The sequence below is a fragment of the Streptomyces sp. NPDC054872 genome (genome assembly GCF_053610705.1).
Genome location: NZ_JBSGYY010000035.1, coordinates 1 through 98,245 on the forward strand (window position 1 = coordinate 1; position 98,245 = coordinate 98,245).

A 98,245-nucleotide genomic window follows, 5' to 3' on the forward strand; every position below is an offset into this window, starting at 1 on the left:
GGGCCGCGGTGCACGAGCACCGCGGCCCCGCCGACGGGGAGGTCACGCGCCCGAGGACTTCTCGGCGGCCTCGGCCTCGGTGGTGGCGCCGGCCGTGCTGAGCGTGCCGCCCGCCGTCTCCAGGTGGGCCCGGACGAACCACTGGAACTGCTCCAGGTCCCGCAGCTGCTCGATCAGCAGATCCTCGGTGGCGGGGTCGATGGCACCCACCTTCTTGATGGCGGCCCGTACGTCCTGGATGACGCCGGTGTAGACGAGGTCCAGGGCGCCGAGGTGGGCGATGGCATCGGCGCGGCCCACGCTGTAGTCCTCCCACGTGCGCTCCTTGACCAGGGCGCCGGGGGTGCCGTGCGCGACGCCGCCCAGGGCGGCCAGGCGCTCGGCCGCGTCGTCGGCCAGGTCGCGGACCCGGTCGACCTGCGGGTCGAGCATCTGATGCACGGCGATGAAGTGCGGGCCGACCACGTTCCAGTGCACGTGCTTCAACGTGAGGTGGAGATCGTTGAGCGCGTGCAGACGCTGCTGCAGCAGCTCGATGACCGTGCCGGCCTCCCGCACCGTGATGCCAGGGACGGTGTACTTGGGGGTGGCCTCGGAAGTCAACGGAATGCCTCCTGTCTCGTATGTCCTGTACGGGTTTGTGTCCTGTACTGGCTTATGTCCACCTGGTGCCCCAGGTGGACACCGCTACACCCGCCACTGCCCGGACGGCCGGAACGAGGGACTAGTCGTTGGCCATCAGGCCGGCGCGGAGCTTGCCCACGACGCGGGTGATCAGCCGGGAGACGTGCATCTGCGAGTAGCCCAGCTCGTCGGCGATTTGCTGCTGGGTCTGCTCCTCGACGAAGCGCAGATGGATGAGCGTGCGGTCCCGTTCGTCGAGGTCCGCGATCAGCGGGGCGAGGGAGTGGAAGTTCTCGACGAGCTCGAAGGACCGCTCGTCGACGCCGATGAAGTCGGCGAGCATCGTGTCTGACTCGTCGTCGGCGCCGTTGACCGCGGCGTTCAGGGAGATGGCGTTGTAGCCGTTGGAGGCCTTCTGCGCCTCGGCGACCTCGGAGGGCTCGAGCTGCATCAGCTCCGCCAGCTCGGCCGTGGAGGGCAGGCGGCCCAGGCGGGTGCGCAACTCCTCGGTGGCCTTGGACAGTTCGAGGCGGGCCTCCTGAAGGCGGCGCGGCACGTGCACGGCCCAGGAGGTGTCGCGGAAGAACCGCTTGATCTCACCGGTGATGTACGGGACGGCGAAGGAGGTGAACTCGACTTCACGGGTCAGCTCGAAACGGTCGATCGCCTTGATCAGGCCGATGGTGCCGACCTGGATGATGTCTTCCATCTCCTGCTGGCCCCGGTGCTTGAACCGGGAGGCCGCGTAGTGCACGAGGGAGAGGTTCATCTCGATCAGGACGTTGCGCACGTACTGGTACTCGTGCGTGCCCTCCTCGAGCTGCGTGAGGCGGTCGAAGAAACGCTTGCCGACCTCCCGCGCGTCCCTCGGCGCGATGGAGGAGGGGTCCGTGTACGCGCGTTCAACGAGGTCGTCCTCGGTCTTGGTGGCCGACTCCTGCGTCTGCTCCTGCGCCGCGGTGATCATGCGTTCCGCTCCTTGTTAAGTTCGAAACTTCCTTCGGCGTCGGGCCGTGTACCCCACCGATCGCCACCCACACACACTCATTTCCGAACGAAAGAAGTCTCGCCGTGGGGATGTTTGCCGGGCGGCTCGGCGGTCAACCGGAGTGACAGCACACGAAGTCGATGCCAAGGAGCGTGAGCGGCCATGACCGCCAACGAGAAGGCCAAGGCGAAGACCGAGCAGGTCACCGGTGCCGCGAAGGAAGCCGCCGGACGCGCCGTGGGCAACGAACGGCTCACCGGCGAAGGCCGGGCCCAGCAGATGAAGGGCGACGCACGTCAGGCCAAGGAGAAGACGAAGGACATCGGCAAGCACTGATCACGCATCGCGCTGTTGGGGCGGCCCCGTCTGACGGGGCCGCCCCTTCTGTTGTCCCCGGGGTCCTTTCTGTTGTCCCCGGGGACTTCGGCTCGTCCGATACCAACTGGCCAACAGTCGTAAGAATGTTCTGACAAATCCATTGACGCTGCCGCGCGCCCGCCGCTAGAACTCCCCCAGCCGCATTCGGGCGGCCGGGAGAAGAGGTGGTCCCACCATGCGTAGTCCCACCACGCGTAGTCCCATCACGCGTCGTCCCCTCACGGGTACAGCGCGCACGGCAGCAGCTCTCGTAGCGGTGATCGCGCTCGCGGCCGGGTGCAGCGGCTCCGGCGGCAAGGACGACGAGGACAAGTCGGGCGACGGCAACGGAGGCGGCAAAGGCGTCGACACGCCCCGCCTCAAGATCGCGATGGTCACGCACTCCGGCGAGGGCGACACCTTCTGGGACATCGTCCAGAGCGGCGCCAAGCAGGCGGCCCGCAAGGACAACGTCGAGTTCCTCTACTCCAACGACAAGGAGGCCAAGGGACAGGCCGAGCTGGTCCAGTCGGCGATCGACAAGAAGGTCGACGGCATCGTCGTGACCCTGGCCAAGCCCGAGGCGATGAAGGCGGTCCTCGGCAAGGCCGAGGCCGCCGGGATACCGGTCGTCACGATCAACTCCGGCGGCGAGTTCTCCGCCGAGTTCGGCGCCCTGAGCCACATCGGCCAGGACGAGTCCGTGGCGGGCGAGGCAGTCGGTGACGAGCTGACGAAGCGCGGCAAGAAGAAGGTGCTCTGCGTCATCCACGAACAGGGCAACGTCTCCCTGGAGCAGCGCTGCGCGGGCGTCAAGAAGACCCTCAAGGGATCGGTCGAGAATCTCAACGTCGAGGGCACCAACGCGCCGAACGCCCAGTCCTCCATCAGCGCGAAACTCCAGGCGGCCAAGGACATCGACGCGGTGGTCACCCTCGGCGCGCCCATCGCCGCCCTTTCGGTGAAGGCCAAGGAGGACTCCGGAAGCAAGGCCGAGGTCGCCACCTTCGACCTGAACGCCGAGGTCGTCAAGCGCCTCAAGGCCAAGGAGGTCGGCTTCGCCGTGGACCAGCAGCCCTACCTCCAGGGCTACCTCGCCATCGACGAGCTGTGGCTCTACAAGACCAACGCGAACGTGCTGGGCGGCGGCAAGCCCGTCCTCACCGGACCCGCGATCGTCACCGAGAAGGACGTACCGAAGCTGGAGAAGTACACCGCCCGCGGCACCCGATGAACACATGCGTGATCCGCGTGGTCGATACTTGGGCGGCTGGGGCCGGGGATCCGGACCGGCCTCACCGAGGAGCAGAGCTAGAAGGGCACGGCGTCGTGGCAAGGGTTCAGACAGGGGTACGTGCGGTGGGCGCCGTGCTGGTCGCGGTGCTCGGGGTATCCCTCGCGGGGTGCAGCAGCACCGGTGGCAAGCGGGCCGAGGACGCCCGCAAGGCGGCAACGGCACACGGCAAGGCCGCGGTGAGCACGCCGAGGTGGACGTTCGGCATGGTGACCCACTCGGGTGACGGCGACACGTTCTGGGACATCGTCCAGGAAGGCGCCGAAGAGGCGGCCCGCAAGGACAACATCAAGTTCCTCTACTCCCACAACGCCGAGGCCCAGCAGCAGGCCCAGCTCGTGGACTCGTACATCGACAAGAAGGTCGACGGCATCATCGTCAGCCTCGCCAAGCCCGACGCGATGAAGGGTGCCCTGGCCCGTGCGAAGAAGGCCGGCATCCCGGTGATCACCGTGAACTCGGGCTCCGCCGAGTCCAAGGCGTTCGGCGCGCTCACCCACATCGGCCAGGACGAGACGATCGCGGGCGAGGCCGTCGGCGAGGAGCTCAACAAGCGCGGCAAGAAGAAGGCGCTCTGCATCCTGCACGAGCAGGGCAACGTCGGTCACGAGCAGCGCTGCGAGGGCGCCGAGAAAACCTTCGACGGAAAGATGCAGAACCTGTACGTGACCGGCACGAACATGCCCGACGTGCAGTCCTCCATCGAGGCCAGGCTCCAGTCCGACAAGTCCGTCGACGCGGTCGTCACGCTCGGCGCGCCCTTCGCGGACACCGCGGTGAAGGCCGCCGACAGCGCGGGCAGCAAGGCCGAGGTGGACACCTTCGACCTGAACGAGAAGGTCGCGGCGGGCCTGAAGGACGGCACGCTCGGGTTCGCCGTCGACCAGCAGCCCTACCTCCAGGGCTACGAGGCCGTGGACCTGCTCTGGCTCTACAAGTACAACGACGACGTGCTCGGCGGCGGCAAGCCGGTGCTCACCGGGCCGCAGATCGTCACCAAGGAGCAGGCCGCCAAGCTGGAGGAATACGCGAAGCGAGGGACCCGATGACCGCCACAGCCCCGGCGCCCGCGCCATCCCCGGGCTCTCCGGACACGAAGACGGACGAGCGCCTCCTGAAGGCCTCGCCGCTGAAGAAGCTGATGGGCCGCCCCGAGCTCGGCTCCGTCGTCGGCGCCATCGCCGTCTTCATCTTCTTCTCGGTCGCCGCGGACAGCTTCCTGCAGGCCACCAGCCTCGCCACGGTGCTGTACGCGGCGTCGACCCTCGGCATCATGGCGGTGCCGGTGGCGCTCCTGATGATCGGCGGCGAGTTCGACCTGTCGGCGGGCGTCATGGTGACGACCTCCGCGCTCATCTCGTCGATGTTCAGCTACCAGATGACGGCGAACGTCTGGGTCGGCGTGCTCGTCTCGCTGATCGTCACCCTCGCGATCGGCGTCTTCAACGGTGTGATGCTGACGCGCACCGACCCGCCGAGCTTCATCATCACGCTCGGCACGTTCCTGATGCTGACCGGCATGAACCTCGGCTTCACCAAGCTGATCAGCGGCACGGTCTCCACGAAGTCGATCGCCGACATGGAGGGCTTCACCTCCGCCAAGGACGTCTTCGCCTCGACGATCACCATCGGCGGCGTCGACTTCAAGATCACGATCCTGTGGTGGCTCGGCCTGATCGCGGTCGCCACCTGGGTCCTGCTCCGCACCCGCGTCGGCAACTGGATCTTCGCGGTCGGCGGCGGCGAGGAGGCGGCCCGCGCGGTCGGCGTCCCGGTCGCCGCGACCAAGATCGGCCTCTATATGGGCGTCGCCTTCGGCGCCTGGGTCTCCGGCCAGCACCTGCTCTTCTCGTACGACGTCGTCCAGTCCGGCGAAGGCGTCGGCAACGAACTGATCTACATCATCGCGGCCGTCATCGGCGGCTGTCTGATCACCGGCGGCTACGGCTCCGCGGTCGGCGCGGCCGTGGGCGCCCTCATCTTCGGCATGGTCAGCAAGGGCATCGTGTTCGCCGAGTGGAACCCGGACTGGTTCAAGTTCTTCCTCGGAGTGATGCTGCTCCTGGCGACCCTGCTCAACCACTGGGTCCGCAAGCGCGCGGAGGCGACGAAGTGACCACCGACTCGATTGACGTCACCGACGCGGTACCGGGCCCTGATCCCGACCGTACGCCGCTCGTCGAGCTCGACGACGTCAGTAAGTACTACGGCAACATCCGCGCCCTCGAAGGCGTCTCCCTGGAGGTCCACGCCGGCGAGATCTCCTGCGTCCTCGGCGACAACGGCGCGGGCAAGTCGACCCTCATCAAGATCATCGCGGGCCTGCACCAGCACGACGCCGGGTCCTTCCGGATCGACGGCGAGGACGCGAAGCTCGGCACGCCGCGCGACGCGCTGAACCACGGCATCGCCACGGTCTACCAGGACCTCGCCGTGGTCCCGCTCATGCCGGTCTGGCGCAACTTCTTCCTCGGCTCCGAGCCGACGAAGGGCGCGGGCCCCTTCAAGCGCCTCGACGTCGACCTGATGCGCGAGACGACCCGCGCGGAGCTGCTCCGCATGGGCATCGACCTGCGCGACGTCGACCAGCCCATCGGCACCCTGTCGGGCGGTGAGCGCCAGTGCGTGGCGATCGCGCGCGCCGTCTACTTCGGCGCCAAGGTCCTGGTCCTCGACGAGCCGACGGCGGCGCTCGGCGTCAAGCAGTCGGGCGTCGTCCTGAAGTACGTCGCGGCGGCGCGGGACGCGGGCCTCGGAGTGGTCTTGATCACCCACAACCCGCACCACGCCTACCTGGTCGGCAACCGCTTCGTCCTCCTGAAGCGCGGCACGATGTTCGGCAGCTACGCGCGTGACGAGGTCACCCTGGACGAACTGACCCGCCAGATGGCGGGCGGCAGCGAACTGGACGACCTGCGTCACGAACTGGAGAAGCGCTGAGCAGCGCCCCGTAAGGGGCGCGGGGAACTGCGCGCTCAGCCCATGGAATGCCGCAGTCGCGTCTGCTCGGTCACCCGGCAAACGCGACTGCGGCTTCTTTGTGGCTTGTCGCGCAGTTCCCCGCGCCCCTTACGGGGCGCACCCCGGAGCTACCGGCGCCCCGGGGGTCCGTCGTGCGCGCCCCCGCGAGAGTGAGGCAGAATCGCCGCAATGAGCACCTACCGCGATCTCGCGCACCGCGGCTCCGCCCGAGCCACCGTCCTGCGGACCGTGGGCACGCGTGAGCGCCGATCACATCTGACGGCGCCCCGTGTGCCCACCGTCGGCATCGACATCGGCGGCACGAAGGTGATGGCGGGCGTCGTCGACGCCGACGGCAACATCCTGGAGACGCTCCGCACGGAGACCCCGGACAAGTCCAAGAGCCCCAAGGTCGTCGAGGACACCATCGTCGAGCTGGTCCTCGACCTCTCCGACCGGCACGACGTGCACGCGGTGGGCATCGGCGCGGCGGGCTGGGTGGACGCGGACCGCAACCGCGTCCTGTTCGCCCCGCACCTGTCCTGGCGCAACGAACCCCTGCGCGACCGCATCTCCGGCCGCCTCGCTGTGCCCGTGCTCGTCGACAACGACGCGAACACCGCCGCCTGGGCGGAATGGCGCTTCGGCGCGGCCCGCGGCGAGGACCACCTGGTCATGATCACGCTCGGCACCGGCATCGGCGGCGCGATCCTGGAGGACGGCCAGGTCAAGCGCGGCAAGTTCGGTGTGGCCGGGGAGTTCGGCCATATGCAGGTCGTCCCCGGCGGCCACCGCTGCCCGTGCGGCAACCGCGGCTGCTGGGAGCAGTACAGCTCCGGCAACGCGCTTGTCCGGGAGGCCCGCGAGCTCGCCGCCGCCGACTCACCGGTCGCGTACGGGATCATCGAGCGGGTAAAGGGCAACATCCCCGACATCACGGGCCCCCTGATCACGGAGCTGGCCCGCGACGGCGACGCGATGTGCGTCGAGCTCCTCCAGGACATCGGCCAGTGGCTGGGCGTCGGCATCGCGAACCTCGCGGCGGCACTCGACCCGTCCTGCTTCGTGATCGGCGGCGGCGTGTCGGCCGCCGACGACCTCTTGATCGGCCCGGCCCGCGACGCCTTCCGCCGCCAGCTGACCGGTCGCGGCTACCGGCCCGAGGCCCGTATCGCCCGCGCCCAGCTGGGTCCGGAGGCGGGCATGGTGGGCGCGGCCGACCTGGCCCGCCTGGTGGCTCGCCGCTTCCGCCGCGCCAACCGACGCCGGGTGGAGCGCCACGAACGGTACGAGCGGTACGTGGAAGCGCGCCGCACCAACGACCGCACCTCTCAGGGAACCCAGTAAACAGATGACCGTCCCCCGCCAGCCCTCGTCCCCGGACTCCGCGGACTCCCCGGACACCGCCGACGAGGGTGGCCGCCCCCGCGAGGGCCGCCGCCACATGCTCCGCCGCCGCTGGCTGACGGCCACGATCATCGTGCTCCTGATCGGCGTACCGGCCGGCTATCTGGTGATCTCCGCGAACCAGAGCCGCAACAGCGGCCGCGACAAGGAGGCCAAGTACTCCGCGACCGGCCTCACCGCGGGCTGGCCCTCCAAGGTGCAGCGCCGTCTCTACGACGTGCCCATCCCGTACTACTCGCGTGAAGTCGCCTACTACGAGACGAACAACTGGCGCACCAGCCGCCTGTACGCCCAGTTCCTGACGAGCAACGAGGGCCTGGACAAGTTCCTCAAGCAGATCGGCACGAGCACCGAGGCGCTGGAGAAGAACGACATCACCATCAGCAAGCGCGACCGCAAGGTGGTCGGCTGGCAGTTCACGGACCCGGGTCCCTGGCTGGGCCTGACCCATGTGCAGAAGGACCCGGTGCCGACCCTGGACGTGGTGGTGAACCGCGTCAACGCGGAGCACCCGATGGTCTATGTAGTGTCTACGACAACCCCGTAACTGGCGTGTTTCATCGGTGAGTTGACCGAAGGACGGCTCGTACGATGGCGCCCATGATCTCCAGAGAGACGTCCGAAGAGGCATCCGAAGAGGAGTACGACAGACGCCGGCGCGCGCAGTGGCTCGCGGGGGAGGCGCGCGCGGACGGGGTGGCACGCAGGGACATGCTGCGGCTGCTCGCGGCGGCGGGGGCCGCGGTGACGCTGCCGGTGTCGCTGGGCGCACCCCGGGCGCGGGCGGCAGGGAGCGCTGTCGCACCCGGCATCGTGAAGTCGCTCCCCGCGGACCGCTTCACCATCCGCGGCACGAACGCGGAGACGAAGTTCGAGGCGCTCGCGGGGACGGGCCACCACACCCCCGCATCGCACTTCTTCGTGCGCAACCACACGGCGACGCCACGCCTGGACGCGAAGACATGGAGCCTGCGGATCTGGGGCGACGGCCTCAGAGGCGGCGGCACGGACTTCACGCTCGCGGACCTCGAACGCCTCCCGTCGACGACACGCACCGCCTTCGTCGAATGCGCGGGCAACGGCAGAAGCTTCTTCACGACCCAACAGGGCCAACCGGCCTCAGGCACGGCCTGGACCCTGGGAGCCATCGGCAACGCGCGCTGGCGCGGGGTGCGTCTCTCCGAGGTCCTGCGCCGGGCAGGGGTCTCGCGCCACGCGGTGGACGTGCTGCCCAGGGGCCTGGACGCGGAGTACGTCACGGACGACGGCACGAACCTGGGCCGGGTCCGGCGCCCGCTGCCGCTCGCCAAGGCGATGGACGACGTGATCCTGGCGTACGAGATGAACGGCGCCCCGCTCCCCGCGGACCACGGCTACCCGGTGAGGGTCCTGGTCCCGGCGTGGGTGGGCATCGCGTCGATCAAATGGGTGGGCGACATCGAGGTCTCGCGCACACCCCTCTACTCCCCCTGGAACACGCAGTTCTACCGCCTGTTCGGCGACGCGTACCCCCCGGAGGGCAGCGCCCCCCTGACCCACCAAACCCTGAAGTCCGCCTTCGAACTCCCCTGGAACGCAAGCCTCCAGGCATCCACGACCCACCACCTCACCGGCCGCTCATGGTCGGCTTGGGGCGCGATCACCCGCGTGGACATCAGCACGGACGAGGGCCGCACCTGGCGCCCGGCCCACCTCAAGGACACCCCTCACCGCGCCACATGGACCCGCTGGACCACCCCCTGGCACCCGAGAACCCCCGGCCCGACCACCATCCTGGCCCGAGCGACGGACACCACGGGCCACACCCAGCCGAAAACGACGGAACACAACACGCAGGGCTACCTGTTCGACGGGGTGGTGCGGCACGCGGTGAGGGTGGTATGAGAACGGAACGCTGATCAGACAACCGAGGGAGCATCGCGGGTGCGCGTCCTGATATCGCCGTCCTACGGCAGTCCTGAGACGCGTCGGCACTGGGCCGACACTCTCGCGGAGCAGGTGGACTTCACCGACGCCCGCTACGCCGATGCGCTCACCGCTCCCCAGCGGGAGACGCTCTTGGAACTTCATCCGCAAGGCGCTGCCCGGTTCTGGGGCGCTACGCCCAGCCACGACAAGAAGATGCAGGGCGTCGATACCGGGGATGTGGTGCTCTTCACGGGAGAGAGCCGTGTGCGGGCAGTCGGCGAAGTAGGGGCAGTCTTCCGGAACCGTGATCTGGCCGACCGTTTGTGGCCCCCGTCCCGGGACGGCAAGAGCTGGCACACCGTCTACTCGCTGCTGGATCTCACCGACGCCGCCATTCCGCGTACGTCGACCTCAACCTGGCGATCGGCTACAAGCCGGCTCACAACTTCCCCGGCCAAATGGTGCTCAAGGACGAAAAGGCACGCTCGGTACTCGAAGAGTTCATGATCACTCCGGGGACGGAGTGGAGCCGGGGGGCGTTGGACGTCACGCCGCGCGTCGACGAACAAGTCCGGCGGACCATCCGCATCGCCGCGCTGGAGGAGCAGCGCACCCGACGGACCTCGTTCAGTCGAAGCAAGCGCCTTGTAGTCGTGAATCGCCACGAGTCGAGCCTCGTGAGCGAGTTCAGGCAGCACCTCCTGGCCGAGGGGCGCACAGCGGTTCGCTTCTACTGCCCTGGCGGCATCAGCGATCTCTACGTGACCGATGACAGCGGGTCCGAACTGATAGAAGCCAAGAGCAACGCGGGTCACGCATACGTCCGTGAGGCATTGGGTCAGTTGCTGGACTACGCACCGCACAGTCCGCAGGGGGCAGACCGCCTCAGCGCACTGTTCCCGGACCGCCCGGCCACGGGGGACGTCGCTTTGCTCCATCGCTACGGAGTCGATTGCGTCCACCGCGTGGCTCGGGGAGTCTTCGAGAAGTCGTCGGCACCGAAGGAGTGCCGGGATCGAATGCGTGAGATGTGGTCGGAGTGAAGCCGGTGAGTACGGCGCCGAGGCGACTAAGCGGTGTCCTTCGTGCGTCCGGCTTGGCGCAGCACCAGAGGCGTCACCACGGTGGTGTGGAAGCGGTCGACCGCGGAGTCCACACTGCGGATGAAGCCGGACTCCGCGTTCCCTCGCGTGTTTCCCACACTCTTGGAGAGTGACAGCCGGAAGCCGGTGATCCGCTGGGATCCCGTCGGGAGTAGATCGCCGGGTTCGGGACGCAGTCGCTCCAGCGTGCCACGCGGTCCCGTGCCCTCACCCTCAAGGAGGGTCTGGACATGCAGGTCCGCAGGCGCCTCACTGAGCTGCTTCATCAGACGCTTTACCCATGTGAGCGGGTATCCCTGGTCCGGTGCCGGGATCTCGAGGGACGTCCTCAGCTTGCCCAGTCGCAGATCGGCGCTGATGGCCAGAACACCGGGCGCCCCGTCGACACGCACCTCGGCATGCAATCGCCCGTCCTCGCACAGGCGGTCCGCCAACTCCGCGCGGCGTGACTGAAAGTCGGTTCCGCGCTTGACGCGCTGCATGGGTACGACCTTCGCGCCGAGTTCGCCGCCAAGCCGCAGACAGACCTGTCTGATCAGGCGCTCCCAGCTCTCCACGACGAGTACGGTGCGCGGATCGCCGGGGCAGAGCGTCTCGTCGTCGATGCCCTTGCGCACGGGAACCCACGCCGGCCCCATGTTCTGGAAGCCATGGCACCCGGAGTTCTCATGCTGGAGATAGTGGAGCAGCTCCTGCAACAGCCACGCGTGGGCCTGATGCCGTACTCCTTCGTGGCGAATCAACATCTGGGCCTGATGCGCCACTTCGGCCCAGGAGAGGTGCCAGAGCGCGACCTTGTGTTTGCGGCGTCCGTCGATCTTGACGTCGACGAGTGGGCTTCCCTCCAGGGCTACGTCGTTGGAGATGGTGATGACGGCTTCATACCCACGTCGGGCGGCGATGTCCATGTAGTCCTGGATCTGTTCGGCCCTGAGAGAGTTGCCGTTGGTCTTGGTCTCCACCAGAGCCGTCCACAGCCTCCCCGCACGCTCGACGCGAACGACGCCGTCCGGGCGCTTCGGATGCTCCCCGTGCGGGAGAGTGACCTCCGTGAAAGTCTCCATACGGCCAGCCGGGGCCCCGAAGGCGGCGGTGAGACGACGCCCGAACTCGGGAACCTGAGTCATCACGGACAGCAGGATCGACGTGGCCCTCGTCTCGCGCTCCTTGTCGCTCTTCAGTGACGCGGCGGGGAACAGCCGCGCGGCCCGCCATGATTCGTTCTCCGCCAAGGAGGGCTTCGGGGCCTTGGGAAGCGTGACCTTCTTCTTGGCCGTACGGAGACGGCGCACGGGGACAGACGCGGGTGATTCCGGTGTGGGATCAGGTGCGGCCATCGGTTCTTCAGCGGTCGGAGCAGCTTCGGCCGTCGTCTGCGGGGCAGCGGATTCCACCGCCTCGCCCACCGTCTCGGCTGGGGCTTCCTGCTCGTCGTCCTCGTCGATCTCGATGCCGTAGTCGGTGGCCAATCCCGCGAGGCCCGTGTCGTAGCCCTGCCCTACGGCCCGGAACTTCCACTCGTCGTTGCGCCGGTAGATCTCACCGAAGACGAACGCGCTCTCCACGCTCGCGTCCGTGATGGCGAAGCGGAGTACGGCGTCACCGGATCCGTCCGTCAGGGTGAGGCGCAGGTTCTCCAACTCGCCGAACTGAGCCCGCTGATGACGGCTCGCGGCGATGACGATGCTGTCGACATCGGCCGGGAGAGCACTGAGGTCCAGCTGGATTCGGTCCTCGTTGCCGTTCTCCGTCGGGGTCAGCCCCAGAAGCTGGACGCTGCCGTCCGCCGCGGCCGGGTTGTTGTAGAAGAAAAAGTCGTCGTTGCTGCGAACCTTCCCTTTTTCGCTCAGCAGCAGTACGGATACATCGGCATCGCCGTGACCGGTCGGACTGCTCCAGCTCAGGCTGATGATGACAGAGTCTGCGTTGTCGCTGAGAGCGGACAGAGACGCATTCGCGCCTTTGACGATTTCACGCAAGGCGATCCCCCCACGGGATGGTAAGGCTGTAAGGCCGCAGCCGAACTGCCTGTGTTGGCACGAGATGAAGCTCTCCCCAAGAGCTTGCGGCGAAGCCTACCCGCCTTGGATGTGCCACCCAGCCTGAATGGGAAGAATGGAGAACCAGCAACTTGCCCGCGTCAGGTGTCGTCCGACGCGGGCTGCAAGGTGCTGATCACCCCAGGGTGTATCAGCGCTCCGTCGGGGCCAGTGAGGGGTGGCCGTGAAGCGCTCGTAGAACCTGAAGAGGTCGTCGTTGTTGTCCTGTTGCCGTATGGGGCATGTGTAGCCCTGCCTGTTTTATATTCCTCTTCCGGGATTTGATGCACTCGGCCAGGTGGCTGCATCACCGCGAAGTCCGAGAGGGGAATTCGGCAAGTGGCAGAGGATTCCCGTCAGGGATCCGCATCGAGTCGCAAGGAATAGAGTCATTCAAAGTTCCCGGAGCATTTAGCGTGGGAAGTTCTCAGCGCTCGTCTTGCGTTACGACGGTGAAATACCCGCCGCGTTCTACTCTGCCCGCACTCCCTCGTACACCGCCGCAGCCACCCCCAAGTCCTCCCAGGCCATCCCCGCCGACTTGAAGAGCCGGGGTCGGTCCTCGGGGAGTTGCACCTCGCCCCGGATCAACTCGTCCAAGGTCCGCAGCTTCTTCATGTCGAAGGCGCCCGTGGCCGTCGCGAGGACGATGTCGCCGCACTCCCGCAGTGCGACCTCGTGGGACTCCGCCACCACCACCGCGCGGGCCGGCAGGTCCTCGTCGACCTCGCGTGCGTCCGGTTCGTGGGATCCCACCGCGGCCACCGTCGCGTGGGCCTTGAGCAGTGTGCTGTCGAAGAGTGGCTCGCGGGACGTCGTGCAGCAGCAGATCACGTCGGCGTTCGCGACGTCCGCCGGGGTCGCGGGTGCCGCCGAGAGCCCCGCCTCGCGGCATCGGTCGACGAAGGCCGTCACGCGCTCGGGGTTGCGCGCCACCACGTCCACATGGGTCAGTGTCGGGCGTACCGCGCGGACCGCCTCCACATGGCCCCAGGCCTGGGGGCCGGTGCCGAAGACCAGGAGGCGGTCGGCCTCCGGGACCGCCAGGTGGTTGATCGCCGCGCCGGACACCGCGGGGGTCCGCAGGGAGGTCAGCGCGATGCCGTCCAGGAGGGCCAGGGGCGTGTGGGTCGTGCCGTCCAGGAGGAGGTACAGGCCCTGGACTCGGGGGAGACCGCGGGACGTGTTCTCCGGGGTGACCGTGGCGATCTTCACCCCGGTGTACGCCCTCGTGGAGGACGGCATCAGCAGCAGTTGGCCGCCCGGTACGTCCACCACCCCCCGCGGCGGCTCCGCCTCCGGGTCCAGGCCCGCCTTGAGCACGGCTTCCACCGCCTCGATCGCCGCGGACATCGGGACGGACCGGGCCATCGCCTCGGCATCGATGTAGGGCGGGGCCTCACTCATGGCTGGTTCCTTTCGGGTGCGGGCAGTTCAGGAGTATCTGCTCGCATTTGTCGCGCGCAATCCCGTCACGCGAACAACCGTCCCGGCGAGTGCTTGCGCACCCTCTCACTGTCAGTCCAATGCGGACATGTGTGTCCAAGTTCTGGGCCATGGGGCGGGAGGGCGTATGGAGGGTTGGTGACTCGCCGGGGCCCTCCGATGGCACCCGGCACGGCGTGTGGCGAGCAACGAAGGAACGTGGCGGTCCAAGGGGCGTAGTCGGCTTGCTCCGCCCCTCGTCTGCGCCTCAGCGTCAACGACCCGCCGGCATCGGCAGCGTGGCATCAAGGGGACGTAACGACTCTGCCGCGTGGTGTTAAGGAGGCAGAAAGACAGTTCGGAAACGGCCAGTCCGGACCGCAGTCTGAGCGGACCAGTCTTGAAAGGGATCAACCCGATGGCCGTCCTGACCACCTCTCATCCTGCTGACCCAAGTACCGAGGCCCCTCCCGATCCCGGCGCCCGTCACCGGCTGACCGCCGTCACCGGCCTCGCCGCGCTCTCCCTGGACGCGATGGCCTCTGTGGCGTACGGACCCGAGGCCATCGTCCTGGTCCTGGCTGCCGCGGGCGCCCAGGGTCTTGGCTACACCCTCCCCGTCACGCTCGCGATCGCCGGCCTGCTGGCTGTCCTGGTGGCCTCGTACCGTCAGGTGATCGCGGCGTTCCCCGACGGGGGAGGCTCTTACGCTGTCGCCAAGGCACACCTCGGCCGCCGTACGAGCCTGGTCGCCGCCGGTTCGCTGGTCCTGGACTACGTGTTGAACGTGGCCGTGGCGGTCACGGCCGGTGTCGCCGCCCTGACCTCGGCCTTCCCCGGGCTGTACGGCGACCGGCTGTGGATCTGCCTCGCCGTCCTGGTTCTGATCACCGCGGTGAATCTGAGAGGGATCGTCGACTCGGCTCGCGTGTTCATCGTTCCCACGGCGATCTTCATCGGCGCGATCCTCGTCCTGATCGTCGTCGGCTTGTTCCGTGCGGCCCCCGTGTCGACCGCGGCCTCCGCCGGCCACGCCTCCGTGCTCGCGGACAATGCCACCACAGTCGGTGCTCTCCTTCTGCTCAAGGCGTTCGCCTCCGGCTGCTCGGCGCTCACAGGGGTGGAGGCCATCGCGAACGCGGTGCCGTCGTTCCGCGTCCCGGCCGCCCGGCGGGCGATGCGCGCGGAGGTCGCCCTGGGGGGTCTCCTCGGCGTGATGCTGATCGGACTGTCGGTGCTGATCTCCCGCTTCGGTCTCCAGCCGGTCGAGGGCGTCACCGTCCTCGCTCAGCTCGCCGACGCCTCCCTCGGCCACAACTGGGGCTTCTACGTGCTGCAGTTCGCGACCGTGGTGCTGTTGGCGCTCTCGGCGAACACGTCGTTCGGCGGTCTGCCGGTTCTGTTGAAGCTGCTGGCCCGCGACAACTATCTGCCGCACGTCTTCGGGCTGAAGGCGGACCGCCAGGTGCACCGGCACGGTGTGGTGTGGCTGGCCGTGGTCTCGGCGGCTCTTCTGGTGTTCTCCGGTGGTGACACCAACACGCTCGTGCCGCTCTTCGCGATCGGTGTCTTCGTCGGTTTCACGATCGCCCAGACCGGCATGGTGCTGCACTGGCGCCGGGAGCGTGGACCCCACTGGGTGGGCAAGGCTCTGCTCAACGGCCTGGGCGCGCTGCTGACCGGCGTATCCGCCATCGTCGTCACGGCCACGAAGTTCCATGACGGGGCCTGGCTGATCGTGATCGCCCTGCCGCTGCTCGTCGCCCTCTTCGAGCATGTCCACCGGACCTACGGACGCATCGGCGAGCGTCTCGGCATCGGCCGCATCCCCGTACCGCCGCGCCATCAACGCTCACTCGTCCTGGTTCCGGTCTCCTCCCTGACCCGCCTGACCAGCGAGGCACTCACCGCCGCCGTCTCCCTGGGCGACGAGGTGCGGGCGGTGACGGTGTGTCACCCGGACGCGGAGGACCAGGCGGTGACCGAGGCCCTTGAGCGCGACTGGGCGCTGTGGGACCCGGGCGTGGAACTCATCCGCCTGCCGTCCGAGCGCCGTACGCTGGGCCGCCCCATCACCGCGTACGTCCGCGCACTGGCCGAGACCGAGCCCGGCACCCGCGTCACTGTGCTCATCGCCGAGACGGAGCCGGAGCGGCTGTGGCAGCGCCTGCTGCAGAACCAGCGCGGCGCGGTCGTCGCCCACGCCGTACGGCGCGACACCGAGGCGGTCATCTGCCGTCTCAGGTTCCGGATCGCCCGGTAGCCGAACTGCTCGCGCGTCAGCCGACGTGGACGCGGGGACGGCGGTCGGGGACGGGTTCGTGTTTGCGGATGATCTCGCGTGTGACGGGGACGGTGTCGCCGCGCCCCAGGAGGAAGTAGCGGAACTTGTGCGGCAAGGGGCTGCCTTCGGCCCAGGCGAAGTAGCAGTGCGGTTGGACGCCCGTGGTGTCACGCAGGGCGAGGAGGATCACAGCGATGGGGTCCGGGGCGGCCGGGGCCTCGGTCGCGAGCGACAGCGGGCGGGCTACGGGCGAAAAAAGAACTCGATCGCGAAAGAGGCCATGAGCGCCCACACGCCGATGCCGAGCAGCCACAGAACGTCAAGAGCTGCGCCGAGCGCGATCAGGAGCACGGCTGCGGCAGCAAGCACGTACATGGTCCGGCGCACGTCACGGTCAGGACCCCAGGAAGCTGCCACATGAGGAGACTGCCGCCGACAGCTGCGCTTGGCGTGACGCGACTTGATTCATGGCGACTTCTTAACACCGACGCCCCGTGCCGCTTGCCCCTTCCTGCCAGAACACCTTCTACGTCTTGTTCGCCAACTTCTCGGGGCAGCAGGGTCCCTGGGAATTCTGTGGGGGAAGCGCGATCTACGGCCCCAACGGCCGTCTCCTCGCGGAGGCGGGCAGCCAGGGGTCCACGCTTGCCATTGCAGATCTCGACGATGCGGATCTGGATGCCGTACGTAAGCAGCTGACGATGTTGCAAGACGTCGCCGAGGCGTCTGGAAAGGATCTCAGCGGGTCGAGCAAACGTGACCAGGGTCCTCGTTCGACGGCATGCGTGATGTGACGCGGGCATGGAGCCGATCCACACCGTGGGTGACATGGAGCCGGACGACGAGATGCTGCGCAGGGGCATTCCCCAGTGATCCCGTAACCGCGATGCAGCACGTCCTGGTCCTCCTGAACGTGCCTCTTGACTCCACCGAGATGCCCATGTCGCTGCGGTGCCCTCCATAATGGGACGCGCTTGCCGCCGACCAGCGCCCGCCCACCGGCGCCCGGCAACCGCGGCGGGATTGCGCGATCTGCTGAAGTGAGCCAGGAGGTGTTGAGCCCTTAGGGCCTTCCACCTGGTCAAACATCTACCGCCAGGACCCCGGTCATAGGGGCTGTCGTGACAGATGAGAGGGTCAGGCGAGTGAGTGAGACACCGAAGAGCACCCTGCAGTACCGCTTTGACGGGCCAGAAGACGCCCCTGTCCTGATCCTGGGTCCGTCACTGGGCACCACCTGGCACATGTGGGACCGGCAGGTGCCCGAGCTGGTCAAGCAGTGGCGTGTGTTCCGCTTCGACATGCCCGGGCACGGGGGCGCCCCCGCGCACCCCTGCGGCTCCGTCGGCGACCTCGTGCAGCGGCTTCTCGTCACGCTCGACGAGGTCGGCGTGCAGCGCTTCGGCTACGCGGGCTGTGCCTTCGGCGGCGCGATAGGGGCCGAGCTCGCCCTGCGGCACCCGCAGCGCGTCGCCTCCCTGGCGCTGATCTCCGCCTCGCCCCGCTTCGGCAGCGCCGACGAGTTCCGCCAGCGTGGGGTGATCGTGCGGAGCAACGGCCTCGACCCCATCGCGCGCACGTCCCCGGAGCGCTGGTTCACGCCCGGCTTCGCCGCCGCGCAGCCCGCCATCACCGACTGGGCCGTACAGATGGTGCGGACGACCGACCCGGGCTGCTACATCGCCGCCTGCGAGGCCCTCGCCGCCTTCGACGTGCGGGCCGAGCTGGGCCGGATAGGGGTGCCCACCCTCGTTCTGGTCGGGTCCGAGGACCAGGTCACCGGCCAGGGCGAGGCCCGTACCCTCGTCGCCGGCATCCCGGACTCCCGCCTCGCCGTGGTGCCGGGAGCCTCGCACCTGGCCCCCGTCGAGCAGCCCGCCGCCGTCACCGACCTTCTCGTACGCCACTTCTCCACCGCCTGGCAGCTCGCGCCCGACGCCACCGGGACGCACGCGGCGATCAGCGCGACGCCGGTCAAGCCGGTGCTCGCCCCGCCGCCGCCCGTCTTCCCCGTGGCCGAGATCGGACCCATGGAGCAGCCCGAGGCCGTGGCCGACGGACGCCCCGACCTCTACGAGGCGGGGATCAAGGTCCGCCGCGAGGTGCTCGGTGACGCGCACGTGGACCGCGCGCTCGCCGCGGCCGACGACTTCTCCACGGACTTCCAGGAACTCATCACGCGCTACGCGTGGGGCGAGGTCTGGAACCGCCCCGGCCTGGACCGCCGCTCCCGCAGCTGCGTCACCCTGACCGCGCTCGTCGCGGGCGGCCACCTCGACGAGCTGGCCTTCCACACCCGCGCCGCCCTGCGCAACGGCCTCACCGCGCAGGAGATCAAGGAAGTGCTGCTCCAGGCTGCCGTCTACTGCGGTGTCCCCGCGGCGAACTCCGCCTTCAAGGTCGCCCAGGCCGTGATCCGCGAGGAAACCACGCCCCAGGAGTGAGGCGTAGCAGGAGCCCCAGGAGTGAGGCGTAGCAGGATGGGGGCATGACGACTTCCGCGAAGCGCATCAAGCTCACGAAGAAGACGCACGCCTGTGTCCGCCTCGAGCGGGACGGTCAGAGGCTCGTCATCGACCCCGGTGGCTTCACCGAAGAGGACGCGGCACTCGGCGCCGACGCGATCCTCGTCACGCACGAGCACCCCGATCACTTCAACGAGGACCGGCTGCGCGCCGCCCTGGAGGCCAACCCGGCCGCCGAGATCTGGACCCTGCGCTCCGTCGCCGAGAAGATCTCGGCCGCCTTCCCGGGGCGGGTGCACACGGTCGGGCACGGCGACACCTTCGAGGCCGCCGGATTCGACGTGCAGGTGCACGGCGAGCTGCACGCCGTGATCCACCCGGACATCCCGCGGATCACCAACGTCGGCTATCTGGTGGACGGTTCGGTCTTCCACCCGGGCGACGCCCTCACCGTCCCCGAGCAGCCGGTGGAGACGCTGATGCTGCCGGTGATGGCGCCCTGGAGCAAGATCTCCGAGGTCATCGACTACGTGCGCGAGGTGAAGCCGCAGCGCGCCTACGACGTCCACGACGCCCTGCTCACGGACCTGGCCCGGCCGATCTACGACTCGCAGATCGGGTCCCTCGGCGGGGCGGAGCACCTGCGGCTCACGCCGGGGGAGTCCGCCGAGCTGTGACCGGCGGGCCGGGGGCTGTCAGTGGGGTTCGGTAGGTTGGGAAGCATGCGCATTGCCACCTGGAACGTGAACTCGATCACCGCTCGGCTGCCCAGGCTCCTCGCCTGGCTGGAGAGCAGCGGTACGGATGTGCTGTGCATCCAGGAGACCAAGACCACCGCCGAGCAGTTCCCCGCCGCCGAGCTCCGCGAGCTCGGTTACGAGTCGGCGGTGAACGCGACAGGGCGGTGGAACGGCGTCGCGCTGGTCTCCCGCGTGGGCCTCGACGACGTGACGACCGGCCTGCCCGGCGGCCCCGACTACGACGGGGTCCAGGAGCCGCGCGCGATCTCCGCCACCTGCGGCCCGGCGCGTCTCTGGTCGGTGTATGTGCCCAACGGCCGAGAGGTGGACCACGCGCACTTCGCGTACAAGCTGCAGTGGTTCGAGGCGCTGAAGACCGCGGTCGCCGCCGACGCGGCGGGTGCACGGCCCTTCGCGGTCCTCGGCGACTTCAATGTGGCGCCGACGGACGCGGACGTGTGGGACCCCGCCCTGTTCGAGGGCGCCACGCATGTGACCCCCGCCGAGCGCGCGGCACTCGCGGCCCTGCGGGAAGCGGGCCTCTCGGACGTCGTGCCGCGGCCCCTGAAGTACGACCACCCGTTCACGTACTGGGACTACCGCCAGCTCGGCTTCCCCAAGAACAGGGGCATGCGCATCGACCTGGTGTACGGGAACGAGGCGTTCGGCAAGGCCGTCTCCGACTCGTACGTGGACCGTGAGGAGCGCAAGGGCAAGGGCGCGTCGGACCACGCGCCGGTCGTCGTGGATCTGGACGTGTGAGCGTCGTGGACCTGGACGTGTGAGCCAGGGCGCCGGCCGGAGAGGGAGACCTCGGGCCGGCGCCGCCGCCCGCTGCCTACGGCTGGAGCACCCGCAGATCCACCGACTCCGCAATCGCGGCGAGCCCCGCGTCCCCCGGATGCAGATGGTCTCCGCTGTCGTACGCGGCCAGCATCCGCGCCGGGTTCGCCGGATCCCGCAGCACCGCGTCGAAGTCCAGGACGGCATCGAAGTCGTCGCCGCCGCGCAGGTGGTCGTTGACCTTCACCCGCTCCGCGTCCGCCGCCGCCGTGCACAGGGACTCGCCCTGGCAGGGCGCGATGGTCGCGGCCACCACCCGCAGGCCCCGCGCGCGGGCGCGCTCGGAGATCTCCCGCATACCGGCGATCACCTGGTCCGCCGACGCGCCCCACCGCACATCATTGACACCTTCGAAGACGACGACCGTACGGGCCGACGTCTGGGCGAACACATCGCGGTCCAGGCGGTGCAGCGCGCTGACGCCGCCCGTGTCGGTGGAGACACCGTCGCCGGGATAGCGGTCCGCGACCACGCGGTTCGCCGAGATCCCCTGGTTCAGGACACCAAAGCGCGGGACCTCGTCCTGCTGGAGCAGCCGGGTGGCAAGGACATTGGGCCAGCGGTGGTTCGCGTCCTGCGTCGACCTCACGCCGTCCGTGATGGAGTCGCCGAGCAGCACCACCGACCCGGGGCCACCGCCCACGTCGACGCCCGTGAGCAGCGGCCAGGTCGTGATCGTCGACGTGTAGGCCGCCGGGGAGCCGTCCGCCGCGTGGTCGCCGGGGCCGCTCACGTACGAGCGCTGAATGGCCTGGCTGTGCACGGGCGCGGTCGTCACCGTCTCCGGGAGGTGGAAACTCACCAGGAGATTCGTGTCCTCGGGCACGTCGAAGTCGAGGGGATCGCTGAACGCCTGCGCCCCCGCGGGGACTTCGGTTCCCGCCCTGCCGCGGAAGGACAGTGCCCGGGGCTCGCCCCGCGCGCCCGCCCCGGACTCCTGCACCGCCACCGTCGCGCTCCCGATCCGCACCGGAGCGGAGGCGAAGGTGTTGTCGAGCCGGATCCGCACCCGCGGCCCGCCCGTGCTGGTGTGGACGACCAGGCGCACGGTCCGGTCGGTCCACGGGCCCACCGCCGTGTAACCGGCCGTCGACGTCGACCAGCTGCCGGTCCACCCCTTGGCGGGCTGCCGGACGGAGAGCGCGAAGACGTGCAGATCCGGGGCGCCGGGGTCCTTCGGCAGGGTCACCGAGGCGATCTCGCGCCCGCGCGCCACCGGCACGGTCACCACGTACAGCCTTGTCTTCTCGGTGAGTTGGCCGCCCGGGGTGTTCAGATGCGGCAGCGCGACCGCCTTCGTGGCGAGCGGACCCGAGCGCCAGTCCGGCGCCGTCAGGCGGTACGTCCCCTTCGCGCCGTCCCGGTAGCGCACCGTCCCCGTGCCGCTCGCCGCGCCGCCCGTGCCCGCCACGAGGAAGGCCAGGGCGTCCCCACGCCCGCGCACCCGCACGGACTGCCCGTCGGCGCGGACGTTGTCCGCCTCGCCCGCGGCGGTGCGCGGCAGGGTCAGCCGTGCCCCGTCCACGCCGAGCGTGCGGCCCGGTGTCCAGCCCGCGGCGTCGAGATCCCGCGCCGAGAGCGATCCGCCCGAGCCGTCGAAGTCCGCATCGCCGGGCCGCGCGTCATCGCTGATCGCCCGGTTGTCGAAGAGCCGCTCCAGAGGGAGCGGCCCGGGTCTGTGCGGGGCGGCCGTCGCCGTCGCCACGGGTACGGCGCCGCTGATCACCGCGAGTACGGCGGCCGCACCCCAGATACGTGAGATACGCGAGGTACGCGAGCTGCGTGGGCGCACACCAGACCCCTCCCCTTGGCTGAAGCTGACGTGACGACAGGTGCGCCATGAAGCTAAGGAGGTGGGAGAGAAGCGTCAATGAGGTGCGCGTGAACATGACCCGAACTTGCCGGGATACCGGGGTGATCGCGACGAGGGCGATACGGCCGTTCGAGTGGGCGGCCACTGCCCGCCGCACCCCGGCCTCCCGGCCGCGGGTCATGCGCGGGTGGGGCTACACCATGGGGGTCGGGTTCAGCGCCGTCAGGCCCACGGTGGTGGTGAAGACGGTCTCGCCGTCCTGGCGGCCGGTGACGCGCACCGTGCAGGCGTCGGGCGACGTGGCGTCGGTGTCGATGATCTCGGCGTCCACCCAGCACGGGGTGTCGAACTCCGCGTACCGGTGGAAGGTGCTGTCCAGCGTGACGGGGAGGACCGGGCGGTCCTGCGACCCGATGGCGTGCGCCGCCTGGCGCGCCGCCTCCAGGAGGACCATGCCGGGTACGTGGTCCACGTAGTGGTCGAAGAGCACCGGGTGGGTCGCGTTGACCCGCAGCTGCCAGCGCCCGGTCTGCTCGGTGGGGGAGAGGACCACGTCGAACGGAGAGGTACGGGCGACCAGTTGGGGCAGCACGGACGCGCCCGGGATCACGGGTCCGGTCGAGCTCTCCAGGCGTGCGGCGCGCAGCCGGCGGTAGGCCTCCGGGGAGGTGGTGGTGAAGCTGGCCCCGCCGGTGGCGATGATGCGTTCGGCGTGCCGGATGGTGGCCTCGTACCGCAGACCGGCCAGCCGGTTGCCGCGGCGGCGGATCTCGGTGCAGGTCACGGAGAGCTCGAGGTCGGCCGGCGCGGAGTCCATGACCAGGCCTTCGGGAAGCGCGGTGTAATTCAGGTCCCACAGAAGGAACTTGTGGGTGAGCGCCACGTCGAAGACCGTGTGGGAGAGGAGCGCGCCGACCTGGCGTATGGTCTCGGCGATCAGCAGGGGGTCGTACCTGCCGTGCACGGAACCGTAGAAGCTGTGGCCGCGGGGCCACTGGGCGGTCACCGTGAACTGCTCGTCGCTCAGCTGTCGTATGCCGGTGAGGAATACCTCGGCCACTGCGGCCCGATGCACGAACTCTCGCGGAACGGTCCTGGTCAGCGTGGCTTCGATGCTCCCCACCTTGCGTCTCGCGGCCGAGTGGTCCGTGTCCGTGGTGCGGACCGACTCCGTTGACTCCAGCGTCTGCAGCATGGTTCCCCCATAGAGATGTGACAGACCGAGGCGTGCTTGGCTGGGAAAAAGATACGTACTTCGTGGTTTGGTTTACAACAAGATTCACGAGCAACTTTTCCGCGTCCTGCGGGTCGTTGACTGATCCAGCATCTGCCGATCCCATGTTTCCGCAGGTGAAGGGCCAGTTGGTGGATCAGCACTCCCGAACCGATGTTGCGTACATCCATTGGGATCTTGCTCTCGCACCGCTACACGCGTGCTGTTTCCGGTATGTTCCTGACGCAGAACATCCGGTCCACGCGGTTTTGTTTCGTTCTCTTCAACACCAAGCGACGGACGCGTCACGCCATGCCAGGCCACTCAACGGGGGAACCTCGTGCAGCACTTGGAGCAGATACGGCTCGCCGCCGTGAACATCGACGGCGTGCTCCTCAACGACACCTTCAGTCCCGTGATCCACCGCTTCATCACCAGGCGCGGCGGCAGCTACGACGCCGCGACCGAGCGCGAGATCTTCTCCCAGACCCAGCTGACCGCCTGCAAGGCCCTCGGGGCGGCGGCGGGGATGACGGAAACAGCGGAGGAGATCCGGGACCTCTACTTCGCGGAGCGTGAGGAGCACCTCGCCGCGGACCCGATCCGCGTCCTCGACGGAGCGGCCGAACTCCTGCGCCGACTGCGCTCCTTGGGCCTGCGCACCATCTGCTACGGCGGCCTGGAGAAGACCCACTTCGACCGGCACCTCGGCGAACTGGCGCCGCTCTTCGACGAGCCCCATTACGTGTGCACCAATGACTTCAGGCCCGGTGTCCAGGAGATCGTCCGCGATGTCTTCGGCCTCGAACCCGGCCAGGCGGTCTTCATCGACGACGTGGCGCGGGTCGCCGAGGTGGCCAAGGAGCTGGGTGTGCCGTTCATCGGTCACCCGAGCGGCTTCGAGCACGGCCACCAGGGCGAGTTGATGCGCAGGACCGGCGTGCGGCATGTGGTCGGGTCACTCGGGGAGATCGACGAGGGTCTGCTGCGAACGGTCGACGCCGAAGCCGCCGCCGGCACCGCGTGGGCCTGAACCGCCCTACAGAGATGACCGGTTGACGTGACAGAGGAGAAGTACGTGACAGGGGAGAAAGTCGTGACGGGGGAGAAGCCGATGACCAAGCACGGGGCACTGCTCGACGGACGGGTGGCGCTGATAACGGGGGCGAGCAGCGGAATCGGGGAAGCGGCGGCCCGCGTCTTCGCCCGCGAGGGCGCCAAGGTCGTTCTCGCGGCACGCAGGGAGGACCGGCTCAAGCAGCTCGTGGCGCAACTGGGCGACGCGGGGCACGAAGCCGAGTACGTGGTGACCGACGTGACGCGGCCCGCGGACACGGCGGCGGCGGTGGCCCACGCGGTGGACCGCTTCGGAAAGCTGGACGCCGCCTTCAACAACGCAGGCTGGGGCACCGGGCGCACACCGCTGCACCTCATGGACGACGGTCTCTACGACCAGATCATGGACGTCAACGTACGCGGGGTGTGGAACTGTCTGCGGGACGAGATCGCCTCGATGCTCGTCTCCGGGGGCGGCGCGATCGTGAACACCAGCAGCGTGGGCGGCCTCATCGCCACCCCGGTCGCCGCGCCCTACGTGGCCGCGAAGCACGCGGTGCTGGGGCTCACCAAGGCCGCGGCCGCGGAGTACGCGGCACAGGGGATCAGGGTGAACGCGCTGGCCCCGGGCACGACGCGGACCGAGGTCGTGGGGGAGTGGTTCGCCATGAACCCCGGCATCGAGGAGGCGCTGCACCAGGCGACCCCGCAGCCGCGCACCGCGGAGCCCGAGGAAGTGGCCGAGGCGGCCGCGTGGCTCCTGAGTGACCGCGCCTCCTTCGTCACGGGCATGACCATGCCGGTGGACGGCGGGCTCACCATCGTGTGACGCGTTGTGATCAACGTGGCGTCCGGGGCCTTGGTGGCGCGGGAGGCTCTCTTGCGTGAACGATCTCAAAAGCATATGCGACTGACGTATTGATTACATACAGACCTGGCGGTTTAGAATGACGTCGTCAGCGTGCATCGGCACGTGGAGGTATACAGGGCCCGCACGGATGGGCGCAGATGGGTGGAGTGGCCATGGCGAAGCAGGACCGCGGGATCAGGACCCGCCGCGTGATCCTCGAGGCGGCCGCCGGCGTCTTCGAGGAGTGCGGGTACGAAGCCGCCAAAATCACGGACATCCTCACCCGTGCGGAAGTGACCAAGGGCGCGCTGTACTTCCACTTCGAGTCCAAGGAGGCGCTCGCCCTCGCGGTGCTGGCCGCGCAGGTGAGTGAGGGGCTGCCGGTCATCCCCCGCAAGTCCAAGCTCCAGGAGGTGGTCGACATCGGCATGGTGTTCGCCCACCGCCTGACGTACGACCCGGTGGTGCGCGGCAGCGTCCGACTCGCCCTGGACGACACGGGCCCGCGGCTCGACCGCAGCGGTCCGTACCGCAACTGGTCCGAGCTGAACGTGGACACGCTGCGGCAGGCCAAGAACAACGGCGAGTTGCTGCCGCACGTCGATCCGCTCGAGTCCGGCCTGATCATCGTCGGCGCGTATGCCGGGATCAACATGATGGCGCGGTCGACGGGCGAGCAGGCGGAGCTGCGCCACCGGGCCGCGGCCCTGTACCGGCACATCATGCCCAGCATCGCGCTGCCGGGCGTGCTCGCCACCCTGGACATGTCTCCGGGGCGTGGCGAGCTGGTCGAGGCGGAGATGGCACGGACGGACGTACGGGAGGACGTGGGCGCGGCGGTCTGAGGCGGGCCGTACGCGGCGAACTTCGCGCGGGTCGGACCGGGCGCCCCTGTGGCGTACCGGTCCGGCCCGCGTTTTTCGTGTGCCCCCTGCGAGTCTTCGTGTGCCGCCCGCGGTGCCGACCGCATCGCTGCCCTTGACGCGGCACGGCGCGTGGGCCGTGTGCGTGCGCGCGGCGCCCCTGACAAACCGGCTCAGCTGTTTGCCAGGGGCGGCCGACTCAGGTGGCCCGGTGCGTCTTCGGGCCGTCGATCCGCGTGCCGCCGGGGCGAGTCCAGAGCCCGTCGCCCGGCCGGGTCACGCGCGGCGCGTGCACGGCCGCCTCGGAGCCTGCCGGGCTGAGCCGGTCGAGAACCTCCGGGGCGGCGATGCACGGGAGCTGCAGGCTCCAGAAGCCGCTGAGGGCGTGCCGGGACAGCCACTGGAAGTCGTCCCGGCTCAGCACCTCGAAACCGACCGTCGCCGCCACCAGCGCGGCCACGATGCTCTGCCGTGAGGCGCCGGGCGCCAGCGAGCCCTCCCTGGCCGCCTCGGCGAGCAGTCGCTGGACGCAGGCCTGCCACTCCTGGCACAGGTCGGTCCGCCCCGCGCCGTGGCCCGCGCAGTTGAGCCGGAAACCGGCTCGGACGACGGTGTCGGAGCGGAGGAGCTCGGCGAGCGCGTGCGAGGTGTCGATCAGGCGCTGGAGGGACGAGGTGCCGGCGCGGCAGGACTGCCGCGCCGCGTCCTGGAGAGCGCGGGATGCCTGGCTCACCACCTCGGTGGCCAGCGCCTCCTTGCTCTCGAAGTGGAAGTACAACGCCCCCGAGCTGACGCCTACTTGATGGCTGATGTTCGTGAGGCTGGTGCGGGTGAAGCCGTGCTTGTGGAACGCGAGGGCGGCCGCGGCGATCAGCTGTGATCGTGTACGAACGGCCCGTTCCTGCTTGGTCATGAGATTCCTGACGGTTCTGGGGCGGGGGCGGGCGGCCCGGGTGGCTGCGGGGCCCGCGGGGGCGGCTGGTTCATGAACTGTATTTAAACCGCCAAGTCTGTTTTGTTTCTACAGTTGGCGCCAATTTTTCTGGCAGGGTTGTGAGGTCAACGGGTGCTGAGGGAGTGGATTTAGAGCTCTTGGCGCGGTTATGTCCGGGTTCGGCGCGAGGGTGACGTCGGCCTGAAAGAAACTTTTTCCTTTGACAAACCGGCGCCGAGGTTTGTAAATTCAACCCGTCTTGACGCGAGGTAGTAGCTGAGCTGCATCGATCGAGGGGGAAGACGATGAATCAGAGTGCGGCAAACCTTCTGGAGCCTCATATATCGACCTCACGCGACATGGGAGTGTCCGTGCTGGTCAGGCCGACAGGCGCCCCGGGGAGGGAAGTTCGCGGCACGAACGACGTGTGGCGCGTGCTGGTGGCGGAGAGTGACGTCGACGACGCCAACAGCCTGGTGAGGGGGTTGCGCAGGCACAGTCACGAGGTCGAGCACGTCACGACGGGGCGGGAGGCGCTTCGTTCGTACGAGGCGGCCGACTTGATGCTCCTCGACCTCGAACTGCCCGACCTGGACGGGCTCGAGGTCTGCCGGGACATCCGGCGGGTCAGCAACATCCCGATCATCGCCGTCACCGGCCGCGGCAGCGAGCTGGACCGGGTGCTCGGCCTCCAGGCAGGCGCCGACGACTACCTGGTGAAGCCTTACGGTTTCCGGGAGTTGATGGCCCGCATGGAGGCGGTCATGCGCCGGACCTCGCGACAGCCGACGTCCACCGCGGAGGCCATCTCCCGCGGCCCGCTGAGCATCGACGCGGGCGCCCGGGAGGTCAGCCTCGAAGGCAGGCGCATCGACGTGACGCGCAAGGAGTTCGACCTCCTCTTCCTGCTCGCCTCCCATCCCGACACCGTCATCCCGCGCAAGCAGCTCATGCAGCGCGTCTGGGGTGACTCGTGGTCCCGCAGGACCGTCGACACCCATGTCAGCAGCCTGCGGAACAAGTTGGGCTGCAGTGGCTGGATCATCACCGTCCGAGGTGTCGGATTCCGGTTCGGCCAAGCGTGAGCGTTCATCAGTGCCCGCGTGAAGCCCCGCTCTTCCCGACTCGACCGAGAGACCTCCGGAGACACCCGTGACGTATCGGACAGCCGCCCGCCCGGCCACGAGCACCCTGTGCGAGGGAGACGGATGCAAGTACCGCGCGGCGACCGGCGAGGGCAGCCGCCTCGCCGTGCGGGGGCAGCGCCTCTGCCCGCTGTGCCGGGAAGGATTCGTCGTACAGTTGCGCCGGCTGCCCGGACTTCACGAGGATTGCGGCAGCGTATTGGGTGGCGGCTCGGCGCAATTGCCGGGTGAACGGGCGACCGGTGGCGGATCGCTGCCCGGAATGCCCTTCAACGGCGCCGCCGCCGATGTGCGGACATCTATTCTCACCACCCTGAGTTCATGGTGCGGACTTGTCGCCGATGGGCGCGGAATTTCCGCTCCCCGGCGTTCCGTCCAACCCCTTTCCCTCTTCCTCGTGCGCCATGTCGACTGGCTCGCCGTTCATCCCGCCATCGGTGAGGCGACCAGGGAAGTGGCCCTGCTCGCCCGCAGGGCCCGCCGGATCGCCCACGGGGAGCGGCGGCGCACGGTCCGCGTCGGGCCGTGCGCGACGCCGGGCTGCGGAGGAGAGCTCACCGCGGCCGTCAACGCCGCCACCGGGGCCACGGCCACCGAGATCCGGTGCGACCGGAACGCCGAGCACGTGTGGGAGCGGCACCAGTGGACGGAGCTCAGCAGGGCGATCGCCCGGGTTCCCAAGGCCGCGGCAGCCGAACAACCCGTCACCGCACGCTGGTTGACGGCGGCGGACGTCTGCAGACTCTGGGGCACCCCGAAAGGCACCGTCTACCGCCTCGCCAGCGAGCAGCGGTGGCGGCGCGAGCAACGCGTCGGGCGCACCTACTACTTCGAGCAGGACGTGCACGAGAGCTTCAGCCGCCGCGCGGCGCGCACCCTCTGACCCGCCTCTCCGACCCACCCCTCTCACCCCCACCGCCCCCCACAAGGCCCGATCGGCAGCCGCCGGCCGGGCCTTGTCGCATGTCAGGGCCGTGCTGCCGTCCAGCCATCGCTGAGCTGCCGTTCTGACCGGCATTTGACATTCCCCTGGCAATTCTCCCGCACGTTCCTGTCGGATTCCCGCACCTATTCATGACTCAACTTCACCAACGTATGACATGGGAAATCTTGAAAAGGACAGCACCGGCGAAGAAGCTTATTAATAGCTTCCGCTGCTCTGTGTCGAGCTGTCGGGCAGGAATTCGACGATTACCAAGGAGATGCGTATGGACGCTGCAGTGATTGTCGTGGGGGCGGGGCCGGCCGGGCTTGTGCTCGCCGGTGAGCTCAGGCTCGCGGGCGTCGATGTCATCGCCCTGGAGCGCCTGCCGGAGCGGACCGGTGAGTCCCGCGGACTCGGCTTCACCGCCCGCACCATGGAGGTGTTCGACCAGCGCGGTCTGCTCACCCGCTTCGGCGACGTGGAGACCAGCAACGTGGGCCACTTCGGCGGCCTTCCCGTGGACTTCGCGGTGCTCGAAGGCGCGCACCAGGCGGCGAAGTCCGTGCCGCAGTCGCAGACCGAGGCGGCGCTCGAGGCCTGGGTGAACGAACTGGGCACGGACCTGCGCCGCGGCCACGAGGTGACGTCCATCGAGGACGACGGCGACGGCGTCGAGGTGGGCGTGCGCGGCCCCGACGGCGAATACACCCTGCGCGCCTCCTACTTGGTCGGCTGTGACGGCGGCCGCAGCATGGTGCGCAAGGCCGGCGGGTTCGACTTCCCCGGCACCGCGTCGACGATGGAGATGTTCCTCGCCGACGTGGAGGGGCTCGACCTCGCACCCCGCATGATCGGCGAGACGTTCGCGAGCGGCATGGTCATGGTCGGCCCACTGCCCGGCGGCGTCACGCGCCTCATCCTCTGCGAGCGCGGCACGCCGCCGCAGAAGCGCACCAGCGCACCCTCGTACGAGGAAGTGGTCGTCGGCTGGAAGCGCGTGACGGGCGAGGACATCTCGCACGGCAAGCCGATCTGGGTGAGTTCCTTCGGTGACGCCACCCGGCAGGCCGGCGAGTACCGGCGCGGCCGGATCCTGCTCGCCGGGGACTCCGCGCACATCCATCTGCCCGCCGGCGGCCAGGGCATGAACACCAGCATCCAGGACGCCATGAACCTCGGCTGGAAGCTCGCGGCCGTGGTGCGGGGCAAGGCGCCCGAAGGGCTGCTCGACACCTACCACGACGAGCGGCACCCCGTCGGGCAGCGGCTCCTGATGAACACCCGCGCCCAGGGCCTGCTGTTCCTCAGCGGGTCCGAGGTGCAGCCGCTGCGCGACGTCCTGTCCGAACTCATCCAGTACGAGGACGTGAGCCGCCACCTCGCGGGCATGGTCAGCGGCCTGGAGATCCATTACGACGTCGGCGGCGGGCGGCACCCGCTGCTCGGCCGCCGGATGCCCGACCTGGAACTGGTGGGCGCCGACCTCAAGACCCGGGCCACCCAGCTGCTGCACTCCGGGCGCGGCGTCCTGCTCGACCTGGCGGACAACGCCGTGCTGCGGCGCAGGGCCGCAGGCTGGGCCGACCGCGTGGACGTGGTGACCGCCGCCCCGCACGGCCTGGCCGAGGACAGCCAACTGGCCGGTACCACGGCTGTCCTGGTCCGCCCCGACGGCTACGTCGCCTGGGCCGCACCCGGCAGCCATGACGACCTGCCCATGTCCCTGGAGCGCTGGTTCGGACCGTCCCGCTAGAGCGGCCGCCGGTCACGGCAGACCAGATCCACCACACACGTACAGCGACCGGACGGATCCGGTAGTTGAGGAGAGAGAAGACATGCACAGCACGTTGATCGTGGCCCGGATGGACCCCGGTTCCGGTGTCGATGTGGCCCGGCTGTTCGGCGAGTTCGACGACACCGAGATGCCGCACCGGATGGGTACCCGCCGCCGCCAGCTGTTCTCGTACCGCGGCCTGTACTTCCACCTGCAGGACTTCGACCAGGACAACGGCGGAGAACTGATCGAGGAGGCCAAGACCGACCCGCGGTTCGTCGGCATCAGCCAGGACCTCAAGCCGTTCATCGAGGCGTACGACCCGGCGACCTGGCGCTCGCCCGCCGACGCCATGGCCAAGCGCTTCTACAACTGGGAGGCCTCCCAGTGACGGGTCGCCGGGTCGTCATCACGGGAATCGGTGTCGTCGCCCCGGGCGGCATCGGGACCAAGAACTTCTGGGGTCTGCTCAGCGAGGGCCGTACGGCGACGCGCGGCATCACCTTCTTCGACCCGGAGCCCTTCCGCTCCCGGGTCGCCGCCGAGATCGACTTCGACGCCGAGGCACTGGGCCTCAGCCCGCAGGAGATCCGGCGCATGGACCGGGCCGCGCAGCTCGCCGTCGTGGCGACGCGCGAAGCGGTCGCCGACAGCGGCGTGGAGCTCGGGGCCTACGACCCGCACCGCGTCGGCGTGACCGTCGGCAGCGCGGTCGGCGCGACGACGGGCCTCGACGAGGAGTACCGCGTCGTCAGCGACGGCGGCCGGCTCGGCCTCGTCGACCACGCGTACGCCGTGCCGCACCTCTACAACTACCTGGTGCCCAGCTCGTTCGCCGCCGAGGTCGCCTGGGCCGTCGGCGCCGAGGGCCCCTCCACCGTGGTGTCCACGGGGTGCACCTCCGGCATCGACTCGGTGGGCCACGCGGTGGAACTCATCCGCGAGGGCAGCACCGACGTCATGATCGCCGGGTCGTCCGACGCGCCGATCTCACCGATCACGCTGGCCTGCTTCGACGCGATCAAGGCCACCACCCCGCGCAGCGACGCGCCGGGGGAGGCCTCGCGGCCCTTCGACAACACCCGCAACGGCTTCGTGCTCGGCGAGGGTTCCGCCGTCTTCGTGCTCGAAGAACTGGAGAGCGCGCGGCGCAGGCACGCCCACATCTACGCCGAGATCGCGGGCTACGGGGCGCGCAGCAACGCGTACCACATGACGGGTCTGCGGCCCGACGGCGCGGAGATGGCCGAGGCGATCCGGGTCGCGCTCGACGAAGCCCGGATGAACGGCGACCAGATCGACTACATCAACGCGCACGGTTCCGGCACCAAGCAGAACGACCGGCACGAGACCGCGGCCTTCAAGAAGGCCCTCGGCGACCACGCGTACCGCACGCCGGTGAGCTCCATCAAGTCGATGGTGGGGCACTCGCTGGGCGCGATCGGCTCCATCGAGATCGCCGCGTCCGCGCTGGCCATGGAGTACGACGTGGTGCCCCCGACCGCCAACCTGCACACCCCCGATCCGCAGTGCGACCTCGACTACGTGCCGATCACGGCGCGCGACCAGCGCACGGACACGGTCCTGACCGTCGGCAGCGGGTTCGGCGGATTCCAGAGCGCCATGGTGCTCGCCAACCCCGAGAGGAAGGGCGCATGACAGCCTCAGCCGTGGTCACGGGTCTGGGCATCGCCGCCCCCAACGGCCTGGGCACAGACGACTACTGGGCGGCCACCCGCAGCGGTAAGAGCGGCATCGGGCGGGTCACGCACTTCGACCCGACGCCCTACCCGGCCACGCTCGCGGGCGAGGTCCCCGGCTTCGTCGCCGAGGACCAGCTGCCCAGCAGGCTCCTGCCGCAGACCGACCGGATGACGCGCATCGCGCTCGTCGCCACCGACTGGGCGCTCGCCGACGCGGGCGTCGAGCCGGAGAAGATGTCCGAGTACGACATGGGCGTCATCACGGCGAGCTCGTCGGGCGGCTTCGAGTTCGGCCAGGGCGAGCTGCAGAAGCTGTGGGGCAAGGGCAGCCAGTACGTCTCCGCGTACCAGTCCTTCGCATGGTTCTACGCCGTCAACAGCGGCCAGATCTCCATCCGCAACGGCATGAAGGGGCCGAGCGGGGTCGTCGTCAGCGACCAGGCGGGCGGCCTCGACGCGCTCGCCCAGGCGCGCCGCCAGATACGCAAGGGCACCAGCCTGATCGTCTCCGGCTCCGTCGACGCCTCCATCTGCCCCTGGGGTTGGGTGGCACAGCTGGCCGGTGGCCGGCTCAGTACCCAGGACCAGCCGAACCGCGCCTACCTGCCGTTCGACGCCGATGCCGCCGGGCACGTGCCCGGCGAGGGCGGCGCGATCCTCGTCGTGGAGGACGAAGAGGCCGCCCGCAGGCGTGGAGCGAAGATCTACGGCTCCATCGCCGGGTACGGCGCGACCTTCGACCCGAAGCCCGGCAGCGGACGCGAGCCCGGCCTGCGCAAGGCCATCGAGATCGCACTCGCGGACGCCGACGTGGCTCCCGAGGACGTCGACGTCGTCTTCGCGGACGCCGCCGCCGTGCCCGAACTCGACCGTGTCGAGGCGGAGGCCATCAACGCCGTCTTCGGCCGCGGCGGAGTCGTCGTCACCGCGCCGAAGACCATGACGGGACGGCTGTACTCGGGCGCGGCCCCGCTGGACGTGGCCGCCGCGCTGCTCGCCATCGACGAGGGCCTCATCCCGCCCACCGTGAACGTCGCGCCCGACGCCGCCTACGGCCTCGACCTGGTCGTGAACCAGCCGCGCCCCGCCGAGGTGCGCACCGCGCTGGTCCTGGCCCGCGGAGAGGGCGGCTTCAACTCCGCCCTGGTCGTCCGCGCCGCCGACTAGGCGGCCCACCGACAGCGCCCCCGCCGGCCCCCACATCCCCCGCGAGGCCGGCGGGGGCGCGCGGCATCCCGAACAACCGCCGCAGCAACACCACACCTGACCGCACCACGAAGGGAACACCGTGTCCGCACGCCGCTTCACCCTCGAAGACCTCAAGCGCATCCTGCTCGAAGGCGCAGGCGCCGCGGAAGGCGTCGACCTCGACGGCGACATCATCGACGTCCCGTTCGAGGACCTGGGCTACGAGTCCCTGGCGATGCTCGAGACGAGCAGCCGAATAGAGCGCGAGTACGGCGTGACCCTCGACGAGGACGTCGTCACCGACGCCGCCACCCCCCGCACGCTCATCGAAGCGGTCGCCGAGCAGCTCGCCCCCACGGCCACCGCCGCCTGACCGGCCGCATCAAGGGAGAACGAACCATGGCACAGGACAACCAGCGCGTCGCCCTCGTCACCGGAGCCACCAGCGGGATCGGCCTCGCCGCCGCCCGGCTCCTCGCCACGCAGGGACACCAGGTGTTCATCGGCGCACGTGACGCCGAGAACGTCGCCGCGACCGTCAAACAGCTGCAGGACGAGGGACTCGACGCCGACGGCGCCGTCCTCGACGTACGCGACGAGGCAGCCGTCAAGGCCTTCGTCCAGGCCGCCGTCGACCGCTTCGGCACCGTCGACGTCCTGGTGAACAACGCCGGCCGCAGCGGCGGCGGCGTCACCGCCGACATCAGCGACGAGCTGTGGCACGACGTCATCGACACCAACCTCAACAGCGTCTTCCGCATGACCCGCGAGGTGCTCAACACCGGCGGCATGCGGCACAAGGACCGCGGCCGGATCATCAACATCGCCTCGACCGCCGGCAAGCAGGGCGTGGTGCTCGGCGCGCCCTACTCGGCGTCCAAGCACGGCGTCGTCGGCTTCACCAAGGCGCTCGGCAACGAGCTCGCCCCGACCGGCATCACCGTCAACGCGGTCTGCCCCGGGTACGTCGAGACGCCGATGGCACAGCGTGTCCGCGAGGGGTACGCCGCCGCCTACGACACCTCCGAGGACGCCATCCTCGCGAAGTTCCAGTCCAAGATCCCGCTCGGCCGCTACTCCACGCCGGAGGAGGTCGCGGGTCTCGTCGGATACCTCGCCTCGGACACCGCCGGATCCATCACCGCGCAGGCCCTCAACGTCTGCGGCGGCCTCGGCAACTTCTGAGCCGCGAGCGACACCGACCCGATCAACAGTCAAGGAGCGTGAACATGTCGCAGCACGGCCTGCGTGAGGTGGAGCACGAGATCAGTGTGGAGGCACCGGCCGACGCCGTGTACCGGCTGATCGCCGAGGTACGGAACTGGCCGCGCATCTTCCCCCCGACGATCTACGTCGACCAGGTGGAGAGCAGCGGGAACGAGGAGCTCATAAGAATCTGGGCGACCGCCAACGGCGAGGCCAAGAACTGGTCGTCGCGCCGCACCCTCGATCCCGAGGCCCTGCGGATCACCTTCCGGCAGACGGTCTCCACGCCCCCCGTCGCCTCCATGGGCGGCACCTGGATCATCGAGGCGCTCTCGGCGACCTCGTCCCGGGTGCGGCTCCTGCACGACTACCGCGCGGTCGACGACGACCCCGCGGGGCTGAAGTGGATCGACGAGGCGGTCGACCGCAACTCGCGCTCCGAGCTGGCCGCCCTGAAGGAGAACGTCGAACGGGCGCACGCCGCCGAGGAGTTGACGTTCTCCTTCGAGGACACCGTGCAGATCGAGGGCTCGGCCAAGGACGTGTACGGCTTCATCGACGAGGCCGACCTGTGGGCGGAGCGCCTGCCGCACGTGGCCAAGGTCCGCCTCGACGAGGACACCCCGGGCCTGCAGACCCTGGAGATGGACACCAAGGCCAAGGACGGCTCCACCCACACCACGAAGTCGTACCGGGTGACCTTCGCGCACCACAAGATCGCCTACAAGCAGGTCACCCTGCCCGCCCTGATGACGCTGCACACCGGCTACTGGACGTTCGAGGAGAACGGCACCGGAGTCGCCGCGTCGTCCCAGCACACCGTGGTCCTCAACCCGGACAACATCGCCCGGATCCTCGGCCCGGACGCGACGGTCGCCGACGCCAGGGAGTACGTGCACTCGGCGCTCAGCACCAACAGCCGCGCCACCCTCGGCCATGCCAAGGACTACGCGGAGTCGAGGCGCTGACCATGCCGTCGCACCACCACGAGCACCACCAGCACCTGGACAGCCAGGTCATCGTCGTGGGTGCCGGTCCCGTGGGCCTGATGCTCGCCGGGGAGCTGCGGCTGGGCGGCGCCGACGTCATCGTCCTGGAGAGCAGGGAGGCCCCGACAACGGAGTCGCGGGCCTCCACCCTGCATGCGAGGACCATGGAGATCCTCGACAGCCGCGGCCTCCTGGAGAAGTTCGGCACCCCGCCGAACGAGCCCCGCGGCCACTTCGGCGGCGTCCCGCTCGACCTGACGCTGCCGAGTCCCTACCCCGGGCAGTGGAAGGTTCCGCAGACCCGCACCGAGGAGGTCCTCCAGGAGTGGGCCCTGTCCCTCGGCGCGGATCTGCGGCGCGGGCACGAGGTGCGCGCGCTGTCCGTCGAGGACGACTACGTCGAGGTCGAGGCGGCGGGGCCCGAGGGCACCGTGCGGCTGCGCGCCCTGTGCGTCGTCGGCTGCGACGGCGAGAACAGCGCCGTGCGACGCCTGACCGGGGCCGACTTCCCCGGCACGGACGCCGGACGCGAGCTGATCCGGGCGGACGTCGACGGAATCGACGTACCGAACCGGCGCTTCGAGCGTCTGGAGAAGGGGCTCGCCATCGCGGCGCGCAGGGACGACGGCGTCACGCGCGTCATGGTGCACGAGTTCGGCCGCCCGGCCGGCCGGCGCACCGGCGAGCCGGGATTCGACGAACTGTGCGCCGTGTGGCGGCGGGTCACCGGGGAGGACATCAGCGGCGGAACCCCGCTGTGGATCAACTCCTTCGGGGACGCGAGCCGCCAGCTCACCCGGTACCGCGACGGGCGGGTGCTCTTCGCCGGTGACGCGGCGCACCAGCAGATGCCGATCGGCGGCCAGGCCCTCAACCTCGGCCTCCAGGACGCCGTCAACCTCGGCTGGAAGCTGGCCGTCCAGGTCGCGCGAAAGGCGTCGGACGGCCTTCTCGACAGCTATCACGACGAGCGGCACGCGGTCGGGCGGCGGGTCCTGACCAACATCAGGGCCCAGGCCATGCTGCTGCTCGGCGGGCCCGAGGTGGAGCCCGTGCGGGCGGTGGTCGGCGAGCTCGTCGCGAGCCGCCAGGCACGGGAGCACCTGGCGGGCATGGTCTCGGGCCTTGACGTGCGCTACGACGTCGGCGCGGGCCCGTCCCCGCTTCTGGGGGCCCGCCTCCCGCACACCGAACTCGTCACCCCCGAAGGCCCGGTGACGACGACGGCCCTGCTGCGCACCGGGCGCGGACTGCTCATCGATCTACGGGACGACCCGGAACAGCACACCGCTGTACGGGAGTTGAGCGAGCCCTGGCACGACAGCGTCACCGTCACGGCGGCCCGCACGTCCGGCACGGAGCCGGCCGACGCCGGCCTGGTCCTCGTACGCCCCGACGGCCATGTCGCCTGGACGGGCACGGGAACGGACGGTCTGCGCGCCGCTCTGGAGCGCTGGTTCGGGACGACGCAAGCAGCGACATCAGCCGACCACAGGAGAAACAGCATGAGCAGGCTTGAAGGAAAGACAGCCCTGGTCACGGGATCGAGCCGCGGCATGGGCCGCGCGACGGCCCTGCGCCTCGCACGCGACGGCGCCCTGGTCGCCGTGCACTACACCAGCAACAAGGAGGCCGCCGAGGAGACCGTCGCCACCATCGAGAAGGAGGGCGGCCGGGCCTTCGCGATCCGCGCCGAACTCGGCGTCCCGGGCGACGTGCACGAACTGTTCCTGGGCCTGGAGGAGGGCCTCAAGGAGCGCACGGGATCCACGACGCTCGACGTCCTGGTCAACAACGCCGGTGTCATGGGCGGTGTCGCCGCCGAGGAGACCACTCCGGAGGCGTTCGACCGCCTCTTCGCGGTCAACGCGCGGGCGCCGTTCTTCATCATCCAGCGGGCGCTGAAGAACCTGCCGAGCGGCGGCCGCATCATCAACATCTCCTCCGGTCTGACCCGGTGCGCCAACCCCTCCGAGATCGCCTACGCGATGACCAAGGGCGCGGTGGAGCAGCTCGCCCTGCACTTCGCCAAGCACCTGGGCCCGCGCAACATCACGATCAACAGCGTGGCGCCCGGCATCACCCGCAACGGCACCCCCGTGTTCGACATACCCGAGGCCGTCGAGCAGATGGCGGGCCTCTCCGCCTTCAACCGGGTCGGCGAGCCCGAGGACATCGCCGACGTCGTCGCCTTCCTCGCCTCCGACGAGGCCCGCTGGATCACCGGCTCCTTCGTGGACGCCACCGGCGGCACCCTCCTTGGCTGACGTGACCGCCGAGGCCACGGCCGGGCCCCGGGCTCCCGGGGCCTGGGGCCCGCGTCTGTGGGGGCTGTTGATCGTCCTCGCGGGCAACATGCTCATCGACGCCCTCGAGGTGTCGGTGATGGTGGTGGCCGTGCCGTCGATCGGCGCGGACCTGCGGCTGACACCCGCCGCCGCGCAGTGGACGATGACCGGCTTCGCCGTCGGTTTCGGCGGTCTGATGCTGTTCGCGGGACGGGTCGTGGACCTGCTCGGGCGGCGGCGCGTCTACCTGTGGGCACTGTTCGGTTTTGCCGCCGCCTCGCTCGTCGCGGGGTTCGCGGGTGATCCGGCGACGCTGCTCGCCACCCGCTTCGTCAAGGGGTTCTGTGCGGCGCTGACCGCGCCGACCGGGCTCGCCATCATCGGCGCCACCTTCAGGGCGGGTCCGGACCGCGACAGGGCCGTGGCGGTCTACACCCTCTTCGGCGGGTGCGGCTTCACGGCCGGGCTCGTCCTCTCGGGCCTGCTCACCGAGGTGGACTGGCGCTGGACCATGGTGTTCCCCGCTCCGGTCGTGCTCGTGCTGCTCGTCCTCGGCAGGAAACTCATCCCCGGCGACGACGGCACCGGACACGAACAGGCCGTGCGCACAAGGCAGTTGGACGTGGCAGGGGCCCTGACCCTGACCGGTGGGCTGCTCGCCCTCGTCCTCACCGCCGTCACCGTCGCGGAGCGGGGGTGGGCCGACGTAAGAACCCTGGGCGCCGCGCTGTCGGCCCTCGCGCTCCTTACGGCGTTCTGCCTCGCCGAACGCCGCGCGCGCCGGCCACTGGTACGGGCGGCGCTGCTGCGCCACGGGCCGCTGCTCCGCTCGGCCGTGGGCGCCGCCGCTCTCAACGGCTCCTTCCTCGGCCTGCTGTTCGTCGTCACCTACCAGTGGCAGGCGGCGCAGGGGTGGGGGCCGCTGCGCACGGGCCTCGCGCTGCTGCCCGCCAGCGCGCCGCTCGCCCTGACGGCCCTGTCGTCGGGGCGCATGGTCCAGCGCTTCGGGGCGCCTCGGCTGATTGTCCTCGGCGCCGCCGCGCCACTCATCGGATACGTCCTGTACCTGCGGGACCCCGCGCACGCGACGTACACCACCGGAGTCCTGCCCACGCTGCTCCTGGTGGGGGCCGGCTTCGTGTGCGCCTTCGCGGCGCTCAACACCCAGGCGGTCGCGGGCATCGCACCCGCCGAGCGCGGCCCGGCCGTCGCGACCTACCAGACCGCCGTGCAGAGCGGCGCTGTCCTGGTGATCGCGCCGACCGCCGCCCTCCTGACGGCCCATGGCAGCCGCACGGCGATGGTCCTGGTGACCGGGGCCGGCGCGGTGGGGCTGCTCGCCGCACTGAGACCTCTACGCCGATCGTGAAGGAGCATTGCCTTGCAACAGCTGGAAGAACTGCTCGACCTGAAGGAGAAGGCTCTCGCGGGGCCGAGCGAGAGAGCCACCGAGGCCCAGCACGCCAAAGGGAAACTCACCGCCCGCGAGCGGATCGAACTCCTCCTTGACAAAGGGTCGTTCAACGAGATCGAGACCCTGCGCAGACACCGGGCCTCCGGCTTCGGCCTGGAGGGCAAGAAGCCCCACACCGACGGTGTCGTCACCGGCTGGGGCAACGTCCAGGGCCGCACGGTCTTCGTCTACGCCCATGACTTCCGCATCTTCGGCGGCGCGCTCGGAGAGGCGCACGCCGAGAAGATCCACAAGGTGATGGACCTGGCGGCGTCGGCCGGCGCCCCGCTGGTCTCGCTCAACGACGGCGCGGGCGCCCGCATCCAGGAGGGCGTCACCGCGCTCGCCGGGTACGGCGGCATCTTCCGGCGCAACACACGCGCCTCGGGCGTCATCCCGCAGATCTCCGTGATGCTCGGCCCGTGCGCCGGAGGAGCGGCCTACTCGCCCGCCCTGACCGACTTCGTGTTCATGGTGCGCGAGACCTCGCAGATGTTCATCACCGGTCCGGACGTGGTCCGCGCGGTGACCGGTGAGGAGATCAGCCAGAACGGCCTCGGCGGCGCCGACGTGCACGCCGGGACCTCGGGCGTCGCGCACGTCGCGTACGACGACGAGGAGAGCTGCCTGGAGGACGTCCGCTATCTGCTGTCCCTGCTGCCCGCCAACAACCGTGAACTGTCGCCCGCGCAGCTCAGCGACGACCCGGCCGACCGTGCGACGGACGCCCTGCTCGACATCGTGCCGGCCGAGCCGGGACGCTCGTACGACGTGCGGGAGGTCATCGAGGAGATCGTCGACGACGGCGAGTACTTCGAGGTGCACGCCGCCTGGGCACCCAACCTGGTCTGCGCGCTGACCCGCCTGGACGGCCAGGTCGTCGGGGTCGTCGCCAACAATCCCAAGGCCATGGCCGGAGTCCTGGACATCGAGGCCTCGGAGAAGGGCGCGCGCTTCGTCCAGTTCTGCGACGCGTTCAACATCCCGCTGGTGACCCTGGTGGACGTGCCGGGCTTCCTGCCCGGCGTCGACCAGGAGCACAACGGCATCATCCGGCGCGGCGCCAAACTGCTCTACGCCTACTGCAACGCGACGGTGCCGCGTATCTCCCTGGTGCTGCGCAAGGCCTACGGCGGCGCGTACATCGTGATGGACTCCCGCTCCATCGGCGCGGACCTGGCCCTCGCCTGGCCCAGCAACGAGATCGCGGTGATGGGCGCCGAGGGCGCCGCGAACGTCATCTTCCGCCGGGAGATCGCCGCCGCCGACGACCCCGAGGCGCTGCGGCAGTCGAAGATCGAGGAGTACCGGGAGCAGCTGATGCACCCGTACTACGCCGCCGAGCGCGGGCTCGTCGACGACGTGATCGACCCGCGCGACACCCGCAGGGTGCTCACGAGCTCCCTGGCGATGCTCCGGGCCAAGCACGCGGACCTGCCGTCGCGGAAGCACGGAAACCCGCCGCAGTAGCGGCAGTCGACCACGCCCGCACCGCAGCCCCCCCCCGGCACCACCTCACCCACGTACGAGAGGGACACACCCATGCCCGAAACCATCCTGGTCACCTGCGCCACCGGCAACGTCGGCCCGCACGCCGTCGCCGAGCTGCAGAAGGCCGGCGCCACCGTCCGCGCCCTGGTGCTCAAGGACGACCCGAACGTCGGCCGCCTCCCGGAGGGCACCGAGATCCACTACGGGGACCTCGCCGACCCCGACAGCCTGGACGCCGCGCTCGACGGCGTCGACGGCGTCTTCTGGATGTGGCCGTTCTTCGCCCTCGACGTCACCACCGCGCCCGCCGTGCTGCGCAAGATCGAGGCACACGCGAGCCGTATCGCGGTCGTCTCCTCGGTCGGCGTGCACATCGGCCTAGAACCGGTCGACAACAACTGCCACGCCTACCTGGAGTCCATCGTCGAGAAGTCGGGCCTGGACTGGACGTTCCTGCGCACCACCGGCTTCCACGCCAACGCCCTCGGCTTCGCCGGTCAGATCCGCGAGGGCGGCGTCGTCCACTTCCCCTACGGCGCCGCCACCCGCACCTCCGTCCACGAGGGCGACCTCGCCGCCGTCGGCGCCGCCGCGCTGACCCAGGACGGCCACGCGGGACGCAAGTACCTGGTATCCGGGCCCGAGGAGCTCTCCCAGGAGGGTCAGGTCCGCGTCATCGGCGAGGTCATCGGCCGCGAGCTCGGCTGGCAGGACATCGAACACGACGCGGCCCGCCGGGCCATGGTCGACGCCGGCTGGCCGCCCTCCTACGCGGACGGCGCACTCGACTACTTCGCGATGCTGACGAAGGAGCCCGAGGTCGGTTCCACGGTCGTGGCGGACGTCACCGGACGGCCCGCGCGCACCTTCCGCCAGTGGGTCCAGGAGCGGCCGGACGCGTTCCGTTGACCCCTCCCGCGGGAACCCGTTTTCCGCGCGGAATGCGACGCATGACAGAACCTCATTGTCCGGTCCGGTCCGCGTCAATTCCAGGTGAAGTGTGTTGACGGGGTTGCCGCGCACCCAAGAGTCTTTAATCAGCTGCCCATGCTTATCGGCTGCCCTCGCATTTTCCTCGCCGACCGGAATTCAAACCGCCGGCGGCGCGGTCACAGCGGCTTCGCAATGAAGTCCCGCACTCTGGAGAAGAGTTAATGCGCGTCCTATTCATCAGCACTCCTTCCGCGAGCCATTTCACCCCGCTCGCGCCCCTCGCCTGGGCGCTGCGCGGCGCCGGACACGACGTGGTGGTGGCGGGGCAGCCGGACATCGACGAGGCCGTACGGGCCTCCGGGTTCGTCGGCCTGCAGACCGGAGCGGCGTTCGACGGCGAGGCCGTGCTGCTGCGGGGGCTCGAACCGTGGCAACGCCCGCTGCAGGTCCGCCCGCGTGAGCGGCTGCGCATCGAGGGCTACGCCCAGGCATGGTCGGGCCATGCGGCGCGGGTGGTCCGGGGTCACCTGGACTTCGCGCGGGCCTACCGTCCGGATCTGATCGTCGGTGACCCGCTCGAGTACAGCACCCTCGTCATCGGCCGGGCACTCGACGTGCCCGTCGTCCACCACAGGTGGGGCGTCGACAGCCTGGCGGGAGCGGCGCGCGGCCTCGCCAGGGAGAACCTGCGGGAGCTGTGCGAGGAACTCGGCGTCGGCGCCCTGCCCGACCCGGCCGTCATCCTGGACCCCTGCCCGCCCTCGCTCCAGCAGCCGGGCGCCGAGCCGGGGCTGCCGGTCAGGCACGTGCCGTACAGCGCCAACTGGCGGCTGCCCCAGGGATTTCCCTGGGAGGGGCGGCAGGACGGCAGGCGGCGCGTCGGCCTGTCCCTGGGCGGGACCCTGCGGCTCAACGGAGCCGGGTTCGTCGTCCGGCTGCTGCGGGCCATCGGCGAGATACCGGACATCGAGGTGCTCGCCACGCTGCCCGCGGAGTTCCGCGGCCTGGTCGGCGAGGTCCCCGCCGACATCCGCTGCGTGGGCTCCGTGCCGCTGGGGCTGCTTCTCGACCAGTGCGAGGCAGTGGTGCACCACGGCGGCTCCGGCACCTCCATGACGGCCACCCTCGCCGGACTTCCGCAGCTGGTGCTGCCGCAGATCGCCGACAACTTCGGGCACGGCGACCGCCTCGCGCGGCTGGGCGCCGCCGTCTCGCTGGACACGGCCGAGACGCAGGACGCGCCCAAGCGGCTGCGGGACGCCCTGACCGACCTCCTGGACGACCCCCGGTACACCGAAGCGGCCGGGCGGCTGCGCGCCGAGATGCTGCTGATGCCCACGCCGGCCGGGGTCGTCGACGACCTGGCGAACCTCTGAGGATCTGGAGCACACGTGCGCATCACCGAGCTGGAGATACCCGGCGCCTTCGTCATCGCACCGCGTCATCTGCGGGACGAGCGCGGGTCGTTCCACGAAGCGCTGCGGACCGAGGAACTGGAGAAGGCCGCGGGCCGCCCCTTCACCCCGCGGCAGATCAACTACTCCGTCTCCAAGCGCAACACGCTGCGAGGCATCCACAGCGTCACCAACCCGCCGGGCCAGGCGAAGTTCGTCACCAGCGTCCGGGGCGTCCTGCGGGACATCCTGGTCGACCTGCGCCTCGGGTCGCCCACGTACGGGCGCCATGTGAGCAACGAACTGGACGCCGACGCGGGCACCTCGGTCTTCGTCCCCGAAGGCGTCGGACACGGCTTCCTCACCCTCACCGATGACGCCTGCATCTGTTACGTCCTCTCCACGGCCCATGTGCCGGGCACCCAGGTCGACATCGATCCGCTCGACCCCGAACTCGCCCTGCCCTGGGGCTTCACGGAGCCGCCGCTCATCTCCGACAAGGACGCCAAGGCGCCGACGGCGGCACAGGCGGCAGCCGCCGGCCTGCTCATGCCCTACGAACCCCACAAGTCCTACGTATAGGCGCGACCACGGAATTCAAGCGGAATTCCGTCGGAATTAAGCCACAAGCGAGGCCGCCACAAGCGGGCACCGCAACGAGGAGGAAATCTCCATGAAGGCCCTGGTGTTGTCAGGCGGGTCGGGCACCCGCCTGCGCCCGTTCAGTTACTCGATGCCCAAACAGCTCATTCCGATAGCCAACAAGCCGGTTCTCCAGCACGTCCTCGAGAACATCCGGGACCTCGGCGTCACCGAGATCGGCATCATCGTCGGTGGCGGCGCCGAGCAGATCGAGGCAGCCGTCGGCGACGGCTCCGCACTCGGCGTGCGCGTCACGTACATCCCGCAGGAGAACCCCACCGGACTCGCCGCCTGCGTCTCGCTCGCCCGGCCCTTCCTCGGGGACGACGACTTCGTGATGTACCTCGGCGACAACATGCTCCCCGAGGGCGTGGGCGACATCGCGGCACAGTTCGCGGCGGACCGCCCCGCGGCCCAGGTGGTCGTCTACAAGGTGGCCGACCCCACCGCGTTCGGCGTCGCCGAGCTCGACTCCGAAGGCCGGGTGACCCGCTTGGTGGAGAAGCCCGCGCAGCCCCGCAGCGACCTCGCCCTGATCGGCGTGTACTTCTTCACGCCGGCCATTCACGAGGCCGTCGCCTCCATCGAGCCCAGCGCACGCGGCGAACTGGAGATCACCGACGCCATCCAGTGGCTCCTCACCCACGGCGCCGACGTGCGCGCCAGTCAGTACGAGGGCTACTGGAAGGACACCGGCCGCGTCGACGACGTACTGGCGTGCAACCGCAAGCTCCTCGACGAGGTGAAGCCCGACGTCGTGGGCGAGGTCGACGCCACGAGCGTCATCACCGGCCAGGTCATCGTGGAGGCCGGTGCCCGCATCGTCCGCTCCACCGTCGAAGGCCCGACGATCATCGGCGCGGGAACGCTGGTGGAGGACAGCCGCGTCGGCCCCTACACCTCCATCGGCAAGGACTGCGTCCTGCGCGGCACCCACATGGACGAATCCATCGCTCTCGACGGCGCGACGGTCACCGAGGTCCGTGGTCTGCACGGTTCGGTGATCGGACGGTCCGCGACCGTCGGACAGGCGGCCCAGCACCGGCTCGTCGTCGGTGACCACACAAGCGTAGAGGTGGCAGCAGCATGAAGATCCTGGTCACAGGCGGCGCCGGCTTCATCGGCTCGCACTATGTACGCACCCTTCTGCAGGACGAGTACGCGGGCTGGGAGGGCGCTCACGTCACCGTCGTCGACAAGCTCACCTACGCGGGCAACCGCGAGAGCCTGCCGGCGAACGACCCCCGGCTGACGTTCGTCCAGGGCGACATCCTCGACGGGGACCTGCTGCGCCAGCTGCTGCCCGGCCATGACGCCGTGGTGCACTTCGCGGCCGAGTCGCACGTCGACCGCTCCCTGGAGTCGGCCGCGGAATTCGTCCGCACGAACGTGCTCGGCACCCAGTCGCTGCTCGAAGCGGTCCTGGCCAGCGGCGTCGAGCGCGTCGTGCACGTCTCCACCGACGAGGTCTACGGCTCCATCGACGAAGGCTCCTGGACCGAGACCTGGCCCCTGGCGCCCAACTCCCCGTACGCCGCGTCCAAGGCCGCGTCCGACCTGGTCGCCCGCTCGTACTGGCGCACCCACGGGATCGACCTGTCGATCACGCGCTGCTCCAACAACTACGGGCCCTACCAGCACCCCGAGAAGCTCATCCCGCTCTTCGTGACCAACCTGCTGGCCGGCCTCACCGTGCCGCTCTACGGAGAGGGCGCCAACGTACGTGAATGGCTGCACGTCGACGACCACTGCCGCGCGATCGACCTCGTCCTGAACAAGGGCCAGGCCGGCGAGGTCTACAACGTCGGCGGCGGCAACGAACGCACCAACCGCGCCATCACCGAGCGGCTGCTCGAACTCACCGGCAGGGACTGGACGAGCGTGCGCCGCGTCGCCGACCGCAAGGCACACGACCTGCGCTACTCGCTCGACGAAACCAAGATCGCCGACCAGCTCGGATACGCGCCGCGCGTCTCCTTCGAGCAGGGCCTCGCCGACACCGTCGACTGGTACCGCGAGAACACCAGCTGGTGGCAGCACTCCAAGGCGATCGCGGCGGACCGGGCATGACGGAGCAACACCTCAGGAAGGGCACGACATGAGCCTGCACAAAGAACTCGTCATGGACGAAGTCCGCAAGTACCACCGGGACGTCCAGGACGACAGGGGCTTCGTCCCCGGCACCACCGAGATCTGGCCGTCCGGCGCCGTCCTGGACGAGGAGGACCGCCTCGCCCTGGTCGAGGCCGCCCTGGACATGCGGATCGCGGCGGGACGAAGCTCCCGCAAGTTCGAGTCGCAGTTCGCGCGCAAGCTCAAGCGGCGCAAGGCCCACCTGACGAACTCCGGCTCATCGGCCAACCTGCTCGCCACCACGGCCCTCACCTCACACCTCCTGGAGGACCGGCGGCTGCGCCCCGGCGACGAGGTGATCACGGTCGCCGCCGGCTTCCCCACGACCGTCAACCCGATCCTGCAGAACGGCCTGATCCCGGTCTTCGTCGACGTCGAGCTCGGCACGTACAACACGACGGCCGACCGGGTCGCCCAGGCCATCGGCCCCAAGACCCGCGCCATCATCATCGCGCACGCCCTCGGCAACCCCTTCGAGGTCGCCGAGATCGCCCAACTCGCCGAAGACCACGACCTGTTCCTCATCGAGGACAACTGCGACGCGGTCGGCTCGACCTACGACGGCCAGCTCACCGGCACCTTCAGCGACATGACGACCGTCAGCTTCTACCCCGCGCACCACCTGACGATGGGCGAGGGCGGCTGCGTCCTCACCTCGAACCTGGCGCTCGCCCGGATCGTGGAGTCGCTGCGCGACTGGGGCCGTGACTGCTGGTGCGAGCCGGGCGAGAGCAACAAGTGCCTCAAGCGGTTCAAGTACCAGATGGGCACGCTGCCCGCCGGCTACGACCACAAGTACATTTTCTCGCACGTCGGCTACAACCTGAAGGCCACCGACCTGCAGGCCGCGCTCGGCCTGACCCAGCTGGCCAAGCTGGACGACTTCTGCGCCGCGCGCCGCAAGAACTTCAAGCACCTGTACGACGGCCTCGACGGCCTCCCGCATCTGCTGCTGCCGCGGGCCACCCCGCGCAGCGACCCGAGCTGGTTCGGCTTCGCCCTCACCGTATCGCCCGAAGCGCCCTTCACCCGGGCCGAGTTGGTGGACTTCCTGGAGGGCCGCAAGATCGGCACCCGCCGTCTCTTCGCCGGCAACCTCACCCGCCACCCGGCCTACATAGGCCAGCCGCACCGTGTCGTCGGCGAGCTGACCAACAGCGACATCATCACCGAGCAGACCTTCTGGATCGGGGTCTACCCCGGCCTGACCGAGGAGATGCTCGACTACGTCGTCTCCTCGATCAAGGAATTCGTGGGAGCCCGTGGATGACCATGGAAATCGTCGGAAACGGTTTTCTCGCCAGGAACCTCCGGCCCATCGCCGACCGGCATCCCGACACGGCCGTCCTGGCGGCCGGTGTCTCCTGGGCCGGCGGCACCTCGGACGACGACTTCGCCCGGGAGTCCGCACTCCTTGACGAGGTGGCGGAGCGCTGCCGGACCACCGGGCGCCGGCTCCTCTTCTTCTCCACGGCATCCACGGGGATGTACGGAGAAGGGGGCGGCACGGGACGCGAGGACAGCCCGATCACTCCCTGCACCCCCTACGGCGCGCACAAGTTCGCACTGGAGCAGCGGCTCAAGGCCTCAGGCGCGGACTACCTCATCCTGCGCCTCGGTCACCTGGTGGGGCCCGGACAGCCGCCGCACCAGCTGATGCCCTCGCTGCTCCGGCAGGTCCTGGAGGGCGCGGTCCGCGTCCACCGGGGCGCCACCCGCGACCTCATCGACGTCGCGGACGTGGTCACCGTCATCGACTGCCTTCTGGAGCGCGGCGTACGCGGCGAGACGGTCAACGTGGCGTCGGGGGAGGCGGTGCCGGTGGACCACATCGTCGACCACCTGCAGGCGCGGCTCGGCCTCGCCGTCGAGCGCGAGTACCGCGACGCCGGGGCGCACCACGTCATCTGCACGCGGAAGCTGCGGCGCCTCGTGCCCGAGACGGCCCGGCTCGGCTTCACCCCGACGTACTACCGGCAGGTCCTCGACGCCTTTCTCGACTCCGCGGGCGTCGTCGGCGCCACCGTCCCCACCGCGTCCTGACACGCGCTTCTGCCCCTGATTCCGCAAGGAGTGAACCCCATGTACGCCCCACCCGGCAGGCCGACCCCCCGGCCGACCACGCTGACGTCGCGCGACGACCCGGCCGTCGCCCACCGCATGGCGCGGTCGGCCGCGACGGCGGAGGGCGCGCGGCTGCGCACCGACGACTTCGCCGACTGGCTGGACGAGCGGCGCCGCGCGCACCACTTCAAGGTCGAACGCATACCCTTCAGCGGCCTGGACGGCTGGTCGTTCGAGGCCGCCACCGGGAACCTGGTGCACCGCAGCGGCCGCTTCTTCACCGTCGAGGGCCTGCACGTCACCCGGGACACCGGCCCGCACCGCGAGTGGTACCAGCCCACCATCAAGCAGCCCGAGGTGGGCATCCTCGGCCTGCTGGTCAAGGAGTTCGACGGGGTCCTGCACTTCCTGATGCAGGCCAAGATGGAGCCCGGCAACCGCAACCTGCTCCAGCTGTCGCCGACCGTCCAGGCCACCCGCAGCAACTACACCAAGGTCCACAAGGGCGCCGACGTGAAGTACATCGAGTACTTCACGCAGGCCGGCCGCGGCCGGGTCATCGCCGACTCGCTGCAGTCCGAGCACGGCGCGTGGTTCTTCCACAAGAGCAACCGCAACATGATCGTCGAGGCCGTCGACGACGTCCCGCTCGACCCGGACTTCTGCTGGCTGACCCTCGGCCAGATCGGTGAGCTCCTGCACCGCGACAACGTCATCAACATGGACACCAGGACCGTGCTCGCCTGTGCACCGCTGCCCCAGGAGGACCAGGGCGCACTGCACTCGGACACGGACGTCCTGTCCTGGTTCACCGCCGAGCGCGCCCGGCACGACGTCCACGCGGAACGCGTTCCGCTGGACGAGGCGAGCGGCTGGAAGCGCGGGGACATGTCCATCGACCACGAGGAGGGCCGCTACTTCAGCGTGGTCGCCCTGCGCGTGGAGGCCGGCAGCCGAGAGGTGACCGGCTGGACCCAACCGGTGTTCGAACCGCACGGCATCGGTGTCACGGCCTTCGTGACGCGCACGATCGGCGGAGTGCCGCACGTCCTGATGGAGGCACGCGTCGAGGGCGGCCTCCTGGACACGGTGGAGCTCGCGCCCACCGTCATGCACACCCCCGACAACTACGCCTACCTGGAAGACGAATACCGCCCGCCCTTCCTCGACCTGGTCCTGGCGGCGACCCCCTCGCAGATCCGCTACGAGGCGCTGCACTCGGAGGAGGGCGGCCGCTTCCTCAACGCCGAGAGCCGCTACCTCATCGTCGAGGCGGACGAGGAAACGGTGCCCGTGGAGGCGCCCCCGGGGTACTGCTGGATCGCTCGTGACCAGCTCAACTCCCTTCTCCAGCACGGTCATTACCTCAACGTCCAGGCCCGCACACTTCTCCTGTGCCTCAACGCACTCGCGGGGCGGTCGTGAGGGGCAACAAGGGCGGCATTCGGGTCGGCCTGCTGGGCTGCGCGGACATCGCCCGGCGGCGCGTGCTGCCCGCCATGGCGTCCACGGACGGCATCCGGATCACCGCGATCGCCAGCCGGGACGCGGGCAGGGCCGAGGAACTCGCCGGGACCTACGACGCCGAGCCTGTGCACGGCTACCAGCGGCTGCTCGACCGCGACGACATCGACGCCGTCTACCTCCCACTGCCCGCCGCCCTGCACGCGGAGTGGACGGAGGCGGCGCTGCGCGCGGGAAAGCACGTACTCGCCGAGAAGCCGCTGACGACCGACCTGGAGAGCTCCCGCCGACTGGTCACGCTCGCGCGGGAGTCGGGCCTCTTCATGATGGAGAACGTGATGTTCGTCCATCATCCGCTGCACGACGCGGTGCTCAAGCTCGTCGCCGACGGCGCCATCGGCGAACTGCGCGCCTTCCAGGCCGCGTTCGCCATCCCGCGCCTGCCGGACGACGACATCAGGCATCGCGCGGACCTGGGCGGCGGCGCCCTCTGGGACACCGGCGTCTACCCGGTCCGGGCCGCCCTGCACTTCCTGGGCGAAGGCCTCGAAGTCCGCGGCGCGCTGCTCGGCCGGGGCCAGGGCCGCGAGGTGGACACCTCGGGGCAGGCGCTCCTGAGCACGCAGGGCGGCATCGGCGCCCGGCTCGTCTTCGGGCTCGACCACGCCTACCGGTCCTCGTACGAACTGTGGGGGAGCGAGGGCCGCATCACTGTGGAGCGCGCCTTCACACCGCCGGCGGACTTCGTGCCGGAGATTCGCGTCGAGCGCCGCTCCGGTACGGAAGTGATCCAGCTGCCGCCCGCTGACCAGGTCGCCCGCACGGTCGCAGCCTTCGTGGACGGCGTGCGCGCGCGGTCCACGCCGGACCCCGTGTGCCTGCGGCAGGCGGAGCTCCTTGACGGGGTGCGCCGGGCCGCGGGCGACGTGGCCTAACGGCCTGGCCGGGCGCCCGCTCCGTCCCCACAGCCCTCAACTCCGCACACTCCAGTGATCATTGCTACCGCCTCCGGAAGGGCGACTACCTTGAAGCAGAACGAGATCCGCCGCCTTGACCGGGTGATCATCCGCTTCGCGGGTGACTCGGGGGACGGTATGCAGCTCACCGGTGACCGGTTCACTTCGGAGACGGCGTCCTTCGGGAACGACCTGTCGACACTGCCGAACTTTCCCGCCGAGATCCGTGCTCCTGCCGGGACGCTGCCGGGTGTCTCCTCCTTTCAGCTGCATTTCGCCGACCACGACATCCTCACGCCGGGCGACGCGCCGAACGTCCTGGTCGCGATGAACCCGGCAGCGCTGAAGGCCAACCTTCCGGATGTTCCTCGCGGGGCCGAGATCATCGTCAACACCGATGAGTTCACGCCCCGGGCGATGCTGAAGGTCGGCTTCGCCCAGTCGCCGCTGGACGACGGGTCGTTGGACGCCTTCCAGGTGCACCCGGTGCCGTTGACGACGCTGACGGTAGAGGCGTTGAAGTCACACGGCCTGTCCCGCAAGGACGCGGGGCGCAGCAAGAACATGTTCGCGCTGGGTCTGCTGTCGTGGATGTATCACCGGCCGACCGAGGGCACGGAGAAGTTCCTGCGGACCAAGTTCGCCAAGAAGCCGGCTATCGCCGAGGCGAACATCGCCGCATTTAGGGCGGGTTGGAACTTCGGTGAGACGACGGAGGACTTCGCGGTCTCCTACGAGATCGCCCCGGCGACCAGTGCTTTTCCGACCGGCACTTACCGCAACATCTCGGGGAACCTGGCCCTCTCGTACGGGTTGATCGCGGCGGGCCGGCAGGCTGATCTGCCGCTCTACCTGGGCTCGTATCCGATCACTCCGGCCTCCGACATCCTGCACGAGCTGTCCAAACACAAGAACTTCGGTGTGCGCACCTTCCAGGCCGAGGACGAGATCGCGGGCATCGGGGCGGCGCTGGGTGCGGCGTTCGGCGGCTCGCTCGCGGTGACGACGACCTCGGGGCCCGGTGTGGCGTTGAAGTCGGAGACGATCGGCCTCGCGGTGTCGTTGGAGCTGCCGCTGCTGATCGTGGACATTCAGCGCGGTGGGCCTTCGACCGGTCTGCCGACCAAGACCGAGCAGGCGGATCTGCTGCAGGCCATGTTCGGGCGCAACGGTGAGGCGCCGGTGCCGATCGTGGCGCCCAAGACGCCGGCGGACTGCTTCGACGCGGCGATCGAGGCGGCGCGGATCGCGGTCACCTACCGCACCCCGGTGTTCTTGCTGAGCGACGGCTACCTGGCCAACGGGTCCGAACCCTGGCGGGTACCCGAGGAAAACCAGCTGCCGGATCTCCGCGTTGCCTTCGCCTCCGGGACGAACCATGTCCTGGAGGACGGGACCGAGGTCTTCTGGCCCTACAAGCGCGACCCGGAGACACTCGCGCGCCCCTGGGCGATTCCGGGCACCCCCGGCCTCGAACACCGCATCGGCGGCATCGAGAAGCAGGACGGCACCGGCAACATCTCCTACGACCCCGCCAACCACGACTTCATGGTCCGCACCCGCCAGGCCAAGATCGACGGGATCAAGGTCCCGGACGTCACTGTTGATGACCCCGGCGGCGAGGCGCGACTGCTGGTCCTCGGCTGGGGTTCGACCTACGGGCCCATCACCGCCGCCGTCCGGCGCCTGCGGGCGGCCGGCGAGAGCGTGGCGCAGGCCCATCTGCGCCACCTCAATCCCTTCCCCCGGAATCTGGGCGAGGTCCTGAAGCGTTACGACAAGGTGGTGATTCCCGAGATGAACCTCGGTCAGCTCGCCACGCTGATCCGTGCCAAGTACCTCGTGGATGCCCAGTCCTTCACGCAGGTCAACGGGATGCCGTTCAAGGCCGAGCAGCTCGCCACCGCCCTCAAGGAGGCCGCCCGCCATGCCCACTGAGGCCCTCACCCTCATCCCCAAATCCGACCTGCCGCTCACCGCCAAGGACTTCAAGTCCGACCAGGAGGTGCGCTGGTGCCCCGGCTGCGGTGACTACGCCGTCCTGGCCGCCGTACAGGGCTTCATGCCCGAACTCGGCCTGGCCAAGGAGAACATCGTCTTCGTCTCCGGCATCGGCTGCAGCTCACGCTTCCCGTACTACATGAACACCTACGGGATGCACTCCATCCACGGCCGCGCCCCCGCCATCGCCACCGGACTCGCCTCCTCCCGCCGCGACCTGTCCGTGTGGGTGGTCACCGGCGACGGCGACGCCCTGTCCATCGGCGGCAACCACCTCATCCACGCCCTGCGCCGCAACGTCAACCTCAAGATCCTGCTGTTCAACAACCGGATCTACGGCCTCACCAAAGGCCAGTACTCCCCGACCTCCGAAGTCGGCAAGATCACCAAGTCCACGCCGATGGGCTCCCTCGACGCGCCCTTCAACCCCGTCTCCCTCGCCATCGGCGCGGAGGCGAGCTTCGTGGCCCGCACCGTGGACTCCGACCGCAAACACCTCACCTCGGTGCTGCGCGAAGCCGCCGAACACCCCGGCACCGCCCTGGTGGAGATCTACCAGAACTGCAACATCTTCAACGACGGCGCCTTCGAAGTCCTCAAGGACAAACAGCAGGCCGAGGAAGCCGTGATCCGCCTGGAACACGGCCAACCCATCCGCTTCGGGGCTCCCCTGGAAGGCGGCCTCGGCTCCAAGGGCGTCGTACGCGACCCGGTGACCGGCGACCTCAAAGTCGTCCCGGTCACGCCTGAGACGGAGTCTCAGATTCTGGTCCACGACGCGCACTCGACCTCGCCGACGCTGGCCTTCGCCCTCTCCCGCCTCGCCGACCCCGACACCCTGCACCACACCCCCATCGGCGTCTTCCGCAACACCCGACGCCCCGTCTACGACACCCTCATGTCCGACCAGCTCGACACCGCCATCGAACAGAACGGCAAAGGCGACCTGGCCGCACTGCTCGCCGGCAACGACACCTGGACCGTCGGCTGATATCAGCCCTTTTCCGAGTACAGCTTGACCTGAACCGAGGTTCAGGTTGGAAGGTGAATACATGAAGCCGAGTGAAACAACCCCCCGCCGTGTCGAGTTCTTCTACGACCTTGTCTGTGTCCATTCCTATCTCGGGTTCGCCCGGTTCTCCGCGGCCATCGAGCGGTATCGCGAAAAGGGCGGAGAGGTCGAGGTGGTCTTCCGCCCGTTCCATCTGTCGACGGACGAACCGGCCACCGGGCGGCCGTTGTTCGAAGTGCACCGGGACGCCTTCGGCGAGGAAAGGGCCAAGGCCATTTCCAAGGACCGGTCCTTCGGCGCGGAGGACGGTCTCGACGTGCACTTCGATCGGGCCATCTTCACCAATACGGGCGCCGGGCACCGGCTGGTGCTCGCGGCGGCTGAGCAGGGCAAGGGCGAGCGCATGGTGGAGCGGTTGTTCCGCGCCTATTTCACCGACGGGGTGAACATCGCCGAACCCGAGACGCTGCGACGCCTCGCGGACGAGGTCGGGGTGCTGCCGGCCGATGTGGGCGACGAGGTGCTGAACGCACAGCTTTCCCGCGTGCGCGAGGAGAAGGTGAGCTCCGTGCCGCTGTTCGTCTTCGATGACGGTGCGCGGATTTCGGGTGCGCAGGCCGTCGAGGAGTTCTCGGAAGCACTGGAGAGGATTCCGCACAGCAGCTGAGCCGACTGTTCGGCTGTTCATACGCAACACACGCAGCGGGTTGCGCCGGGAAGACCGGCGCAACCCGCTGCTTTGCGTGCCCGTGCGCAAGAAGGCAGAGCCGCGGACACCAGAGCACCCAGCGCACACCCATCGATCGCGAACCTTGAGGAGACGACATGCCGTCGACCGAGCTGATCTGCGTGGAAAAGGGCTCCCCGACCCCCGAGGAGCTCGCCGCCCTCACCGCCGTCCTGCTGAGCCGTCAGGCCCCGGACGCCACCCCGGACGACATCTCCTGCCACCACCGCGCGACCGCCCGCTGGAGCCGGCCCGACCGGACCCCGCGTTCCCCGGGCCCGCGCAGCTGGCGTGCCTGAGCCATGCGACCCCACCGCGTTTGCGCGCCCGCGCCCCTCCGTACCCGCCGAGGAAGGAACACACCTGTGATCACCGATGAGGCCGAGCTCACCACCCGCCGTCGCCCCGACCCGCGCTCCCTGCACGCGACGCCCCTGCCGGTGCCCCTCCTCGCCGGTGAGGACGAGAGCGACGTCGGTGAGCCGCACATCCTGCGCGGACTCGACTGAGGATCCCGCCGTCCCGTGCTGCCTGTCCCACCGCCCGGACCAGCTCTGCCCGGCCCAGCCGTGCCCGGACCAGCCGTGCCCGGACCAGCCGTGCCCGTACCAGCCCTGCCCGCACAACCATCGGAGCCCTGATCCCCATGCCTGTCTCGCCCGCCAGTACGTCCCTGGGAGTCCGTCGCATCGTCCTCGAAGGGGCGGGCGTCACCCTGTCGGCGCTCCTCGCCGAAGCCCCGTGCCACCCGCCGCGCGCCACGATCGTGGCACTGCACGGCGGAGGAATGAGCGCCGGCTACTTCGACGGGCAGGCGCACCCCGACCTGTCGCTGCTGACGCTCGCCGCGAGTCTCGGCTACAACGTGCTGTCCGTGGACCGTCCCGGTTACGGCACGTCCGCGGCCCAACTGCCGGACGGGCAGACCCTGGTGGAGCAGTCGGCCACTTTGTACGCGGCCCTGAAGCACTACGCCTCGCAGTACGAGACCGGCGCGGGATACTTCGTCCTCGCACACTCCTACGGCGGCAAACTGGCGCTCACGGCCGCCGCCGACGAGCAGGGCGCCGCCCTGATCGGCCTCGACATATCGGGGTGCGGCCACCAGTACGCCGTCGGCCCCGACGACCTGCCGGGCGCCCGCGGCCACGGGCGCTGGTCGCTGACCTGGGGCGCGCTGCGGTACTACCCGCCGAACACATTCCTCAGCAGCGCCTCGCTCGTCGCGCCGATGCCCGCCCGTGAGGGCAGGGAGGCCGCACTCTGGCCGGACACGTTCCCGGACGTCGCCGCCCGCGTGCGGGTGCCGGTCCGGCTGACCTTCGCCGCGCACGAGGCGTGGTGGCGGCACGACGAGACCGCTGTCGCCGACCTCACCGCCCGTCTCGCCTCGAAGCGCGTCGTCATCGACCGCGTTCCCGAGGCCGGACACAACATCAGCCTCGGCTGGGCGGCCCGTTCGTACCACCTCAAGGCCCTGGCGTTCCTGGAGGAATGCCTCGCCGGACGGGTGTGAGCGCTTCCCATGCAGACGTTCCGCTCGCTCGCCGTACGCAACTTCCGTCTCTTCACGGCGGGTCAGGTCGTCTCCGTGGCGGGCACCTGGATGATGGTCGTGGCCCAGGACTGGCTGGTGCTGTCCCTCACGGACGACTCCGCCACCGCTCTGGGCATCGTCACGGCCCTGCAGTTCACACCGCTGCTCCTGCTCACGCTCTACGGCGGCCGGCTCGCGGACCGCCACGACAAACGGCTCCTGCTCACCGTCGCGAACGTGACGTCGGGGCTGCTCGCGCTGCTGCTCGGTCTGCTCGTGCTCGGCGGCCGGGCGGAACTGTGGCAGGTCTACCTCTTCGCGCTGGGTCTCGGCACCGTCAACGCCCTGGAGATACCCACCCGCATGGCCTTCGTGAGCGAGATGGTCGGCTCCGAACTGCTGCCCAACGCGTCGGCGCTCAGCGCGGCGTACTTCAATGTCGCCCGCGTCGTGGGACCTGCCCTCGCGGGCCTGTTGATCAGCGGCTTCGGCATCGGCCAGGTGATGGCCCTGAACGCGCTGAGCTACGCGGCGACCGTGGTGGCGCTGCGCCTGATGCGGCCCGGTGAGCTGCACCGGGCCCCGCGCACCGCCTCGCGCGCCCGGGTCGTCGACGGGCTTCGTCATGTGCGGGGCCGCCCGGACCTCATGCTGCCGCTGGCGCTCGTCGCGGTGATCGGTGTCTTCGGGTTCAACTTCCAGCTCACGCTCCCGCTTCTCGCCAAGACCGAATTCCATTCCGACGTCAGCGCGTTCGGTCTGCTCACCGCGGCCCTGGCCGCCGGGTCCCTCGCGGCGGCCTTCGTCACCACCGCGCGCCGGGGCCGCCCCACGAGCCGCACGGTCCTGGTGGCCGCGCTCGGCTTCGGCGTCCTGGAGACGGCCACCGGCCTGGCGCCGTCGTACGCGGCGGTCGTGGTCCTGCTCGTGCTCACCGGCTTCGCGACCGTCTGGTTCGCGCAGGCGGCGAACCACCGCATCCAGCTCGGCACCGACACGGAGTTCCGCGGCCGGGTGATGGCGCTCTACACCCTGGTCTTCCAGGGCTCCACGCCGCTCGGCGCCCTGTTCGTCGGCCGGCTCAGCGAGGAGGCGGGCGCGCGCTCGGGGCTCTATGTCGGCGGGCTCGTCTCCTGCGCGGCGGCCGTCGCGGCGCTGGCGGTCGACCGCTCCCGAGAGCGCCCCCGCGTCAGATGCCCATGCGGACGCCGATGCCGTCGAGCACACAGTCCAGACCCGACTCGAACTTCGCCCGTCGGTCTCCGAAGTGGCTGGCGGCGCTAGCGCTGCGCTGGTAGGTGGGGTAGCGGCCGGTGCTCATCAGCCAGGTGAACTCCGGGGCCATGGCCATCTTGACGTCATCGCTGTGGGTCCAGCCCTGCCCCTTCATGAGCAGTTCCATCGACGCCTCGGTGTAGGCACTTCCGTACGCGTAGGCGTTGACCGTCTCGAACACGGCCATGCTCAGCTCGGGGCTCAGGCCTGCCGCGTCGAGGGCCAGCAGCGCCTGCTCGTTGACGGCGAGGCGGTTCGGCGTCGGCGCGAACATGGCCTTGGAGAGCCGGGCCAGCCAGGGGTGCGTGAGCACCAGCTCACGGGTGTTGACGGCGAGGACGCGCATGGTCTCGCGCCAGTCACTGGGGTCGTCGGGGACCTTCAGGTCGCCGTAGACGGTGTCGACCATCAGCTCGAGGACGTCGTCCTTGCCGGACACGTACCGGTACGCGGCCATGGGCGCGACCTCGAGCTCGGTGGCGAGCCGTCGCATGGTGACGGCGTCGATCCCCTCCGCGTCGGCGATCGTGACGGCGACCGACGCGATCCGACCGGGGGAGAGCACCTGGGCGCGCGGGGCGGCGATCGGCCGCTCGAGGCGCTCCCACAGGGAAACCTTGTCGCCGACCTCGCACTGCGACGCGGCGGGGGACTTCTTCTCACTGGCCACGGGTGTGGCCTCCTTCCCGTTCACCTGGATACAGCGTATCAGCAGTAGACAACGTACACGTTGATGTGTACGTTGTATTTGTCGCCGGATACGGCGTACACAAACATCATCGAGGAGCTTCGCATGGCCGAGAAGAACGAGGGCCCCCTGAACGTCGCGGTCATCATGGGATCGACCCGTGACGGGCGCTTCGGGCCCGTCGTCGCCGACTGGGTGCTCGGTCACCTCGGCCAGCGCGACGACATGACCGCCGACCTCGTCGACCTGGTGAAGACGCCGGTCCCCGCGGTTCTGCCGGACTTCACCAAGGCCCCCGAGCCGGCCAACTCCGCCCTGCTCGAGAAGATCTCGCCGCGCCTCGAGGCTGCCGACGCGTTCATCATCGTCACGCCCGAGTACAACCACAGCTTCCCCGGCGGCCTGAAGAACGCCATCGACTGGCACAACCCGCAGTGGCACGGCAAGCCGGTCGCCTTCGTCTCGTACGGCGGCCTGTCCGGCGGCCTGCGAGCGGTGGAGGGGCTGCGCCCCGTCCTGGCGGAGCTGAACGCGGTGACCATCCGCAACACCGTCAGCTTCCACAACTACCCGGCGAACTTCGACGCCGACGGCAAGCCCACGGACCCCGCCTGCGACGGCGCGGCCAAGTCGCTGCTCGACCAGCTGGCGTGGTGGGGCCTTGCCCTGCGCGACGCCAGGTCCATCCGCCCCTACGCGGCCTGAATCCACCACCACTGATTGGGGAGTTGCGATGACGACCATCGAAGCCGGGGAACCGGACACCACGGCAACCGAGACGAAGACCCCGGCACGGCAGCGGTCGATCTACTTCGGCGTCTTCGGGCTGATGCTCGGCATGTTCCTCGCCATGCTGGACGGCCTGATCGTCGGCACCGCGCTCCCCACCATCGTGGGTGACCTGGGTGGGCTCGACCGACTGTCCTGGGTGGTGACCGCCTACCTGCTCACCACGGCCGCGTCCACGCCCATCTGGGGAAAGCTCGGCGACATGTACGGCCGCAAGGGCTCGTTCATGACCGCCGTCGTGATCTTCCTGATCGGCTCGATGCTGTCGGGCGTGGCCCAGGACATGAACCAGCTCATCGCGTTCCGGGCCGTGCAAGGGCTCGGCGCGGGCGGCCTGATGGTCGGCGCGATGTCGATCATCGGCGTCCTTGTGCCGCCGCGGGAGAGCGGCAAACTGCAGTCCATGCTCGGCGTGATGATGCCGGTGGCGTACGTCTCCGGGCCGCTGATCGGCGGGTTCTTCACCGACCACCTGAGCTGGCGCTGGGTCTTCTACATCAACGCGCCCCTGGGAGCCATCGCCCTCGTCGTCGTCGGCCTGGGCATCCGCCTGAAGCGTGAGCGCTCCAAGGCGAAGATCGACTACCCGGGTGCGGCGCTGCTCGTCACGAGCGTCCTGGCCCTGACCCTGCTCTCGACGTGGGGCGGCAGCAGCTACGCGTGGCTCTCGCCGGAGATCCTCGGTCTCGCGGCGGTCGCGGTCCTGGCGTTCGCCTGGTTCGTACGGGTGGAGAAGCGGGCCGAGGAGCCCCTGATGCCGCCGCGGCTCTTCCGCAACCGGAACTTCACCATCGTGCAGGTGCTCAGCCTTCTCGTGGGTGCGGTCATGTTCGGCGCGACCAACTACCTTCCGCAGTACATGCAGTTCGTGAAGGGCCTGTCGCCGACCGCCAGCGGCATGCTGCTGCTGCCCCTGATGTTCGGCATGCTGGCCGTGCAGATCACCGTCGGCCGGCTGATCAGCAAGACGGGCAAGTACCGCATCTATCCGATCCTCGGCGGCGTCTTCACCGTGGCGGGCACGCTGGTCCTCCTGATGCTCCAGGTGGACACCGCGGTGGCCCTCGTCTCCGGCCTGACGCTGGTGCTCGGCATCGGCCTCGGCTTCATGATGCAGAGCACGATCCTCATCACGATGAACAGCGCCGAGCCCCGTGACATGGGCGCGGCCAGCGGTTCCGTCACGCTGATCCGTACGCTCGGCGGCTCGCTGGGTGTCGCGGCGCTCGGCGCGGTGTACGTCAACAACCTGTCGGGCGAGCTGACCGCCCGGCTCGGTTCGGCGGAGGCCGAGAAGCTGACCAAGGACGGCGCCAGCATGACGCCCGAGCTCCTGAAGGGCATGCCCGAGAAGATCCGGGACGCCTACGAGGCCGCGGTCACCAGCGGTCTGCAGGGCACCATCATCGGCGCGGCTGTCCTCGCAGTGCTGATGTTCGGCATCGCCTGGCTGATCCGCGAGGTCCCGCTGCGGACGGTGGCCGCGCAGGACCTTGAGGACGCCGACGGCACCGACAGCACCGACAGCGCCCTCAACGCAGAAAAGGCGGTCTCCGTAGAGACCGCGGAAGCGGAAGCGCACGCCGATCACACGGCGAAGAGCACCCCGGTCAAGACCCGAACCCCCTGACCACGGTCCGGGGACCGGCACGGGCTTACTTCCCCCGGAGCCCGAGTTCGGTCCCCGGCCGTGCCGCAGCCCCTCGCCGTACCTTCCGGTACGGCGAGGGGCTCGCGGCGTTTCAGGCCCGGTACGACGCGGCCAGCTGCTCCAGCGTGGCGACGATGTCGTTGGGGCTCGGTGTGGCGAGCGCGTCCTGGTGCAGGCCCCGGACGCCGTCCTTGAACGACGGGTCGTCCAGGATGCCGACGAGCTGCTTGCGCACGGTGTCCACGTCGAACGGATCGTTGTCGACGACGAGACCGGCGCCCCGCTCGGCCACGAACCTGCCGATGTCGGTGACATGCGGCCCGTCCTCCGCGCAGACGAGCTGCGGGACCTGGTGGGCGACGGCCGCGGCGAAGGTCCGCCCGCCGCCGTGGTGCACGATCGCCGAGCAGGTCGGCAGGAGCAGGTCGAGCGGCACGTACTCGATGACGCGCACGTTGTCCGGCAGCGTGCCCACCTCGGCGATCTGCGCGTCGTTGAGGGTCGCCACCACCTCGACGTCCAGGTCGGACATCGCCTCCACGAGACCGGCCAGCGGAAACCTGCCGGCGCCGGCGAAGACCTTGCGCATGCTCACCCCGGCGGACAGCGCGACACGCGGCCGCTCCGGAGCCTCCCGGAGCCAGTCGGGGAGCGCGGCGGAGCCGGTGTAGGACACCGGGCGTACGGGGACGTAGCGCAGGCCGACGGGCAGGCGCATCGCCGAGGGCATCGGGTCGATGCTCCACTGGCCGACCAGCAGCTCCTCGGAGAACTCAAGGCCGAGCCGGTCGAGCAGCGGACGCATCCGCGTGGCCATCAGGTCGTCCGCGGAGCCGGGCCGCACACCCGAAAGCCGCAGCTGCTCCCGGGTCCAGCCCATGTCGTCGACCGACCACAGGAAGCGTGCGTGCGGTACACCGACGGCCTCGGCGGCGATGCCGCCGGGGAAGAACATCGGGTCCCAGATGATGAGGTCGGGGCCCCAGGAACGGGCGTACGCGATCAGGTCGTCCACCGCCGAGGCCGCGCCGTCCGCCGGCGGCCCGGCGTTGCACAGACTCATGAACGCGCTCAGCATGGGGCGCGGCGGCAGCGGCTTGCGCGTGTGCCACACGGGCGACTTGTCGCGCAGGGACTCGTCGAGGGATCCGAGCAGTGCGATGCCCGACTCGATCTCCTCGTTGATCGCGGCAAGGAAGCCTGCCTCGCCGATTTGCACGGACGTGAGCCCGGCCTTGACGACCGTGTCGACGAGTTCCGGGGGACTGGCGACCCGGACCTGGTGCCCCGCGCCGGTCAGCGCGTCGGCCAGCGGGACGATCGGATAGACGTGTGCCGTCGCCGGCACCATCGCGAACAGGATCTTCATGGGAGGTCTCCGTGGTGGGAAGGGTGGTCAGAGCCGTTCCAGCTCGCGGACCACGTCAGAGGGCAGGGGCAGTTCAGCGATCTCCCGCGCGAGCTCGCCCGCACTGCGGCGGTACGAGGCATCGCCCAGGATCTTCTCGGCCGCCGCGGCGGTCTCCTGCGGGCTGTCCTGCCCCGGCAGCAGAGTGAGGGCACAGCCCCGCGCGGTCAGCCGCTGTGACGCGGGGACGGCCAACGGGCCGTTGGGAAGGGAGAGTTGCGGGACCCCGGCGTTCATCGCGGTCATCATGGTGACCCCGCCCCCGTGATGGATCATCAGGTCCGAGGTGGGTGCGACGACGTCGAGCGGGAGCCAGCCCGCGCGGATTCCGGCGGACTCCGCGCGCAGCTCGGCGGCGATGTCCTCCGGTGCCGCGATGACCAGCTCCACGTCCAGGGCGCCGATGGTCTTCGCCATGTCGCGCAGGAACGTGAAGCTGTTGTCGTGGCCGTCGCGCGAGGCGCGACTGCCCGACGTGAGGCAGATGCGGGGCCGGTCGCCCTTCGTGTACATCCAGGGCTCCACGACCTGCTGCTGGTTGCCGGGGATCCAGCGCATCAGCTGAGCGGGGGCAGCGCCCGGGGGCTGCAGGGAGGGCGGGCAGATGTCGATCAGGAGGTCGGGCTCCGGAAGCCGGTCGAGGCCCAACTCGCTGAGTTCGGGCCGGAGTTCCTCGTCGGCTCCTGGGTGGATCGTGTCGGCCTCGGAGATGTCCCAGGCGTGGCGTACGACGGGGACGCCGAGCCGGGCGGCAAGGAGCCCGGCCGCGTACGACATGGTGCCGCCGACCACGACGTCGGGCCGCCAGCCGCGGGCCAGCTCCAGGAGTGGCCCGATGTTCGCGGCGGCCATCCGACCGAACGCGCCCCCGGCGAAGGGTCCGCCTTCGGCGGGTCCTGCGGGAAGGGGGAGTTCGCGCCCGGAACGGTCCTGGCTGATGAACGCCCACAGGGGACGGTCGGTCAGCCGTACGGCCGGAAGTCCGACGCCCACCACGGCGGGCATCGCCTGTGCGTGTGCCGCCATGAAGACCTCGTGACCGCTGTTCCGTGCGGCGGTCGCGAGTGGTGCCAGGGCGTAGACGGTCGCCGAACTGCCGGAAGCGACGAAGAGAATGCGCATGAGATGTCCCACCGTTGGGCCGGTAGACCGGCGGTGAACGTGATCCTTACTGGGTCTGGCGCTCGCCCCGCGCGAGCTGCTCCAGGTCGGCGACGACACGCGAAGGCGACGGCATGGCCGTCATCTCCCGGCGCAGCTCTTCGGCGGCCTTGGTGTGGCCGGGCTCCGTGAGCAGCGCGGTGAAGGCGTCACGGAGCGACGCGGGGTCGTTCTGGGAATCGGCGTCGTCGAGCGTGATGCCCGCGCCCGCGTCGGCGATCCGGTCGCCGTGCGCGAACTGGTCGGCGAACTGCGGCACCACGAGCTGGGGCAGGCCGAAGGCGGTGGACGTCATGGTGGTGCCCGCGCCGCCGTGGTGGACGACCGCGTCGCAGGTGTGCAGGAACAGGTTCAGCGGAGCCGGATCCACCAGGCGTACGGTGCCGGGCAGCGTGCCGAGCGCCTCGCGGTGCCGCTCGTCCACCGTCGCGATCACCTCGACGCCCGGCTGACTGCCGAAGGTGTGGAGCATGCGGCGGAGCATCGGTACCCCGTTCATGTCCAGCGTGCGACCGCCGAGCGAGACGGCCACCCGGCGCGGCGCGCCCTCGGCCCGGCGGCCGCCGACCCACCGGGGCAGCCTGCCGTTCCCGTTGTAGGGCACGTACCGGATCGGGGTTCCCGCCGTGGTGCCGGGCAGTTGGAGCGAGGGCGGGCAGGGGTCGAGCACCACCGCCGGGTCGGGGTACGCCCCGAGCCCGAGCCGCTCGGACATCGCCCGCAGGGACTGCTTGGCCTGGGCGTGCGCCGTGTCCGAGAGCGGATCGACGCCCCACCGGTGGCGCACGACCGGGGCGCCGGTCAGCGCGCCGACGATCAGTGCGCTGAACTCCAGCGGATCGCACACCACCAGATCGGGGCCGAAGGCGCGGGCCGTCTCCACGTAGGCCTCGCAGAGATAGCGGGTGTGCACGGACCAGCCCATGCCCGCCTTGCCCAGCTTGCTCTCGTGCTCGGCGCGCGGCTGCGCCTCGACCGGCCGCGTCCCCTCCTTGACCGTGTCGGCCAGCAGATCCTCGACGTGATAGGCCGATCCGACGCTCACGCCGTTGAGGCCGGCCGCGCCGACCGCGGGCATCACATCGGGCTGTCCCGCCACCAGCACCTCGTGGCCCGCGGCCCGCAGCGCCCAGGCCAGCGGGACCATCGGGGTGAAGTGGGTGGGGACGGGCGTGGACATCATCAGAACGCGCATCGGGTCTCCTTGAGCGGGATGGAGCGGTCAGTCCGCGGCACGCTGTCCCCAGGCGGTGATCAGCAGGGCCGTCAGGTCCCGGCCGGCGGGGGTGCCGAGCAGGTCCAGGAAGTCGGTGAGCTCCGCGGCCGTCACCAGGCCGCTGTCGACGAGGCTCTGGCCCTCCTGCCGCAGACGCAGCCCGATCAGTTCGTCGTCGGCCGGGGACTGCCCGGGGCCCGCGCCGGTGAGACTGCTGCCGACCGCGGTGAAACCGGTGCGGGACAGGGCGGCGGGCAGCCCGCGCGCCCAGCTCATGTCCGCGCCGACGGACTTCATGTGGTCGACGTAGCCGCGCAGGAGGGTGCGGCCGACCGCGGTCGGAGCCTCGTCGGCGGGCAGGTAGTAGAAGTCGGCCACGACCAGCCAGCCGCCGGGGGCCAGCCACTCGCGGGCGCGTGCGAGAGCGGCGTCGGGGTCCCGCAGGTGCTCCAGCGTGGCCCGCGTGAAGATGAGGTCGAACGAGCCGGGTTCGAGGTCGAGTTCCTCGATGTCGGCCTGCCTGACGGTGAGGTTGGTGGCCTTTCCGGTGTCGAGGAACGTGGTGTCGGCGTCGACGGCGAGCACGCTGCCCAGGTGAGCGCGGCCCGCGAGCCAGTAGCTCATCGACCCTGCCCCGGCGCCCAGTTCGAGGCAGCGCCAGGCCGGGTCGAAGGGGAGGCTGTCGAGCACCTCGACGGACATGGGGTCGTACTTGAGCTCGAACAGCCGTATCTGGCTGAGCGGGGAAGCCGACCCGGTGGTCAGTGAGCCGGTGCTGCGCGAGGGCGCCCCGGACCCGGCGGTGGCCGCGTCGATCTGCTCGGCCAGGGTGCACAGGACGAGGTGCGGGGGAGCGGTCTCCAGTCGCGCGACGGCGTCCTGCCCCGCCGAGTTCTCCGGGTGGTCCATGTAGGCGCGAAAGGAGTCCTCGTCCACCCACTGGGGGTAGTTGACGTAGGTCGACCCGTCGTCGCTGATGTACGGCGTCGCGGAGACGAAGCCGGGGTGCAGGTGCTTCCAGCCGCCCGCGTCGCGCAGCAGGGCCGCCAGGGCGAGCGCGTTGTCGCGCCCGCCGACGTGCCGCAGGGCGTAGCACATGATGCCCGCACGCCGGTCGGCCGCGGGTCCTTCGAGCCCGCTCTGGGGGACGCCGCCGAAGGAGGTGTGCGAGAGGACTCCGGGCCGCTCGGACAGGGTGAGCAGCGGACTGTCGGCAGGGCTGTTCTCGGCCGCGGCGACGAAGTGCTTCTGCTCGGCCCACTCGACGCGGCTGACCACCGTCGTACGGTCGAGGCTCAGGTGGAGCCGTGCGGAGAGGAATCCCTCGCGTTCGCTGACCCACCCCCGTATCTCGGCGGCGAGCAGGTCGACGAGTCGCTCGGCCGTGCCGGGCGCGTCGGTGCGCAGCTCCTCGAAGACCGCGTAACCAACTGCGGTGTGTTGTACGGGCGTTGACGTCATCAGGTTCTCCAGGGCTCGTGTCACTTGCGGTGCCGCACGGTCAGCTGTTCGAGGACAGGGACGATGTCGCCGGGGCTGGGGACGGACGCGGCCTCGTCGCGCAGCTCCACGGCGCCCTGCAGGAAGGACGGCTCCTCGAGGAGCCGGACGATCCCGTCACGCAGCCGCCGCGGGGTGAACTCCTCGCTGTCGACGACCAGTCCGGCGCCGCGCTCCGCGACATGACCGGCGATCGCCTTCTCGCCCCAGAACTCCATCGGCACCACCAGCTGCGGCACGGCGTGCGCCACGGCGGCCGCGAACGTCCCGCCGCCGCCGTGGTGCACCACGGCGGAGCAGGTCGGAAGCAGCAGATCGAGGGGGACGTACTCCGTCATGCGTACGTTGTCGGGGACCGGCCCCGCGGTCGCGTACCGCCCGGCGTCCAGGGTCGCCACCAGCTCGATGTCCAGGTCGGCGACCGCGTCGAACAGCTCGGGCAGGGCGACCCCGCTCTCCCGGAACACCTGTCGGCCGCGGCCGCCCACGCCCAGGGTCAGACACACCCGGGGCACGCCCACCGGCTCCCGGAGCCAGTCGGGAAGCGCGGCCGTCCCGTTGTACGGAATCCGGCGCACCGGCACGTTCCGCAGGCCGAGCGGCAGACGCAGGGCCGGTGGCATCGGGTCGATCGTCCACTGGCCGAGCAGCAGCTCCTCCTCGAAGGCGTACCCGAACTTCTCCAGCATGGGGGCCATCAGGCCCGTCACGGGGTCGTCGTCGGCGGGGCGCCCCGCGAGCCGCCGGAGCGACGTCGCGCGCAGCCAGCCGATGTTGTCCCGGCCCCACAGGAGGCGGGCGTGCGCGGCGCCGCACTGCTTGGCGGCCACCGGCGCGGCGATGCTGAACGGGTCCCAGATCACGAGGTCGGGACGCCAGCTCTCGCAGAAGGCGACCAGGTCGTCCAGGGCGCTGCGGGACGCGTGGAGCGGGCCCAGGGTCTCGGCCCACTTGCGCGCCCACAGTTCGCCGTCCCCGGAGTCCTCACCCTCGTCCAGGGAGAGCCGGGCGTTGAGGACGTCGAGCAGATCGGGGTTGGTGGCGAACTCGACCACGCCGGTGAGCTGCTTCGTGGCGCCGAGCGGCACCGCCGTGAGCCCGGCGGCCCCGACGGTCTCCGCCATGCCCGGATGCACGCCCACCCGCACCTGGTGGCCCGCCCCCTGCAGCGCCCACGCCAGCGGCACCATCGGCTGCACGTGCGCCACTCCGGGGAAGGGCACGAACAGGACGCGCAGCGCGGGGCTCCGCGGGGCGGCCTCCGCCGTGGGCGGCGCGGCGGGCGTGACGTCACCCAGTTGGTCGCGCAGCGAGTCCTCGAGGGACCGGCGCGGCCGCCAGCCCAGTACGTCCCGGGCCCGGGAGATGTCGACCTGCTGCCATGCGGCACCGCCGACCCCGCCGCCCCCCTCGGCAGGCCGCTCGCGCACCGCGTCCGGTACGCCGCCGAGCGCGACGAGCCGCTCCACCAGGTCCCGCACCGGTACCGCCGCACCCCGGCCGACGTTGAAGACCCGGCCCACCGCGGCCCCGCCCGGCGCGTCGGCCACCGCCAGCACGGCGTCGGCGACATCGCGTACGTCCACGTAGTCACGTCGGGCCACCAGCGGTGACACCTCCAGCGGGGGCGGCGGCTCCTCGTCCGTCGCGTGGCGCGCCACCTGCGCGGAGACGAGACCGAGCAGGCTCGTGGGCGGGGTGCCGGGACCGCAGACGTTGACGATCCTGAGCACGGCGGCCCGGAGCCCGTCCTCGCGCACGGCCTCGAGCACGGCCTGGGTGCCGAGCAGTTTGGTGCGCCCGTAGTGGGTGATGGGCGCGGTCTCGTGGTCCTCGCCGATGCTCGTGCCGTCGGGCGCGGGGCCGTACTCGTGCACCGTGCCCAGCTGGATCAGCAGCGGGTCGTGCGCGCTGCGGGCGGCCGCGGCGGCGAGCCGGGCCGCGAAGTCGGCGTTGAGCCGCCGCATGCCGTCCTCGTCGGACTGCCAGGCGATGCCGGCCGCGTTCACCACGACGTCCGGACGGGTGTCGGTGAGCAGCCGGTCCAGCTCCGCGGGTTCGGCGGCCGCCAGGTCCAGGGCGACGGACCTGCCGTCCCCGGACGCGGTCCGTGACACGCACACGGTCTCGGTGCCCGTCGCCTCGAACGCCGCCGCGATCCGGCGGCCGAGGAATCCGGTGCCCCCGAGTACGAGTGCTCTGCGCTTCGTGCTCATGAAGCTTCTCCTTGGGAAGGGCCGCCGGGAACCCACGCGGCCGGACATGACACAGGTCAGGGGCGCGCGGTCTCCCACGCGCCCCTGACCTGAGGTGGGGTGTCGTCAGCCGGTGTACGGGTTGCGTTCGCGCGCCTCGCGCAGCGCGTCGGCCCACCACACGAGCTGGTCGAGCAGCTTCTTGGCGGCGGCCTCGCTGCCCTCGGGGCTGACCGGCTCGCCCTCCTTCTGGAAGTCCGCCCACGCGTTGTGGAAGCTGAGCATCTCCCGCACGGTCGTGGCGTGGACCTCGGAGAAGATCTGGCGCAGGTGCTCGGAGGCGCGCAGGCCGCCGCCCATGCCGCCGTAGGAGACCAGGCCCACCGGCTTGGCCGACCACTCGGCGAGGTACCAGTCGATGGTGTTCTTCAGCGCCGCGGGCACGGTGTGGTTGTACTCGGGCGTCACGACGGCGAACGCCTCGGCCCGGTCGAGCCGCTCCCGCAGACCGTTCCATATGGCGGCGACGTCAGCCGGCGGCTTCTCTCCGAAGGCGGGCATCTCCAGCGGCAGCGGGTAGTCCGCGATGTCGATGATCTCGACCTCGACATCACCGTGCAACTCCGCCTGCCCCGCGAACCATTCGGCCACCGTGGTCCCGAATCGTCCGCCGCGGACACTGCCGATGATGACGGCCAGTTTGATCGGGTTCTCAGGCATGCATAAACCTCTCAGGACGTGAGTGCCGCAGACAGTGCGCTGGCAGCTATCACCAACGGTCTTCGGGCCGCGTTCGGCAGTCAACGCACTTCACCTGGAATTGACATAGATCTGTCCTGGTCAGAGCGCCGACCGCGGTGGGCTACTCACCGACGCGCTCCGGCAGTTCGCCACCGCGTGGCCGGATTCACATGATTCCGTGATCAACTTACGCAAGTTACATTCGTTGGACCCGGGAGCAGAGGCACCCTCACGGAGAGGCCGATCATGAACATCTCCTTCTTCGGCAGGTGGCGCAGGCAGCAGTCCGCCGACCGGAGCCCAGGACTCGCCTCGGCGTTCGGCGAGGACCCGGCCGGGGTCGCCGAACTCCTCGCCGAATGCGAGCTGCTGCGCTCCCAGGCAGCCGTCGCCGGGCTCGAACTCGACGATTCCCCCGCCTCGTTGAGCGCGCTCGACCAGCTCCTGCCGCGCTGGCGCGACGATCCCGAACTGCTGCCGTGGCTCGGCAACGACGCGGGTCTCTACCTCGGTTCGGTCATCGTCCGCGCGGTGTCCGGCGCCGCCTGGCACGTCTGGCCCGGCGGCAGCCCCGTCGTGGTGCTGCCGTCGGGGCGGGAGATCCAGGTGGTCGAGGCGGGGCTCGACTGGGCGGTGACGGGCGCTCCCGAGCTGTCCCAGGTGTACGCGGAGGCGTCGGAGGCGTAGCCGCGGGATGACGTAACTGGAAATACGGTTAATGCCCATAAGTGCGTGTCGTCCAGTAAGTCCCGTTTTCACGTGGATAGTTTGCGCGGACCGACACCGCTGAGAGTGGGCAGGGCAGGGCATGGCCGTCGATCCGCTGATCGAGCTGCGTGATGTGAACAAGTACTACGGGGAGCTGCATGTCCTCAGGGACATCAACCTCACCGTCGGCAAGGGGGAGGTGGTCGTGGTCATCGGCCCGTCAGGGTCGGGGAAATCAACGCTCTGCAGGACGATCAACCGGCTGGAGACCATCCGGTCGGGAGCCATCGCACTGGACGGACAGCCACTTCCGGAAGAGGGCAAGGCGCTGGCCTCGCTCCGTGCCGACGTAGGCATGGTCTTCCAGTCCTTCAACCTCTTCGCACACAAGACAGTGCTGCAGAACGTCGCCCTCGCGCCGGTCAAGGTGCGGGGCAGCAAGAAGGACGAGGCCATGCGGCGCTCCCGTGAGCTCCTGGAACGGGTGGGCCTCGCGACACAGGCCGACAAGTACCCGGCACAGCTCTCGGGCGGCCAGCAGCAGCGCGTGGCCATCGCACGCGCGCTCGCCATGGAGCCCAAGGTGATGCTCTTCGACGAGCCGACGTCGGCCCTCGACCCCGAGATGATCAATGAGGTGCTCGAGGTCATGCAGGGCCTCGCCCGCGATGGCATGACCATGGTCGTCGTCACCCACGAGATGGGCTTCGCCCGTTCGGCCGCCAACCGTGTCGTCTTCATGGACGCCGGCCGCATCGTCGAGGACCGGGCCCCCGAGGACTTCTTCAGCAACCCGGAGAGCGACCGCGCCAAGGACTTCCTCTCCAAGATCCTGAAGCACTGACGGGAGGCCGGCCATGATGCGTACGACACGTCTGCTCGCGGCGCTCGTCCTCGCCGCCTTCGCCGCGACCGCCTGCGGCAAGGAGGGCAGCCCCCCGGTGAAGGGGCCGCAGCCCGACGAACTGCCCAAGTACCAGGTGGCGAAGGGGTTCACGCTGCCGGGCTCCGGCACCTGGAAGAAGGCGAAGCGGCGCGGTCACCTCGTCGTCGGCGCCAAGGAGGACCAGCCGTTCCTCGGCGAGAAGAACCCCGCCACCGGGCAGTACTCCGGCTTCGACATCGAGATCGCCAAGATGGTCTCGGCATCGCTGGGCTTCGACCCGAAGTCGATCCGGTTCAGGACGATCGCGTCGGCGAACCGCGAGACCGCCCTGCAGAACGGGCAGATCGACTACTACGTCGGCACCTACACCATCAACGACCTCCGCAAGAAGCTCGTCGGCTTCGGCGGCCCCTACTACATGGCGGGCCAGGGCCTCCTCGTGCGCACCGACGAGGACGACATCAAGGGGCCGCAGGACCTGAACGGCAAGAAGGTCTGCTCGGCGGCCGGCTCGACCCCCTACCAGCGCATCCAGAAGGACTACCCGAAGGCGACGCTCGTCGCGTACGACACCTACTCGGTCTGCGTCGACAACCTGCTGACCTATCAGGTCGACGCCGTCACCACCGACGACGCGATTCTGATCGGGTACGCGGCCAAGGTGCCCGACGAGCTCAAGGTGGTCGGCAAGCCGTTCTCCGAGGAGCCCTACGGCATCGGCGTCCCCAGGAGCGACAACGTCCTGCGGTTCGCCGTCGACAACGCGCTGGCCGCCCGGGAGAAGAACGGCGACTGGAAGAAGGCCTACGACGCCACCCTCGGCCTCTCCGGAGTCCCGGCGCCGAAGCCGCCCGCCATCGACCGCTACCCGGCGAGCTGAGGAGGCGTCGTGGACGTACTGACAGACAACTTCTCCACCTTCGGCAAGGGGTTCATCGGCACCGTCGAACTCACCGTGTACTCGTCGATCCTGGCCCTCGTGCTCGGGTTCATCATGGCGTCCTTCCGGGTGGCACCGGTCGGCTCCTTCCGGGCGTTCGGCACCGCCTGGGTGACGGTCCTGCGCAACACCCCGCTCACCCTGCTCTTCTTCGCGGTGCTGCTCGGGCTCCCGCGCTTCGGACTCGTGCTGCCCTTCAAGGTGTTCGCGGTCCTCGCGCTGGGCTGCTACACCTCCGCCTTCATCTGTGAGGCACTGCGCTCGGGCATCAACACCGTCCCCAAGGGCCAGGGCGAGGCAGCCCGCAGCCTGGGGATGACCTTCGGGCAGACACTGTCCATGGTCGTGCTCCCGCAGGCCTTCCGGTCCGTCATCCCGCCGGTCGGCTCCACCCTCATCGCCCTCGCCAAGAACTCCGCCATCGCGGGCGCGTTCAGCGTCACCGAGCTGCTCGGCACGTACAAGACGCTCAGTGAGCTCGGCTACAACATCATCTGGACGTTCGTCTGGATCGCCGTCGGCTACCTGATCATCACCCTCGCCATCAGCGCCGTGTTCAACGTCCTCGAGAAGCGCTGGGGAGTCGCCCGATGAAAGCCCTCTCCCACGAATCCACCGCCCTCTACGACGTGCCGGGGCCCAAGACAGAGCGCAGACACCGGCTCTACGGTCTGCTCTCCACCCTGGTCCTGCTCGCCCTGGTCGGCTGGCTCCTCTACCTGCTCTTCGACACCGACCAGTTCACCGCGACCAAGTGGACGCCCTTCGAGTACAAGGGCATCCAGGAACTCCTCCTCAAGGGCCTGGGGAACACCCTCAAGGCCTTCGCCATCTCGGCGGTGCTCGCGCTCGCGCTCGGCGGACTGCTCGCCATGGGGCGGCTCTCCGATCACCGTCCCGTGCGCTGGCTGGCCACGCTTCTCGTGGAGTTCTTCCGCGCGATGCCGGTCCTGGTGATGATCTTCTTCGTCTTCGTGGCGCTGAAGGTCCAGCCGCTGCCGGCCCTGGTCACCGGACTCACGCTCTACAACGGCTCGGTGCTCGCCGAGGTCTTCCGTTCGGGCGTGAACTCCGTGGAGCGCGGGCAGCGGGAGGCGGCGTACGCGCTCGGGATGCGCAAGACGCAGGTCATGACGCACGTCCTGGTGCCCCAGGCCGTGCGCGCCATGCTGCCCGCCATCATCAGCCAGTTGGTGGTGGCGCTCAAGGACACGTCGCTCGGCTATCTGATCACCTACGAGGAGTTCCTCCACGCCGGGAAGCTGATCGCGTCGAACCTCGACTACGATCTACCTTTCATCCCCGTGGTTCTGGTGATCTCGCCGATCTACATCGGGATGTGCATGCTGCTCTCGTGGTTCGCCCAGTGGGTGTCCAGACGACAGCGGCGCAATCCCAAGACCGAGGCCGCGGAAGTGGCCCCGGCCGAACCAGGGACGCTGCTGCCGGGTCCGCAGTAGCTAAAGGGGCCAGGGCCCACCCGGCAGCAGCCGGTGATCACTGTTCGCGCAGCGGGACCGACACGTACGACGGGTCGGACGCGGGCGAGGAGAAGGTCAGCTGCGCGCCGGACGGGTTGTGCTCGATGTAGAGCGGGTCGACCGTGTCGACCACCAGGGCGAGCCTGTGGCCTGCCGGGACGTCGTAGGCCGTGGAGAACAACTCCAGGTCCACGCCGAACGGCCGGCCGGGGGTCTTGCCGTGGAAGGTGTACGGCGCGTTGCTGACCAGCTTGCCGAGGCCGAGCGGGCCCACGTCGTAGAGGTACGCGACGAGGGTGCCGCTCTCCTTGGTGCTGGTGAGCGTGGTGTGCAGCTTCGCCGTCCCGCGCACCCGCTGGGCCGTGCCGTACTTCTCCGACTGCCAGACGCCGGCGTAGCGCCGCGGGAGCAGCGGCATCGAGGCCACCGGCGGAGTCTTGAGGAACTGGTCGAGGGCGTTGGAGAGCAGCACCGTGCCGCCGTTGGCGCCCGAGTCGACGTTCGCGCGCAGCGTGGTGGAGCCCGCCAGGTCGATCTTCTTCTTCGTCGCGCCGACGGACTTCCAGTCGGGGTAGCCCTCGTAGTCGCCGGTCGAGCGGGACTTGAGCTGGACCGGCTGCTCGGTGTCGACGCCGTTCTTCTCGCCCTTGAGATAGCGGTCGAACCAGCGCTGGGTGGAGGTCCAGGTGTCGTTGGGCAGCCCGAGCAGACCGGTCAGTTCGGCGGTCGCGTGGTCGCCGGGACGGAATTCGAGTCGCTTGGGGCCCGTCAACTGCTCGTAGAAATCGGCGTATTGATTGGGCGGGAAGATCGTGTCGCCCCAGGCGTTGCCCAGCATGACGGCCGCGCCGTTCTCGTTGATCCGGTCGATGTACGTCGCGGGGGAGCGCTTGGCGCCCCACGCGATCATCTCGTCCTCCTGGTCCAGGTTGGACCCGAGGAAGTCCTTGAGGGTCTGCTGGAGTTCGGGGCTCGGGCGGCCCGTGAGGACGCCCGCGCCGCCGAGCAGCCCGGCGGCCTGGCGGTGCTGGGTGCGGCCGCTGTAGATCGAGTCGATGAGGTCGCCCCAGCCGCTGAGCGCGGCCACGGCCTTGATCCGCTTGTCGTGGCCCGCGGCGAGCAGGCTGATGCCCGCGCCGTACGAGACGCCGCCCATGCCGATCTTGCCGGGGTCGGCCGGGGTGTTCCCCAGGGTCCAGTCGATGACCTTCGAGGCGTCCGCGATGTCCTCGGGGCCGCCGGTCTCGATCTCGCCGCCGGACTGCCAGAAGCCGCGCGAGTTGTAACTGACCACCACGTAGCCGGAGTTCGCGAGCTTCTGGGCCTGCGCGACGTACTCGACCTGGGGCATGGCCCAGCTGGTGGGCAGCACGATCGCCGGGAACTTCTCGCCCGCCTTCGCGCCCTTGGGGGTGAAGACGTTGGCCTTGAGGATCGTGCCGCCGTCGCCGGGGATGTCGACGAACCGTACGTCTGCGGCGCTTGCCGCCTGTGGAGCGGCCGCCGGGGCGGCTTGGGCGGCCGGGGCGAGGCCGAAGGCGGCGCCGGCGACGAGAGTCGCCGACACGGCGCCCACGGTGGTCGTACGCAGAGCCTTGCGCGGTTGTCCCACGGGTCACTCCTTACTCGTGCAAGCAAAGTGACCCGACGGTAACCGCGCGTCCTTACCCGGGGTAACCCGTCGGTAAGTTACGCACCGGTAACGATTGTTGAGCTGTGTACCTTCGCGGCGGTCCTCAGTTCAGCGCGCTCTTCGTCTGCCAGTCGGCCCAGGAGATGTTCCACTCGCCGTAGCCGTTGCCCGGGTCGGGCACGCCCTTCGAGCCGCTGCCGGAGACCTCGAAGGGGTCGCCGACCTGGACCTGGCCGTAGAGCCAGGAGGCGTCGCCGTCGCTCATGCCGATACAGCCCGAGCTGTGATTGGTGTTGCCGAAGAACCGGGCGTTCCAGGGGGCCGCGTGCGCGTACATGCCCGACCAGGTCAGGCGCATCGAGTTGTCGACCATCTTGTCGTAGGCGTCACCGAGGCCGACCGTCTCGGAGCGCATGTTGATCGTGCCCTCCTTGGCCATCAGGACGGACGTGCCGCCCCAGGACGCCTTGTCGCCGCCCGGGGTGCCCGCCGACATCGGGACGGTCTTCACGCTCTTCCCGTCCCGCACGAGCGTGGCCTGCTTGCTGTCCAGGTCGACCTTGACCTGCTGGCTCTTGCCGACGGTGAAACCGGTCGCGTAGTCGCGGACGAACCAGCCGCCGTCGGTGCCGGAGTCGACCCCGCCGAGGCGGGCGTCGAGCTTCACCTTGGTGCCGGACTCCCAGTAGTCCTTGGGGCGCCAGTCGATGCGGTCCTTGCCGTCGTAGTTCTTGATCCAGCCCCAGGACCCGGTCGTGTCGTTCGAGGTCGTCACCTTCAGGTGCTTCTCGACCTCGGCCTTGTTCTTCACCGGGTGGTCGAAGACGACCGACAGGGGCTGCGCGACGCCGACCGTGGTGTCCTTGCCGGGGGTCAGCGACAGCTTGTTGACCTGCTCCGGGGCGGCCGTCCTGAAGGAGGCGCGCGCGCTGCCTCCCTGGTCCGTCGTCGCCTTCACCTTGTACGAGGTGCCGGGCACCGTCTTGCGGTCCGAGGTCCAGGTGGCACCGTTCGCGGCGACCTCGCCGGTGAGCTTCGCGCCCTTCGCGTCGGTCACCGTGACCTGCTTCAGCTTGCCGTCGGCCAGCTTGACCTTGACCGGGGAGCCGGCCTGCGCCTGCTTGCCCCGCAAGTTGACCGATATGTCCGGCTTGTCGGCCGATGTGTCGGCGGATGCGGGCGTGCTGCCCGAACAGGCGGTCAGGGCGGCGGCCAGCGCCGCCAGGCCCGCGGCCGTGACCGCGGCCCCGGTGTGGCGGGCGCGTAGGGGGCGTCGGCGACTCGGCGAGCTCAGGGGCCTCAAGGGAACGTACCTCCGTGCGAATGTGGAACTGCACGGTGAGAGGGTCAAAGGTCCCGGTGGGTTGCCTCTTGCCCCGAATTTCCCGACTAGGTCACAGAGGCGGCGTATGAGCCGGGCGCGTCCGTCGGCGCTCGGTGAGGTCGCGGCTACTTGGCGCGATGGGTCGCGCGGGCTGGAGCGACCGCCGGAGCCGGCGCCTGGGCGGAGCGGGTGACGTCACCGACGAGCTCGACGACGTCGGCACCGTACGCCTGGGAGTTGACGACCTTCAGGAGCAGGACGAAGGTGTTGCCGCCGTGCTTGCGGGCCAGGCGCTCGTGGTGCCGGGCGAGATAGCGGGTCGCCGCCTGGTTGGTGATCGCGCGCTGCCCGCAGAAGAGGAAGACGGGTCTCGCCTCCTGACCCTGCCCCGCGGTGAGCCGCGCGAGGAGCACGTACTCCGCGATGCCGCCCTCCATGCGGTACCGCTCGCTGCCGATCTGGAAGGCGCCGCGGTCCGGGCCGGGCTCCGGGTCGGTGTTGACGCGGACGCCGGGCAGCAGGGAGTGCATGTGCGCTGCCATGCGGCGGTTGACGGCCGGCGAGCCCACGCAGAACTCCGTGCGCTCGCCGAAGCTCTGCTGGGCGGCGTCGTGCGCGACGAGCTGGGCGTGCGCCCCGCAGTCCTTGATCAGTGCGGCCAGTTCGAGCAGCGCGAACACGTCGTGGCGTACGACGGTGAGTTCGGGGCCGCCCGCCTCGCGGTTGACCACGAGCAGCGACTCGGAGTTGTCGGGCAGCCCGAAGAAAGCCTGCTTGCGGCGGAGCTTGCGCCGCCAGAGGTAGGTACGGGCGAGCCAGCCCAGCACGGCACCTAGGCCGGCCGCGATCAGGCCGAGGACGATGTTGCGCACGTCTTCAGTCATGGGGGCGCATGCTAGCGGTCTCTAGGACCGGTGTTCGAGGGGGTCCTGACGCGGCGGGTACGGCGAAGTTACGCTGCGCGGACGGCTGTTGACTGGAGGTACGGATGCGTCGTGCTGTCGTACGGAATCTGACGCTATTGGCGGTCGGAGGGGTGTTGGTGTCGGTCGGAGCGGCCGCGCCCCCTTCGTCCCCGCCCTCGGCCAGAACGGCCTCGTCACCCCACGCCTCGTCCCCGGAGAAGGTCCCGGTGGCCGTCGGCTCCGGCGGCGCCGTCTCCAGCGTCGACGCGGACGCGTCCGCCGCCGGGATCGAGGTCCTGAGGAAGGGCGGCAACGCGGTGGACGCGGCGGTCGCCACGGCGGCGGCCCTCGGCGTGACCGAGCCCTACTCCGCGGGTGTCGGGGGCGGCGGCTACTTCGTCCACTACGACGCGAAGTCCCGCAAGGTGAGCACGATCGACGGCCGTGAGACGGCCCCGCGGACGGCCGACTCCGGCCTCTTCCTGGAGGACGGCAAACCGATCCCCTTCGCGGACGCCGTCACCAGCGGTCTGGGCGTGGGCACGCCCGGCACCCCGGCGACCTGGCAGTCCGCCCTGGACAAGTGGGGCAGCAAACGGCTCGGCACGCTCCTGAAGCCCGCCGAGCGGCTCGCGCGCGACGGATTCACGGTGGACGGGACCTTCCGCTCGCAGACCGAGGCGAACCAGGCGCGGTTCGCCGACTTCCCCGACTCGGCGAAGCTGTTCCTGCCCGGTGGGGCGCTGCCCGTGGTCGGCTCGACGTTCAAGAACCCCGATCTCGCGCGGACGTACGAGGAGCTGGGGCGCGAGGGCGTCGGGGCGATGTACCGGGGCGGCATCGGCAAGGACGTCGTACGGACCGTGAACAAGCCGCCGGTGGACCCGGCGTCGGAGCGGGTGGCCAGGCCCGGCGACCTGTCCACGAAGGATCTCAAGGCCTACGCGGTGAAGCGGCAGGCACCGACGAAGACCTCCTACCGGGGGCTCGACGTCTACTCGATGGCTCCCTCGTCCTCCGGCGGCACGACCGTCGGTGAGGCGCTCAACATCCTTGAGCGGACCGACCTCTCGAAGGCATCGAAGAAGAAGTACCTGCACCGGTACATCGAGGCCAGCCGGATCGCCTTCGCCGACCGCGGGCGCTGGGTGGGCGACCCCGCCTTCGAGGACGTACCGACGAAGGAGCTGCTCTCGCAGAAGTTCGCCGACTCGCGGGAGTGCCTGATCCGCGACGACGCGGTCCTGAAGAGCCCGCTCGCGCCGGGGAACCCGCGGGACCCCGCGGCCTGCAAGGCGGGCGACAAGGCGGCAACGACCACGTACGAGGGTGAGAACACCACGCACCTCACGGCCGCCGACAAGTGGGGCAACGTCGTCGCCTACACCCTGACCATCGAGTCGACCGGCGGCAGCGGCATCACCGTGCCGGGGCGCGGATTCCTGCTCAACAACGAACTGACCGACTTCTCCTTCGCGCCGGCCGACCCGGCCGTGCACGACCCGAACCTGCCCGGTCCGGGCAAGCGGCCCCGGTCCTCGATCTCGCCGACGATCGTCCTGGAGAAGGGCAAGCCGCTGTTCGCGCTGGGGTCGCCCGGCGGTGCCACGATCATCACCACGGTGCTGCAGACCCTGACCGGGTTCGTCGACCGGGGTCTGCCGCTCGTCGACGCGATCGCCGCGCCGCGCGCGAGCCAGCGCAACGCCGCCCAGACCGAGCTGGAGCCGGGCCTCTGGGAGAGTCCGCTGCGGGCCGACCTGGAGGCGATCGGGCACTCCTTCAAGCAGAACCCCGAGATCGGCGCGGCCACCGGGGTGCAACGGCTGCCCGGCGGCAAGTGGCTCGCCGCCGCGGAGAAGACGCGTCGCGGTGGCGGGTCGGCGATGGTGGTGCGGCCGCAGTAGCGAAGAGGGCCGTGGCGGTCGCTGCAGCCATCGGGCCGCCGCGGTCTCCGAAACCACCCACAACCACCCACCGTGTCAATAACTATACCGGTATGAGAATGGGATTCCGTGCGGAGACGGACTAGACTGACCGCATGGTGCGGACCCCCCTGACCCCTGAGGAGCGCGAGCGCGGTGAGCGGCTCGGCCGTCTCCTGCGCTCGGCGCGCGGCGAGCGGAGCATGGTGGAGGTGGCCGCGAGCGCCGGGCTCTCCGCCGAGACGCTCCGCAAGATCGAGACGGGGCGGGCCCCCACGCCCGCGTTCTTCACCGTGTCGGCGCTCGCGGTGACCCTCGGCCTCTCGCTTGACGAGGTCGCCGAGGCGTGCGCGCTGGTGCCGCTCGCGCCGGCGTGAGGCGCCGTCGGGCTGCCCGAAAACTGCGTGTAGTCGTCCCGTAACACGACTGGTGTTATCTTCCGGACCGGAAGACTCCAGGCTCCATGGGGCGGTGCTGGCTCGGATGGCAGTAGGACAACTCCCTGATCAGGTACGGGAGTTCGCGAGGTACCTGAGAGACCTCCTGGCGCGCCTCGACCCGGGCGCCGGGTGGTGCGGCGTGTTCTGGTCACGTGACCCCGAGGGGATGCAGGCCTGCCTGGACGGCTCGGAAGTGCCCCCCTGGGACGTGGTGGAGGCGCTGCTGCACGACCTGGCCGCGAGGTACGGGGCGCAGACCGCCGAACGCGAGACGGAGCGGGCGCGGGCTCTGCACACGGCCTCGCTCGCCGCCTACGACGCGCGCGCCGGAGGCCGCGGGCTGCTCGGCGAGCGCCTCGACATGATGCTCACCGAGCAGCGGTTCGCCGTGGAGCGGCAGGTGGAACTGGGCTACTCCCTCGCTGCCGCGGACACACCGGACGAGGTGGAGCGGCTCCACCGCGATCTGGCCTGGGTCCGCGACGACCACGAGCGGGCGACCGCGCGGTGCGCGGAACTCCGGCAGCGCATCGACCGGTTGGACCGGGCCGACCGCCCGCAGTGGGTCGACTTCGGGACTCCGGTGTCGGACGACTTCGCTGCTGTGGGGGCGGACGACTTCGCCGACTCCGGCGGCTACGACGAGCGGCCGCACAATGCCTTCGGTGCGCCTGCCGCCGACGACTTCGGCCCCCGTACCGCCGACGACTTCGGCCCCCGTACCGCCGACGGCTTCGGAGCCGGCGCCGGTGGTCCGGTCGACGCGGCCGTTGATCCCGGCACCCGCGCGCCGGAGTTCGGTGCCGCGCCGGACGGGCAGGACGCCCCGGCTCCCGACGCCCGCACCCTGTCGGCCGACTCCGTGGTGCGGCCCGATGAGACCCGCGTCCCCAAGCAGGGCCGTAAGTCGCGCGACGCGTCCCGCCGTCCCCGTCGGCCCCGTGGCGCCCGGTTCGCGGGGTTCTCCGGGGCGGACGACGAGGGCGCGGACGTCGCCGAGGCCGGTTCCGGCGCCGTGCCGCGGACGGCCGCGGCGTCGCCCGCCGCGACCAGTCCGCGGGGCGCGCGGTTCGCGGGTGCCGCCGACGAGCCGGACGGGAACGGCCACCAGGGCGCCGTGGAGCCGGACCGCGATGCCGAGCGGGCCACCGCCGAAGCCGTCGCCGCGCTCATCAAGCTCCGTGGCGAGGGCCGCAGCGGTGAGGCGCACGGCGTACTGGTCGAGGCCGCGGGCTGGCCCGCGCGGCGTCTTCCCGTGCTCGCCGGTGAATTGCACCGCGCGGGCCTCGGTGCCGACTGGTCGACGCTGCTCTGGGAGGCCGCGTCGCTGCCGCCCGACCGCCTCGTCGCGCTCGCCGACGCCCTCGCCGGGGCGGGCCGCGCCGACGACTGCCGCAAGCTGTTGCGGCAGGGGGTCTCCAGGCCCGCACCGGAGATCGCCGAAGCGGTGCTCGCGCTGATCGACGCGGGCCGCGAGCGCGAGGCCCGCGCCCTGCTCGACGCCTACATCCGCGTACGGACCCCCGAGGACACGGCAAGCTGCGCGCACACCGATCCGTACCGCCTCATCCCGCTGCTCCTGCAAGCGGCCCAGGGGGTGTCGGACGAACGCCACTGGGACCTCGTGCACGCGCTGCGTGTTGCCGGATTCAGCGCCTGAAACGCCTGACGCACCTGTTTCGTCCGCCCGTTCCGCGCCGCTTCTCGCCCGCTTGGGTACGAAACATGATCGACTCCGCCGGTTCACGGCGATGGTCTTGCCCAGCCCGTCGGGGAGGCTTACGTTTTCCTGTCTACGCACCAAGTCTACGGGCGTAGAGGCTCTCTGACGTCCCGTCGAAGGAGCACCTCATGGCCAACGTCGTACGCGCCGCACTGGTCCAGGCAACCTGGACAGGCGACACCGAATCCATGATTGCCAAGCACGAGGAGCACGCCCGCGAGGCGGCCCGCCAGGGTGCGAAGATCATCGGCTTCCAGGAAGTGTTCAACGCCCCCTACTTCTGCCAGGTGCAGGAACCCGAGCACTACCGATGGGCCGAGCCGGTGCCGGACGGGCCCACCGTCACACGGATGAAGGAACTGGCCCGCGAGACCGGCATGGTCGTCGTCGTCCCGGTCTTCGAGGTCGAGCAGTCCGGGTTCTACTTCAACACCGCAGCCGTCATCGACTCCGACGGCTCATATCTCGGCAAGTACCGCAAGCACCACATCCCCCAGGTCAAGGGCTTCTGGGAGAAGTACTACTTCAAGCCGGGCAACGCGGGCTGGCCCGTCTTCGACACGGCGATCGGCAAGGTCGGCGTCTACATCTGCTACGACCGCCACTTCCCCGAGGGCTGGCGCCAGCTCGGCCTGAACGGCGCCCAGATCGTCTACAACCCCTCGGCCACGTCCCGCGGCCTCTCCGCCTACCTCTGGCAGCTCGAACAGCCCGCAGCGGCCGTCGCCAACGAGTACTTCATCGCCGCCATCAACCGCGTCGGCGTCGAGGAGTACGGCGACAACGACTTCTACGGCACGTCGTACTTCGTCGACCCGCGCGGCCAGTTCGTCGGCGAGACCGCGAGCGACAAAGCCGAGGAACTCGTCGTCAGGGACCTGGACTTGGGCCTGATCGAGGAAGTACGCCAGCAGTGGGCGTTCTACCGGGACCGCCGCCCCGACGCGTACGAAGGACTGGTACAGCCGTGAGTGACCTCCACGCCCGCCACAAGGCCGTCCTGCCCGAGTGGCTCGCCCTCTACTACGCCGACCCGCTGGAGATCACCCACGGGGAGGGCCGCCGCGTCTGGGACGCCGACGGCAGGCAGTACCTCGACTTCTTCGGCGGCATCCTCACCACCATGACCGCGCACGCGCTGCCCGAGGTCACCAAGGCGGTCAGCGAGCAGGCCGGGCGGATCATCCACTCGTCCACGCTCTACCTCAACCGGCCGATGATCGACCTCGCCGAGCGGGTCGCCGGCCTCTCCGGCATCCCGGACGCCCGCGTCTTCTTCACCACGTCGGGCACCGAGGCCAACGACACCGCCCTGCTCCTGGCCACCGCGCACCGCCGCTCGAACCAGATCCTGGCGATGCGCAACAGCTACCACGGCCGCTCCTTCACGGCCGTCGGCATCACCGGCAACAACGCCTGGTCGCCCACCAGCCTCTCGCCGCTCCAGACGCTGTACGTCCACGGCGGTGTCCGCAGCCGCGGACCGTACGCCGCGCTGAGCGACGCCGAGTTCATCGAGGCCTGCGTCGCCGACCTCAAGGACATGCTCGGGCAGGCGCGCGGGGGAGTGGCGGCACTGATCGCCGAGCCCGTCCAAGGGGTCGGCGGCTTCACCTCGCCGCCGGACGGGCTCTACGCCGCCTTCCGCGAAGTCCTGTGGGAGCACGGCGTCCTGTGGATCTCGGACGAGGTGCAGACCGGCTGGGGGCGCACCGGTGACCACTTCTGGGGCTGGCAGGCCCACGCGGAGAACGGTCCGCCGGACATCCTGACCTTCGCCAAGGGCATCGGCAACGGCATGTCCATCGGAGGAGTCGTCGCGAGCGCCGAGGTCATGAACTCCCTCGACTCCAACTCCATCTCGACCTTCGGCGGCTCACCGGTCACCATGGCGGCCGGCCTCGCCAACCTCACGTATCTCCTGGAACACGACCTGCAGGGGAACGCGCGGCGCGTCGGCGGTCTGCTCATCGAACGGCTGCGCGCCATCTGCGCCCAGCTTCCCGTCGTACGCGAAGTGCGCGGACGCGGCCTGATGATCGGCATCGAGCTGGTCGACCCCGAGACCGGCCGAGCCCATCCGCAGGCGGCGGCCGCCGTCCTCGAAGCGGCACGCGAAGGCGGACTCCTCATCGGCAAGGGCGGCGGCCACGACACCAGCGTCCTGCGCGTCGCCCCGCCGCTCTCGCTGACCGTGGCGGAGGCGGAAGAAGGGGCGTCGATCCTCGAACAGGCGCTGCGGAGCGTCTAGTTCGCGGAGCTGTCCCCGCACGTGTCCACGTACCTGCGCGCACGACCGTACGAGCATGAGAGGGAGCGCCCATCATGAGTACCCGCACCCTGATCCGCGGCGGACTCGTCATCACCGCCGCCGAAGAGACCCACGCCGACGTGCTGATCGAGGACGGCAGGATCGCCGCGCTCGCCGCACACGGCTCGGGCGCCGCCGAGGCGTGGACCGCGGACCGCGTCATCGACGCCTCCCACAAGTACGTGATCCCGGGAGGAGTCGACGCGCACACGCACATGGACTTCCCCTTCGGCGGCACCTTCTCGTCCGACGACTTCGAGACGGGCACCCGGGCCGCGGCCTGGGGCGGCACCACGACCATCGTGGACTTCGCCGTGCAGACCAAGGGACAGGCGCTGCGCGCCGGCCTCGATGCCTGGTACGCGAAGGCGGACGGCAAGTGCGCCATCGACTACGGCTTCCACATGATCCTCTCGGACGTCAACGAGAGGACCCTGAAGGAGATGGACCACCTCATCGAGGAGGGCGTCAGCTCCTTCAAGCTCTTCACCGCGTACCCCGGGGTCTTCTTCAGCGACGACGGCCAGATCCTGCGGGCCATGCAGCGGGCCGCCGTCAACGGCGGGCTGATCATGACGCACGCGGAGAACGGCCTCGCCATCGACGTCCTGGTGGAGCAGGCGCTCGCGCGCGGCGAGACGGACCCGCGCTACCACGGAGAGGTGCGCAAGTCGCTCCTGGAGGCGGAGGCGACCCACCGGGTGATCAAACTCGCCCAGGTCGCGGGCGCGCCGGTGTACGTGGTGCACGTGTCGGCGCAGGAGGCGGTGGCCGAGCTGGCCAGGGCCCGCGACGAGGGCCTGCCGGTGTTCGGGGAGACCTGCCCGCAATATCTGTTCCTCTCCACGGACAATCTCGCGGAGCCGGACTTCGAGGGCTCCAAGTACGTCTGCTCGACTCCGCTGCGGCCGCGCGAGCACCAGGCGGCGCTCTGGCGCGGCCTGCGCACGAACGACCTCCAGGTGGTCTCCACGGACCACTGCCCGTTCTGCTTCGTGGGGCAGAAGGAGCTGGGCCGCGGGGACTTCTCGAAGATCCCGAACGGCCTTCCGGGGGTCGAGAACCGCATGGACCTCCTGCACCAGGCCGTCGTCGACGGGCACATCAGCCGCCGCCGCTGGATCGAGATCGCCTGCGCGAGCCCGGCCCGGATGTTCGGCCTGTACGGCAAGAAGGGCACGATCGCGCCGGGCGCGGACGCGGACGTCGTCATCTATGACCCGGCCGCCGAGCAGGTCATGTCGGCCGAGACGCACCACATGAACGTGGACTACTCCGCGTACGAGGGAAAGCACGTCATGGGCCAGGTCGAGACGGTCCTCTCCCGCGGTGAAGTGGTCATCGACCAGCGGAAGTTCACCGGCCACGCCGGACACGGCGCGTACGTCCCGCGTGGCACCACCCAGTACCTCGGCTAGGAGAGGCGACGCACCCATGGACTTCGGACTCGTCCTGCAGACCGATCCGCCGGCCGCGCAGGTCATCAGCCTCATGAAGCGTGCCGAGCGCAACGGCTTCCGCTACGGCTGGACCTTCGACTCGGCCGTGCTGTGGCAGGAGCCCTTCGTCATCTACAGCCAGATCCTGGCGAACACGGACCGTCTCGTCGTCGGTCCGATGGTCACCAACCCGGGCACCCGCACCTGGGAGGTGACGGCCTCCACGTTCGCCACGCTCAACGACATGTACGGCAATCGCACCGTGTGCGGCATCGGCCGCGGCGACAGCGCGATGCGGGTGGCGGGCCGCGCCCCGAACACCCTCGCCCGGATCAGCGAGGCGATGAAGGTCATCCGCGCGCTGGCCTCGGGCGAGGAGGCGGACCTCGGCGGCACCACGGTCCGCTTCCCCTGGATCGGGCCGGACGCCCGGCTCCCGGTGTGGATGGCCGCGTACGGGCCCAAGGCGCTGAAGATGGCGGGCGAGGAGGCGGACGGCTTCATCCTCCAGCTGGCCGACCCGTATCTGACGGAGACGATGGTGAAGGCGGTCCGCGACGCCGCCGCGGCGGCGGGCCGCGACCCGTCCTCGGTGACGATCTGCGTCGCCGCGCCCGCCTACCTCACGGAGGACGACTCACCCGCCGCGCTGGCCCACGCCCGCGAGCAGTGCCGCTGGTTCGGCGGGATGGTCGGCAACCACGTGGCGGATCTGGTGGCGAAGTACGGCGAGCACTCGGACCTGGTCCCCGAGGCCCTCACCGAGTACATCAAGGCCCGCGAGGGATACGACTACTCCCACCACGGCCGCGCCGACAACCCCGACACGGCCTTCGTTCCCGACGAGATCGTGGACCGCTTCTGTGTCATCGGCACGGCACAGCAACACATCGCGAAACTGGGGGAGTTGAAGCGCCTGGGGGTCGACCAGTTCGCTCTGTACGCCATGCACGACGCGCGCGAAGACGTCATCGAGGGGTACGGCACCACGGTCATCCCCGCCCTGTCGTGAGCAGCCCCGCCGCCAGGTCGGCGACGCCGCCGGTCAGGGCTGCCGGACGGCGATGACGTCGAACTCCAGCGTCACCTTCGGGCTCACGAGGACGGAGGTCGCGGCGTTCCAGTTCAGGCCCCAGTCCTTGCGGTTGATGGTGGCCCTGCCCAGGAAGCCGACCCGGAGGTCGCCCCGCGTGTCCGTCTCGGCGGCGGTCAGCTCGACGTGGAGGGTGACCGGCTTGGTCACGCCGCGCATCGTCAGGTCTCCGGTGACCCGGTAGGCGGTTTCGCCGACCGGCCGCACCTCGGTCGAGGCGAAGACGATGGCGGGGTGGTTGTCCGTGTCCAGGAAGGTGCCGCGCAGCTGGTCGTCGCGCTGTCGTTGGTGCGTTCGAAGGCTCGACGCCCGGATCGTGAGGTGTGCGCTGGACTTCGACGGGTGGTCGCCGAACAGGTACGCGCTGCCCTCGTACTCCTCGAACTCCCCGCGGACCCTGGTGGACAAGGTGTGCCGGCCGACGAACCCGATCCGGGAGTGGGCGGCGTCGAGGACGTAGGCGCCGGTCAGTTCGCCGACGCTGATGGTGGTGGGCATGGTCCCTCCTGCCTTTGTCGTCATCGCGCGTGGACGGCTGGGCCCGGCCGCTCGGGCCGAGGCACCAGCCGTGGTGGATATCTGTCAGCCGAACTGGCCGACCTGATACTCGCCCGCCGGGTGCTGGGTGAGGACGTTCAGGCGGTTGAAGGCGTTGATGAGGGCGATGGCCGAGACCAGGGCGGCGAGCTGGTCCTCGTCGTGGTGCTTGGCGGCGTTCGCCCACACCTCGTCCGGGACGCCACCGGCGGCGTCCGCGATCCTGGTGCCCTCCTCCGCCAGCTCCAGGGCGGCCCGTTCGGCGTCGGTGAACACCGTGGCCTCGCGCCAGGCGGCGACCAGGTGCAGGCGTTGCTGGGTCTCTCCCGCGTGCGCGGCCTCCTTGGTGTGTATGTCGACGCAGAATCCGCAGCCGTTGATCTGGCTGACGCGGAGCTCGACCAGCTCCCGCGTCGCGGCCGGCAGCGTCGACTCCAGGAGCGACCTGCCGGCGACGGCGATGTGTTTGACGGCGCCGGCCGAGACCGGATTGGCGAGGAAGTCGAGACGGGCCTGCATGGTGATCTCCCTTTTCGTTGTTCTCCTGGCGGCTGCTCCGGCCGGTCCACCCGGCGGGCGGAACGGCTGGTCGCGGGATCGTCCTGGTCCCAGCAGTACCGACGAGGAGGCCCCTCGAAATGTGAGGTGCCGGGGCGACGTCACATTTCGAGGGGCTGTCTCGTCGGAAGTCGGAGAGGCTGTCGCGTCGGATGCGGGACGGCTGACGCGGCAAGGGAGTGGCGACACCATGGGGACCCAGTTCGAGCCCGGAGACGCACAGTCCGGAGACGGCCAGATCGACGCGAGCCTGAGTGCGGTCATGGGCGAACGGCGGCAGCTGATCAATCTCGCGTACCGGCTCCTCGGCTCCCTGGCGGACGCCGAGGACGTCGTACAGGAGGCCTACGTCCGCTGGTACGCGATGTCCCCGCGGCAGCAGGAGGCCATCGAATCCCCCGGTGGCTGGCTGACGAGGGTCGCCGGACGCATCTGCCTCGACCAGCTCCGCTCGGCGCGGGTCCGGCGCGAGAGCTACGTGGGCGAATGGATCCCGGAGCCGCTGCCCGACCGCACGGAGTGGGCCGACGGGCGGCAGGGCGGGGCGACCGCGGACCCGGCCGACCGGGTCACCCTCGACGAGTCGGTCAACATGGCCTTCCTCGTCGTGCTCGAATCGATGACCCCGGCCGAGCGCGTCGCGTTCATTCTGCACGACGTCTTCCGCTACTCCTTCGCGGAAGTGGCCGAGATCGTGGGGCGCAGCCCGGCGGCCTGTCGCCAACTGGCGTCATCGGCGCGCCGCCGCACCCGCGCCTCGCACGTGCCCACCACTTCGGCGGCCCGGCGCACCGCCGTCGTCAAGGACTTCAAGCACGCCTGGGAAACCAAGGACATCGCCGCGCTCATCGGCATCCTCGACCCCGACGCCACGGCGCTCGCCGACGGCGGAGGACTGGTCAACTCCGCGCCCCGTCCCCTCACGGGTGGCGAGGAGATCGCGCGTTACCTGATCGCCGTCTCCGTCCTCGTCGACGAGCAGGCGTTCGATCAGACGATCCTGGAACGCACGGTGAACGGCCAGCCAGGCCTGGTGGTTCAGCACGACGGCATCACCACGTCGGTGCTGGCCTTCGACGTCGACGGTGACCGGATCACGCGCTTGTGGGCGGTACGGAACCCGGAGAAACTCCGGCCCTGGACGTCGTACGGTAAAGTGATGAATTGAGCCAAGATGCTCTGTTGAGCGGCCGAACGCTCAACCATCAAGCAGGCGACGCTGATCGCCGAGGCCGGAGGGGCGGGGGCAAGGCATGGGTCACGCTGTGCGCGCTCCCCGAGTCGTACGCGTCGACAACTCCGCCCGCGACAGCGTGCCTGATATCTACGGCACCATGACGAGCGACCCGCGCCGCTGATGTGACCGGGGTGTCAACTCCGGCTTTCCTGCGCCCAGTTGCCGTCTCCGCCTGCCCGGCAGTGTGCGTGTGCGTGCCGCCCACCCGCGCCGCGCTGCCGTGCGTGCCTCCGCCGCCTCGCGCGGCCGCTCCCCAGCCATCGAACCCGTCGAGGGAGAGCTGATGACCACCCAGGAGATCCCCGAGCAACTGCTCGACGGCTACGCCGACATCCTCACCCGCGCCGCCGCGACCGGGCGGCGGCTGACCCGTGAGGAACTGACATCACGCCGGGCGCTCGGCGCACAGGCCGCGCACGCCGGATACGCGTGGCGCGTCCTCATCCGCGAGCACCTCAGCGCCACCCGGATCCACCGCCCCGCGGCCGGTGACCCGGACCACCTGCTCGCGACCGCCGAACAGGCCATCGACGCATTCGCCGAGGGCTACGAACACGCGCAACGTCTCGTCGTACGCCAGGAAGAGGCGGCCCGCCGCGAGTTGATCGACGACCTGCTGTACGGGCGAGGGGACCTGGGCCGGCTCGGCGCACGGGCCGAGCGGTTCGGCCTGCGGCTGTCGCACGCGCACGCGGTGGCTGTGGCGGAGGGGCCCTGCGCCTACGACGAGACCGACCCTGTGTCGCGGGACGTGGAGAACGAGATGGTCGGCCGTTTCGGCGACCGCCACATCCTGCTCACCACCAAGGACGGGCGCCTCGTCTGTATCGCCCCCGCCCACCAGGACGAGGTCCTCGCCCACTTCGCCAAGCGCGCGCACGCCGCCACCGACGGGGGCCGCATCGCCATCGGCCGGCCCCAGCCGGGCGCGGCGGGCATCGCCCACAGTTACGAAGAAGCCGTCAGCACCCTGGAGCTCGCGACGCGCATGGGCTTCGACGAGCCCGTGCTGCGCGCCGCCGACCTCCTGGTCTTTCCCGTGCTCGCGCGGGACCGGCAGGCCCTGGTGGACCTGGTGCTCAGCACGCTCGGCCCGCTGGAAGAGGCGCGGGGCGGCGCCCAGCCGCTCCTGGAGACCCTGATCGCCTACTTCGACACAGGGTGCGTGGCTGCCCAGGCGGCGCGTGAACTGTCGTTGAGCGTACGAGCACTCACGTACCGCCTGGAACGCATCCGCACCCTCACCGGATCCGACCCCGCCGACCCGCTGGACCGCTACACCCTGCAGACGGCGGTCATCGGCGCGCGGTTGCTGGGCTGGCCTGCCACCTCGCTGTGAGGGGGCGGGGACGGGCTTGCCGCGAGGGGCGCGGGCGGGTCAGTCCGTGACGTCGATCTTGCCGTTCAGCTTGGTGGCGGCGGTGGCGGCAGCGGGTGCGGCGGCCGGGTCCACAGGCGTGGGGGACATGCCGCCGGTGATGCCCTTGAGGAGTCCGGCCACGTCGACTCCCGTGGTGGAGCTGAGGAGTTCCACACCCTGGGCGACGTTGTCGGCGACCGTGCGGGAGAGGCTGCTCGCGCCGTCCGTGGAGATCACGGTCATCTTGTCGATCGCGCCGAGCGGTTCAGCCGCCTTGGCCACCACGGCGGGCAGCACCTCGACGAGCATCTGCAGCACCGCCGCGTCACCGTACTGCGAGAACGCGTCGGCCTTCTTGCGCATGGCCTCCGCCTCGGCGGCCCCCTTGGCTCCGATCGCGGCGGCGTCGGCCTCGCCCTCCAGGCGTACGGCGTCGGCGAGGGCGGCCCGCTGGGCCTTCTCGCCCTCACCGGTCAGACGGGCCCGCTCGGCGTCGGCCTCGGCCTGCTTGACCAGGGAGACACGGCGGGCCTCGGCCTCCTGCTCGGCCTGGTAGCGCGCGGCGTCGGCGGGCTTGCGGATCTTGGTGTCCAGCTCGCGGTCGGTCAGGGCGGCCTGCCGCTGGGCCACCTTCTCCTGCTCGGTGAGGACCTCCTGCTGGCGCGCGGCCTCGGCGAGCGGCCCGGCGGCCCCTGCGCGGGCGGATGCCTCGTCGGTCTCGGCCTTGATCTCGGCCTGCTTGAGGGAGAAGGTCCGCTGGGCGACCGCGATCTCCTCCTCGGCCTTCAGCCGGGCCTGCTCGGCGGCGCGGCGCGCCACTGCCTCGGCGATGTCGGCCTCCTGCTTGGCACGGGCGGCCTCGGGCCGGCCCAGGTCCTCCAGGTAGGAGCCCTCGGTGGTGATGTCCTGGATCTGGAAGGCGTCGAGCACCAGGCCCTGCCCGGACAGACTCGCCTCGGCCTCCTCGGCGACCTGCCCGGCGAACGCGGCGCGATCACGGATGATGTCCTCCACCGACATCCGGCCGACGATGGAACGCAGCGCGCCGGAGAGCACCTCCTGGGTGAAGCCGACGATGCCGCCCTGCTGGGCCAGGAATCGCTGCGCCGCGGCGCGTATGGAGTCCTCGGTGCCGCCGACCTTGACGATCGCGACGCCCTCCAGGTTGGCCTTCACGCCGCGCAGCGTGACCGCACCGCGCACCGCGATCGGGATGTGCCGCGAGGAGAGATCGAGGGTGAACTTCTGCTGCACGAAGGGCACGACGAACACGCCGCCGCCCACCACGACCTTCTGGCCGCTGTTGTCGGTGAAGATCCGGCCGGTCTCGGGATCGGTGGACTTCTTGCCGCGCCGCCCGGTCACGATGAAGGCCTCGCTCGGTCCGGCGACCTTGTAGCGGGTCACGACGACGAGCGCGAGCAGGACGAGGAGTACGACGACTCCGATGACGGCGGTCAGGACTGGACTCATGGCGAATTCCCCCCTGTCACCCCAGGGGGCGGCAGATCGGTGATGTTGAGCGTGTGGCGTGTGGCGTGTCGTGTGTGGCGTATGTCGTTTGTTGTGCGGGTGCGGGTGCGGGTGCGGGTGCGGGTGCGGGTGCGGGTGCGGGTGCGGGTGAGGTGCGGGTCTGGGTGGCGCGGTGGTCAGCGCTTTACGGGGCGGACCGCGACCGAGGTCGGCGACAGGGCCGCCTCCACCCAGATCTCGGTGCCGCGGGTGACGGCCTCGCCGCTCCTCGCGGCGAACTTCACCGGCTGCCCCGCCAGTTGGAGCAGCACCTCGCCGTACCCGTCGACCGGGATCGCGGTGACCACGGCGCCCGCGGTGCCCACGAGGTCGTCCCCACGGGGAGTGGCCGCGGTCTGATCCCGCATCAGGGCGCGGCTGAACTTCCACGTCAGCCAGCCCGCACCGGCCCCTACGGCGGCCCCGACGGCGGTCGCGCCGCCGGCCCCGAGCCCGGTCGTGCCGAGCACGATCGCCCCGCCGAAGCCGAGCATGGACACGAAACCGGCGATGACGGGAAGGGACAGCAGCCCGTCGAAGAGCCCGTCGAGGACCCCGTCGAAGACGAGTGAGAGGACCAGCAGAGCGATTCCCGCGATGCCAAGCCCCAGAAAGACGGTCACCTGAGCACCTCCTCAACTTGCCGGATGTCTCGGTGAGGTGGGGATCGTCGCACGGGGGCGGGCAGGCACACATTGCCGTGATCCGGCAATCATCAAAGGCTTTTCATGCCGGTCCAGGGTCCCGGCCTGGGAGTCCGCCTACGTGTCGGTCGGGTCCCTCCGGGCCCGAGTGCGGCGAGCGAGCAGTTCGGCGAGGCCCTGGCGGGTGGCGGCCACCATGCGGACCAAGGCAGTTGGGGTACGTAGCTGGCGCGATCCGGCCCATCGGGCGCAGGATTGTCGGCACCGCCGGTCGGGGAAGCTGGCGGGAAAGCCAGATCTGAAAACTCTCGAGCACCTGCCGGTACCAGCACCACCACCAGTACCTGACCTGAGTTGATCCGCCTTGATCCGCGGTGACCCGAGTAAGGAGCCTGGGCATGAATTTCGGACGTGTGCCGCAGACCGAACTGACCGCCACGTGACCGGCACCGTCCCCACGGGGCCGGCCGCCGCGGAACCCGGCGACACCTCCCAGACCGTCGCCGACGACGGCCGCGTCGAACTGCGCCCCGGAGCCTTTCCGGAACACAGCCGCTTCGCCAACGACGACCTCAAGCCCATCCCTCTCGCCGAACGCCACTGGAGCACCTACAACTTCGCCGCCCTGTGGGTCGGCATGGCCCACAACATCCCCTCCTGGACGCTCGCCTCGGGCCTGGTCGCACTCGGCATGGACTGGCGCCAGGCCGTCTTCACCATCGCCGCCGCCAACGTGATCGTGCTGCTGCCGATGCTCCTGACCGGGCACGCGGGCCCGAAGTACGGCATCCCGTTCCCCGTCCTGGCCCGCGCCTCCTTCGGTCTGCGCGGGGCGAACCTGCCCGCGCTCATCAGGGCCGCCGTGGCCTGCGGCTGGTTCGGCATCCAGACCTGGATCGGCGGCCAGGGGATCTACGTCCTGCTCAACCAGGTTTTCGACGGCGCGTGGAGCGACGAGTCCCGCATCGGCGGCTACCCATGGCCGCTGTGGCTCTGTTTCGTTCTGTTCTGGGTCCTCCAACTGGCCATCATCTACCGGGGCATGGAAGCGCTGCGTCGCTTCGAGAACTGGGCGGCGCCCTTCGTGCTCGTCGGCGCCGTGGTGCTGCTCGTGTGGATCGCGGACAAGGCGGGCGGCTTCGGTCCGCTGCTCGACCAGCCGTCCACGCTGGGCTGGGGCAGCGACTTCTGGCCGGTGTTCTTCCCCGCGCTGATGGGCATGATCGGCTTCTGGTCCACCCTGTCGCTGAACATCCCCGACTTCACCCGCTTCGGGAAGGGGCAGCGGGCGCAGGTGTGGGGCCAGACACTCGGGCTGCCGACCACCATGACCGCGTTCGCGCTCCTGTCGGTCCTGGTCACCTCCGGTTCGCAAGCTGTGTACGGGGAGCCGATCTGGGAGCCCGTCGACCTGGCCGCCAAGGCCGACAACGTCTTCGGGCTCCTCTACGCCTTGGTGACCGTCCTGGTCGCCACGGTCTCCGTGAACATCGCGGCCAATGTCGTCTCACCCGCGTACGACCTCGCGAACCTCGCCCCCAAGTTCATCAACTTCCGTACGGGCGCGCTGATCACCGGTGTCGTGGGCGTGGTCATCTTCCCGTGGAAGCTGATCGAGACGCCCGAGCTCTACATCTTCGTCTGGCTCGGCGTCGTGGGCGGGCTGCTCGGCACGGTCGCGGGAATCCTGATCGCCGACTACTGGGTGGTGCGCCGAACGGCCCTCGACCTTGCCGATCTGTATCGCCCCGAAGGGCGTTACTGGTACACGGGCGGGTGGAACCTGCGGGCCGTCACGGCCTTCGTGGTCGGGGGTGCGCTCGCCGTGGGTGGCTCGCATTCGGAGCCGGGGAAGGGGCCGTTCCCGGAGGACGGCCTGATCCCCGTGCTGAAGCCGCTCGCGGACTACGGGTGGGCGATCGGGCTTGCCTCGGCGCTGGTCGTCTACGTGGGGCTGATGGTGACGGGGAGGCGTATGGGCTCCGGGGGCCCTGCGGACTCGGCGCCGTAGGCGTCCTTGGCGAACTCAGTAGACCCGACGGGCTCGGCGGATTCGGCGGATTCGGCGAACTCGGCAGACCCGGCGGGCTCGGCGCACTCGACGAACTCGGCGGATTCGGCGGGCTCCGGAGGAGGCCGGTCGGGGCCGGTCGGGGCCGGCCGGGGCCTGCCTAAGCCGGGCGCACTGCTGTCACCAGCCACACCCCCGCTCGCATCCGCACGCCGTACTCGGTCGCGTGGGGCCGGAACGCCTCCTCCAGGGCGGCCCGCTTCTTCGCGGTGACCGTCTTGCCCGGGGTACGCGACAGTATGAAGTCGACCGCGTCTGAGGGAGTTTGACCCCACACCGCCTCCACCGGCACGGGAGTCACCCTCACGTCCTCATAGACGGCGAGCACCTCATGTATACGGGCCGGGTCCGAGAGCGAGGCCATGGCGGTGCGCGCCGCGGCAGCGTCAGCCGCGGCTTCGGACGCGGTGTCGGGCGAGGTTTCGGACGCGGCTTCGGGCGCTTCGGCCTCCGCGCTCCGCTCGGGGCCTTCCTCATCGGCTGGTTCCGCGAGGAGCTTGGCGAAGAGGCCGAGCGTCCGGGACTCCTCGGTCTCCTGGCCGGCGGGCTGTGGACAGACGAACACCAGCCGCCCGCCGGGGCGCAGCGCACGGGCGATGTTCGCGAACGCGGCGGTGTGGTCGGCGAAGAACATCACTCCGCCACGGCTGATCACGACGTCGTACCCGGCGGCGGGGAAGGGGTGGAGCTGGGCGTCGCCCTGTTCGTACGCCGCGTTCGTGATGCCCTCGGACACCGTGCTCGCACGGGCGCGGTCGAGGAGCGGCGCCGAGATGTCGATCCCTGCCGCGTGTCCGTGTGCGGCGCGACGGGCCGCGATGCGGGTGGTGATGCCCGCGCCGCAGCCGATGTCCAGGACGCGGTCGCCGGCGCCGATGGCCGCAGCTTCGAAGAGGGCGTCGTTCACCCCGGACAGCATCGTGTCGTACCGCTCGTGGTGGATGGCCCAGTGGGTGCCCACGGGGCCGTTCCAGGCCTTGACCTGGAGGGAGTTGGGGCTCGCTGACGTCTCTGTGGTCATGACGCCTCCCGGGCGTGGTGGGCGGAGTGCTGGGCCGCGAGGACGGTCTCGATGCGGTCGACAGCGCTGAAAGCGCCGAACGAGATCAGGTGCACGAGGCAGTGGTCGCTGAACGGCGGCTTCTTCCAGGCCGCCACGTCCTCATCGGTGATGCGGTACGGAGCGAGCGCGGCGAGCAGCGCGAGCCGTGCTCCCGGGCGGGACGCGCGGTCGGGCAGGGCTTGCCAGGACAGCGGCGGATGTGTGCCGTCCCATGCGGACACCGCCGCTTCCACGAGTGCCCGGTCGTCCTCGTCCAGGAGCCCCACGCCGCTCATCGCCGCGTCCCGCAGAGCGGCGTAGGCGGAACCTATGGGCGTGCCTGCGGCCCAGACAGGCCCCGGCTGCGGGTCGTCGAGCAGGGCGAGTGAGTCGCCGGGGGTGCAGGAGCGGCGCACGGTCTTCTGGAGGGTGCGGCCGCCGATCGAGCGCACCGCCCGGAGACGCTGCGCGTTGCACGGCAGTATCTTCTCGGTGATCAGCGACGACGCGACGCGGTTGATGAAGTGGAACGTGAGCGCGGTGCCGATGTGTGCGGGGGCGTGTGCGCGCGGGAACGGCGGCGCGGCCAGCTCCGGCGCCTGAGGCGTCCGGGTGGCCTTCCCCCAGGCGAGCAGCCGTGCCTGCGCCGGGTCCTCCGGCTGCTCGCCTCGCAGCACCCGCTCGGCGACGCGGTGGTCGCCGGTGGCATGCAGCATCATCGTGTGCGCGCTCACGCAGAACGGGCAGCGGTTGGCGAGCGAGACGCCCACGGCGACCAGCTCGCGGTCGGTGCGGGTCGTGCCACCGCTGCCGAACGCCTCGTCGCCGCCGGCCAGCAGGGACTCGCGGAGCAAGGCCCAGGCGGCGGTGAACAGTTCGGGCGCGGGGCTGAGGGCGACGAGCGGCGCGGGCTCCGCGATGCCGAAGTCCTCCGCCATCTGCGCGTAGGCGTCGGCGGTCCTGCCGGTCGCGGACTTCGCGAGTACTGGATCGGTGTATCGGTAAGTTGCCATGCCCCGATGGTCGGGGCGCCGGGTGCCTCGGGTCGTCGTCCGGCGGAAGGCAGTTGAGGGTACGTCACCGGGGCCGTTCGGGCCCGCGACTACTGCACGGGGAGTAGTGCCGGAGCGGTCTGCTGGGGTGACGCGGATGTCGGCGGCGGCCTCTAAGGTTCTGAACACGGCGGGGGATGCGCCGCGACGGGGGATGCGAGGGGTGCGGGGGCACAGATGACGGCGGACCGGGCGGGGAGATCGGCGGATCAGGTGAACGTGCGCGAGCGGGTGCGGAACCGGGTGCGGCAGGCATGGGTCGGAGATGCGGTGCTCGCGGTCGTGGTGGGCGTAATAGTCGCGCTCGCTGCGGGCCTGGACGACGGCGGTGCGGGGTTCCTCGACTACGCACTCATAGGGACAGGTTCGCTGGCCCTCGCCGCGCATCGCAGAGCGCCGCGCGCCGTGCTCGCCGTCACCACGGCCTGCCTGCTCGTCGAGGTGTTGTACGGGGGCGCCAGCAGTGTCGCGGCGATTCCGGTGGTCGCGGCCGTGCACACGGCCGCCCGAGCGGCCCACCGGGGCATTGCCGCTGTCGCCGCCGGGGTGTTCCTGGCGGGCTTCGCGGCGGCGGGGAACGCGTCGGACGACATCGTGCAGCGGACGCTGCTGCTGGCCGGCTGGTTCCTGTGCGCCCTCGTCACGGGCCTCGCCGACAAGAACTGGCAGGCGTATCTGCGCCAGACCGAGCAGCGGGCCCTGGAGGCCGAGCGGACCCGCGAGGAGGCGGCGCTGCGCAGGGCGGGCGAGGAGCGGCTGCGGATCGCGCGCGAACTGCACGACTCGCTGACGCACAGCATCTCGATCGTCAAGCTCCAGGCAGGGGTCGCCGTCCACCTCGCGCGGAAGCGGGGCGAGGAGATACCGCCCGCGCTGCTCGCCATCCAGGAGGCGAGCGGTGAGGCGATGCGTGAACTGCGGTCCACGCTCACCGTGTTGCGCACGGACGAGCCGGCGGGGAGCCCGGCGCTGCTCGTCGAGCGCGCTCGGGCGGCCGGGCTCGCCGTGGAGCTGACGGTGCGGGGCAGGGAGCGGACGCTGGCCGGTGACCTGGAGAGGGCCGCGTACCGCATCGTGCAGGAGGGCCTCACCAATGCGGCACGTCACGCGGGGGGCTCTGCCAGGGTGGTGGTCGGGCTCGACTTCGGGGAGCGGGTGTTGGGGGTGCGGGTGGAGGACGACGGGGTCGCCGACGCGGGGCGGCCGCAGGTGGAGGGGACGGGGCTCACGGGGATGCGGGAGCGGGTCGCCTCGCTCGGCGGGACGTTGCGGGCGGGGCCGAGGGTCGAGGGGGGCTTTCTGGTGCGTGCTGAACTGCCCTTTGAGTTCGGGGCGTTGGCGTCTCAGGCGGCTGCGGGTGAAGCTGGCGCAGGGGGCGCAGGGGGCGCAGAGCGGGACGGGGCGCCTGTGGAGGCGGGGGTGGCCGTTGATGCCGGGCGCTCGGGGGAGGGCGGGTGATCCGGGTGGTGCTCATCGACGACCAGGCGTTGATGCGCGCCGGGTTCCGTGCGTTGCTCGAAGCCGAGGACGGCATCGAGGTGGTGGGGGAGGCCGCCGACGGGGAGCGTGGGATCGCGCTGGTGCGGGAGTGCATGCCTGACGTGGCGCTCATAGACGTACAGATGCCGGTGATGACCGGGATCGAGGCGACGCGCCGGATTGCCGCCGACCCCCGCCTCAGCGGCGTACGAGTCGTGATCCTCACCAACTACGGTCTCGACGAGTACGTCTTCGACGCCCTGCGTGCCGGGGCCAGCGGATTTCTGCTCAAGGACACGGAGCCCGCCGACCTGCTGCACGGCATCGAGATCGTCGCGCGCGGGGAATCGCTGCTCTCGCCGTCGGTGACCAGCAGGCTGATCGGTGAGTTCGTCTCGCGGCCGCCGGACCGGGCCACCGCGCCGGGCCTGGAGAACCTCACCCGTCGGGAGCGGGAGGTCACCGCGCTGGCCGCGCGGGGTCTGACGAACGAGGAGATCGCCGAGCACATGGTGATCAGCCCGTTCACCGCGAAGACGCATGTGAGCAGGGCGATGACGAAGCTCGGGGCGCGCGATCGGGCCCAGTTGGTCGTCTTCGCCTACGAGTCGGGGCTCGTCGCGGCCCGCAATGCAGCTCCCTAGAACAGGCCGCAGAACAGGCCACAGAAGTGGCCACAGAAGTGGCCACGCACCGTCGGGAAACAGAGAGGAGAAATCTATGGCCATGGCATGATCTCCGCGTGACCGGCATACCGCTCAGACACGTCGCCCGGGTGAGACACGTCGCCGTCATCGCGGCAGTGACTTTGCTCGCTGCAGGATGCGGGCTCTCGGAGGAGTTCGAGCGGGAGAGGGATCCCGCGCGTACGGCGCCTGCCGAGGATGAGCGGTCCGCGACAGCGGACCACATGTCCGCCTCTCCTGGTCCTGACTCGCCGACAGAGGCCCCCGTCGAGACGGGGCCGCCGGAGGTGCCCGACGTGGCCTCGCCCTCCTGCCCCGCGTCCGGGGTCCGTATCGAGGCGGGCATGGTTAGACGCCATTTCAGTTGGTCAGTCTGCGGTGACATATGAGGGTCGCGGCGATGGCGGTGAAGGCGAGGAAGTGTTCTGGCTTTCGCTCATAGC

89 protein-coding genes are annotated in these 98,245 nt (G+C 69.9%); 64 read left to right on the plus strand and 25 right to left on the minus strand.

The features are described 5' to 3' along the window. Positions 1 to 42: 42 nt before the first annotated feature. The gene (dps, locus tag ACWGIH_RS32795; RefSeq protein ID WP_453451478.1) at positions 43 to 603 is read right to left on the minus strand and encodes a DNA starvation/stationary phase protection protein Dps; all 561 of its coding nucleotides are present in this window, start codon (positions 601 to 603) and stop codon (positions 43 to 45) included. 121 nt (positions 604 to 724) lie between these two features. Then, entirely contained in the window at positions 725 to 1,591 is an 867-nt protein-coding gene (locus ACWGIH_RS32800; protein WP_453451477.1) for a SigB/SigF/SigG family RNA polymerase sigma factor, read from the minus strand. Positions 1,592 to 1,774: 183 nt separating this feature from the next. Here ACWGIH_RS32800 and ACWGIH_RS32805 point away from each other — a divergent pair, with 183 nt between their 5' ends. The 9 genes from ACWGIH_RS32805 to ACWGIH_RS32845 all read left to right on the plus strand — a co-directional run bounded on the left by ACWGIH_RS32805 (position 1,775) and on the right by ACWGIH_RS32845 (position 10,582). Further along, positions 1,775 to 1,948, plus strand: coding sequence for a CsbD family protein (locus ACWGIH_RS32805; RefSeq protein ID WP_453451476.1), 174 nt, complete (start codon positions 1,775 to 1,777; stop codon positions 1,946 to 1,948). A gap of 217 nt (positions 1,949 to 2,165) precedes the next feature. Then, on the plus strand, positions 2,166 to 3,203 hold the full coding sequence (locus ACWGIH_RS32810) for a sugar ABC transporter substrate-binding protein (protein WP_453451475.1): 1,038 nt from the start codon (positions 2,166 to 2,168) through the stop codon (positions 3,201 to 3,203). A gap of 95 nt (positions 3,204 to 3,298) precedes the next feature. Continuing rightward, positions 3,299 to 4,312 carry a sugar ABC transporter substrate-binding protein gene (locus ACWGIH_RS32815; protein ID WP_453451474.1) on the plus strand — a complete coding sequence of 338 codons (1,014 nt, stop codon included), beginning with the start codon at positions 3,299 to 3,301 and terminating at the stop codon, positions 4,310 to 4,312. Beyond that, positions 4,309 to 5,379 carry an ABC transporter permease gene (locus ACWGIH_RS32820; RefSeq protein WP_453451473.1) on the plus strand — a complete coding sequence of 357 codons (1,071 nt, stop codon included), beginning with the start codon at positions 4,309 to 4,311 and terminating at the stop codon, positions 5,377 to 5,379. The genes ACWGIH_RS32815 and ACWGIH_RS32820 overlap by 4 nt, the downstream gene beginning before the upstream one ends. Further along, positions 5,376 to 6,203, plus strand: coding sequence for an ATP-binding cassette domain-containing protein (locus tag ACWGIH_RS32825; protein WP_453451471.1), 828 nt, complete (start codon positions 5,376 to 5,378; stop codon positions 6,201 to 6,203). The genes ACWGIH_RS32820 and ACWGIH_RS32825 overlap by 4 nt, the downstream gene beginning before the upstream one ends. Before the next feature lie 210 nt (positions 6,204 to 6,413). After that, positions 6,414 to 7,571 (plus strand): ROK family glucokinase, encoded by a 1,158-nt coding sequence (locus tag ACWGIH_RS32830; RefSeq protein WP_160508012.1) that lies wholly within the window; start codon positions 6,414 to 6,416, stop codon positions 7,569 to 7,571. A gap of 4 nt (positions 7,572 to 7,575) precedes the next feature. Then, complete coding sequence (locus tag ACWGIH_RS32835; protein ID WP_453451470.1) at positions 7,576 to 8,178, plus strand: sugar kinase; 603 nt, start codon at positions 7,576 to 7,578, stop codon at positions 8,176 to 8,178. A gap of 53 nt (positions 8,179 to 8,231) precedes the next feature. Continuing rightward, the gene (locus ACWGIH_RS32840) at positions 8,232 to 9,515 is read left to right on the plus strand and encodes a sulfite oxidase (RefSeq protein WP_453451469.1); all 1,284 of its coding nucleotides are present in this window, start codon (positions 8,232 to 8,234) and stop codon (positions 9,513 to 9,515) included. 482 nt (positions 9,516 to 9,997) lie between these two features. After that, the gene (locus tag ACWGIH_RS32845) at positions 9,998 to 10,582 is read left to right on the plus strand and encodes a hypothetical protein (RefSeq protein ID WP_453451467.1); all 585 of its coding nucleotides are present in this window, start codon (positions 9,998 to 10,000) and stop codon (positions 10,580 to 10,582) included. A gap of 26 nt (positions 10,583 to 10,608) precedes the next feature. Here ACWGIH_RS32845 and ACWGIH_RS32850 read toward each other — a convergent pair whose 3' ends face one another. Further along, positions 10,609 to 12,612: a TerD family protein gene (locus ACWGIH_RS32850; protein ID WP_453451481.1), complete on the minus strand. Its 2,004-nt coding sequence runs from the start codon at positions 12,610 to 12,612 to the stop codon at positions 10,609 to 10,611. Between the two features lie 540 nt (positions 12,613 to 13,152). Beyond that, positions 13,153 to 14,088 (minus strand): ornithine cyclodeaminase family protein, encoded by a 936-nt coding sequence (locus tag ACWGIH_RS32855; protein WP_453451466.1) that lies wholly within the window; start codon positions 14,086 to 14,088, stop codon positions 13,153 to 13,155. 436 nt (positions 14,089 to 14,524) lie between these two features. On the opposite strand from ACWGIH_RS32855, the gene ACWGIH_RS32860 reads away from it, so the two are divergent. After that, positions 14,525 to 16,369: an APC family permease gene (locus ACWGIH_RS32860; RefSeq protein ID WP_453451465.1), complete on the plus strand. Its 1,845-nt coding sequence runs from the start codon at positions 14,525 to 14,527 to the stop codon at positions 16,367 to 16,369. A 16-nt stretch (positions 16,370 to 16,385) separates the two neighbouring features. Here the strand turns inward: ACWGIH_RS32860 and ACWGIH_RS32865 are convergent, their stop codons facing one another. Then, a complete protein-coding gene (locus tag ACWGIH_RS32865; RefSeq protein ID WP_453451463.1) occupies positions 16,386 to 16,580 on the minus strand; it encodes a hypothetical protein in 195 nt (64 codons plus the stop codon). Between the two features lie 53 nt (positions 16,581 to 16,633). Continuing rightward, the gene (locus tag ACWGIH_RS32870; protein ID WP_453451462.1) at positions 16,634 to 16,807 is read right to left on the minus strand and encodes a hypothetical protein; all 174 of its coding nucleotides are present in this window, start codon (positions 16,805 to 16,807) and stop codon (positions 16,634 to 16,636) included. A 77-nt stretch (positions 16,808 to 16,884) separates the two neighbouring features. Here ACWGIH_RS32870 and ACWGIH_RS32875 point away from each other — a divergent pair, with 77 nt between their 5' ends. From ACWGIH_RS32875 to ACWGIH_RS32890, 4 genes are all read left to right on the plus strand, one after another. Then, complete coding sequence (locus tag ACWGIH_RS32875; RefSeq protein ID WP_453451461.1) at positions 16,885 to 17,184, plus strand: nitrilase-related carbon-nitrogen hydrolase; 300 nt, start codon at positions 16,885 to 16,887, stop codon at positions 17,182 to 17,184. Between the two features lie 351 nt (positions 17,185 to 17,535). Continuing rightward, positions 17,536 to 18,834 (plus strand): bifunctional 3-oxoadipate enol-lactonase/4-carboxymuconolactone decarboxylase PcaDC, encoded by a 1,299-nt coding sequence (pcaDC, locus tag ACWGIH_RS32880; RefSeq protein WP_453451459.1) that lies wholly within the window; start codon positions 17,536 to 17,538, stop codon positions 18,832 to 18,834. 65 nt (positions 18,835 to 18,899) lie between these two features. Next, on the plus strand, positions 18,900 to 19,532 hold the full coding sequence (locus tag ACWGIH_RS32885; RefSeq protein WP_453451480.1) for an MBL fold metallo-hydrolase: 633 nt from the start codon (positions 18,900 to 18,902) through the stop codon (positions 19,530 to 19,532). Between the two features lie 45 nt (positions 19,533 to 19,577). Further along, positions 19,578 to 20,357 carry an exodeoxyribonuclease III gene (locus ACWGIH_RS32890; protein ID WP_453451458.1) on the plus strand — a complete coding sequence of 260 codons (780 nt, stop codon included), beginning with the start codon at positions 19,578 to 19,580 and terminating at the stop codon, positions 20,355 to 20,357. Between the two features lie 76 nt (positions 20,358 to 20,433). On the opposite strand, the gene ACWGIH_RS32895 is transcribed toward ACWGIH_RS32890, so the two are convergent. Both ACWGIH_RS32895 and ACWGIH_RS32900 read right to left on the minus strand, forming a co-directional pair. Beyond that, positions 20,434 to 22,230 (minus strand): SGNH/GDSL hydrolase family protein, encoded by a 1,797-nt coding sequence (locus ACWGIH_RS32895; protein WP_453451457.1) that lies wholly within the window; start codon positions 22,228 to 22,230, stop codon positions 20,434 to 20,436. A 214-nt stretch (positions 22,231 to 22,444) separates the two neighbouring features. Beyond that, a complete protein-coding gene (locus ACWGIH_RS32900; protein ID WP_453451456.1) occupies positions 22,445 to 23,446 on the minus strand; it encodes a ScbA/BarX family gamma-butyrolactone biosynthesis protein in 1,002 nt (333 codons plus the stop codon). A gap of 358 nt (positions 23,447 to 23,804) precedes the next feature. Between ACWGIH_RS32900 and ACWGIH_RS32905 the strand changes: the two genes are divergently transcribed. The 3 genes from ACWGIH_RS32905 to ACWGIH_RS32915 all read left to right on the plus strand — a co-directional run bounded on the left by ACWGIH_RS32905 (position 23,805) and on the right by ACWGIH_RS32915 (position 26,215). Next, positions 23,805 to 24,497 carry an HAD family phosphatase gene (locus ACWGIH_RS32905; protein ID WP_453451455.1) on the plus strand — a complete coding sequence of 231 codons (693 nt, stop codon included), beginning with the start codon at positions 23,805 to 23,807 and terminating at the stop codon, positions 24,495 to 24,497. An 81-nt stretch (positions 24,498 to 24,578) separates the two neighbouring features. After that, positions 24,579 to 25,349: an SDR family NAD(P)-dependent oxidoreductase gene (locus ACWGIH_RS32910; RefSeq protein WP_453451479.1), complete on the plus strand. Its 771-nt coding sequence runs from the start codon at positions 24,579 to 24,581 to the stop codon at positions 25,347 to 25,349. Positions 25,350 to 25,543: 194 nt separating this feature from the next. Further along, on the plus strand, positions 25,544 to 26,215 hold the full coding sequence (locus tag ACWGIH_RS32915; protein ID WP_453451453.1) for a ScbR family autoregulator-binding transcription factor: 672 nt from the start codon (positions 25,544 to 25,546) through the stop codon (positions 26,213 to 26,215). 217 nt (positions 26,216 to 26,432) lie between these two features. On the opposite strand, the gene ACWGIH_RS32920 is transcribed toward ACWGIH_RS32915, so the two are convergent. Next, positions 26,433 to 27,146: a ScbR family autoregulator-binding transcription factor gene (locus tag ACWGIH_RS32920; protein WP_453451452.1), complete on the minus strand. Its 714-nt coding sequence runs from the start codon at positions 27,144 to 27,146 to the stop codon at positions 26,433 to 26,435. 380 nt (positions 27,147 to 27,526) lie between these two features. On the opposite strand from ACWGIH_RS32920, the gene ACWGIH_RS32925 reads away from it, so the two are divergent. From ACWGIH_RS32925 to ACWGIH_RS33060, 28 genes are all read left to right on the plus strand, one after another. Then, positions 27,527 to 28,252: a response regulator transcription factor gene (locus ACWGIH_RS32925; RefSeq protein ID WP_453451451.1), complete on the plus strand. Its 726-nt coding sequence runs from the start codon at positions 27,527 to 27,529 to the stop codon at positions 28,250 to 28,252. 67 nt (positions 28,253 to 28,319) lie between these two features. Next, positions 28,320 to 29,195: a hypothetical protein gene (locus ACWGIH_RS32930; RefSeq protein ID WP_453451450.1), complete on the plus strand. Its 876-nt coding sequence runs from the start codon at positions 28,320 to 28,322 to the stop codon at positions 29,193 to 29,195. Positions 29,196 to 29,520: 325 nt separating this feature from the next. Next, positions 29,521 to 30,990, plus strand: coding sequence for an FAD-dependent monooxygenase (locus tag ACWGIH_RS32935; protein ID WP_453451449.1), 1,470 nt, complete (start codon positions 29,521 to 29,523; stop codon positions 30,988 to 30,990). Positions 30,991 to 31,072: 82 nt separating this feature from the next. Further along, a complete protein-coding gene (locus ACWGIH_RS32940; RefSeq protein ID WP_365818852.1) occupies positions 31,073 to 31,402 on the plus strand; it encodes a TcmI family type II polyketide cyclase in 330 nt (109 codons plus the stop codon). Further along, complete coding sequence (locus ACWGIH_RS32945; RefSeq protein WP_453451448.1) at positions 31,399 to 32,670, plus strand: beta-ketoacyl-[acyl-carrier-protein] synthase family protein; 1,272 nt, start codon at positions 31,399 to 31,401, stop codon at positions 32,668 to 32,670. Before ACWGIH_RS32940 ends, ACWGIH_RS32945 begins: the two co-directional genes overlap by 4 nt. Further along, a complete protein-coding gene (locus ACWGIH_RS32950) occupies positions 32,667 to 33,881 on the plus strand; it encodes a ketosynthase chain-length factor (protein ID WP_453451447.1) in 1,215 nt (404 codons plus the stop codon). Before ACWGIH_RS32945 ends, ACWGIH_RS32950 begins: the two co-directional genes overlap by 4 nt. A 121-nt stretch (positions 33,882 to 34,002) precedes the next feature. After that, the gene (locus tag ACWGIH_RS32955) at positions 34,003 to 34,275 is read left to right on the plus strand and encodes an acyl carrier protein (RefSeq protein ID WP_453451446.1); all 273 of its coding nucleotides are present in this window, start codon (positions 34,003 to 34,005) and stop codon (positions 34,273 to 34,275) included. A 26-nt stretch (positions 34,276 to 34,301) separates the two neighbouring features. Continuing rightward, a complete protein-coding gene (gene fabG / locus ACWGIH_RS32960; protein ID WP_453451445.1) occupies positions 34,302 to 35,087 on the plus strand; it encodes a 3-oxoacyl-ACP reductase FabG in 786 nt (261 codons plus the stop codon). 44 nt (positions 35,088 to 35,131) lie between these two features. Next, a complete protein-coding gene (locus tag ACWGIH_RS32965; RefSeq protein WP_453451444.1) occupies positions 35,132 to 36,076 on the plus strand; it encodes an aromatase/cyclase in 945 nt (314 codons plus the stop codon). 2 nt (positions 36,077 to 36,078) lie between these two features. After that, positions 36,079 to 38,364: an SDR family oxidoreductase gene (locus ACWGIH_RS32970; RefSeq protein WP_453451443.1), complete on the plus strand. Its 2,286-nt coding sequence runs from the start codon at positions 36,079 to 36,081 to the stop codon at positions 38,362 to 38,364. 1 nt (position 38,365) lies between these two features. Further along, positions 38,366 to 39,754 (plus strand): MFS transporter, encoded by a 1,389-nt coding sequence (locus ACWGIH_RS32975; protein WP_453451442.1) that lies wholly within the window; start codon positions 38,366 to 38,368, stop codon positions 39,752 to 39,754. Between the two features lie 12 nt (positions 39,755 to 39,766). Further along, positions 39,767 to 41,308, plus strand: a complete 1,542-nt coding sequence (locus ACWGIH_RS32980; protein ID WP_453451441.1) for an acyl-CoA carboxylase subunit beta — start codon at positions 39,767 to 39,769, stop codon at positions 41,306 to 41,308. 72 nt (positions 41,309 to 41,380) lie between these two features. Next, positions 41,381 to 42,238, plus strand: a complete 858-nt coding sequence (locus tag ACWGIH_RS32985; RefSeq protein ID WP_453451440.1) for an SDR family oxidoreductase — start codon at positions 41,381 to 41,383, stop codon at positions 42,236 to 42,238. A gap of 245 nt (positions 42,239 to 42,483) precedes the next feature. Then, positions 42,484 to 43,638, plus strand: a complete 1,155-nt coding sequence (locus ACWGIH_RS32990) for a nucleotide disphospho-sugar-binding domain-containing protein (protein ID WP_453451439.1) — start codon at positions 42,484 to 42,486, stop codon at positions 43,636 to 43,638. Positions 43,639 to 43,653: 15 nt separating this feature from the next. Beyond that, a complete protein-coding gene (locus ACWGIH_RS32995) occupies positions 43,654 to 44,238 on the plus strand; it encodes a dTDP-4-dehydrorhamnose 3,5-epimerase family protein (RefSeq protein WP_453451438.1) in 585 nt (194 codons plus the stop codon). Between the two features lie 91 nt (positions 44,239 to 44,329). Continuing rightward, positions 44,330 to 45,388: a glucose-1-phosphate thymidylyltransferase gene (locus ACWGIH_RS33000; RefSeq protein ID WP_453451437.1), complete on the plus strand. Its 1,059-nt coding sequence runs from the start codon at positions 44,330 to 44,332 to the stop codon at positions 45,386 to 45,388. Continuing rightward, a complete protein-coding gene (gene rfbB / locus ACWGIH_RS33005; protein WP_453451436.1) occupies positions 45,385 to 46,368 on the plus strand; it encodes a dTDP-glucose 4,6-dehydratase in 984 nt (327 codons plus the stop codon). Before ACWGIH_RS33000 ends, rfbB begins: the two co-directional genes overlap by 4 nt. A gap of 28 nt (positions 46,369 to 46,396) precedes the next feature. Further along, positions 46,397 to 47,701, plus strand: a complete 1,305-nt coding sequence (gene rfbH, locus ACWGIH_RS33010; protein ID WP_365818827.1) for a lipopolysaccharide biosynthesis protein RfbH — start codon at positions 46,397 to 46,399, stop codon at positions 47,699 to 47,701. Then, positions 47,698 to 48,474 carry an NAD-dependent epimerase/dehydratase family protein gene (locus ACWGIH_RS33015; protein WP_453451435.1) on the plus strand — a complete coding sequence of 259 codons (777 nt, stop codon included), beginning with the start codon at positions 47,698 to 47,700 and terminating at the stop codon, positions 48,472 to 48,474. Before rfbH ends, ACWGIH_RS33015 begins: the two co-directional genes overlap by 4 nt. Positions 48,475 to 48,513: 39 nt before the next feature. Next, on the plus strand, positions 48,514 to 49,920 hold the full coding sequence (locus ACWGIH_RS33020; protein ID WP_453451434.1) for an NDP-hexose 2,3-dehydratase family protein: 1,407 nt from the start codon (positions 48,514 to 48,516) through the stop codon (positions 49,918 to 49,920). Further along, complete coding sequence (locus ACWGIH_RS33025) at positions 49,917 to 50,894, plus strand: Gfo/Idh/MocA family protein (RefSeq protein WP_453451433.1); 978 nt, start codon at positions 49,917 to 49,919, stop codon at positions 50,892 to 50,894. The genes ACWGIH_RS33020 and ACWGIH_RS33025 overlap by 4 nt, the downstream gene beginning before the upstream one ends. A 54-nt stretch (positions 50,895 to 50,948) precedes the next feature. After that, positions 50,949 to 52,853 (plus strand): 2-oxoacid:acceptor oxidoreductase subunit alpha, encoded by a 1,905-nt coding sequence (locus tag ACWGIH_RS33030; RefSeq protein ID WP_453691727.1) that lies wholly within the window; start codon positions 50,949 to 50,951, stop codon positions 52,851 to 52,853. After that, positions 52,843 to 53,907 carry a 2-oxoacid:ferredoxin oxidoreductase subunit beta gene (locus tag ACWGIH_RS33035; RefSeq protein WP_453691729.1) on the plus strand — a complete coding sequence of 355 codons (1,065 nt, stop codon included), beginning with the start codon at positions 52,843 to 52,845 and terminating at the stop codon, positions 53,905 to 53,907. Before ACWGIH_RS33030 ends, ACWGIH_RS33035 begins: the two co-directional genes overlap by 11 nt. A 61-nt stretch (positions 53,908 to 53,968) precedes the next feature. Next, a complete protein-coding gene (locus tag ACWGIH_RS33040) occupies positions 53,969 to 54,595 on the plus strand; it encodes a DsbA family oxidoreductase (RefSeq protein ID WP_453451730.1) in 627 nt (208 codons plus the stop codon). A gap of 158 nt (positions 54,596 to 54,753) precedes the next feature. After that, positions 54,754 to 54,954 (plus strand): acyl-CoA carboxylase subunit epsilon, encoded by a 201-nt coding sequence (locus ACWGIH_RS33045; protein WP_453451729.1) that lies wholly within the window; start codon positions 54,754 to 54,756, stop codon positions 54,952 to 54,954. 66 nt (positions 54,955 to 55,020) lie between these two features. Continuing rightward, positions 55,021 to 55,164, plus strand: coding sequence for a hypothetical protein (locus ACWGIH_RS33050; RefSeq protein ID WP_453451728.1), 144 nt, complete (start codon positions 55,021 to 55,023; stop codon positions 55,162 to 55,164). A 137-nt stretch (positions 55,165 to 55,301) separates the two neighbouring features. Beyond that, a complete protein-coding gene (locus ACWGIH_RS33055) occupies positions 55,302 to 56,171 on the plus strand; it encodes an alpha/beta hydrolase (protein ID WP_453451727.1) in 870 nt (289 codons plus the stop codon). Between the two features lie 9 nt (positions 56,172 to 56,180). Then, positions 56,181 to 57,476: an MFS transporter gene (locus tag ACWGIH_RS33060; RefSeq protein WP_453451726.1), complete on the plus strand. Its 1,296-nt coding sequence runs from the start codon at positions 56,181 to 56,183 to the stop codon at positions 57,474 to 57,476. Here ACWGIH_RS33060 and ACWGIH_RS33065 read toward each other — a convergent pair. After that, the gene (locus tag ACWGIH_RS33065; protein WP_453451725.1) at positions 57,382 to 58,137 is read right to left on the minus strand and encodes a TetR/AcrR family transcriptional regulator; all 756 of its coding nucleotides are present in this window, start codon (positions 58,135 to 58,137) and stop codon (positions 57,382 to 57,384) included. The two genes, ACWGIH_RS33060 and ACWGIH_RS33065, sit on opposite strands and share 95 nt — an antisense overlap. A 123-nt stretch (positions 58,138 to 58,260) precedes the next feature. Here ACWGIH_RS33065 and ACWGIH_RS33070 point away from each other — a divergent pair, with 123 nt between their 5' ends. Both ACWGIH_RS33070 and ACWGIH_RS33075 read left to right on the plus strand, forming a co-directional pair. Continuing rightward, entirely contained in the window at positions 58,261 to 58,860 is a 600-nt protein-coding gene (locus ACWGIH_RS33070) for an NADPH-dependent FMN reductase (protein WP_453451724.1), read from the plus strand. A gap of 28 nt (positions 58,861 to 58,888) precedes the next feature. Next, on the plus strand, positions 58,889 to 60,574 hold the full coding sequence (locus ACWGIH_RS33075; protein ID WP_453451723.1) for an MDR family MFS transporter: 1,686 nt from the start codon (positions 58,889 to 58,891) through the stop codon (positions 60,572 to 60,574). A gap of 112 nt (positions 60,575 to 60,686) precedes the next feature. Here the strand turns inward: ACWGIH_RS33075 and ACWGIH_RS33080 are convergent, their stop codons facing one another. From ACWGIH_RS33080 to ACWGIH_RS33105, 6 genes are all read right to left on the minus strand, one after another. After that, a complete protein-coding gene (locus tag ACWGIH_RS33080) occupies positions 60,687 to 61,964 on the minus strand; it encodes a nucleotide disphospho-sugar-binding domain-containing protein (protein ID WP_453451722.1) in 1,278 nt (425 codons plus the stop codon). A 27-nt stretch (positions 61,965 to 61,991) separates the two neighbouring features. Next, the gene (locus ACWGIH_RS33085; RefSeq protein ID WP_453451721.1) at positions 61,992 to 63,125 is read right to left on the minus strand and encodes a glycosyltransferase; all 1,134 of its coding nucleotides are present in this window, start codon (positions 63,123 to 63,125) and stop codon (positions 61,992 to 61,994) included. Between the two features lie 46 nt (positions 63,126 to 63,171). Next, positions 63,172 to 64,359, minus strand: a complete 1,188-nt coding sequence (locus ACWGIH_RS33090) for a nucleotide disphospho-sugar-binding domain-containing protein (RefSeq protein WP_453451720.1) — start codon at positions 64,357 to 64,359, stop codon at positions 63,172 to 63,174. A 27-nt stretch (positions 64,360 to 64,386) separates the two neighbouring features. Then, positions 64,387 to 65,841, minus strand: coding sequence for a class I SAM-dependent methyltransferase (locus ACWGIH_RS33095; protein WP_453451719.1), 1,455 nt, complete (start codon positions 65,839 to 65,841; stop codon positions 64,387 to 64,389). A gap of 20 nt (positions 65,842 to 65,861) precedes the next feature. After that, the gene (locus tag ACWGIH_RS33100; RefSeq protein ID WP_453451718.1) at positions 65,862 to 68,096 is read right to left on the minus strand and encodes an activator-dependent family glycosyltransferase; all 2,235 of its coding nucleotides are present in this window, start codon (positions 68,094 to 68,096) and stop codon (positions 65,862 to 65,864) included. Between the two features lie 105 nt (positions 68,097 to 68,201). After that, a complete protein-coding gene (locus tag ACWGIH_RS33105; RefSeq protein ID WP_453451717.1) occupies positions 68,202 to 68,795 on the minus strand; it encodes an NADPH-dependent FMN reductase in 594 nt (197 codons plus the stop codon). Between the two features lie 267 nt (positions 68,796 to 69,062). Between ACWGIH_RS33105 and ACWGIH_RS33110 the strand changes: the two genes are divergently transcribed. The 5 genes from ACWGIH_RS33110 to ACWGIH_RS33130 all read left to right on the plus strand — a co-directional run bounded on the left by ACWGIH_RS33110 (position 69,063) and on the right by ACWGIH_RS33130 (position 72,810). Then, on the plus strand, positions 69,063 to 69,503 hold the full coding sequence (locus tag ACWGIH_RS33110) for a DUF6278 family protein (protein WP_453451716.1): 441 nt from the start codon (positions 69,063 to 69,065) through the stop codon (positions 69,501 to 69,503). Between the two features lie 121 nt (positions 69,504 to 69,624). Further along, the gene (locus ACWGIH_RS33115; RefSeq protein ID WP_453451715.1) at positions 69,625 to 70,368 is read left to right on the plus strand and encodes an amino acid ABC transporter ATP-binding protein; all 744 of its coding nucleotides are present in this window, start codon (positions 69,625 to 69,627) and stop codon (positions 70,366 to 70,368) included. A 16-nt stretch (positions 70,369 to 70,384) separates the two neighbouring features. Next, complete coding sequence (locus ACWGIH_RS33120) at positions 70,385 to 71,290, plus strand: glutamate ABC transporter substrate-binding protein (protein ID WP_453451732.1); 906 nt, start codon at positions 70,385 to 70,387, stop codon at positions 71,288 to 71,290. A gap of 9 nt (positions 71,291 to 71,299) precedes the next feature. Continuing rightward, on the plus strand, positions 71,300 to 71,944 hold the full coding sequence (locus ACWGIH_RS33125; RefSeq protein ID WP_453451714.1) for an amino acid ABC transporter permease: 645 nt from the start codon (positions 71,300 to 71,302) through the stop codon (positions 71,942 to 71,944). Beyond that, the gene (locus ACWGIH_RS33130; RefSeq protein WP_453451713.1) at positions 71,941 to 72,810 is read left to right on the plus strand and encodes an amino acid ABC transporter permease; all 870 of its coding nucleotides are present in this window, start codon (positions 71,941 to 71,943) and stop codon (positions 72,808 to 72,810) included. The genes ACWGIH_RS33125 and ACWGIH_RS33130 overlap by 4 nt, the downstream gene beginning before the upstream one ends. Before the next feature lie 37 nt (positions 72,811 to 72,847). Here ACWGIH_RS33130 and ACWGIH_RS33135 read toward each other — a convergent pair whose 3' ends face one another. From ACWGIH_RS33135 to ACWGIH_RS33145, 3 genes are all read right to left on the minus strand, one after another. Then, entirely contained in the window at positions 72,848 to 74,443 is a 1,596-nt protein-coding gene (locus ACWGIH_RS33135) for a CocE/NonD family hydrolase (protein ID WP_453451712.1), read from the minus strand. 124 nt (positions 74,444 to 74,567) lie between these two features. Beyond that, complete coding sequence (locus ACWGIH_RS33140; protein ID WP_453451711.1) at positions 74,568 to 75,767, minus strand: Ig-like domain-containing protein; 1,200 nt, start codon at positions 75,765 to 75,767, stop codon at positions 74,568 to 74,570. Positions 75,768 to 75,913: 146 nt separating this feature from the next. Then, on the minus strand, positions 75,914 to 76,672 hold the full coding sequence (locus ACWGIH_RS33145; protein ID WP_453451710.1) for a hypothetical protein: 759 nt from the start codon (positions 76,670 to 76,672) through the stop codon (positions 75,914 to 75,916). Positions 76,673 to 76,776: 104 nt separating this feature from the next. Between ACWGIH_RS33145 and ggt the strand changes: the two genes are divergently transcribed. From ggt to ACWGIH_RS33180, 7 genes are all read left to right on the plus strand, one after another. Beyond that, on the plus strand, positions 76,777 to 78,600 hold the full coding sequence (gene ggt, locus ACWGIH_RS33150) for a gamma-glutamyltransferase (protein ID WP_453451709.1): 1,824 nt from the start codon (positions 76,777 to 76,779) through the stop codon (positions 78,598 to 78,600). Between the two features lie 134 nt (positions 78,601 to 78,734). Next, complete coding sequence (locus ACWGIH_RS33155) at positions 78,735 to 78,995, plus strand: helix-turn-helix domain-containing protein (RefSeq protein ID WP_453451708.1); 261 nt, start codon at positions 78,735 to 78,737, stop codon at positions 78,993 to 78,995. A gap of 106 nt (positions 78,996 to 79,101) precedes the next feature. Then, on the plus strand, positions 79,102 to 80,718 hold the full coding sequence (locus ACWGIH_RS33160; RefSeq protein ID WP_453451707.1) for a hypothetical protein: 1,617 nt from the start codon (positions 79,102 to 79,104) through the stop codon (positions 80,716 to 80,718). Positions 80,719 to 80,909: 191 nt separating this feature from the next. Continuing rightward, positions 80,910 to 81,752: a nitrilase-related carbon-nitrogen hydrolase gene (locus ACWGIH_RS33165; RefSeq protein ID WP_453451706.1), complete on the plus strand. Its 843-nt coding sequence runs from the start codon at positions 80,910 to 80,912 to the stop codon at positions 81,750 to 81,752. After that, entirely contained in the window at positions 81,749 to 83,032 is a 1,284-nt protein-coding gene (locus ACWGIH_RS33170) for an aspartate aminotransferase family protein (RefSeq protein WP_453451705.1), read from the plus strand. Before ACWGIH_RS33165 ends, ACWGIH_RS33170 begins: the two co-directional genes overlap by 4 nt. A gap of 74 nt (positions 83,033 to 83,106) precedes the next feature. Then, positions 83,107 to 84,510, plus strand: a complete 1,404-nt coding sequence (hydA, locus tag ACWGIH_RS33175) for a dihydropyrimidinase (protein ID WP_453451704.1) — start codon at positions 83,107 to 83,109, stop codon at positions 84,508 to 84,510. 16 nt (positions 84,511 to 84,526) lie between these two features. Further along, complete coding sequence (locus ACWGIH_RS33180; RefSeq protein WP_453451703.1) at positions 84,527 to 85,543, plus strand: TIGR03842 family LLM class F420-dependent oxidoreductase; 1,017 nt, start codon at positions 84,527 to 84,529, stop codon at positions 85,541 to 85,543. A 33-nt stretch (positions 85,544 to 85,576) separates the two neighbouring features. Here ACWGIH_RS33180 and ACWGIH_RS33185 read toward each other — a convergent pair whose 3' ends face one another. Together ACWGIH_RS33185 and ACWGIH_RS33190 are read right to left on the minus strand one after the other, a co-directional pair. After that, positions 85,577 to 86,122, minus strand: coding sequence for a YceI family protein (locus ACWGIH_RS33185; protein ID WP_453451702.1), 546 nt, complete (start codon positions 86,120 to 86,122; stop codon positions 85,577 to 85,579). Positions 86,123 to 86,206: 84 nt separating this feature from the next. Then, positions 86,207 to 86,680, minus strand: coding sequence for a carboxymuconolactone decarboxylase family protein (locus tag ACWGIH_RS33190; protein ID WP_453451701.1), 474 nt, complete (start codon positions 86,678 to 86,680; stop codon positions 86,207 to 86,209). A 229-nt stretch (positions 86,681 to 86,909) separates the two neighbouring features. On the opposite strand from ACWGIH_RS33190, the gene sigJ reads away from it, so the two are divergent. Both sigJ and ACWGIH_RS33200 read left to right on the plus strand, forming a co-directional pair. Then, complete coding sequence (sigJ, locus tag ACWGIH_RS33195) at positions 86,910 to 87,887, plus strand: RNA polymerase sigma factor SigJ (protein WP_453451700.1); 978 nt, start codon at positions 86,910 to 86,912, stop codon at positions 87,885 to 87,887. Positions 87,888 to 88,239: 352 nt separating this feature from the next. Beyond that, complete coding sequence (locus ACWGIH_RS33200; RefSeq protein WP_453451699.1) at positions 88,240 to 89,295, plus strand: PucR family transcriptional regulator; 1,056 nt, start codon at positions 88,240 to 88,242, stop codon at positions 89,293 to 89,295. A gap of 39 nt (positions 89,296 to 89,334) precedes the next feature. Here the strand turns inward: ACWGIH_RS33200 and ACWGIH_RS33205 are convergent, their stop codons facing one another. Continuing rightward, a complete protein-coding gene (locus tag ACWGIH_RS33205) occupies positions 89,335 to 90,789 on the minus strand; it encodes a flotillin family protein (RefSeq protein ID WP_453451698.1) in 1,455 nt (484 codons plus the stop codon). 176 nt (positions 90,790 to 90,965) lie between these two features. Continuing rightward, a complete protein-coding gene (locus ACWGIH_RS33210) occupies positions 90,966 to 91,451 on the minus strand; it encodes a hypothetical protein (RefSeq protein ID WP_453451697.1) in 486 nt (161 codons plus the stop codon). A gap of 460 nt (positions 91,452 to 91,911) precedes the next feature. Between ACWGIH_RS33210 and ACWGIH_RS33215 the strand changes: the two genes are divergently transcribed. Then, on the plus strand, positions 91,912 to 93,483 hold the full coding sequence (locus tag ACWGIH_RS33215; RefSeq protein WP_453451696.1) for an NCS1 family nucleobase:cation symporter-1: 1,572 nt from the start codon (positions 91,912 to 91,914) through the stop codon (positions 93,481 to 93,483). Positions 93,484 to 93,643: 160 nt separating this feature from the next. Here ACWGIH_RS33215 and ACWGIH_RS33220 read toward each other — a convergent pair whose 3' ends face one another. Together ACWGIH_RS33220 and ACWGIH_RS33225 are read right to left on the minus strand one after the other, a co-directional pair. Further along, the gene (locus ACWGIH_RS33220; protein WP_453451695.1) at positions 93,644 to 94,564 is read right to left on the minus strand and encodes a class I SAM-dependent methyltransferase; all 921 of its coding nucleotides are present in this window, start codon (positions 94,562 to 94,564) and stop codon (positions 93,644 to 93,646) included. Then, entirely contained in the window at positions 94,561 to 95,598 is a 1,038-nt protein-coding gene (locus ACWGIH_RS33225) for a carboxymuconolactone decarboxylase family protein (protein ID WP_453451694.1), read from the minus strand. The genes ACWGIH_RS33220 and ACWGIH_RS33225 overlap by 4 nt, the downstream gene beginning before the upstream one ends. A gap of 216 nt (positions 95,599 to 95,814) precedes the next feature. Here ACWGIH_RS33225 and ACWGIH_RS33230 point away from each other — a divergent pair, with 216 nt between their 5' ends. Then, a complete protein-coding gene (locus ACWGIH_RS33230; RefSeq protein ID WP_453451693.1) occupies positions 95,815 to 97,095 on the plus strand; it encodes a sensor histidine kinase in 1,281 nt (426 codons plus the stop codon). Next, entirely contained in the window at positions 97,092 to 97,760 is a 669-nt protein-coding gene (locus tag ACWGIH_RS33235) for a response regulator (RefSeq protein ID WP_453451692.1), read from the plus strand. The genes ACWGIH_RS33230 and ACWGIH_RS33235 overlap by 4 nt, the downstream gene beginning before the upstream one ends. Positions 97,761 to 98,245 lie beyond the last annotated feature (485 nt).

Excerpts from the sequence above, each read along its gene's own strand:
- ACWGIH_RS32800 (WP_453451477.1), bottom strand. The coding sequence starts at position 1,591 with ATGATCACCGCGGCGCAGGAGCAGACGCAGGAGTCGGCCACCAAGACC.
- ACWGIH_RS32805 (WP_453451476.1), top strand. The coding sequence starts at position 1,775 with ATGACCGCCAACGAGAAGGCCAAGGCGAAGACCGAGCAGGTCACCGGT.
- ACWGIH_RS32810 (WP_453451475.1), top strand. The coding sequence starts at position 2,166 with ATGCGTAGTCCCACCACGCGTAGTCCCATCACGCGTCGTCCCCTCACG.
- ACWGIH_RS32820 (WP_453451473.1), top strand. The coding sequence starts at position 4,309 with ATGACCGCCACAGCCCCGGCGCCCGCGCCATCCCCGGGCTCTCCGGAC.
- ACWGIH_RS32830 (WP_160508012.1), top strand. The coding sequence starts at position 6,414 with ATGAGCACCTACCGCGATCTCGCGCACCGCGGCTCCGCCCGAGCCACC.
- ACWGIH_RS32835 (WP_453451470.1), top strand. The coding sequence starts at position 7,576 with ATGACCGTCCCCCGCCAGCCCTCGTCCCCGGACTCCGCGGACTCCCCG.
- ACWGIH_RS32840 (WP_453451469.1), top strand. The coding sequence starts at position 8,232 with ATGATCTCCAGAGAGACGTCCGAAGAGGCATCCGAAGAGGAGTACGAC.
- ACWGIH_RS32845 (WP_453451467.1), top strand. The coding sequence starts at position 9,998 with ATGGTGCTCAAGGACGAAAAGGCACGCTCGGTACTCGAAGAGTTCATG.
- ACWGIH_RS32855 (WP_453451466.1), bottom strand. The coding sequence starts at position 14,088 with ATGAGTGAGGCCCCGCCCTACATCGATGCCGAGGCGATGGCCCGGTCC.
- ACWGIH_RS32860 (WP_453451465.1), top strand. The coding sequence starts at position 14,525 with ATGGCCGTCCTGACCACCTCTCATCCTGCTGACCCAAGTACCGAGGCC.
- ACWGIH_RS32890 (WP_453451458.1), top strand. The coding sequence starts at position 19,578 with ATGCGCATTGCCACCTGGAACGTGAACTCGATCACCGCTCGGCTGCCC.
- ACWGIH_RS32900 (WP_453451456.1), bottom strand. The coding sequence starts at position 23,446 with ATGCTGCAGACGCTGGAGTCAACGGAGTCGGTCCGCACCACGGACACG.
- ACWGIH_RS32910 (WP_453451479.1), top strand. The coding sequence starts at position 24,579 with ATGACCAAGCACGGGGCACTGCTCGACGGACGGGTGGCGCTGATAACG.
- ACWGIH_RS32915 (WP_453451453.1), top strand. The coding sequence starts at position 25,544 with ATGGCGAAGCAGGACCGCGGGATCAGGACCCGCCGCGTGATCCTCGAG.
- ACWGIH_RS32920 (WP_453451452.1), bottom strand. The coding sequence starts at position 27,146 with ATGACCAAGCAGGAACGGGCCGTTCGTACACGATCACAGCTGATCGCC.
- ACWGIH_RS32925 (WP_453451451.1), top strand. The coding sequence starts at position 27,527 with ATGGGAGTGTCCGTGCTGGTCAGGCCGACAGGCGCCCCGGGGAGGGAA.
- ACWGIH_RS32935 (WP_453451449.1), top strand. The coding sequence starts at position 29,521 with ATGGACGCTGCAGTGATTGTCGTGGGGGCGGGGCCGGCCGGGCTTGTG.
- ACWGIH_RS32940 (WP_365818852.1), top strand. The coding sequence starts at position 31,073 with ATGCACAGCACGTTGATCGTGGCCCGGATGGACCCCGGTTCCGGTGTC.
- ACWGIH_RS32950 (WP_453451447.1), top strand. The coding sequence starts at position 32,667 with ATGACAGCCTCAGCCGTGGTCACGGGTCTGGGCATCGCCGCCCCCAAC.
- fabG (WP_453451445.1), top strand. The coding sequence starts at position 34,302 with ATGGCACAGGACAACCAGCGCGTCGCCCTCGTCACCGGAGCCACCAGC.
- ACWGIH_RS32965 (WP_453451444.1), top strand. The coding sequence starts at position 35,132 with ATGTCGCAGCACGGCCTGCGTGAGGTGGAGCACGAGATCAGTGTGGAG.
- ACWGIH_RS32970 (WP_453451443.1), top strand. The coding sequence starts at position 36,079 with ATGCCGTCGCACCACCACGAGCACCACCAGCACCTGGACAGCCAGGTC.
- ACWGIH_RS32985 (WP_453451440.1), top strand. The coding sequence starts at position 41,381 with ATGCCCGAAACCATCCTGGTCACCTGCGCCACCGGCAACGTCGGCCCG.
- ACWGIH_RS32990 (WP_453451439.1), top strand. The coding sequence starts at position 42,484 with ATGCGCGTCCTATTCATCAGCACTCCTTCCGCGAGCCATTTCACCCCG.
- ACWGIH_RS33000 (WP_453451437.1), top strand. The coding sequence starts at position 44,330 with ATGAAGGCCCTGGTGTTGTCAGGCGGGTCGGGCACCCGCCTGCGCCCG.
- rfbB (WP_453451436.1), top strand. The coding sequence starts at position 45,385 with ATGAAGATCCTGGTCACAGGCGGCGCCGGCTTCATCGGCTCGCACTAT.
- rfbH (WP_365818827.1), top strand. The coding sequence starts at position 46,397 with ATGAGCCTGCACAAAGAACTCGTCATGGACGAAGTCCGCAAGTACCAC.
- ACWGIH_RS33015 (WP_453451435.1), top strand. The coding sequence starts at position 47,698 with ATGACCATGGAAATCGTCGGAAACGGTTTTCTCGCCAGGAACCTCCGG.
- ACWGIH_RS33020 (WP_453451434.1), top strand. The coding sequence starts at position 48,514 with ATGTACGCCCCACCCGGCAGGCCGACCCCCCGGCCGACCACGCTGACG.
- ACWGIH_RS33035 (WP_453691729.1), top strand. The coding sequence starts at position 52,843 with ATGCCCACTGAGGCCCTCACCCTCATCCCCAAATCCGACCTGCCGCTC.
- ACWGIH_RS33040 (WP_453451730.1), top strand. The coding sequence starts at position 53,969 with ATGAAGCCGAGTGAAACAACCCCCCGCCGTGTCGAGTTCTTCTACGAC.
- ACWGIH_RS33045 (WP_453451729.1), top strand. The coding sequence starts at position 54,754 with ATGCCGTCGACCGAGCTGATCTGCGTGGAAAAGGGCTCCCCGACCCCC.
- ACWGIH_RS33055 (WP_453451727.1), top strand. The coding sequence starts at position 55,302 with ATGCCTGTCTCGCCCGCCAGTACGTCCCTGGGAGTCCGTCGCATCGTC.
- ACWGIH_RS33060 (WP_453451726.1), top strand. The coding sequence starts at position 56,181 with ATGCAGACGTTCCGCTCGCTCGCCGTACGCAACTTCCGTCTCTTCACG.
- ACWGIH_RS33070 (WP_453451724.1), top strand. The coding sequence starts at position 58,261 with ATGGCCGAGAAGAACGAGGGCCCCCTGAACGTCGCGGTCATCATGGGA.
- ACWGIH_RS33075 (WP_453451723.1), top strand. The coding sequence starts at position 58,889 with ATGACGACCATCGAAGCCGGGGAACCGGACACCACGGCAACCGAGACG.
- ACWGIH_RS33080 (WP_453451722.1), bottom strand. The coding sequence starts at position 61,964 with ATGAAGATCCTGTTCGCGATGGTGCCGGCGACGGCACACGTCTATCCG.
- ACWGIH_RS33085 (WP_453451721.1), bottom strand. The coding sequence starts at position 63,125 with ATGCGCATTCTCTTCGTCGCTTCCGGCAGTTCGGCGACCGTCTACGCC.
- ACWGIH_RS33090 (WP_453451720.1), bottom strand. The coding sequence starts at position 64,359 with ATGCGCGTTCTGATGATGTCCACGCCCGTCCCCACCCACTTCACCCCG.
- ACWGIH_RS33095 (WP_453451719.1), bottom strand. The coding sequence starts at position 65,841 with ATGACGTCAACGCCCGTACAACACACCGCAGTTGGTTACGCGGTCTTC.
- ACWGIH_RS33100 (WP_453451718.1), bottom strand. The coding sequence starts at position 68,096 with ATGAGCACGAAGCGCAGAGCACTCGTACTCGGGGGCACCGGATTCCTC.
- ACWGIH_RS33105 (WP_453451717.1), bottom strand. The coding sequence starts at position 68,795 with ATGCCTGAGAACCCGATCAAACTGGCCGTCATCATCGGCAGTGTCCGC.
- ACWGIH_RS33110 (WP_453451716.1), top strand. The coding sequence starts at position 69,063 with ATGAACATCTCCTTCTTCGGCAGGTGGCGCAGGCAGCAGTCCGCCGAC.
- ACWGIH_RS33115 (WP_453451715.1), top strand. The coding sequence starts at position 69,625 with ATGGCCGTCGATCCGCTGATCGAGCTGCGTGATGTGAACAAGTACTAC.
- ACWGIH_RS33120 (WP_453451732.1), top strand. The coding sequence starts at position 70,385 with ATGCGTACGACACGTCTGCTCGCGGCGCTCGTCCTCGCCGCCTTCGCC.
- ACWGIH_RS33130 (WP_453451713.1), top strand. The coding sequence starts at position 71,941 with ATGAAAGCCCTCTCCCACGAATCCACCGCCCTCTACGACGTGCCGGGG.
- ACWGIH_RS33145 (WP_453451710.1), bottom strand. The coding sequence starts at position 76,672 with ATGACTGAAGACGTGCGCAACATCGTCCTCGGCCTGATCGCGGCCGGC.
- ggt (WP_453451709.1), top strand. The coding sequence starts at position 76,777 with ATGCGTCGTGCTGTCGTACGGAATCTGACGCTATTGGCGGTCGGAGGG.
- ACWGIH_RS33155 (WP_453451708.1), top strand. The coding sequence starts at position 78,735 with ATGGTGCGGACCCCCCTGACCCCTGAGGAGCGCGAGCGCGGTGAGCGG.
- ACWGIH_RS33160 (WP_453451707.1), top strand. The coding sequence starts at position 79,102 with ATGGCAGTAGGACAACTCCCTGATCAGGTACGGGAGTTCGCGAGGTAC.
- ACWGIH_RS33165 (WP_453451706.1), top strand. The coding sequence starts at position 80,910 with ATGGCCAACGTCGTACGCGCCGCACTGGTCCAGGCAACCTGGACAGGC.
- hydA (WP_453451704.1), top strand. The coding sequence starts at position 83,107 with ATGAGTACCCGCACCCTGATCCGCGGCGGACTCGTCATCACCGCCGCC.
- ACWGIH_RS33180 (WP_453451703.1), top strand. The coding sequence starts at position 84,527 with ATGGACTTCGGACTCGTCCTGCAGACCGATCCGCCGGCCGCGCAGGTC.
- ACWGIH_RS33185 (WP_453451702.1), bottom strand. The coding sequence starts at position 86,122 with ATGCCCACCACCATCAGCGTCGGCGAACTGACCGGCGCCTACGTCCTC.
- ACWGIH_RS33190 (WP_453451701.1), bottom strand. The coding sequence starts at position 86,680 with ATGCAGGCCCGTCTCGACTTCCTCGCCAATCCGGTCTCGGCCGGCGCC.
- sigJ (WP_453451700.1), top strand. The coding sequence starts at position 86,910 with ATGGGGACCCAGTTCGAGCCCGGAGACGCACAGTCCGGAGACGGCCAG.
- ACWGIH_RS33200 (WP_453451699.1), top strand. The coding sequence starts at position 88,240 with ATGACCACCCAGGAGATCCCCGAGCAACTGCTCGACGGCTACGCCGAC.
- ACWGIH_RS33205 (WP_453451698.1), bottom strand. The coding sequence starts at position 90,789 with ATGAGTCCAGTCCTGACCGCCGTCATCGGAGTCGTCGTACTCCTCGTC.
- ACWGIH_RS33220 (WP_453451695.1), bottom strand. The coding sequence starts at position 94,564 with ATGACCACAGAGACGTCAGCGAGCCCCAACTCCCTCCAGGTCAAGGCC.
- ACWGIH_RS33225 (WP_453451694.1), bottom strand. The coding sequence starts at position 95,598 with ATGGCAACTTACCGATACACCGATCCAGTACTCGCGAAGTCCGCGACC.
- ACWGIH_RS33230 (WP_453451693.1), top strand. The coding sequence starts at position 95,815 with ATGACGGCGGACCGGGCGGGGAGATCGGCGGATCAGGTGAACGTGCGC.